Raw genomic sequence first — 91,087 nt, forward strand, 5'->3', positions numbered from 1 at the left:
TACATTTCTCGAAGATGGATTGGCCATATCTTGCCTGCTTTTATGTAATTACAATAAGGATAAATTTAACATCTTAATTGTGATTAACAATTTAAAAAGCGACAATTACAACAAACCAGATACTGAATAACAGGCAGATAACGATCAGTCTTAATATTTCATGCCTGATTAATATACTTGTTTAAGTGTCGCAATTTTACCATTTTTAGGTAAGCCACAGAATACTTTTGGTTTTACAAAGGATAATATGGAAAAAACAGTTAGCTTAAGGGGATTAACTACCATTAGCTTTTGGGCAGATGACGTAAAGGCTGCAAAGAAATGGTATACAGAAATATTGGGCCAGGAGCCTTATTTCGAAAGGCCTGATGCCGAAAATCCGGCTTATATTGAGTTTCGGATTGGCGATTATCAGCACGAGCTGGGCATTATCGACCGAAAATATGCGCCACCAATGCCCGCACAACCTGGAGGGGAAATCGCATACTGGCATGTTGACAATCTGGAAGAAACCCTCTACAGGCTCATTGCCCATGGCGCAAAGGCATATGGTCCGGTCACCGAATATGGTGTTGGCATTGTTACTGCTTCAGTGATTGATCCTTTTGGTAATATATTGGGTATCATGTATAACAAACACTATCTTGAAATATTAAGCAAATCGGCAAAATAGTATATCAATCCTGTTCTATGGAAGAATCGAAAAACGGCGTTCAGGCTTTTTATGCCAAAACACAGGCCGACTGGCGCCAGTGGCTTGCCGAAAACCATGAAAAAGAGGCATCTGTCTGGCTCATCATCTATAAAAAAGAGGCATCAGCCAGTAGCCTGCCACATGCCAATGCAGTTGATGAAGCGCTCTGCTTCGGCTGGATTGATAGCTTAACCATTAAGCGGGATGAGGAGAGCCGTTATCAGTTTTTCTCCAAAAGAAAGGCCAAAAGCAATTGGAGTGCCATCAACAAAAATAAGGCACTAAACATGATTGAACAAGGATTAATGCATCCTGCAGGTTTAAAAACAATCGAAATCGCTAAAGCCAACGGCATGTGGGATGCCCTAAATGATGTAGAAAACCTGGTCGTACCCGATGATCTGAAAAAAGAATTTGAAACCAATAAAACGGCAAATGATCATTGGGGAAAATTCTCCCGTTCTTCTAAAAAAGCCATCTTAAAATGGATCTCGGAAGCCAAAAGACCAGAAACAAGGATAGACAGAGTTACTGCGACAGTGAAGTTGGCAGGAGACAATATAAGAGCGAAATAAATTTAGTCTGAAGTCCTCAGTCGAGAGTCCAGAGTCGTTAATCTCAACTCATGCGTCCTCCTGAACTTGTTTCAGGATCTATTTCGATATTAGTTTAATAGTTGGAGATGTCAGTTAAACAACTAACCGATTAACCAGTTTACAGTTGTCAGTTTGCAGTTCAAAGTTAACCGATTTCAACAATTAACCGATTAACCGGACTAAGTTTGGGGCTTGGAGTTGGGCGTTTGGAGGGGATTAACCGATAGATTAGTCCAGAGGCTGAAGTCTTTAAGCTGAAGTCGATTAATCCATCAACAACCTGCCTATCAACAATAAAACATCAAACCAATGACTAATGGAATAATTAATTATTCAATTTATTCCTATACTCCGACGGTTTCATCCCTTTAATGGCTTTAAAAAATTTATTAAAGTTGGTAGGATTATTGAATCCGCTGGCATAACACACATCCGCTATAGAATAATCTTCTGATTGAAGCAATTTACAGGCATGACCTATCCTGATCTCATTGATAAACTGGGTAAGCGATTTTTGGGCCCGCATTTTAAAAAAACGGCAAAAAGAATTTGGCGTCATATTGCACAATTCGGCTACTTCATTCAGGTGAATGTCGTTATGGAAATTTTTCATTAAAAACTGATAAACCTTATTGATCCGGTTGTTGTCTTTCTCGTCATATTGGTTCTTAAAAGTAATACTGGAGAGGTACTTAAAATCTTTTGAACGGGCTAAAATTTTAATGATTTCAATGACGGAGATAATATTTTCAAAGCCGTCGTTGTCCGCCATAGCAAGCAAAATATGTTTTATTTTATGAGTGGTCTCCTGATCAAATACAAGCCCCCGCGAAGCCCTCGAAACCAGATCGGCCGCCAGTGCCAGAACATCCTGATCATCTGTTAGCAAAGAAAAAAAGTCGATACTAAAATAAATCACTGTAGATTTTACCGCTTTATCGTCGCTGTCTTCGTAAATTTTATCATTCTGCCAGATGTGGGGAAGGTTTGGGCCCATCAGCACCAGATCGTCATCCTCAAAATTCCCGATATGATCGCCAACAATCCGTTTGCCATGGCTCCGTTCAATCCATACCAGTTCGCACATATCGTGAAAGTGGAAAGATGAAATCAACCGGTTGTTATCAATCTGTTTGATATGGACAGATTTATTCCCCGAATGGTTAACATTGATAAGTTCAGACCTCATAATATTTCAAAAAAAAGCTAAATAAGTAAACTAAATTAATGATAAATGAGCAGATATTATTATTCAGGGTAAAAAAGTTTAAGTTTTTCCAAATATAGTTTTACAAAGGGATTTAAGCTGCGTGTACTTTAGTATAAGTAAACATTTGATTATGATGAGTATACAGTGTGCGTCATCATTCAATGTTTTTTAACCAAAATCCCTAAAAACTATATGAAGAAAATTTTCCTATTTTGTTTCTTGCTATTTCTATCTTCAATGGCTTTTTCGCAAGATAAAACCATTGTGAAAGGAACAGTTAGAAATGCAGAACAACAGCCCCTCGCAGGCGTTAGCGTGGGGGTAATCGGTCAAAATATCGGCACAACTACCGATAGTGAGGGCCGTTTCAGTATCCAGATCCCAAAACCCGCGGGCGCAAGACTCAGATTTGGCATCGTAGGTTACAGTACACTCGAGGTAGCCGCAAATGATCCGAAAGGATTTAACATTATTTTAAAAGAGGATGAAAAAAATGCTTTGAACGATGTTGTGGTGGTTGGATTTGGTACCACGAGCATCAGAAAGAATACCACATCTGTAACCACTCTAAATACCGAATCAATCAAGAACATTCCTGTTGGAGATATGGGATCGGCTTTACAGGGTAGAGTTGCAGGTGTGATCGTACAGCAAGGTTCGGCGGAGCCCGGACAAAATGGGGCAAGCATCTCCATTCGGGGCAACGGAGAACCATTATATATCATTGATGGTTTTGTATCGAACAGCCAGCGCTTTTTAACCTTAAACAAAGCCGATATTAAATCTCTTACTGTATTAAAAGATGCGGCCTCTACAGCTGTGTATGGTATGAATGCGGGCAATGGTGTGGTGGTAATTACTACTAAACAAGGAGAGGTTGGGCAATTAAGCTTCGATTACCAGGGCAATTACGCTTTTAATACCCCTTCTTATAGTGTAAAGCGTATGAACGCACTTGAGTACGCCACCTCGTTAAACAATCTATATCAGGCTCTAGGCCAAGGGATAAATGCTTTTAAAACACCTGCTGAACTTAACGATATTGGCAACAACTTATCCAATTACACCAATTGGGAGAATGAATTGTTACGCAATTATGCTCCACAAAAAGAACATACAATATCCGTTAACGGTGGGACAGACCGGTTAAAGTTTTTTGGCAGCCTGAATACCCTGGGCCAGGAAGGCATTATGAAATTTAATTCGTTAGATTATAACCGCTACAATTACCGATCGAATGTAAGCAGCTATTTTGATAAAATAGGTCTAACGGTAGAATTAAATGTAAATGGCTCTATACTCGATGAAAAATACCCTCCAGCAAGTGCAGCTACGATATATTCTAGACTTAGAGACAGAAACCCTTTTGAAAAACCATTTACGGCAGATGGTAATATTTCAAATCAATTTGATAATCCTGCACTACAATTAAAGAGCCCAGGCTATATTAAACTTAGAACGGTTTATAATCAATTGGCGGGCGCATTAAATTGGGCTGTTCCTAAAGTAAAAGGCTTAACCTTTGGCTTTAATGGCAACTATAATCTTACTACCCAAGATCGTGTGGACTGGATACAAACTGCAACATATTATGATGAGCAGGGTAATGCAACCAAAGAAGACCCGGCCAACATAGGCATTAGCCGTTCGTCGTACATGACCAGCCAATACGATTTTAATATTCGGGCAGATTACAAAACAAGCTTTTTAAATAAACACAATGTAGAAGCCACAGTAGTACACACCAGACAACATTATTATACCAATTCCCTAACGGCGGGCTCCAGGGGTTTTAATACCACCGAAATCAAGCAGATCCAAAAAGGTGATGCAACTTTAGTTACCGCTTCGAATACCGAGGGTGAACAAGCCTGGATGGGCTATGTAGGACGTCTGCATTATGATTATGACCGTAAATACATGGTAGAGTTTGCCGGCCGTTACGATGGCTCGGATAACTTTCCTGATGGTAAAAGATGGGGCTTCTTCCCTTCGGTTTCAGGAGGATGGGCAATCTCTGAAGAGAAGTTTTTTGAGGGCATAAAAGATAAAAAAGTTTTGAATTACCTTAAGCTCAGGGCATCGTATGGACAGATTGGGGTAAATAATATTGATCATTATCTGTATTCTTATCTGCCAACCTATAACTATAATTCGAATGCTTATGTGGTTGATGGTAAACTGCAGAACAGCGTAACCCCAGGCCCAACACCTAGTGTGAATATTACCTGGTTCGACCGTACCAAGTACGATGCAGGGATGGATTTTTTCCTATTTGGAAACAAGCTGGAAGGTACTGTAGATTATTTTTTTGAAACCACAAAAGGTTTTTTGTCTCCTGATGCCTTTCGTTACACTGATCCAATTGGGTATGCATTACCACTCGTGGTTTCGAAAGCTGAAGACAGAATTGAAGGTTTAGATGGTTCATTAAAATACAATACCAAAATCGGCCGGGTAAACTTTAATGCCGGTTTTAACTTTACCTATTACAGATCAATTGCTTTTAAAACAAACGAGGACAGTATTACACTGGCAAATCCACGCCTACGTGCTCAGGGAAATGAGAAATTTTATGTAGGAACAGGTTATATCGGCGCACAGTTCTACACCAATCCGCAAGACATCCTGAACAACCCGAAACGCATAACTTCGAGAGACCTTAGGCCCGGCGACCTACAGTATCAGGATGTCAACGGTGATGGTAAAATAGATGGCCAGGATCAGGCCAGGTTTGGACACAATACTTCACCGACCTTCGTATTTGGTGTTGATCTTGGAGCCAGCTACAAAGGACTGTCTATCGCCGCCACCATACAGGGAACAGGTGCCAGACAAACCTATTTCAGTAACGTAGCGATGGGTTCGGAGGGCGAAAGAAGATTAGATTTTGCTTTCCAAAATGATAACTGGACCCCGAACAATCCAAATGCGACCATGCCAAGAGCCGGAAATGCATCACTAAATGACAATAATAATTACGCTTCGTCTGATTTCTGGGCACGTAACTCGAATTACATTAGGTTAAAGTCGGCCACAATATCCTACGATTTTAAATACTCCATACTCGATAAGCAAAACTGGTTACGCAACCTCATCATTTTCGCTTCTGGCGTTAATTTATTCGCTGTGGGCCCTTCTGTAAAATACGGAGACCCCGAAGCAAATAACTTCGATGGTTATTCATACCCAATGATGAGAACATATTCAGCAGGTCTTCAATTAGGTTTTTAAATATACATAAAATGAAAAAATATAAATTAATTTGGGTTTTGGGCTTGATCGCTCTCGGGCTTACCTCTTGCAAAAAATTCCTGGATACACAGCCTTACGATAAAATTACCGGCGAACAAACCTGGAACAGCGAAAACCTTTCTACGGCATTTATATATCAAATATATCAGGATGTATTGGCGAGCGATTCCTGGTTATCAGGGTATGCCCATAATTATTCTGCCCGCTCGGAAAGTGTAACTAAAAATGCCATGACTGGAACCTTAAACAGTTCATATTGGTCGAAAGACCGTGCCGAACTGATGACTAAGAATGACAATTATGGTTGGTTAAGCTACGATGTACTTTGGAGAATACACACGGCCATGAAAAACATCCAGGCGAGCACCACTTTCTCAGAGGCCTTTAAAAAACGGTCGCTTGGAGAATTGTATTTTTTAAGGGCCGCGCATTATTTTATCTACGCTAAATTATATGGCGGCTTACAGATCATCGATCGTGAACTCAGCCCTGATGAAAACCTGCAGATCCCCAGAAAATCGGTAAAAGAAACTTATGATTTTATCCTATCTGACCTGGAAAAAGCAAGCGCATCGCTTCCAGCTACGGCAGAGAGAGGAAGAGCTTCTGCTAATGCTGCGCATGCTTTATTAATGCGGGTTGCATTACAAGCGGCGGCCTATGTAGATGGGGGTATACCCAATAGTACTTATTACGACAAAGTGATTACCTCTGGAACAGCCTTGGGATTAAACGCATCAGGATCTCAGCTCAGCCCCTATTCGGATATGTTCAGAAAATACGAAACCGCGATAGCTGCGAGTGAAAATATACTGATCAGAGAACGTTCTAAAACAAACACCTCTCTTTATGATATTCCGATGCAGTACCAGGGCATGTGGTCAACAGGTAAGTTTTCGGCCTATGCAAAGCTGCATTTCCCTATAAATGTTACTATGAATTTTTGGGGAATGGATGGTGGCGCCTGGCCAACTCAGGATCTGGTTGATGATTATCTGGTTAAGGATACAGATGGCAGTATTAAATATTGGGAGAATACCTCTTATGTTGCAACAGGTGCCAATGTAGATGAAAAAATGTACTTCAGCGGCACAAAAAAGAGAGACTTAAGGTTTTATGCTACGATTACTTACGACAGCTGTTTATATTTTAACAACCAGGTAAGAGTATTTTTTAGAAGAGATGGAAATGTGAGTAATGCCAACAGTAAAATTAATGAAGGCTCTTCAGCAGAATACGGTTATAGTGCCGGAAATACTGAAAATTATAACTCTTCTACGGGTTACTCCATGATTAAATATTTTTATGATCAGGTTTCCAGTTTACCCAATCCATCCGATCAAAAATTAGACTATTGTTTTTCAGTGCTCCGTTACGGAGAGGCTTATTTGAACATGGCTGAAGCTTACCTGATGAAAGGGGACTATGAAAATGCAAAAAAATTTATGGTGCCAACCATGGTTAAACACGGTGGATTTGATGAGAGCAAAGCAACAAGTTATCTCGCCGGGCTCTCTGGAAATGTTTGGGGAAATTCTTTATTTGAAGCTTTTAAACGGGAAAGAAATGTAGAAATGGTATATGAAAATAACGACCGTTACTGGTCGCTGCTGCGCTGGGGAATGAGAACCTCTGGTGGTGTTAAAAACGGCGAATATGCTACAGGGGGTTATGTTATCCCTGCATTACAAGGTACGCTCCGGGGTATACGCATTGCAAGGGATGGCAAAACGTATTCCTTTTTCACCGATAATAATGTTGCAGGAGAGGCGAGATTTACACCTAAACGTTATCTGCTGCCTATTAACGAAACCTTCCGGTTAAAATCAGGCATCAACCAGAATCCAGGCTGGGATTAATTTTACTCATAATTTTAATAGAAATGAAAAAAACGATAAAACCACTGTTAAGCATCATCGCAATCGGATTGATGTTTTTATCTTCCGGCTGCTTAAAAAAAGGACTGGAGGATCTGAACAACTCTAGCTTAAAAGTAATGTCGACAGTAGACTATACCTATAGGTTTTTATATACCGACACCATTCAAAAAGGTACCAGTAAAGAGGAGATTGAAAAAGACCGTGTATGTGAAGTTTTATTTAAAAAACAAACTACGACGCTCAATGAAAACGGAATAGATGGCTTTAAAACGACCCTAACCTATGATATTAATTCAGTGTTAAAAGCAGGTCCAACAGGCTCTGTAACCAAAGCGATGCTCTATGCTCAATTTGATAAACTGATAAAAACAGATCAACTCAGCAAATTATGGGTGTATGTAACGGTTTCGGATGTATCTACCATTACTTCTTTAGATGATTCACCAAAATTGGGTGGTCCAGGAGATTTTTCAAAAGACCGCAAGTACCGTGTAACGGCAGCAGACGGATCTACCAAAGATTATCTCATTAGAACCGTAAAAGGTTTTTAACCCAAATCATGCGCAATCAAAAGGCCTGTATCCATACTGTGGAGCAGGCTTTTTTAGTTCCAGAGCTACGCTAACCTTATTACTCACAGAGCTACGTAAATGCAATCAGCATTGCATTTCGCTTCTATCACCTGTTTACCAAATTGAGGGTAAGTCCGCAGCAAGTCCGCGTATAGTCCGCGTTTTTACACCTAAATGCGGACTATATATGGTTTTTAATCAGATTTGTAGTAAATTAGTTATACAAAATGTATCACCTTTAATACTACAAAGTATTAAGATAATGCCTTTAGAAATATTTGATCATCATAATTTAGGGTTATGGCCATATTGGATAGAAAGGGCCTGCGCGGTTCTATTGGAAATTTATCGTTTAGCAAACAGGGCGATATCAATGTTGTAAGATCGAAACCTGGTAGAGGAAATGTAAAACAAACGGCGGCGACTAAAAAAAGTGCATCTGTTTTTGGCAGTTACATTAGTCCTTTATCCAAATACATCCGGATGTCTTTCCAGCATCTTTTAACAGGTTTTTACGATGGAGCGATGGTGAACCGGATGAATTCGGATATTTCTACTGTCCTCTACCAATCCATAACCCCAGAAGGAACCTTTAAACTTACAAAAAAAAGTTTTGACCGTTTAACCGGATTTAATTTTAATCTGGCTTCGGTGTTAAACAAAAGTTTGCTCATAATGCCCGAAACCACATTCACTGCAAATGAAGTAAGGGTCCGCATTCCAGAATTTTTGGTTTCAAAAGACCTGCGTTACCCGCCACAGGCCGATGGCTGTACAATTGAAATACAAGTGGTTCAATTTAACCTGGAAAAAGGGCTTTGGATGGTTTATCCACAAGAAAGTATCCTGCTTAAAAAAGGGGGACTAAACGATAGCCAGATTTTCAGCTACCCTTTACCAAAAGGTTCTTTATGTTTAGTGGCTATAGGCACCGTATATCATGACCAATATAAGATTGTATTAAACAGCAAAACTTTTAACCCCATGGCCATTGTTGCCGCAGGCTTTAACCCGGGGAGCGCCCTGGAAGAAGAACTAAAAACCTGGTATTACATGGAGGTTAAAATGAAATTAGAAGGCTAAAATAATATCCTGTTTCACCATTATACGTCAACCGGCAGGTTTTACCGCCTTCCGGTTGGTGTGATTGATCATTCACAAACAATTAAAATCCTTCTTTTGTCTGATCAGGAAAACCAATATCCTATGTATTTTAAAAAAACAGGATATTGAAAAATATCGTAATCATCAGCACAATAATCCCTAAATACAGTGGATTGGTGTACCAGGTTTTGCTTTTTAAATCCTGTTTAGGGGTTAAGCTATACACCAGGCCTACCAATTCTTTTTCATCCTTTGCCTTGGTAAACAAACTGATCAGGATGGTAAACAGCAAACATACCGTAAAGGAGATGGAAGCAATGGTAAAGGCCTGCCCTGTTGCCGAATAAAAATCGAATGCATGCACGAGCCAGCCGCCCTTGCCCTCGGCCACCGATAAACCATGTGTAATTGCCGCAGCACTTGTACCCAAAAGCAAGCCCCAAAAGGCGCCATGGCCTGTGGTACGTTTCCAGAACATGCCCAAAAAGAAGGTGGCAAACAAAGGTGCATTAACGAAGCTGAACACCAGTTGCAATAAATCCATAATGCTGTTAAAGCCGCGGGCCACATATGCAGTTGCAATAGAAATTAAGATCCCGGCAATGGTGGTGGCCTTCCCCACCATTAAATAATGTAAATCGGAAGCTTTTTTCCTGATATGGGTTTGGTAAATATCGTAGGTAAACACCGTATTAAAGGCCGTAACATTACCGGCCATACCGCTCATAAAGGATGCGATTAATGCCGTTATCCCTAAACCAAGCAAACCACTGGGATACAGTTTCTGTAACAATAAAGGCAATACCATATTGTAATCTTTATCGCCATTTACATTAACAGGTAATTCGAAGCCCGAATATTGACCTTGTAAAGCCAATAAAATAATCCCGGGAAGAATTACAATAGCAGGCATTAAAATTTTGGGGAAAGCCGCCAGTACGGGTGTACGCTGGGCCTCATTTAAATTTCGGGTTGCCATGGCGCGTTGTACCACTAAAAAATCGGTACACCAGTAGCCAAAAGCCAAAACAAAACCTAATCCAAAAACCATACTGAAGGCATCAACACCCATGGGGTTGTTCGCCGGACTATCCAGTCCCTTCCAGACATGCAGTTTGGCATCATCTACATGTTGTATAATTCCGGCTATTCCACCAGCTTTATCTAATCCAATATACACCAGGGGCGCTATCCCGATAATGATCAGAAAAAACTGCAAAACTTCGTTATAGATCGCACCTGTTAAACCTCCGGAGAAGGTATACACCAATACTACGCCTGCCGCCAGCCATATCGAAAGACCGAAATCCCACCCCAAAATCACTTCCATCAGCATGGCCAGTGCATATAAGGATACGCCGGACGAAAAAACCGTCATTGCGGCAAAAGTAAGGGCATTAAAGGTCCTGGTTTTCTCGTCGAAACGTAATCTCAAATACTCGGGAACACTCCGGGCTTTACTGCCATAGTAAAAAGGCATCATATAGACCCCTAAAAAAATCATCGCTAAAGCAGCTCCCAGCCAATAAAAGTGCATGGTGTACAAGCCATACTTCGCACCATTGGCGGCCATTCCCAAAACCTCCTGTGCGCCTAAATTGGCGGAGATAAATGCTAAACAGGTAATCCAAAGCGGTATATTGTGCGAACTTAATAAAAAGTCGTTCCCGGTTTTTATTTTCTTTTTGAGCACTAAACCAATGCCCATTACAATTGCAAAGTAAAGGGCAATGATCAGATAATCTATAAGTTCCAGTTTCATATTAAAAGATTGTGATTTGGTTAGTGTGATTTATTCCATGGGCAGAAACCCATCAAAGCAATCACGATATTGTTCTATAAGCAGCCGTTGGCAGGCCGGTTACCTTTAATTTAATCATAAATAAGGAGCCACTGTGTGGATATAGTTTTAATTCATCCTCACTCAATCCATCTTTTGCGGTTGTAATCAACATTTGGTTCATCAGCTTACCGCCAAAGGCACAACTCGTTACATGCGGTGCATTGACTATAATTTTATCGATACAAGCTCCATTAGCCGGATTATACCTGTTTACGCAAGCACCACCCCACATGGCTACCCACAGCATCCCTTCGCTATCGATACACATCCCGTCTGCAACTGTGCCCGGTTCGGTAATGTCGATAACAATCCTTTCATTTGTTATATTCCCTGTAGCTAAATCAAAGTCAAAAGCTTTAATGTGGTACAAAAAACTATCGATGTAATATAAGGTGCGGTTATCGGGCGACCAGCAAATGCCGTTAGATACACTGGTGCCTGCAATTTTCTTCACCAATTTTCCATTATAGCAGTACAGGTTACCCGCATGGTGCCTGGCATCAACATGCATGGTACCCACCCAAAGTCTGCCCAAAGCATCGCAGGCGCCATCGTTGCTTCGGTTTTCGGCATCTTCTTTAAACTTTACCAGTTTTGTGGTTTTACCTGTTTCCAGATGCAGTAATACAATCTTACCTTGCAAAGCCACCAGCAGTTTGTTGTTTTCGGCAGGCGCCACCATACCGGGCATGGCCGATATCTTTTGGGTTTCTAGTTTTCCATTTACAGGGTCACAGGTACCTACAAGTTTACCTTTAATATCAATGAACAAGAATTTTTGCCATTCAGCATGCCAACGCGCACCTTCACCTAAAATTAAATCTGCCTTATAAAGTACATCAGGCTTCCAAATATTCATCTATGTTTAAAATTTACGGTAACCCAATGCTCTTCATTATATGGTCCTCAACATCTGGCGTCTCAAATCTCCCATCTAAAATCTCACGCTCACCTCTCAAATGGTATCCTGCATCAAAGCACTTCTTCCCCCATCAATTAAATAAGTAACTCCGGATGCAAAAGCAGCATATTCGCTTGATAAAAACACACACCAGCCGCCAATCTCTTCCACGGTGCCCAGTTTTTTAACGGGATGCAGATTGATGGTCCGTTGCCTTTCTTCATCAGCCTGCTCAAAAGAATCGAACCATTGCTGGTTGCCGGGCGTATCGATAAATCCTGGCGCAATGCCAACCGTCCGTATATCAGGGCCCCACTCTATAGCCAAACTTCGTACTAAACCCGTTAAGGCCGTTTTCGCAATATTGTATGGTGCACAGCCGGGAATGGTGGCAAAGGCATGGTTAGAAGCCATTACAATGATGATTCCTTTATTTGCCGACAACAGTGATTTGCAGTGCCTGGCCAATCTCCAATGTGCAGACAGGTTTAAATCCAAATTAAACTGCCAGTCATTTTCGCTGCAATCTTCCGTACCTTTAAATACATTTTGGCCGGCATTCGAAATTAAAATGTCCAGCTTTCCATAACCATTGCTGATGTCGGCAACCAGCGATTCAATATTTTCAGCTGATGTCATATCGGTTTTGAAATAGTCGGTTTCAACATCAAAAGACTTCATTTCTGCCAGAAAATGCTGGGCTACCTCACTTATTTCACTGTGTTCGGCACAACCGATTACAGTACAGCCTGCTTTAGCCATCATTTTGGCAATCCCCAGGCCAATACCCGAAGTAACACCGGTTATTAAAACTATCTTTCCTTTTAAATCTATCGTTAACGCCATGATCTTTTTTTGCCTTACTCTTACACGTAAAATCCTGTTCTCGGGATTAAAACTCCCGGATGTCTTTCCATTTCTTCTTCAATTAAATCGACGCCCAAACCTGGCCTGTCGCTCAATTTAAGATGCCCGTTCTGTACCATATCTGCAATGGGGTGCGAAATCACTTCGTCGCGCCAGGGCACATCGTAAAACATAAATTCCTGTCTGAAAAAGTTCGGTACCGAGGCACAAACCTGCGCCGAAGCCAGCGTAGACAGCGGTCCGTTAGGATTATGTGGCGCGAGGAGTACATTATAAGCTTCCATCATGGTAGCCATACGTTTCATTTCTGAAGGTCCGCCGCAGCGGGTAATATCGGGCATCATGATGTCGCAAATGTGTTTCTCCAATACATCGCGGATACCATGACGGGTATAGTGACGCTCGCCTACACAGATCGAAACATTTGATGGAATCCGGTCTCTCATTGCTTTTAAGGTATTGGCATTTTCTGGCCCGGCAGGTTCTTCGTACCAGGTGATGTTCAGTTCGGAAAGCCGTTGCGCCATGGTAACAGCCACGCGATAGTTTAACATGGCGTGGGTTTCGATCATGATATCAAATTCCGGACCTACAGCATCGCGCACGGCTTTACTTACATTAAATGCCAGATCTTGCTGGGCAGCTGTAAGCTGAAGGTTTGAGGATAAATCTTCGCCGTACAAATAATTGGTGTGTGCAAAGGGATCAAATTTTAAACCTGTAAAACCAGCTTCCCTAACCTTTTTTGCCTGTGCGGCATAATCTTCGGTATTGTGCCCCCCGCCTGTAAACCAGTAGTTGGCATATAGCAGAATATCTTTTCTAAAAGCCCCGCCCAAAAGCTCGTAACAGGGTACGCCCAGTACCTTTGCCTTTAAATCGAGCAAGGCCATATCGATACCACTGATGGCACACATACTGGCCCCGAATGGCCCCATCCAGTTTAAATCCCGGTAAAGCTTGGTCCATATAAAATCTGTTTTCATGGGGTCAAGACCAATAATGCGCTGACCAACATGTTTGGTGGCTTCAAAAACAATCGGACTGCCCGGCCAGTTAGTCGCCTCGCCCACTCCGGTGTGCCCCGTATCGGTATATATCTTTAATAAGGTCCAGTTGTATTTTACGCCTTCAACCAGCCATACTTTTACATCTGTTATTTTCATTTTGCTGTTTTTTATCTTTGTTTTGCTGATGTTACCGTCAACTTTTAATTTCTATGGTTGGTGAGCCGCCAGCCTTGGGATTTGTTCAATGAATAATTGTTTACTGCAATCTAAAATTCACTGTTCCCTTTAGTGTTTTTCCTTTAATATTGATCCGTCCGTCGGTAAATGGTGAGCCATAAAATGGTTCCGAACCATTGTTCCAATAATCGGCAACCAATAATTGTATTTTTTCGTCCTGCAGCCAGCTCCGCGAAGCCTGCTTACCATTGGACCGGATGGTGATGCCATTATTTCCATTGCTTAATTGTGACTGGAGTATACGTTGTTTGGTTGATCTAAAATCGTTCGAGCCCATTTCATTGGCATCATCTTTCCACAATTTGGCGGCTGGTTTCCCATATTCTTCTACAGCAGGTAACCATTTGGCATTTAATTTAGCTGTTCCCTGATCACGGGCAATATCGTCAGGTGCATAAAGGGTAAATTCGCCTTTGCGTTTCCAGCTTAGGGTTTCAAAAGTTTTTGGCAGCTGGAAAATCATTCCGTATTGGTAAGGTTTTTCCAAAGTGGTTTTTACTTCATAAGCTACCCGGGTATTGCCATCGGCCAAAAATGTATAGGTTAAATTCCCCTCTCCGTTGGTATAAGTTGCTTTGATATTGAAAGTGACTGAATCAACTGTTTGGCTCACTTTAATATCATTAGCGAAAATGGTGTACATGGGATAATTTTTAATCGGATAGATGTTGTTCTGATAGGTTTCGCCAGCTACATTGGGTTTACCGCCATCTTCACTGTTCATGGGCACCACACTAAACACGGGGCCTTGTTCCAAGACCTTTTCGCCTTTAATTGTTGCGCCAGAGATTACACCTGTAAGTTTATTAATGGTATAGTTTACTGCTCCCTGAACTACAAAATAAGCCATTTCATTTTCGGTAAAGGATAGTGCGACCTTACTGGTGCTGATTTTTTCTTCAACTGGTTTTAAAACAATCAATTCTTCATTTACCACATTACCTGATGGATCTTTGAATGAAATATACACCTCTTTTGTTGTCTCTTTTACAGGCACCCGCAACACGCCTTCGCCATGTGCTTTAATGGCCGATGTTAAGCGGATGGGCGCTCCATCAACCTTTGCATTAATTTCCACCTCGCTCATCGAAATAAAATCGTGACGGTTTTCTATTTCCAGCACCAATTTACCATTTTTTACGCTTGGCTGAAACAGGTTTTTAATCACTACAGGTGCATACGCTTTTTTCATGCCCCAATATTCAGGTTTTAACCTGCGCCAGGCATCAATTGGCCCCCACGGACCATAACCTACGATATTGCCGTCTGGCAAATGAAAGGTATCATCAATACCACTCCAAATGGCGCCGCCTAAATTTCCCTTGTGTACATACATACTATCGTACATTTTCACCAAAGCGGGGCCATAGCTCGCTCTCACACCTGGATCGGTTATTAATTCGCGACGGTTGTAAGTGCTGATATGAGCATATTCTCCAAATAAGGTGGGTCTTTTCATGGTGTCGGTGGCAGCCGGACCATTAATACCCGGATAATGGTAATTGGCAATATCAACTTTGTTGCCTCCGTTGTTAAAACCACCCCAGCATTGATCGTGAAAAGAGATAGGTCGTGTGGGGTCTAACTTTTTAGCTTCGCGGTATACTTTATCCCATAGCGGGCTCCAATAACTTTCGTTACCTAAACTCCAGATAATTACCGATGCATGATTTTTGCCTGCCTGCATTTTTTCGATGTTGGCCGCCAGCATATAAGGATAAAATTTCTCGTCTTTATAATTCCATAACTTCCAGATCGGTGAAGCGCCATGCTGTATCCAGGTTAAGGAACTTTCGTTTTCTACAAACAGACCAATACTATCGGCTATTGCCAAAAAGCGTTCGCTAGGCGGATAATGCGAGGTGCGGATGTAATTACAATTGCCCTGTTTAAATAATTCGGCATCCTTTAATTCCAGATCATCACTAATACTGCGACCCGTTAAAGGATGTACCGAATGGCGGTTTACCCCTCGAAGTTTAATGGGCATTCCGTTTACAAAAACCTGGTTACCCTTAACCTCAACCTGCCTGAAACCAATCTTCTGTTTGCTGGTTTGGATAGCTTTACCATCCATCACCAGGCTTGTTGTTAAGGTATATAGATAGGGTTTATCGGTGTTCCATTTTATGGGATTTTTAACCGGGATATTGGTATTTAACACCGTGGATTTCTGACCAGAAACCGCAGGTACAGGGGCTTTAACCACCGCAATACTTTTACCCCTTGTATCGGTCAAAGTATAAAGTATTTGTCCGGATACTGCCTTTTGACCTTGATTACTGACCAGGGATTTAAGGTTTAAAGTAGCATTGCTGTAACTTTTATCTAAGGTAGTCACAACTGTTAAATCTGCGAGGTTAACTTCAGGTAAAGCAAATAAGGTTACATTGCGTAAAATACCACCAACGGTATGTACCGCATATTGCGAGGTACAGGCCAAAATATCACTGATGGTATTGGCCTGTACTTCTACTTCCAATACATTATTACGATTTTTTATTGCATCGGTAATATCAATTTCGAACGGAACAAAACTCCCTTCATGCTCCGCTACTTTTTTGCCATTAATTTTAACCAGTGCATGTGTGCTTACGCCATCGAAACGCAGTTTGATGCGGTTGCCTTTCCAGGTGTCTGGGATGCTAAATTCGCGGCTATAAATGGCCGTTTCGCCAGCATTAACAGTATAACCCTGCATTACCCACTCACCAGGCACTTTAATATTTCCTTTTTTATTGCCTTGCTTAAATTCCCAATTGCCATTTAACGAAAAAACTGGTTTACTGCTGTTTAGCAAGGAAGTCGGAATTGGCGAAAGTGTACTGGCTATGCCACTATTCTGCGCCAATAACTGTAAAGCAGTACCCGTCAGCAAAGCAAGGGTAAGCCATACTTTGTGTGCTGTTTTGTAACTGTAAATTTTATTTATCATTAAGTTAATCATATCTTATTAGTCATCCTGAGGGTTAATTTATCGTACAGGTGGCATTGATAGCATTTTCAGGTTCTGGAAATGAATGTCGGTATCCTGATGGTCTCCATGAGATTAGCGTTTCTATCGCCTAAAACATTTATCACACATTAAAAATGCGTTACTCTGTTATCTTCGTTACAAACGAGGACAATATCAGATAGGACCATCGATATTTCTTATTTCAATTGTAGTGTGATGTTATCCGTTATCACATCTCCCACTTTTAAGGGCCGGTCCATTTTTTCTGCATGCCCTCTAAAAAACCGTTCAGCGCCCATATTGCTGTAACCCGCTACCAGGGCTTTAATGCCTTGAGTATCTTTCCAGGCCCTAAAATGCTGCTGACCATCAGCGCTTACCTTAAATGAACCGGTACCGTTTGTTAATTTTGCTTGATTGATGTACATTTTTGTCGACCGGAAATCGTTTGTACCCAGTTCATTCCGATCTAAGCTCCAGGGTGTAACAGGCAATTTGGACGGGCCTGCCGGACCAGAAACCGTATTTACAGAAGTGAGCATGGCTTTACCAATCGGTCTGCCGATATGATCGGCCGGATAATAATCCCACTGTGCATTTCTGTTCCAGCTGAGTTCCTGAAAACTGTTTGGCAATCCAAATACCAGTCCCCATTGGCGCGGGTTGACTTCTTTTTTGATGGTGTATTTGTAATCAATTTTTACGTTCCCATCTGTCAAAAAGGTATACCTGGTGGTTCCGCCCGCTTCGCTGTAGGTATCTGTTACCTGAACAGTAAAGCCATTTTTAGCTTTATCCAGTTTAATATCCTTCACGATACGGTTTTTGCAAACATCGGTAAAAGGATCAAATTGCTGGCTTTCACCTGTCATCTGTGTGCCCCTGCCCTCGCCTGTTAAGGGTAATACCATCAGCCTCGCACCGGCATTCCAAATGTTTTTGCCATTATTATTTACCTGTTCTATATCACCACTACTCAGATTAAACTGAACATTTAACTGAGCACTTTTAGCCGTTAAAATATTTCCATTCTGGTGATAAGTCCATGGTTGGGCTGTTACTTTCTGTACCGCGGTTAAATCGGTAACACTTGGCACAACGGAAAATTGGTAAATATCAATCAGTACCCCACGTGGATCGTACACTTTAACCGTCATTTTATCGCTGGGTAATGGTTTTTTATTCACCATCACATGGGTTGTTGTTTTACCATTCCTTTTCAAATCAGCCGTAATTAGCCCACTTTCGTTGGCCAGGCTCCATTCGATTTTGCACTCGTTCAGGTTGCTGAAAAGCAATCTGTTTTCGAGTTCAACAGCTATTTTACCATTACTCCAGTTACCGGTGAGTTTGATTTTTACAGGCGAATAGATTTTTTTCATGTGCCAGTATTCTGGTTTTGGCCGTCTCCAGCCATCAAGTGGCCCCCAGGTACCATAACCCACTGTTTTTCCGTCAGGCAAAAAGAAAGTATCATCTATGCCGGCCCAAATGGCGCCGCCCAAAACGGCATCGGTGTGGTACATGTTTTCCCACATGGCCTCAAAACCAATTCCCCATGCATCACGAACTCCCGGATCGGTAACCAATTCTAAACGGTTATAGGCATTCAGGTGAACATATTCGTCGAAAACAATCGGACGTTTATAGTTTCTATAGGTTTGCGGGCCTGTTGGACCCGGATAATGGTGATTGGTAATTTCGAGATCGCCTTCATCGGCATCAGGACCGTATTGACTAAAGTTACGCAGGCGTGTAGGGTCAAAATGTTTTACCAACTTGGCAGTTTCCTTAAAATATTCTTTGTAATTACCACTCTCATTACCGATAGACCAGGTAATTATTGCCGGGTTAGACCTGAAATAGTTCACCATATCTAAAGTTTGATCGACCATTAAAGTTTGATAAATTTCGGTACCGGCAGGTACATCAGTATTTTCGGCCCAGCAAAAAGGTGCTTCCACTTCCAGGAACATGCCTAAGCGGTTACAGGCATCAATCAGTTCTTCTGCCGGCGGGTAGTGTGAGGTCCGGAAATAATTCACGTTGCCTTCCCGGAACAGTTCTACATCTTTTTCCCACATGTTTTCGCCTACTGAACGGCCACGCAGGGGCATGGTTTCGTGGTGACAGATACCGCGCAGTTTAACCGGCATATTGTTTACAAAAACCCTGTTCCCCCGAACTTCTATTTGTCGGAAACCGATACTTTTGGTGACCACATCTTCCGTTTTGCCATCTTGCAAAATGCTCAGTTTGACCACATATAAATTGGGGTGTTCGGTATCCCATTTAGCGGGTTTTAGCACTTCAAAACTAATATTTTGTTGTAAATATTCAGCCTTGGAGAGGCTTTTATTGATCGTAATTGTTTTCTCACCTACTTTGGTGCTTCCATCTGCTTTAAAAAGTTCGGCCTTTACGCGAAGGTTATTTGCTTTTCCATCCTGTTCATTGGCAATAATAACATCAGTGCTGAGGGTAGCGTTTTCGTAGTTTTTATCTAAAATGGTTTTGATATCGGCATAGGCAAAGTTTACGGGCGCCAGGGCCATTACATATACCTTTCTGGAGATACCGCCCAATGGATGCACCGCATAAGTTGATGCACTTGCCAGTGAATCTGCTTTACTTTCAGATTTTACCTTTACCAATACCTCATTGCTTGCGCCCCATTTTATCACATTGTTAATGTCGATTTCGAAAGGGGTAAAACCACCTAAATGTGAGGCCGTTTTCTTGCCGTTTACCCAAATTTCGGCTTCGCTGTACACCGCATCGAAACGGAGTTTAATGCGTTTGTTCTTCCAGTTTTCGGGAATTTCGAAGCTCTTTCTATACCCTGCATAAACGGAGTTCTTCACTTCAAAACCCTGCATTACCCACTCGCCCGGCACCTGAATGTTTTTATCGGCAGGTAATGCATTGATATCGGCCGAAAACTGCCATGTTCCGTCTAAAGCAATTTTTTCAGGCTGTTTTGAGGCGAATGGAGAGATCCGGTTCAGTTTTAATGGCTGCTGTTCTGCCGTTGTATAGGTAATTTTTTGAATTTGTGCATGTGTGGCACCCGTTAAAAACAGTAAACCAGTAAAAATTCTGCAAAATAGTTTCATTTGTGTGTTTGATTATATTTTTAGAACTTATTATTACATGATACCATATTTATCAAAGGCATCTTTGGCACTCATGCCTTCGAGGATTTTTTTCTGCACCATTTTTTCGCCCCGGGCCTTTTCAAGCGCCCGTGTAATCACCTCCACTTCATGTTGTTTGGGTACGATGCAAACTCCATCCAGATCACCAACCACAATATCGCCCGGATTAACCGAAACGCCCTTAATGGCTATGGGCACCCTAAAATCGATTACCTTACCACGAGGGGCCTGGTCTTGTGCATAGTTGCCATAAGAAAAAGAGGGAAAGTTAAGGTGCAATATGCCCCTGGTATCTCTCGAATAGCCATCCACTACAGCACCTGCGGCACCTAAAATCTGTGCCCTCGTGCTCATCAGTTCACCCCATAAGGCATAATCAGGAGATGAGCCTGTACAAATATACACCTCGTTTTTCTTCAGATCGTCGAGTGCTTCGAGCATTAAGCCAAATGGTTTTTTCAGAATTGGATTACTGCTTTCATATTTGCCGCACTCCAATACATCGGCCTCTAAAACTGTCATGGCCCTGCCGGCAACAAACATATCAGCATGTAAGGGTTGTATTTGTGGAGGCAAAAACTGGTGAAGCAGGCCCATTTTATCCATAATATCTCCTATAACCGCCGTATAAAGTTCTGTTTTTATTTTATCAAAAAGTTCGTCGTCATTTTGCCACTCTATAGCCTTGATTGTCATTTTTTTTCCTTTGGTATTTTGATGCTTGTATCGGATCTATATTAATTAGCCAAAAGTGTACAATTACTAAAGAAAACTCCTAAGCATAGTTATCCACTTTATAAACTTTTTTACCCTGAAAGCAATACCTAAAGCATATTAAACGGCAATTTAATTCATTTAGATCAATAAAAATAAATCTATATCCAAACGTAATATATGATCAGCTTAAATGAGACGAATTAATCAGTCCTTAACCGGGAGTTGATTATTTTTTTTTAAGTCAGGAGTTTGGGCCTGAGGGTTTGGACTTGACAATCAGCAGTTGACAGTTTTCAGTTGGCAGTAGCCAATTAATAGTTAACCCAATTTCAATAATTAACCGATTATCCAAACCAGGTTTGAAGGTCGGAGTGCATTAACCATAACCAACACGAATGAACCACTTTACAGTTGGAAATTTACACTTAACAATATTAACCGATTAACCCAGTTGACAGTTTGCAATTTCCAGTTAACCGATTTAAACAATCAGGCACCCAGACTAATGACCAATAACCTACCCCATCTCTCTAATTAATGCCCCCATTAATTCCTTTGCCGAAGTATATTTTAAATTCACGGCATTCTGCCCCGACCAGAAATTGTACATATCTGATTTGCCCTGTGCAATGGCAGCCGTTCTTAAGGGCCCCATTAAGCGGGTTTGTAATGGAAAAGGCAATACTTCGGTTTCGTAACCAATGGCATTCGATATGCGGTTGCTGATCATTCTGCCCATTCTCCCGGTTAATGATTTGGAGAGTACGGTATTTTTTGCTTCTCCGGAAAAAAGTTTTGCTTTATGCATCGGCGTAGCATTAGACTCGTCGGTAACCATAAAGGCTGTACCGATTTGTACTGCATCTGCGCCTAAAGTTAAAGCGGCGCGTATTCCTTTGGCATCGGCTATACCGCCCGCAGCAATAACCGGTGTTTTTGTTTTCGCTTTTACCTGTTGGATCAACGCAAAAGTACCATTTAAAGACTCGTTTGCGGGTTTAAGGAACGAAGGCCGGTGACCGCCAGCCTCAAATCCTGTGGCCACAATGGCATCAACCTGCGCTTCTTCGAGCGCCAAAGCTTCATCTAGTGTTGTAGCTGCACCAACCGTTTTAATACCCAGTTTTCGTGCCTCTTTTAGTATTTCTTTCGAAGGAATACCGAAAATAAAACTGAATACTGCAGGTTTCAACTCGAAAACAGTTTCGACCTGTTTTAAAAATTTTGAAGGGATATTGCTATCCAGATCGGGCATCGGGATACTCAATTCATCAAAAAACGGTTTAAATAGCGTTTTAATCTCCTCAACTTTTTCTGCCGGGTAATTGGCCAGGCGCTCATCAACATCATTTACCCAAAGGTTAATATTGTAAGGCTTGTTGGTTTTTGTTCTGATGATTTTATCTGTCTCCACTATTTCTTCAGGCGTTAAGGTATATGCGCCTAAACTTCCCAATCCGCCGGCATTTGATACAACAGCTAAGAGTTCGGGTGTTGAAAATCCACCACCCATAGGGCCCAACAAAATGGGGTATTCAATCTTTAACAGTTCAGTTATTTTGGTCCTGTTCCACATCTTAGTAAATTTTTACATTGGTTAACAATTTATTCACGATCACCCAGCCCTGATCAGTTTTACTTAAAGAAAGTAAATCGTAATAATTAAAATCAAAAATAGGCACATGAACTTTGGCAATTGCTATCGAATTGATAATTTCTATCGAAATGATTTCCATCCTTAAGGCTTCATTCTGTTCGTGCGGACTCTTCCGGCTTGCTACTCCTGCAAGGTATTCATCAATGGTTTTAAAATAAGGCACTCCATTTATATCACCAGCTACCACAGCTTTCGGGTGGAATATTTTTTTGAGCAGCGCAGTATCTCCATTAAAAACGCCGTTAAAATAAGACGATAATACGGCTGTTATTGCATTTGCATTTTCGGTGTAGTTTTTCATGATTTTTAATTTTAAGGTATGCTCTGGTGATTTAATCCCTTAGCATACCTGGTTTTTTATTGATTGGTTAAGGTTTAAGCAAAATGATGTCCGGCAACATGACCGCCATCCAGATTGATGATTTCGCCGGTTACAAAATTGCTTTCGGTCAGATATAAGGCCAGTTCGGCAACGTCTTGAGTTTCGCCGATGCGGTTTAATAAGTGTAAACCCGCAAAAGCATCTGCATCACTCACGCCATTTTTCTCCTGCAACGGACTCCTGATAATGCCTGGAGCAATACCGTTTACACGGATATTGTTTTTTCCGAATTCGGCTGCCAATTGTTTGGTTAAGGCATGGATGCCGCCTTTGCTCGAAATTGGCGCTGTTGCCGGGAAACCACCAATGGCATGCTCAACCAATACGGTTCCGATATTGATAATAGCACCGCCATCCTGTTTCAACATCTGAGCAATGGTGGCTTGGGTGGTAAAAAACGTTCCTTTTAAATTGATGCTTAAAAATTTATCCAAATGTGCTTCGTCTACTTCTAAAAATGGTTTGGGTTCAAAAATACCCGCATTGTTTACCAACACATCTACAGCGCCGAAACGTGCAACCGCTGTTTCGACCAATAGTTTACCTGTGCTGGCATTACTGACATCGCCAGCCACCATGGCCAATCGATTGTGCGACCCCAATTCCTGGTAGGCTATGGTTAAATTTTTCTCGTTGGCCGAGTTGATGACTACATTATGGCCTTGTTTTAAAAATAAAGATGCAATGGCGCGGCCGATACCTGTTGATGCGCCTGTTATGATTATGGTTAGTGTTTTCATGGTTATTTGTGATTTGCAGTAATTCCTTTTTCGCGTAATACCGATACCTGCTCGCCAGCATATCCCCAATCATCCAATTCAATTTCCTGAATCACTACATGGGTAAGTTTTGGATCTTTATTTAATACTTCGGTCATCAGCTTGGTGATTCCACTGATTAAGGCCTGTTTTTGTTCGCGTGTAACACCTTCGCGCGTTACTTCTATTTTTACGTATGGCATGACAGTTAAGTTATATGGTTAATGATGCTGTTAATTGTACGTCGAGTTCGAATTCGTTATAGATCAGCGTATCGCCAAGGTTGGTGAAAAAATTACCTGATCTGAATTTCATGTTGTATTTGGTACGGTCGATAAAGATTTTGCCGGAAGCGGTTAACGTATGGCCATCTATCTCCACACCTGCAGCAAAAATTACGGGATGGGTAATGCCTTTAATCGTCAAATCGCCGGTAATTAAAGTATTGTCTTTACTGGTTTCATCGACAGCAGTGATGGTAAATTTGGCTTCTGGAAATTGATCTATGCCGAAAAAATCCTCTGAGAATAAATGTCCGGCGAATTGGGCATTTGTTGCAGGGTCAGTAATATCCAATATGACAATACTGGTGGCATCAATAATAAACTCTCCGTTAATGAGTGTACCATCGTTAAAAGTTAAAGAACCCGATTTAATGTTGATGGTTCCATTATGTGCTCCTGTTACTTTTTTACCAGTCCAGTTGATGCCGCTTTGAGCGCTTACAATTTCAAATTTTGTAGTTTCCATTTCTTTGTTTGCAAATCATTAGTGATTTGACAATACAAAGTAAAGGAGGATATTTAGTTGGCTTAGGTGACTTACATCACATTCTGTAAGCGTTACTTTTGTGCGTTGTAAAGCCGGCTCAGGGTTTCTCTCGAAACACCCAGATAGGCTGCAATTAAATGCTTGGGTACCAGGTTATACAGTTGCGGGTACATGGCCAAAAGCTCTTCGTAACGGGCCTTGGTATCGTTGTTCATGAAAGACAGCAGTCTTTTTTGCGAAGCCAGATAACCTCTGTTTGTCCTCCACCTGAAAAAATGTTCTGCCTGATGGATTTCATTACAGATTTTCTCCCGGTCTTCACTAGAAAGGCATAACACTTCTGCATCGCTGATGCAATCTACACTGATGGTGGCTCGGGTATGGTTGTACAGCGCACCGTAATCAGAGGTCCACCAGGTTGGCATGGCAAACTGTAAAATGTACATTTTGATCTCGTCGTTAATAAAAAAGGCTTTTAAACAGCCCGAGATCACAAAATATTCGTGTTCTACTTTATCGCCCTCACTTATGATGGCCTGTCCTTTTTTGAAAGACTTTAGCTTGAAATGAGAAAATAAATAATCGAATTGCTCATCGGTTAAGGTAGCGGTTTTAGAAATATGTGCTTTTAGTATTTCTTTGGGATCCATAGCGTGAAATAAAGGTAAGGATTATTGGGAATAGTCCGAAGTCGGAAGGCCGGAGTCCCCTGACCGGAGTCGAAGGGCAAACAATCTGTAGTTCAGAGTCAGTTAAGCGATTAACCAGTTGCCAGTCTGCCATTGTCAGTTAACCGATTACCTAATAAATGATCCAATAACCAATCAATCAATGACAAATGACCAATCAGTTTTCAGTTGGCGGTTTACAGTTAACTGATTTCAACAATTAACCGATTAATCCCTGCTACAAGGGATAAGCCGTTTCACTTTTAGGCTCCGATAAAACAAAGTAGCTTTGAACAGTGGTGATATTAGGCAGTGTAGCGAGCTTATTCCGGAGAAATTCATGATAGGCATCCATGTCTTTCGTGGCAATGCGGAGAATAAAATCATGTGCACCCGTCATCTGCAAACATTCCATTACCTCTCCAAATTTGGAAACTTCTGTTTCGAACTCGATTAAAGTTTTAGCGGTATGTTCTTTCAACAATACATGAGAAAAAGCGATCAGGTTTCTGTTGATTTTCTTGCGATCGAGTATGGCCACAATTCTTTTAATATAGCCCTGCTCTTTTAATCTTCTGATCCTTTCGTGGATGGTAGCGATTGATTTATGCAGCTTCAATGATACTTCTTTATTGGTTAAAGCGGCATCATGTTGCAATAATTTTAAGATTTCTACATCAACCTGGTCTAAATCGCCGTGTATCATGTTGTTAATAAATTGAAAAAAAATATAAAGACCGTTAAAAAAACAATCCGAAACTGAAATAAAGATTAAATATCCATCAAAAAAGCAGAAAATTTCTGTAAAAAACAAGATGTATTGACATAAAAAATTATAATATAGAATTTTACCGAAATAAAAATCAATCATTTAGGTTTTGCCAAACGATTTAACAAATAGCCATGACCACATTAACAGCAAATGAAATGACCTCATCCACAGCAGGGAAATTTGAACATTTATCGCTCCTGGTTGGTAATACACCAATGCTCGAACTGCGCTATACTTACCAGGGCAACCTAGGCAAGATTTATGTTAAATGTGAACATTACAACTTAACGGGCAGCATTAAAGACAGGATGGCGCTTTATACCTTAAAAAAAGCCTATGCCGAGGGTCAGATTAAAGCTGGCGACAGGATTGTTGAGGCTACAAGCGGCAACACCGGAATTGCATTTGCAGCCATTGGCAAAGCATTAGGACATCCCGTTACGATTATTATGCCCAATTGGCTGAGTAAAGAGCGCATGGACATTATTAAAAGTTTAGGTGCCGAAATTATACTCGTAAGCAAAGAAGAAGGTGGCTTTATCGGTAGCATTAAGCTTGCAGAGTTTATGGCCGCTAATAATCCAAATATCTTTTTACCTAAACAGTTCGAAAATAAGGCCAATCCCGAAGCACACGAGCACACCACGGGAAAAGAAATCTGGGAGCAATTGCGCCTAAAAAATATTTCGCCTGATGCTTTTGTTGCGGGAGTAGGCACTGGTGGAACCATCATGGGGGTAGGCAATTTCTTAAGAAAACAAAATACCGATATTAAAATACATCCATTAGAGCCCGCAGAATCGCCAACATTAACTACCGGTTATAAAGTGGGCAGCCATCGGATCCAGGGGATTTCTGATGAGTTTATCCCCGAAATTGTGAAACTGAGTGAACTGGATGAAGTGGTACAGGTAAACGATGGCGATGCCATTCTGATGGCGCAAAAACTAGCCGAAAAACTGGGTTTGGCCGTAGGTATATCATCAGGTGCCAACGTAATCGGCGCCATCAAACAACAGCAGAAAATGGGTGTAGAAAATTGTGTAGTGACCATTTTTTCGGATAGCAACAAAAAATACTTAAGTACCGACTTAATGAAAGTAGAACCGCTCAAAGCCGGATACCTCACACCTGAAATCGATTTTATCGATTACCAGGCCTTTAGCAGATTACAATAATCAACATAAACCAATTAAACCACAACATGAAAAAAATCACTTTTTTATTCTGTGCACTATGCCTGATCAAGCTTAGCGCATACAGCCAGATTTTAAAACCGGTAACCTGGAGTTACGCAGCAAAAAGAACAAGCCCAACTACCGCTACTGTGTTTATTAAAGCCACAGTAGATCAGGGCTGGCATTTATACTCGCAATTTGTTAAAGATGGCGGACCGGTTAAAACAACCTTTACCTTTCCGTCATCTGCCGCTTACACCTTAGTTGGTACCACAACCGAACCAAAAGCCATTACGAAATATGAATCTACCTTTAAAATGGATGTCAGCTATTTCGAGAAATCGGTCGTGTTTCAGCAAAAAATCAAGCTGAAAGGCAAAACCGCAGCCGTTAAAGGCAGCGTAGAATTTATGGTGTGCGACGATAAACAATGTTTACCACCAGAACAGGTAGATTTTAGTATTCCTGTAAAATAAACCAAGCATATGATATCCTTAAAGAAAATCTGTCTCGGGTTACTGTGTCTATGTGCCCTGTCGTTTGGGGCATATGCACAGGACAGTACCAGCACCGACGATCTGACTTTTACAGAAATCAAACCCGAAACGGTTGACACTACGGTTAAAACGGTCGACACGAGCCTGAAAACAACGGTTGCTTCCACTGTAACTGTCCAAAAAAATATCACCCCTGTAAAAGAAGAACACAAAACCCTATGGGGGATTTTTATTGCAGGTTTTGTTGGCGGTTTAGCGGCACTGCTAATGCCCTGCATATTCCCGATGCTACCCTTAACGGTAAGTTTTTTTACTAAGGGATCAGAAAAAGGGAGGGCCTTTCGGCGTGCAGCGCTTTATGGCTTTTTCATCATTTTAATCTATGTAGTACTTGGTCTTTTGGTAACCGTAATCTTTGGTGCCGATGCACTGAACAGCCTATCTACTAATGGAATATTTAATTTTTTCTTCTTTTTACTGCTGGTTGTTTTCGCTGCTTCCTTTTTAGGGGCTTTCGAAATTACCCTGCCCTCTTCCTGGGTAAATAAAATGGATGCCAATTCGGATAAGGGCGGTATGGCAGGCTTGTTTTTTATGGCCGGAACCCTGGCACTAGTATCTTTCTCCTGCACTGGCCCCATTATCGGCACTTTACTGGTTCAAGCTGCTACCACTGGTGCCCTTCTAGGGCCGGCAATTGGCATGTTTGGCTTTTCTCTGGCATTGGCCATTCCTTTTGCGTTGTTTGCATTATTTCCATCGGCTATGAACAAACTGCCAAAATCGGGTGGTTGGTTAAACAGTGTGAAAGTCGTATTGGGATTTTTGGAACTGGCTTTTGCCTTAAAATTCTTGAGCAATGTTGATCTCGCCTACCACTGGGAATGGTTCGATCGGGAAATATTCTTAAGCCTTTGGATTGTCATTTTCGGGATGATGGGGATTTACCTTTTAGGCAAGCTGAAGTTTTCACATGATAGTCCCCTGGCTTTTATCTCCGTACCAAGGCTTTTTCTGGCTACCGTAGTTTTGGCTTTTACCATTTACCTTATACCAGGCCTGTGGGGAGCACCTTTACGCAGTGTATCGGCCTTTCTTCCACCACAGGAAACACAGGATTTTGATCTTTACACCACGGGATTATTGGCAGGAAAACAAACAGCTACAAATGATAGTCCGCATAAATATGCAGACAAATTTCATGCACCTTTAAAACTCAATGCCTATTTCGATTATAACGAAGGTTTAGCCGCTGCAAAAAAGCTGAACAAACCTGTATTGATCGATTTTACGGGCCATGCCTGTGTAAACTGCAGGAAAATGGAAGCCAATGTCTGGCCAGACAAGGATGTGTATAAAATGATCAGCAGTGATTATGTACTGATTCAGCTCTATGTGGATGATAAATCGGAGCTGGCCCCTGAAGATGTAGCAGTTACCCCCGAAGGGAGAAAGCTCAATACCATTGGCAAAAAATGGAGCGACCTGCAGGCCAGAAAATTCCAATCCAATTCACAGCCATTTTATGTTTTACTCGATCCTAAAACAGAAACATTATTGGTACAACCGCAGGGTGCAGATTACGAAATAGCCAATTACAAAAAATTCTTAGCAAGCGGATTAAACGCTTATCAATAACAAAGTATTGGTGGAGTAGAAGCCGCCAGGTTTTGATTTAATTTTAGTTAATGACTCATGGGCAGTACCGGATGGTCTGTCCTTGTTTTTTAACGATTTTCTGCTATAAAACACCCAAACCATCTAAAGCCGTATATCATTATTTTTCAGATCAGGCTACGCCCTTACAGGATGAACCAGGATCATTCCTCCCCTTTTAGCATGACAACATGTTACAATAAAGATTTTCACGCCTTCCTTAAAATAAACTTAAATATCATTAAAATTTACTTTATCTCCACTTGTTGGCACCTCAAGCCTAATTTGTGGTATCCACAGCGTTTCTATCAATGCTAAGATTCTAGAATTTATCAAATGAAATCATTGATGAACAAAAAAATAAATGTTCATACAACGTTTATTATTTTTTATGTTTTACTTTTACCATTATAACCTTCCAAATATTAAACCGTATGAAATTAAATTACCCTGCAAAAAGTGTGTTTTCTGGATGTATACTGTACTTTTTCATTGGAATTGGATTCGGATCCGGGGCGCAGGCGCAAACGGCAAAAGTGATCAGAATCAAAGCAGACCATACTATTGCCAAAGTGCAGCCCAATATGTGGGGTGTTTTTTTTGAGGACATTAACTTTGGTGCGGATGGCGGCATTTACGCCGAGCTGATTAAAAACCGTTCTTTCGAATTTGCAGAGCCATTAATGGGCTGGACCATCCAGCGAAAAAAGCAGCAAGAAGGTGAAATATTAGTGGTAAACCGTAAAGAAGTGAACACTTCCAATCCCAGATATTTACAGGTTAAAAAACAAACCGACGATTTTGAGTTGATCAATGAAGGATTTAAAGGCATCGGCATAAAAAAAGGACTGCGCTACGATTTTTCTCTCATGTACCGTCAATCGAAGCCTGGAGTTAAATTGGTGCTATTGTTAAAAGATGCCACCGATAAAATCATCGGACAGGGAAGTTTAACACCTGATCAAACCGGCAGCGACTGGAAAAAGCAGTCGGCAAGCTTTACGGCTACCGAAACTGATCCCAAGGCAAAATTTTCTATTCTATTTCAGGGAAATGGAAATATAGATCTCGATATGATTTCGCTCTTCCCTGGTGATACCTGGAAAAACCGTCCACAGGGATTAAGAGCCGATATGGTGCAGCTGTTGGCCGATATGAAACCTGGTTTTATCCGTTTCCCCGGTGGCTGCATTGTAGAAGGCACAGATCTGGCCAACCGTTATCAATGGAAAAAAACCATTGGGCCGATTGAAAACAGACAACTGATCATGAACCGTTGGAATACGGAATTTGCTCACCGCCCTGCCCCAGATTATTATCAGAGTTTTGGCCTGGGCTTTTTTGAATATTTCCAACTGGCAGAAGATATTGGCTCGGATGCACTCCCAATCTTAAATTGCGGTATGGCCTGTCAGTTTAATACAGCTGAAGTAGCAGCGCTCGATGAACTCGATCCTTATGTGCAGGATGCCTTGGATCTGATCGAATTTGCCAATGGCGATGTAACCAGCAGATGGGGGAAAATGAGGGCTGATCTTGGTCACCCTAAACCTTTCAACTTAAAAATGATGGGTATAGGAAACGAAAACTGGGGTCCGCAATACCTGGACAGGGTCGCGATTTTTACAAAAGCCATAAAAGCTAAATATCCTGACTTTAAACTCATCAATAGCTCTGGCACAGATCCCGAAGGCGACCGCTTTAACTTGTTGAATACAGCTTTAAGAAAAAACAATGCTGATTTTATTGATGAACACTACTACCGCACTGCTAATTGGTTTTTAAAAAATGCTGATCATTACGACAAGTATCCAAGAAATGGATCGAAAGTTTTTGTTGGTGAATATGCGGTACATGCTGATAAAAATTTTGTAGGCAGCAACCGCAACAACTGGCAAAGTGCTTTGGCAGCTGCTTCTTTAATGACAGGTTTAGAGCGCAATGCCGATGTAGTGCAAATGGCTTCTTATGCCCCGCTTTTCGCACACATTGATGCCTGGCAATGGGCTCCTGATATGATCTGGGTAGATAACCTAAAATCGTATGGAACACCTGATTATTATGTACAAAAACTGTTCTCCACCAACAAAGGAACGGACGTGGTTTCTATCACACTTGAGGAAAAGAACATAACCGGCCAGGACGGGCTTTATGCTTCTGCAGTTACCGATAAGACAAAAAAAGAACTGATCATTAAAATCGCCAATAACGCCGGTCAGGCAAAAAACCTCAGTTTTGACTTGGAGGGAAAATTAAACTTAATAAATAAAGCTACCAATGAGGAGCTCGCAAGCAACAACCTGGATCAAATCAACTCTTTTGACAATCCAGAGGCCCTAAGTCCACAAAAAACCACCCTGAGTTTAAAGGGTAAAAAATTGAATATTACTTTAAAGCCTTACTCTTTTAACGTGATTAAAATTCCATTTAAATAATAACCAGAAAGATCGGCATTAAATTTACGCCCCTTATTAAAATGAAACCATACGGTGGATCTGTAATTGTTGTAGAACAAAATCCACCATCAAAGAAAAAGAACTGAAAACCTTATTAAATCGATAGTATGTTGAAGAATTTTAAATTATATGGATCAGTTCTAATGCTTTCTCTTGTACAATTCTGCGCTAAGGCACAGGAGAAGATCATTGTATCCAAAGGCAATCCGATCATTACTGACAAATACACGGCCGATCCTGCAGCTTATGTGTATGGCGATTCTGTTTACCTCTATACCGGGCACGATGTAGCGCCAATACCTAAAAACACCTACGAAATGCACGAATGGTTGTGTTATTCATCGGCAGATATGGTGACCTGGAAAGAACATCAATCACCATTAAATGTAAAAAGTTTTGCCTGGGCCAGCGATGATGCATGGGCTTCGCAGGTGATTGAGAGAGACGGTAAATTTTATTGGTATGTGGCCATTTCCCATGGTACCATTCACGGAAAATCGATCGGTGTAGCAGTAGCTGATAACCCAAGAGGTCCATTTAAAGACGCCATTGGGGAAGCTTTAATTACCAATGATATGACCACAGCAGTTAAAATCAGTTGGGATGATATCGACCCTACGGTGATTATTGACGATGATGGTCAGGCCTATTTATTTTGGGGCAACCAAAAATGCTACTATGCAAAGTTGAAGAAAAACATGATTGAGCTGGATGGACCGATCCAAAAAGTGGATGTACCTGAATTTACCGAAGCGCCATGGATACACAAACGCAAAGGATGGTATTATTTATCTTATGCCTCGCAATTCCCAGAGAAAATTGTATATGCCATGAGCAAAAATATCAATGGCCCATGGACTTACAAAGGTATTTTAAATGAAATTGCCGGAAACTCCAATACGAACCATCAGGCTATTATTGATTTTAAAAGCAAGTCGTACTTTATTTACCACAATGGTGCAATTAATAACGATGGAGGAAGTTTTAGACGCTCCGTTTGCATTGATTACCTCAACTACAACAGTGATGGTACGATGAAGCGGGTGGTGATGACTTCTGAAGGGGTTAAGAAAGCGAAATAATCGGTCGCCCTGGCCTGCGTTTCCACAGTCCACAAATATAAAATCCCTCTTAGCGTCATGCTTTGCGATAATCCATCATCCGATAGCTATCGGATGCGAGACACGATTTATGTTGTGTGGCATCTGCTCTCACAACCATTCAAAATCAATCCTATCTCACCAACCTCACCTCGTATATCGGCTTAGCCAAGCCTTAACTGCAACAATTCACTAGTAAATCAGCCTGGGTTGATAACAATCGAGCAGGATCAATTCTTAACCGGGAATGAACAGATCATTTAAGATTTAAGCGCTATTTTAATCAAAAAATTATGTAGCCCAGATAAAAGCAACAAAAATCCAAATATCAATACTAATTAATACTACATACATAAACAATTGATAATGCCCCATAATCTTCTTCAATTTTGAACTAAAAATTTTTTAAGCAAACAAATCCAACTCATCTAGTTCAAAAACATCATTTTTAAGAGAAAAATCGTTAAACATTTCGAATTCTCGGGCTAATGAATCGAAAAAAATTGATATAATACATACAATATCAATTGATTACAAAAATAAATCCATAAATTAACCCTTAATTAATATTAACCCAATACGGGGTGCCTTCTTTTGTATTTAAAATTTAAATAAGCCATATAAAGAAGCATAAATGAAAATTATTAATAATAATTTGTTCATAAAATTCATTTTTAAATGAAAAATTCAGTCCCTTAACAAACGACTGTTCAGTTCATTCATTTATGAAATTTTAAAACAATTTGACTTAATAAATTCGTATATTAGTCTAATTAATCATACACACTAATTGCAGCGCTAAAAACCTGTGTTATTGCGTATTACGGCCGGCGTAAAGAACCATTATGTACCGGCTATTCATCCACCAAACAGAAGAGTAGAATTAAAATCTAAAGCCATGAACAAACACGCCATTATTGCAGTAACTCCTTTTGAAATCCCTGACAGTAAATTGGTTTTTAATTTACAAAATGCAGATTGCTTTCCTGTTCTGAGTCTTGGGCATAACATCGCTGAGACCGAAAACGCACTTCATTCACTTGTAGCGTTGGGTATTTCTGATTTTGGTGTAAGTATCAATTCGGCAGCATTCGCCAACATTGATCTTCCTAGCCAGGTAAGTTTAATTATTGCGCCTTTTGATTTCGCATTAAAACGGAAAACATCCGCAAAAATCATTCTTCAGGTGTACGACCTTCAGTCGGCACTGGCAGCTCAGGCAAATGGTGCGGATGGCATTATCGTAAAAGGAAATGAAGGTGCCGGCCGTGTGGCTTACGAATCTTCATTTGTACTTTTTCAGCGGATAATTAAAGAAATAACAACCATTCCGGTTTGGGTTCAGGGTGGCGTAGGTATTCATACAGCCGCCTCTTTAATGGCACAAGGCGCAGCGGGAATCATTTTGGATAGTCAGCTGGCCTTATTTCCCGAGTGTTCCGTGCCCGAAGGTTTAAAAACGGTTTTTGGCAAATTAAGTGGAACCGAAACAAAACTGGTTGACAATTGCCGCGTATTGGCCCGTCCTAATTCACCTGTTCTTGCTGAAAATATAGACTATAAAGGTCTTCAGCAATACTTTCAGGGTTATGACCTGGAAAGCAATTATCTTCCAATGGGTCAGGATATTGCTTTATCTATCGACCTGGTAAGCAAATACAAAAAGCTTGATAAATTAATTTTTGGTATTAAAGAAGCCATTTATGGTCATTTAAAACAGGCTAAAGCCATCAATGTAATTAAAGCGAATAACGCGCTTGCTAAAGATTTAAATATCACCTACCCTATCGCACAGGGGCCTATGACGAGGGTAAGCGATGTTGCGCTCTTTGCAGATGCCGTTTCTGAAGCCGGCGCACTATCATTTATCGCATTATCTCTATTAAAAGGTGCATCGGCAAAAAATCTGATCGAAGAAACAAAAAAACTGGCTGGCGGGAAAACCTGGGGCGTGGGTATTTTGGGTTTTGCACCACAAGAACTGAGAGATGAACAACAGGAATATATTTTAAATGCCAAGCCTCCGGTTTTATTAATTGCGGGCGGAAGACCATCGCAGGCCAAACCTTTTGAAAAAGCAGGCATTAAAACCTTTTTGCATGTACCATCTGCTTCTCTTTTAGATATGTTTTTAAAAGAAGGTGCCAAACGTTTTGTATTCGAAGGACGTGAATGTGGCGGTCATGTTGGACCCCTATCTAGCATGGTATTATGGGAAAAACAGATCGAAAGATTATTAAAGGAAGAAAACCCCGAAAGCATCAGCGTTTTCTTTGCCGGTGGTATTCATGATGCCTTTTCTACAGCTTTCATTTCGGTAATGGCCGCTCCATTAGCTGCCAAAGGCATGAAAATCGGAGTATTGATGGGCACTGCGTACTTATATACAAGAGAAGCCGTAAGTACAGGTGCGATTTTAGATAAATTCCAGCAGGAAGCCCTGCAGGCTGACGAAACTGTCCTGCTGGAAACAGCCCCCGGTCATGAAACCAGATGTTTAAACTCCTCATTTGCCACCTTCTTTAATGAAGAAAAAAAGAAACTTCAGGCTGAGGGAATGGATAAAAAAGAAATCTGGGCCAAATTAGAAACATTGAATGTTGGCCGTTTGCGTATTGCTGCAAAGGGAATTGAAAGACGTGGTAATGATCTGGTAAAAATAAAAGAAGCTGAGCAAACCGATCTGGGCATGTATATGATCGGCCAGATCGCACCCATGCATAAGGAAGTAATGTCTTTACTCGATCTTCATCAGGATGTGGCCGACCATAATTATACCCATATTTTAAATGCCACACTTTCATCACCTCCAGAAAATAAAACCAAAGCACTGGATGTTGCCATTGTGGGTATGGCATGTATTTTCCCCGGGGCAAAAAACCTCGAGGAATACTGGCGCAATATTATTTTGGCTAAGGATTCGGTAACCGAAGTACCAGATGAAAGATGGAACAAAGAACTGTATTATAACCCAGAATCGACAGCAGGTGATATGTCGCACTCCAAATGGGGCGGTTTTATCCCAAGGATAGATTTTGATCCTCTGGAATTTGGCATCCCCCCACAATCGCTTGCCGCTATAGAGCCTACCCAACTGCTTACTTTAATGGTGGCCAAACAGGCCATGCAACACGCAGGTTATGCTGATGGCGGTGTGGACAATGAAAATGTTTCGGTAATTATCGGTGCAGAAGGTGGAAACGACCTCGCCAATAGTTATAGCTTCAGAGGTTTTTACAAACAGGTTTTTGGTGAAATGCCAGCTGAAGTAGATGCCGCATTGCCAAAAACAACTGAAGATTCATTTCCAGGTATTTTAGCAAACGTAATCTCAGGTAGAATTACCAACCGGTTAAACCTCGGCGGCAGAAACTACACTGTTGATGCCGCCTGTGCCTCATCTCTTGCCGCAATTGATCTGGCCTGCCAGGAGCTATTCTTAGAAAAATCGGACATGGTTTTAGCCGGCGGAGCGGATCTGCACAATGGCATTAATGATTACCTGATGTTTTCGAGCACGCACGCTCTTTCTAAAAAAGGAAGGTGTGCTACTTTTGATGCCGAAGCAGACGGAATTGCTCTTGGCGAAGGGATTGCCATGATTGTTTTAAAAAGATACGACGATGCTTTACGTGATGGCGATACCATTTACTCCATTATAAAAGGTGTTGGGGGCTCAAGCGATGGAAAAAGCCTTGGTTTAACTGCTCCACGTAAAAACGGGCAGGTAAATGCACTGGAAAGGGCTTATAGCCAGGCAGGAATTACACCATCATTGATAGGCCTGGTAGAAGCGCATGGTACAGGTACAGTAGTTGGTGATAAAACAGAGATCAGTGCATTAACCGACATGCTCAATCAGTCGGGCGCAACTGCCGGGCAAACGCATCTGGGCTCTGTAAAAACACAGATTGGCCATACCAAATGTGCCGCCGGCATTGCAGGATTAATCAAGGCATCCTTATCAGTTTACTATGGCATTAAGCCACCAACTATCAACTTAAAAACACCAAATAGTTTCTATAACGCGCAAACCAGTCCTTTCGCTTTCCACACCGAAGCCGGTTTATGGATGGAAGAGAAAAGATACGCTGGGGTAAGTGCCTTTGGTTTTGGCGGAACAAACTTCCACGCAGTACTTGAAAGCGCCCAGAATTCCGAAAATAAAAATTCGATCTTAAAATCATGGCCATCAGAGCTCTTTGTTTTTAGAGGCGATACTTATGAGGAAGCTAAAAATCGCGTAATCTCTGTAAAAAACCTCCTGGAACTGAACGATCAGATCGAACTGAAAGATATTGCCTACAGTTTAGCCACTGCTGGTACCAAACCCGTTCAACTGAGTATTGTTGCCAACCACGCAGAAGACCTGGTAATGAAAATCGATCTTGTTTTATCTGGCGTAGAAAGCAAAGACACTTACCTCACCCAAAAACAAGATGGGAAAGTGGCTTTTATGTTCCCGGGACAGGGAAGCCAACGCGTAAACATGGCCAGAGATCTTTTCGTGGTGTTCCCGGAAATGAGAAAGCTATTGATAGCTTATCCTGAATATGAAAAAATCCTTTTCCCAAATACCGTATTTAATGATGCGGATGCAAAAGCACAAAAAGAACGCATAAAAGATACGCGTATGGCACAACCCCTATTGGGTATTGTTGATCTGGCTATTGCGAATTTCTTAAAATCATTGGGCATTGTTCCCGATATGGTTGCCGGCCATAGCTATGGCGAATTGCCTGCACTTTGTTTTGCAGGTGCTTTTGAAGAAGATGACTTAGTTCATCTTAGTGCCGAGAGAGCAAATTCTATTTTAAATGCTGTAGAAAACGGTGATCCGGGTACCATGCTTGCGGTGAGTGCAAAACAGGAAGATCTTACACCATATCTGAGCGGTATTGCAGCCATTTACCCGGTAAACTTTAATGCACCGACGCAATGCGTAATTGCAGGCAGTACCGAAGCTATAGCCCAACTGGCTGCAGTCTTAAAAGAAGCTAAAATATCTTTCCGTCCACTCGAAGTGGCTTGCGCTTTCCATAGTCCTTTGGTAGCTAAATCGAAACAGCTATACCAGGAAGTTTTATCAGGCGTCGACTTTAAAGATCTTAAAATCCCGGTATGGTCTAACACCACCGCAAATGAATACCCTGTTGAAGCTGCAGCAGTTAAGGAACGTTTAACCGATCATTTGATAAAACCAGTACTTTTTGTTGATGAGCTAAGGAATATGTATGCCGCCGGAGCCCGGGTTTTTGTAGAAGTTGGTCCGGGCAAGGTATTAAGCGGTTTAACCAAATCATGCATAGGCAAAGATGAGGTGATTTTACATACCGAAGATCAGGGCCAGAACAAACTCAGCAATTTATTGGGCACACTGGCTGGTTATATGGCTACAGGCCGCGAAATCAGGCTCGAAAAGTTATTCGAAGGCCGTTCAGTTAAAACCATCAAATTGGATGAAATTTCAATTTATAAAAAAAGTCCGGCCATCTGGTATGTGAACGGTCAACACGCTATTCCATCAACCGGTAAACTTCCGGCAAATGGTGCATCCCCTATTATTAAACCGATTATCCTTATGAACAACACCTCTACCCAAACTGAAAATCAACAGGTTAACGGCTCAGCCAAAGACCTGATGATGCAGGAGTACCTGCACAGTATGAAAATGCTGATTCAGGCACAACGCGATGTGATGCTTTCCTTTTTAGGACAAGCGCCCGCAATGCCTTCACAAATAAATAACCAGCCCTTAACCTCCTATCAGGCACCTCAACCAGTGCGGATTGAAAATCAGATTACGGTAAAACAGGAAGTACCACAGGCACAAACCGTCGAAGTGATCACACCTGCAATTGCACAAAAAGACTTAAAACTGGTGCTGTTACAGATCGTTAGCGATAAAACAGGTTATCCACAGGAAATGCTCGGCATGGAAATGGATCTTGAAGCTGATTTAAGTATCGATTCGATCAAACGTGTAGAAATTATCGGTGCTTTACGTACCGAACTGGGCGGTTTCTCTCAACTTAACCTTCCGGAAGATAAAATTATGGAACAGCTTGCGGGCCTTAAAACCTTAAGCAGCCTCGTAAACTGGATTACCGAAAATACAGAGCAGCCAAAATCGGTTGCAGCAGCTGCTCCGGTAGTGCCCGCAACCGGTCAGGCTGAACAGGAAAAATTTTCTATCGATCAATTGAAATCAGCCATTCTTGAGGTGGTAAGTGAAAAAACAGGTTACCCGAAAGAAATGTTGGGTATGGATTTAGATCTTGAAGCGGATTTAAGTATCGATTCGATCAAGAGGATGGAAATTATTGCCTCACTTAAAGAAAAAATCGGTTTTGGTGCGCAAAGCGACCAGGCCGATGATTTAATGGAAAAACTGGCGGCAATCAAAACTTTAAATGCGCTGGTTAACTGGATTGCCGATGTTGAAGCAGAAAGCTCGGAGGTGCTTACAGAAGCAAAAAAGCTTATTGAGGAGAGCATTGATGATCAAACGGTTAAGGAAAAATTATCCCGTTTGAGATTTGAGCTAACTCCTGCCGCGCTTACCATTACTGAAGCAGCCATTTTAAAAGGGCAGCGTTTTGCCTTAACCGACGATGGTGGAGGCCAGGCGGTCAAAATCAAAAAAGTGCTCGAAAAACATGGTGCCATTGCCGATCTGGTGAGTTTTGAAGACCCATTGGATGGTTATCAGGGCCTCATCATTTTGAACATGTTCGAAGCACAGCAAAAAGTAGGCATTCTCGATCATTTCGCAACCATTAAAAAACTAAACTTTGATACCGTAAAATGGGTATACCTGATTGCGGATACCAAACGATATTTTAACGACCAGTCGGATATTTCTTTCTTAAGAAATTATCAGGGTTATTCGGGCTTCTTTAAAAGTTTAGACCGTGAATATGAGCATACCAAATGCCGTTTCATCAGTCTGGAAACGGCTATGTCTCCTGATGAAATCACGAACATGACCTTAAACGAAATCCTGAATCCCGATAAACCTTCGGAGATCATTTACAATGATCATAAAAGGCATATCATGGAGTTGGTACCACATCAATTAAGCACTGAAACCGATGCACATATCCATTTGGATAAAGATGCCGTGGTGATGGTTTTAGGCGGCGCACAAGGGATTACTGCAGAGCTTACGATGCATTTCGCAAAAGATTATCCTTGTAAATACATCCTGGTGGGCCGTTCAGCCAATCCGATCGCATCGGCAAACGAGGCCAGTTCTTCGCTTAGCACCAAGGATGAGATCAGGCAATATCTGATTAAACAGGGCGAGATTAAAAAACCTGCCGAAATAGAACAGGAAACCAACCGGATTTATAAAAACAACCAGATTTCACGCTGCATCGCGACCTTGGAAGAAGGTGGTTCGACGGTCGTTTACGAATCGTTAGACCTTAAAGATGAGGAAGCTTTAACCCGTTTGATCAACCAGGTTTATAAAGATTATGGCCGCATAGATGGTGTGGTGCACGGTGCAGGTTTATTGGAAGATAAACTCTTCCATAGCAAAACTCCAGAATCCTTTGGACGTGTTTTCGATACCAAAGTAACCCCTTTAAGGGTCTTGGCAGAGCAATTACGACCAGAAACCCAGTTTGTGATCCTGTTCTCCAGCATCGCTTCTGTTTATGGAAACCGTGGACAAACCGATTATGCAGCGGCAAACAGTGTAATGGATAAATATGCCTGGGCCTTAAAACAGAAAATCAAGGGTAAGGTAATGGCCATTAACTGGGGGCCATGGAAGGGTGCCGGTATGGTTTCGCCAACATTGGAGAAAGAATACCAGCGCCGGGGAATTGCCATGATCCCATTACAGGATGGAATGGAAACTTTCTTGAACGAACTTAAATATGGTAAAGAAAGCCAGGTATTAATCATGGCTGGAAACACCTGGACATAGAAAATATCCCATAATTAAACAGTAGATGAAGAAAAGCGATGTAGCAATTATTGGAATGTCATGCATTTTTCCGGGAGCGAAAGATATGCAGACCTTTTGGGAGAATATTATCAACCGGGTAGATGCTACACAGCAGGTTCCGGCCGATCGGATCGATCCCGTACATTTCGATAAAAACTTAGGCGGCGTAGATCGTTTTTATTGTAACCGCGGCGGTTTTATTCCCGATCATCATTTTGATCCACAACGTTTCGGGATTTTACCCTTAGCTGTTGAAGGCACCGAACCCGATCACCTGTTAACCTTAGATCTGGTTCATCAGGCATTGGAAGATGCTGCTGTATTTGAAAAAAAATATTCCCTCGATAAAACAGGGATCATCATTGGCAAAGGCAATTACGTTGGTCCGGGGGCAACCCGGGCAATCGAAATTGTAAGAACTGGTGAGCAGATTTCGAGCGTATTAAAAGATTTAATGCCACAGCTTAGCGAAGCGGAAATTGAAAAGGTAAAACACGAATTCCAATTGCGTAAAGGCCGCTTCAGTGCCGATACTGCAATGGGATTGATCCCTAATTTAGTGGCTTCACTGGTAGCCAACCGGCTAAATTTAGGTGGTTTGGCTTTTACTTTAGATGCGGCATGTGCCAGTTCACTTATCGCGGTTGATCATGGTGTGCAGGAATTAAATAGTGGCCGTTGCGATATGATTATTGCAGGCGGTGTACATTTAGGTCAGAATGCGGCCTTTTGGAGTATATTTTCTCAATTGGGCGCCTTATCCAAACAGGAAAAAATTAAACCTTTTGATCAAAACGCTGATGGATTGATTATCGGCGAAGGTTGTGGTTTTGTGGTGCTTAAACGTCTCGAAGATGCCATCAGGGATCAGGATAAAATTTATTCGGTAATTAAAGGCGTGGGCATTAGCAGCGATGGAAGCGGAACCAGCGTAATGAGTCCATCGGTTAAAGGCCAGTTAAAAGCGATTACCGAAGCGTGGAAAAATGCGGAATTAGAAAGTAAAAATATTGGCTATTTAGAAGCCCATGGTACAGGTACGCCACTTGGCGATAAAACCGAAATAGAAACTTTAAAACAATTTTTTGGTCATGACGCAGACCTGCCAAAAGCGGGTATTGGCTCTGTTAAATCGAATATCGGCCATGCCATGCCCGCAGCAGGTATTGCAGGACTGATCAAATCGAGTTTAGCACTTTACCATGGCATCATTCCGCCCACTTTAAATTGTGATGAGCCTATTGCACAACTGGCCGAAACCCGTTTTTCGGCGGTGCAGAAAGCCATAGACTGGAACCAATCGGGTTTACCAAAACTGGCTGCCATAAATGCATTTGGTTTTGGTGGCATTAATGCCCATGTGGTATTATGCGCTTACGATATCCCTAAAAAAGATGAGGTATTGGTAATCGCAAGACCAAGTCATGGGGCTTTAATCGAATCGATCGAAAACGGAGATTACAGCATCGGGGACGGAAACTTCCGTTTGGTCTTATTTAATCCTAGCCCCGAGCGGATTAAAAAAGCCTTAAAAATTGTAGCTAAAAATTCTCCCTGGAGAAACAAACAGGATATCTGGTATACCAATGCGCCCCTTTTGGCGAATGATGGAAAAATAGCCTTTGTTTTCCCAGGCTTGGATGGACTTACAGGTGGAGAATTTAAAACCGTAGCTGATTATTTCAATATTAATATCGACGAAAACGAAAAACAGGATGGCCTGTTAAGTGAAGCGCTCAACATACTGAACAAAAGCAGTGTTTTAGATCAGGCTTTAAAGCAATTGGGCATTAAATCTGATATGAACGCAGGTCACAGCCTTGGCGAATGGCTTGCCGCAAGATCTTCAGAACTGGCAGAAGAAAGTTCGGTCATGAATTTACTGAATGTGCTTAACCCTGAAACTTTTGAGTTAAAAGATTCGAGGTTTATCGCTGTCGGTTGTGGTTTAGAGATCCTTCAACCTATTCTGGAAAACATTCCTGATTTATATCTCTCTAATGATAACTGTCCGCAACAGGTCATTCTTTGTGGCAGCAAACCCGCCCTGGACGAACTGGTTCCGATATTAAAGGTGAAACAGATTTTTCATCAGATTTTACCTTTCCAATCGGGCTTCCACTCGCCATTCGTGGCCGATAAACTGGGACTGATCCTCGAAGGCATGCAGGATATGCAGTTTCGGAAAACTACCACTCCGCTTTGGTCGGCTACCACTTTAGAAACTTATCCTGAGGGTTTTGAAGCCATCCGCCAGTTAAGTGCCGAACACTTAATTAAACCAGTACGTTTCCGTGAGCTTACCGAAAAACTGTATGCCGAAGGCGCGCGTGTTTTTATTCAGGTGGGTTCAGGAGGTTTGGTCGGTTTTATTGATGATACCCTAAAAGGAAAGGAAATCAGCACCATTAGTGCCAATGTGCCTATCCGTTCGGGCATTACACAACTCCAAAGGGTATTGGCGGCACTTTTTATCGAAGGAAAAGAAGTTGGTTTGTCTTATTTGGGCAATATCAAATCCGTCCCTCCGCAAAAAAGTAAAGGGGTTAAACTCGAACTGGGTTCGCCGATTATCCACAATCTGCAAACACTTAAAGGTTTAACCATTAAAAAGCCACAGGCCGTACAATCTAAAACTTTTGTGGAGGCAAAACATCCGGTTTTACAGGCTTTTAACGAGAATGTAATGGAGATGATCAACATGCAGAGCGAAATGACCGAACTGTTCGAAAACGCGGCTTTGCAAGTCGACCAGCCAAACAATTGGGCTCCAGCTAAACCATTATTCCCCATGAGGCAGCCTTTTAGCAAAAAACTGGATGTAAGTCTGGACAACTGTCCTTACCTCATTGATCACTCCCTGCTCAGGCAACCAAAAGGCTGGCCAACGGTCGAAGATATGGATCCGGTAATCCCAATGACCATGATTTTTGAAGTGTTCGCTGAAATCGCTAATGAACAATCGCCTGAAGAAAAGGTGCATAAAATCATGAATATGCGGGTATTTCAATGGATGAATGTAGTTAAACCTTTCCAGGAAACGGTAACCGGCGAATGGAAAGACGAGCAAAGGGTGTATCTTAATCTGGAGCGTTTTGCCAATGCAGAAGTGCAGTTGGCTACCCGGTTAAACTCTGCTCCAGCCAGAACTTTCGATATTGGAAAATTACTGGATATCGATCGTACTTCTGCACAGATTTACGACGCCCACATGTTCCACGGACCAGATTATCAGGGCATCAAAAAACTGGTTGCTGTTGGCGAAAAAGGAATTACCGGTATTATAGAAGCAGCAGGCGGAAAAGGCTCATTGCTCGATAATGCAGGGCAGTTATTTGGTTTATGGCTACAGCTCACGTTAGAAAAAGACCGGATTGCCTTTCCCGTTAAAATCCAGGAGATTGAATTCTTTGGCGATATGGCAGATCAGAAAGGAACTTTCGAATGTACCTGTGTACTTACCGAAATCAATGATGAATTTGCAACTGCCGATATTGTGATGAAAAGAGATGGCATCATCTGGCTTATTATTTCTGGCTGGCAAAACCGTAGGCTGGAAATAGACGAACCCCTTTGGAACGTTTCGATGTCGCCGCTTCACAACCGTTTATCAGAAGAAGTTGCTCCGGGCGTTTTTCTTTTTGGCAACGCTTATTCGCGTGTGGTATCGTGGGATTTTATCCTGAAAAGATATTTTAACCAGACTGAGAAAAAGCACCACCATAATTTATTACCGAATAAAAGAAGAACCTGGATGATCAGTCGTGTAGCAGCGAAAGATGCCGTACGGAATTTACTGAACACACAGAAAAATCAGGCCTGTTACCCGATCACCTTCGAAATTTATTCGGATGAATACCGCAAACCCTTTGTTAAGGGTGGTTTAACGGATAACATCAATATCTCCATTGCCCATAAAGGAACTGATGCTGTGGGCATAGCACGTTTCAACGAACCTGTTGGTATCGATATCGAGCATATCGAAGAACGGAGCGCTGGCTTTTTTGATCTCGTGTTTAACGATCACGAAATGGCGCTGCTCCAAACCCGCAACAAAATAGAATGGGCAACCCGCTTTTGGGTGGCCAAAGAGGCTTATGGAAAATACCTGGGTAAAGGTTTACAGGGCAATCCAAAAGCCTATACCGTTGAAGAAATTAACGGCGAAGAATTACGCATCAATCACATCACAATCAAAACAATCAAACATAAAAACTATATCATCGGATGGACACTATAACTACAAAATTAAGCAGCGAAGAAATCTTCAACCTCATGAAACAATTTATCACCGAAGTAATCGGTGAAGAATTTGTTGAAGAAATGGATATCACCCCTGAAAGTTCTTTCACCAAGGATCTGGAAATGGACAGCATCGAAATTGTATCTTTCTCCGAAAAAATCAAAGCGCACTTTGGCGAACAGATCGATTTTACGGGCTGGTTATCATCAATGGATTTAGATCAGCTGATCAACTTAAACTTAGGCATGATCATCTCTTATATCGAAGAATGCCAGTCATAACGGTAAACGACAAATCGGTTCATATTCAGGAGCTCAACAAAGGAGCAGCTGAAACCATCATCCTCGTTCATGGGATGTTTAGCAACCTGTCTGTCTATTATTTTAATATTGCACCATTATTGGCTACCAAATATCATGTGGTATTGTACGATCTCAAAAGTCATGGCATGAGCGAAAAGGCTTTGGAAGGATACGATCTGGAAAGCATGACAAACGATCTGCTTGCACTATTGGAGGCATTAAACCTGCAAAAAGTACATTTGGGCGGTTATAGTTTTGGCGGATTGATTGCCTTAAAAATGGCGATCCGTTTCCCGGATCGCATTAACAAACTGGCCATAATTGAAGCACCAGACCCAAATGACGATAAAACAAGGGGCATTATAGATGAGTATAGCCGTGAATTTCTAGAGCATTACGTCGAAAACTTTACTGATACCACCAAAGTGAAAATGGGCAAAAGGCAAATGGAGCGCAACCACCGTATGTACGAGTACCTCTTTTATCAAACTTCGATCAAAACCGACATGGAGCTCGAAAAAGCCTTTTTTGGCAGTCCGCTAATCAAAGCAATAAAACAGGCTACCCTATTGCTGTATGGCACTGATTCCAACTGCCTTAATGCGGGCAAACAGTTAGAAGGGCTGATTGAAAACGCATCGCTAATTGCTGTACCAGGAGATCATAATATCCCGATACAACAACCATTGGTAATCGCTGAAACATTATTAAACTTCTTCCGGGAAACATAAAATTAAACACATGGCAAAATTCGTATTCGTTGTTCCTCCCCTAACTGGCCACATCAACCCAACTTTGAGTATGGGTGCAGCTTTATTAGAAAGAGGCCACCGTGTAGCATGGATTACTTTGGATCAATCGCTGGGAGAAAAACTTCCTGAGGGGGGCGAACTCCTCGTGATCAGCTACGATCAAAACGACCAGCAGAAAAAAGATTCTGAAAAATACCTCGATATCATCACCAAAAAGATTGTTTACGGCATCGATAGCATTAAATTTCTGTATGAAGAAGTCTTGATTCCGCTTAACAGGCACAGTTATGAAGGCATTGCCGATTTACTCGATCAGTTTAAACCTGATGTGGTGATTACCGATCATCAGATGTTTGCCGGGGCCATTGCCGCAACCAATAAAAACTATCCCTATGTTACCTCAGTTACCGCACCTGCAGCCATAAAAGTAATGGACGAACTGCCTAAAGTGCATGAGTGGGAGGTTAATCAGATTGTAGCGTTGCAAAAAGAATTCGGCATTAGTATACCTGATTCTATTGCCTGCTCTGATCTGGCTACTTTAGTATTTACCTCGAGAGATTTTTTTGGGGAGATGGATTTACCAGCACATTTTAAGTTTATTGGCCCCGTTTTTAACCGTCGCAAAACTTCAATTCCTTTTCCCTGGGGATCATTTCATAACAGCAAACCTAAAATATTGGTCAGCATTGGTACCACTTTCGATCATGAGCACAAAAAAGCCTTTTTTGCCAAGGTAATTGAAGCTTTTGCCGATGAAGACCTGCATGTGGTAGTGGTGTCTGATCCGGCTTTATTTGAAAAATGGCCCGCCAATTTTACCGTGCAGCACCAGGTACCACAACTGGAAATTTTACCACATCTCGATGCAGTGGTTTGCCATGGTGGTCACAACACCGTTTGCGAAACCCTGATGAACGGCCTCCCTATGGTGGTTATTCCAATTGCTTACGATCAAAGCCATGTAGCCGGACGTGTTTTTAGGGTAGGTGCCGGAGAACGCTTAAATTTTAACCGTTTTAAAGCCAATCACCTTAAAGAGGCCGTAAACAAAGTGCTGCAGAACGACAGTTACAGAATCGCTGCAGAACAGATTAAGCAATCCTTTATCGAGGCCGGTGGAACAGAAAGCGCTGCCGATTTACTGGAAACATTAAGCAACAAAACCTCAAACGTATTCATCAGTTAAATTAAACAGTATGTCAAAATTCCTTTTCGTTGTCCCGCCATTTTTCGGCCATATTAGCCCAACATTAAGTATTGGCGCAAGTTTATTGACCCGCGGCCATGAAGTAAAATGGCTGGGTATTACCCCGCTTGCCCAGGTGCATTTGCCAGAAGGTGGCGAATTCATTTATCCTGAAGAAGATCTCCTTGAGTATGCTGATGAAATACAACGCATTTTAAAACGTCAGGATGATGGCCCTGCCTGTTCTGGACCTGAGGTGATGAAACTGGCACTCGAAGAAACCTATGTACCATTTGCCAAAATGATGATGAAAGGATTGAACAACTTTGTGGATGCCTGGAAACCTGATGTCATTATTAACGACTGTATCACTTTCGCTGGTGCTTTGAGCGCACATTTAAAAGGCATTCTATCGGTTACCACCACTCCTGTACCACCGGATGTAATGGGTGATACCGCAAACAGTGCACCCAAAATATTCGAATGGCAACAAAACCTGATTAAAGGTTTACAAAGAGAAGTGGGCATTTATAGCGACGACATCCACATTCACTCACACGAACTGAACATGGTTTTCACCTCGCAGGCTTTTGCGGGCTTTGAGGAAAAACCGCCCCACATGCATTTTGTGGGACCTGTAAAAGGGCGGCCAAATTTAGCGCCTTTTGATTGGGAACGCCTAAGCCAGGCCACCACGCCAAAAATATTTGTTTCGTTAGGTACGCTGTTGGTTGATATCCGTAAGGAATTTTTCCAGAAACTGATTACGGCTTTCGAAAACCAGCCTGTAACCATTGTGGCCGCAACCAACCCTGATATTTTTGAACAATGGCCCGATAACTTTATCGTGAATGGTTTTGTTCCACAAACAGAACTGATGCCACATATGGATGCTGTAATCTGCCATGGTGGTTTCAATACCGTAAACGATACTTTCACCAATGGTTTACCCATGTTGATCACGCCCATAGCATACGATCACTTTCACACCGCAAAATTAATTGAGCAGGCAGGTTGTGGTGTAAGCATCCGCTATAAAAGATTACGTATAAGCGATTTACGAGACACGGTTTTCGAGCTTTTGGAAAACCCAAAATACCGTCAGGCTGCACAAAAAATAAAAGAAACGTTTATCGAAGCCGGTGGCAACGATAAGGCTGTGCAATTGCTGGAGGACTTTGCAAAAACAGCACAGGTTGTGGAAACGATTTCATGATGAGTTGCCAACCTTATAATACGGTCGCTCAGGACGGTCGTCATGCTGAACTCGTTTCAGCATCTTTCTTGCTATTGAGATCCTGAAGTAAATTCAAGATAGCGAAATGTTTAAACTACTAACCTAAATGAAAAGAAAACTGCTATTTGGTGAAAGGATGTTATACGGGGATGGAAAAAGTCCGTTCAACATAGTTATACCTTTCAAAATCAGGGGAGAGATCAAAGAAGATGATTTAAGGTTTGCTTTATTCAGGATCCAGAAAAAACACCCCTGGTTAACCGCAGCAATTCGTATCGACGAAGATAAAAGGCCTTGGTTTGTAACCAACCTAACCGAGGCTTTTAAAATACCCATCCGTATTGTAAACCGTATAAATGACGAACATTGGGCCCAGGAATCCACTGATGAATGGAAAACCGTTTTTGATGCTACACAAGCACCACTTTGCCGCATTGCATGGATTAAAGGCAAAGAGGTATCAGAATTTTTGATGGTCTATCACCATTGCCTTTGCGATGGTACTGCGGCACTTTCCATTTTAACAGAATTGCTACAGCTTTTAGATGATCCAGATGCCGAAATTGGCAGAGAAATCCCCATTATGGGCGTTGAAGATGTCATTCCTAAAAAAGTATTAAACAGTTATCGAAACCGGGCTAAAAACGGGCTGATCGGCAAAATTGCCGCGCTTGCCCTTTGGATTATCCCAATCAAAAAGGTAGCGGTAGAACGAAAAAGAGATTTTATGATCAACTGGAAACTCGATCAGGATTTTACCCAACAAATTATCCAGTTTTGTAAAGCCAATCAGTTTACCGTAAATACGTTGTTAAGTGCGGCTGTTTTAACTGCTTTTAAAGAGGTAAGAAAAGAGAAAGCTTTTAACAAGATATCACTTCCTGTCGACATCCGGAACTTTAATCCCATTATTAAAAAAGACCATATTTTCGCCTTTGGGCTGATGATTGTACTTTCCCTATTGCCAGAAAAAGACTTTTTAGAGAATGTTAGGGCACTCCAAAAAGATGTAAACGATAAATCTTCCAAACTCAATCCTTATAGTTTGATGATGATGATGGAAGCCTGCCATCCAGCGCTTAAAAATTTCACCAACTTCTTAAAATATGGAAAATCGAGCAACGACTGCATGTTTTCTAACCTCGGCAAAATCGATATCCCACACCAATACCACAACTTCGAAGTAGAAACAATATTCAGTCCTTCGGTAATGGGCCCACTGGGCAATACCACTACCATGATCGCCTCTACCTACCGCAACCAAATGGATTTCACTTTTGTAGCCAGCGAAGGTTACGTGCCTTTTGTAGAGGCAGAGGCCATAAAAGATAAAGTATTGGCCATTTTGAAAGACCAGGTTGAAAAACCAATTGAAATTTTAACTGCAACCGCATGAAAAGAAGATTAATTTTAGGAGAAAGGATCATGCATGTGGATGCGAAAACACCGCTAAACTGTGTTTTTGGCGCCAAGATTACAGGTAAAATCAATGAAGAAAGCCTGCAACAAGCACTATATAAAATCCAGCAGAAACACCCACTGTTGCGGATGAATATTGATGCTACAGGCAAAACACCATATTTTGTACTGAACGAAAACATCAGTAAAATACCTGTAAGAATTACCGATCGTTTTACAGACAGAGATTGGCTAACACAATCAAAAACAGAGTGGTACAAACTCTTTGATGGTCCGGACGAACCATTGGCAAGATTAGTGTGGCTAAAGGGCGAAACCGAATCCGATTTTCTGCTTGTTTTGCCCCACTGTATCTGCGATGGTACCACGATATTAAATTTGATGCGCGAACTGATGACTTTGATTGATCATCCTGAACAAGAACTGGTACCATACCCCTCTTTCCTTACCGTTCGTGAGCTCTTACCTGAAGATTTTGCCATTACTAAAGCAGGCCATTTTAAAGGGAAAATTTTTGCAGCCCTTGGCCGTTTGTTTTTCTTTTTCAAAGCTACATCCAACAATAATGTAGACCAGAGCAATTATGCTGTGCATTGGAAAATCAGCGCCGAGGATACCAAAAAATTTTTGATAAAGTGTAAAGAAGAAAATACCACTGTTCATGCCGCCATCTGTGTGGCATTTATAGATGCTTTTAAACAGGTACAGGGTGTTAAAGCGCATGGTAAAGTGATCTGCCCCGTCGATATCAGGCGTTTTGTTGAAGCCATTAAACAAGATACCATGTTTGCCTTTGCCCCTATCGCAGAGCTAAAACTTGATCAGTCAGAAAGCGGTTTCTGGAGCAAGGCCCGCAAATTAAAAACCGATCTGGATGCAAAAATAGCCGAAATGAAAGTCTACGATCTGTTGAGCATGAGTGAATATTTTCATTCATCAGTAAATAAAATGATCGGATTTTTAAAAACAACAAAAGGTACCCATGATCTTACACTCAGCAATATGGGGCTTTTAAACATTCCGAAAGACTATAAGAATTTTGCACTAGAAACGATATATAGTCCAACTGTTGCTTTCCCCTGGAAAAACGCCAACACATTGGTGTGCAGCACGTTTAACGGACAACTCGATTTCTCCTTTATGTCGAACGAATCGTTTTTAAGGGAATTTGAAGCCTGGCAGATCAAAGACAGGGTAATGGAGCTGATGAAGAAAAATGTAAATGAATTAGTCGATGTCTGACGAAGTGATATATGATACGCAAACAAAAGTGTCGAACTGGCGAAAGTTTGTACGCAAAAATCTGCTGATACACCTTATTCCGAACACGGTATTGAATACGGTGGTGCCCTACTTTGCTTTTAAAGCACAAAATTCAGTGCATTTATTTAGCGGTGAACAAAATCTGGCGAGGTTTTTATTGCCGATGTCATTATTGTTACCATTTATGATTACGTTTGATATTTTGAAAAAAATAAAAGAATTACAGCAGGCTGATGCCATTAACCATAAGGCAGACGAAAAAATTACCGGCTATCCCTTTATCCTTAAAAAAGCAGGACTGAATGGCTTGTATAGCATTGCCATTGTATTTACCATGATGCTTGTGCTACATTTTTCTTTCCCTAAAAACCATGATTTCGGGATTACCCCTTCAGCGGTATGTGCAGGATTATTGGCTGGTTTATATTCGATCACTTTTTTTTATCTTGCCATTAGGAAGTTTAAAAATGATGCAGTGCTTTAAAAGTTTTGTGATTCTGTACGCACAGAACAGTAAAGACCTTAATTATCATGAACGTCACAAATTGTGCTTTGTCGGTCAGGAATTCTTCACTACATGCAGAATAGCAGCAAGAATAAAATAATCCAAATCGTCCTCGTTTGTTAAGAAATGATTCCTCTGGAACAACAAATATTATTGAAATGTGCATCTATGATGCATAAAAAACAATAGCGATACATCACCTTTCTCATTCGTCTTCGTTACAAACGAGGACGATATAGAACTTCATTGGTCAGGAATTCTCCGCTACGCCCGGAATGCAGTAAACTACTCCAGCCAAACCATTTGCGTAAATGCACCGTTGGTGGCAATATCCCAGGCCTCTACCCTTACCCATTTACGGCCTTTTAAATTTACAGGCCAGCTAAAATCTTTTTTACCAAAAGCCAGGGTATTATTTAAGTTTATACGGTTACGGTAAACCTGATTTCCATCGCCGGATACAATTTCGACAAAACTTAACGGGAATGTCCAGTTGAGTTGCATGTTTATCACAGCTTTACCACTATTAGCCATCTTTAATGCCTCACCTGCACCTTTTCCATTAATATTGAACTTTGGAATCAATACTTCACCTGTGGAAACAAAAAACTTCCCTTTTCGAATTACATCCAACACAGACTGCCAGCCATCGGCATAATTTGGCACCTTATCCAATTGTAAATAATTTACATTTAAATGCGCATACATTTCATTCTGCTCTGTAATAGTAAAGATATCTGCTTCCGAAATTACATGTTTTTTTAAACCCCAATTGGCCATATCGTCCATCAGATTTAATACCCTTTTACTTAAAGTGGGTAACGAAAGATCTGCCGGAATGGCTTTCCATGCGGCTCCCATAAAAGTTTCCGATTTAAAAAAATCTTCTTCTTTATATTTATCCGGATAACCTGTTGAAGCCTTGGTTCTGGCATGTGCTGTCCAAGCTAAACCATGCTCTTGTTCCAGTAATTTAAGCATTTCTACTTTATCATTAACACGGTAAACCTTGCCATATTTTGGATCATTGCTTTCGAAAGGCTGGTTACTTTTTCTCGACATGATCCAGTAAATCGGTTTAGGAAAAAATGCCAGCCAATGACCGCCATAAAAATTATTGGCCTCTTCGCCAGGTAACAATAGAAATTCAGGATCTGATAATCTTTTGGTTTGTTTAAAAAGTGCATCCAGCTCGTTTAACCGTGTAGAATCCGGCCCTTTTGGATGTCCAGGCCCGTGAAATTCAGCCAGCTTCACAATATTTAGCCCTGTTTTCTTCAGTACCTCTACAAATTCAGGTTTCTCTGGAACAGGTTTTCCGCTCAGTACTACATCCGAAATAAATTCGTTATGAAAATGGCTGGCCATTGTTTTATAGCCTGCCAACGGAACATACGAATCGCTGTGCGTAAACTTTTTTACTTCGGCTAAAGCAACATCTGCTTTGCCGGCACTTAATAAGCAGAAAAAATTAAGGCGCTGTTGCGTTTTTGGTGGTGCATTAAACCAGGGAACATAACGTTTATCACCCAAAGGGTCCTGACGGATACCAATCCCAAAATCAGGAATTAAATTTAAATAATTACTGCCTTTCCATGTAAATTTAAGGTTAAAGGCCTCGTCTAAAGGATAGAAATACTGATGTGGAGCAGGAAAAAGAGCCAAACTTCCATCCGTATTTTCGCCAATTACCGTTCTATATTTCACCTCAAGGTTTTTACTAGGGTCGGTTTGAACGGCCCTTTCAGTCTGAAGATTTCCTTTTACATCAGACCAGGCGATATTCGCCCAACTCTTATTTTTGCTGGTCAGTCCCGCATCGTATAAAATAGCTGTCGAATCTTTTTCGGTTGATAACACCGCAGCTACATTAAATAAGGGGCTTCCGTTATATAAAGTAATCTCTAAATCACCTTTAAAAGGTTCACTCTGCATGCCAGCTATTTTTACAATAGTCTGCGCGCCTTGTGTAGAAACACTTGTTTTCCCTTTCTCGAATTTTACAGTATTTGTAGTATATGGACGCGTGGGCACACGATCAAAAAATACATCCCATCCACCACTTGATGGACTTAAAGTGCGTTTACCTACACGCAAAACAAATGCAGGGTCGAGGTTTGTAGCCACTTGTTTTAAATTACCTTTTTTACCCAGAAGCAAACTTTTAAACAGGGGTTTGCTACGGTTGAGGTCTAAAATCATTTTGCCAAATTCGCCTTTACCCACAGGCCAGGTGAGCACAAGCTCTTTTTGATGAGCGGAAACCAGGGCTCCGTTTTGTTTAAAAGATTTTAAATCGACCTGACTTTGCACATTTAAAACGGAGCAAAAGATGATCAACAATAAGGAAACAGCAATTTTCATAGGGAAATGATGATTTTTATTGGTTAGCGGATGAATGGCAAGATAATGATTATGAATAAAATATTAGCTGTTCACCCAAAACAGAGATGCATTTTGTTCATTATTTATTTTTTTTAAAAAACATCATAACATTGCTTAACTTAATATCAATTTAAAATCAATCAGCTTGCATCCTATACTCACCAGAAATAATGTAAAAATCCTAGGCCAAGGCAGTCAGGTAATCATGTTTGCCCATGGTTTTGGCTGTGCACAAAGCTCCTGGAAATTTATCACCGATGCCTTTCTGAAAGATTATAAAGTAATCTTATTCGATTATGTGGGTTCAGGCGATTCGGACTTAAATCAATACGATAAACAGAAATATTCCACATTAGAAGGATATGCCTGTGATGTGATCGATATTATAGAAGCGCTCGAGTTAACTGATATTATCTTTGTTGGCCACTCGGTAAGCAGTATGATCGGTATGATTGCCGCACTGCAAATACCGGAATTATTTAAAAAACTGATATTTATTGGTCCATCGCCAAGATATTTAAATGATGGTGAATATATCGGCGGATTTAATGCAAATGATATTGAGACTATATTTGAGCATATTGCCGAAGATTACGTAGGCTGGAGCAAGCAACTCGCACCGGTGGTAATGGATACACCATCAAAACCAGAGTTATCAGATTTCTTACAGGAATGTTTTGAGGCTACCGCCCCAAGCGTTGCGCTTGCTTTTGCAATGGCCACCTTTAAAGCAGATTACAGGGATAAGTTAAAAAACCTTGAAGTACCAAGCCTTACCTTACAAAGTTCAAACGATATCATGGCTCCATTATCGACAGGTGAATTTATCAACAAAAACACACCCGAAAACTTTTTGGTAGTAATGAAAGCAACAGGGCACTTTCCACATATCAGTGAACCGGAAGAAACGATTAGGGAAATAAAGGATTTTATTGAAGAAATAAGCTTAAAATCAGCATTTGATCACTTGTACGCATCTTAAGTGACCTAATTTTATCCGTCCAGAAATTCCTGAGCCTCTTCTTTAGCTTTTTCGCAGATGATTTTGATCAGCTCAATCCGGTGCGCCAATTGCACTTTTGATAAATTGTCTTCTTCGATAGCCTGAAGGTGGGCGCTAAGCTTTGAACCTAAACCCATAATATAAATTGTAGAGCGCATTTTATGCATTACATTTTTTAATTCATCAAATTTTTCATTTTCCAAACAATCCGTTACCTGAATAAGCTCGGCAGAAATTACTTCAATAAACTTACCGGCTACTTCATGCTCATAATCCGTATCACCCATACTCACCTCTTTCAAATAGCTTAAATCAATAACCTTAAATTTATCAACGCCGGTTATTTGGAGGGTATTTATAGATAGTACATCAAACTGAGTAAGCACGCCAACCAATTCGATTTTGGAGATGGGTTTGGTAAAACAGCCATTCATCCCTATAGCAAAACACTTTGCTTTCACTTCTTCCACATCATCCATGGTGATGGCAACAATCGGAATATCCAAATCCCCTCTGATCATTTCCACCAATGTATATCCATCAACTTCAGCGCTATCCACATCAACCAACACCAGTTTAAAAGTAACATCACTTAGTTTTTTTACAGCTGCCTCGCTATTTTCGGCAATATCAAAACTTACATCATACGCCTTAAGGTAAGCCGATAGCAGTTTTTGATCTATAACATTATCATCAACAATCAATACATCAATTATTGACCTGAATCCTTGATCATCTTTCTCTGTAGCCTCCATATGTGATTACAATATCTGCATTCTTTTATTCAATGCCGCTCTATACGCATCAGACACCGGAACAAAATTTTGATGGATAACCAAAGTACTCCCTTCTACAATATCTATTTTACCAACATTGACAATGAACGACCGGTGCACACGGATGAAAATATGGCCTGGCAGTTTGTCTTCAATAGATTTTAAGGAAGAGTGAATGGAATATATTTTATCATCCGCACAAATCTTTACGTAGTCGCCTTTTGCTTCCAAATAATTAATAGCATCAAGCTTGATGCGCCTGATTACCCCCGAATCTCTGATAAAAACAAAATCATCCTGATGATTATCTAATAACAGGTTACTCAGGTTATAGATCTCTTTTGCTTTATTAATTGCTTTTAAAAATCGATCAGGTGTTACTGGCTTTGTGATAAAATCGACAACATTCAAATCAAATGCGGTTACGGCATAATCCTTTTTCGAACTGATAAATATAATCAGCGGTCTTTTTTCACTCAAACCCTTAACCAGTTCTATTCCTGATATCCCCGGCATTTCAATATCCAAGAGCAATAAATCTATTTTATGAATGCCTAAGTTTTGATAAGCTTCTGCAGCACTCTCGCATTCGGCAATCAACTTTAAGGATGGATCAATCCGTAAAAGATGGCTCACCGTGCTTCTGGCGATTACATGGTCATCCACAATTAAACAATTCATCAATATCGGGTTAGGGTCTCAAATAAAACTAAGCATAACAAGCATCAATATTTTGATAAAAAAATAATGAACAAAATGAATAAAATATATATTTGTAAAAAACCGATTTCATTTTCACCTCGTATATAAAGCCGTTCATCTAGGATTATTGCCTTTCTATCGCCTAGATATAGTTCAAATAAGTCGATTAACGCTAAATTAATCAAATATTAAACAAAAATCATCACCTACAAAAAACAAAGGAATAAAATGAACAAAATCAAAATCCTTGCACTTTCGGTACTTAGCTTCCTATCGATTTATACAGCTAACGCACAAACCTTCAAAGCGCCTGTTGGCTACAAACTCAAAAATGGCATGAACATCATTATCTCAGAAAACGACCGCTCTCCAAAAGCGTATTCGAGCTTTACATTGGATGCAAATGCCTTCAAGGATAAAAAAGACGGTGTAATTGAATTATTGAATGCGGTATTAAACGAAAATGTAGGCAAAAACCCGAACATCAGCTTTAATGACAATAGTGGAAAACTGGCAACTGTTAATGCAGATCTTGATAAAGACTTATCGGCAATGGCTTCGCTAATTAAAAATGCAACGATCGATCAGAATACTTTCAATATTGCCAAAGCGAAATTGCTGACCAGCTTAAAAATACAGGATTATGACTACGACCAAACGGTAAACGAAAAATCGATCAACGCCTTAACCCTTGAAGATATTAAAAGTTTTTATAGCCAGATCTCTCCGGAGAAAACTTTTTTAACCATTGCCGGAGATGTTGAATTAAGTTCAGCCAAATCATCAGCTAAAAAAGCTTTTGGTAACTGGAGCAAAACCCAAGAAATTGCTTTAAATGTAGCAAGGTAATTATCAAACCAAACAACTGGGCCCTTTGATTAATTTCGAAGGGCTTTTTTATGCCAAAATGTTACAGAAAACCGCATTCGACAGCTATCTTTTCGACAATTCATTCAATATATTCGCTTTCTAAATAATTTTTGATGAAAAAATTCTACAGCCTCCTATTTATTGTGTCAATAAGTTTATCTGTACAGGCACAAACACTTGTTAACCGCAATACAGATATCGATAAAATGGTCAAGTCTGTAAATCAGGATTCATTGAAATCGTACATCACAAAAATGGTTGCTTTTGGAACAAGAAATACCTTAAGTGATATTAAAAGCAAAACAAAAGGAATTGGGGCAGCGAGAAATTGGGTAGTGAGCAAGTTTAACCAATTTGCCAAACAGGGTGATGGCAGGCTTACCGCCTTTCTGGATACCACAACATTTAAACCAGATGGTAAAAGAGTAGACCAGCCTACACTTTTGGGCAATGCCGTAGCCATATTAAAAGGTACTGATGCAAACGATAAACGTGTTTATGTAGTGAGTGGTCACCTCGATAGCCGTGTTACCGATGTAATGAACAGAACCAGCGATGCACCAGGCGCTAACGACGATGGCAGTGGCGTAGCAGGCGTAATTGAAGCGGCAAGGATTATGAGCCGGTACAAATTTTCAGCAACAATAATTTTTGTGGCCGTAAGTGGAGAAGAGCAATCTTTATTAGGTTCAGGTTATATGGCAGCAAAGGCAAAAAAAGAAAACTGGAGTATAGATGCTATGCTGAATAATGATATGATTGGCAGCAATAACAGCAGTGAAACGCAAATTATTGACAACACCAGATTACGCGTATTTAGCGAGGGTTTACCCGGCTACGAATTGGATAAAAATGCGAAAAGCATCCGTCAGTTTGGCTTAGAAAACGATGGTAAAAGCCGTCAACTGGCCAGGTACGTTAAAGAAATTGGCGAACGTTATGTAGATCAGTTAGAAGTTAAATTAATTTACCGGAACGACAGATTTCTCCGCGGAGGCGACCATACACCCTTTGTAGAAAATGGCTTTACAGCCGTTCGTATTACCGAAATGAACGAAAATTTCGATCATCAACATCAAGACCTTAGAACTGAAAAAGGAATAAGGTATGGCGACTTGCAGGAATTTATGGATTTCGAATACCTGCGAAAAAACACAGGTGTAAACATCGCGGTGTTGGCTAACCTGGCAAAAGCACCTTCGGCCCCTACCGAAGTCAAAGTCGATGTAAAAAATCTGAGCAATTCTACCTATCTCTACTGGAAAGCCCCCATTAATGGCACAGTAAAAGGTTATTATGTTTTGATGCGTGAAACGAGCAGTGCGGTTTGGGAAAAGAAATTTTTCACCACCGCTACCGAACTGAGGTTACCGTACAGCAAAGACAATTATTTATTCGCTGTCCAAAGTGTCGGTAAGGATGACAATGAGAGTTTGCCCATTGTTCCGGGTATTGGCCGATGATAAAAACTTTTAGGTTTTACCATTGTTTAAACTCAAATTTGCAGCATGAAATTTAAACCGGTAGCTTTTATTATTAATATTGCCATTACGTTGGGCGTTTGTGCTTTAGGCGCATGGGCAACCTTTCGATCGGTAAAAACCTGGTATCCAACATTAAATAAACCTGCATTCAATCCGCCAAATTCACTTTTCAGTCCGGTTTGGACAACATTATATATTTTGATCGGGATCGCGGCCTACCTCGTTTGGATAAGGCGCGATAAAATTGTTCATTTCCCACGCACAGTTGCCATTTACTTTATCCAATTGATTTTAAACTTAAGCTGGTCATTTATTTTCTTTTACCTACATGAAGTTGGTTTCGCCCTGGCCGAAATCATTTTATTGCTCATTTTCATTGTAATTAATGGATTGATGTTCTATAAAATAAATAAATGGGCAGGTTATATATTTATCCCTTACTTTCTTTGGGTAAGTTTTGCATCATTTTTAACCTACAACATTTTCATATTGAACTAATTTTAAAAGAAAACCCCTATTTTTAGGGGTGGTAACTTTTAAAAGATTTTTGCTGATCCTCTTCATTCTGTGCTGTAACCAATTGCAGGCGCAAAAGGTTGGTCTTGTTTTTAGCGGTGGCGGTGCCAAAGGTTTGGCCCACATCGGCACTTTGAAGGCTCTGGAAGAAAACCACATCCCGATCGATTACATCACAGGAACATCAATGGGCGGCATTGTTGGCGCCATGTACGCAGCTGGTTATAGTCCGGCAGAAATAGAAAAAATAGCCTTAAGCAACGATTTCCAGAATTGGGTAAATGGCCGTTATACCAGTGATTATACCTATTATTTCCAGAAAAACGCACCAAATGCCTCTATGCTCACCGCAAAAGTGGCTATTGATACGGGCTTTCACTTTAGTTTCCGTTCCAACCTGATTAACGATATCCCCTTAAATTTTGCCTTTTTAGAGCTTTTCTCACAGGCATCTGCCGTTTCTAAAGATAATTTCGACAACCTTTTTGTACCATACCGCTGCATGGTGGCCGACGTGCTTTCGCAAAAAAGTATAACGGTCAGTAAAGGGAGTTTGGCAGAAGCGGTAAGGGCAACCATGACGGTTCCGATTATTTACCGCCCAATTAAACTGGATGGAAAATATGTTTTTGATGGCGGCCTTTACAATAATTTCCCGGCAGATGTTATGGAAAGGGATTTTAAACCTGATTATGTAATCGGCGCCAATGTTTCGTCAAAAACCTATAACGAATATCCTAAAAACATCGACGACCGCTTGATGAACCGTTTTTTGGTATACATGTTTCTTTCCAAATCAGATTCGACCATGATCGGCAAAAATGGTGTATACATCCAGCCCGATCTGGCCACCTATAGCATAACCAATTTCGCACCTGTGGAAGAACTGATCAAAAAAGGTTATGATGCCACAATGGCTGATATGCCGAGAATTAAGGCCTTGATCAGCAAAAGAGTAACTGATGAAGAACTGGCAAAAAGAAGAGAAAAATTTAATGCGAGAAAACCAGATCTGAAATTTAGCAACATCATTGTATCCGGCGTAAACAACCAGCAAAAGAAATATGTAGAAAGGCTTTTCAAAAGCGACAAGAGTACATTCGACCTGCAGGATATCAGGCGCGGTTATTACAAACTGGTTGCCGATCAGACATTCGAAACCGTGTACCCAAAAATATCCTACCAGGCAGCAACTGATAGTTATACCTTCGAGGTGGTAGCGCAGCCCAAAAAGAGCTTCAAATTAGAGCTTGGTGGAAATATCTCTACACGGCCCATTAGTAATGTTTTTTTAGGCGCACAATACAATTACCTCAATAGAAAATCCTACACCTTTGGAACCAGTTTTTATTCTGGCCGTTTTTACGAATCGGTACAGGTAAACGGCCGGGTTGATTACCCTACCAAATTGCCACTATTTTTAGCGGCCGAACTTACCTATAACCATTGGAATTTTTACAATACCAGTCAGATTTTTATCGAAAATCCACGCCCAATCTACATTGAGCAATCAGACCGGAAAATCGATCTGATGATGGGAATGCCTTTAAATTACAATACAAAAATCGTATTGCATTCCACATTTATCAACAATAATGACCGTTATAGTCCAAATAATACCTTTGCCGTAGGCGATTTGCTCGACCAGACAATTTTTAATGGTTTTAGAGGTTCTTTAAACCTTGAAAAGAACTCGTTAAACCGAAAACAGTATGCCAGCAGAGGTCAAAGTTTTTCATTAAGCTTCAACTATACCACAGGACGTGAAAATTATAATCCCGGCAATATTTTCCGTAACACTTTGGGCTTTGTAAAAATTCCCGGAAGCAGTAATTTACGCCAATGGGGAAGTATCAAACTCACACAGGAAAACTATTTTTTGCATGTCAAAAAATATACATTGGGTTATATCGTAGAAGGGGTGATCTCTAACCAGCCATTATTTAGCAACTATTACGCTACACTTTTAACCGCTCCGGCGTTTTATCCACTTCAGGATAGCAGATCATTATTTCTGGATAAGTTCAGGGCAACAACCTATGCCGCCGGTGGCATAAAAAACATTTATAATGTTAAAAAAAATCTTGATTTTAGATTGGAAGCTTATTTATTTTTACCACATAAGGAGTTCGAACTGAATAATTTTCAGGATGTAGATTATGCCAGGGCCATTACAAAAATACGTTATGCAGGTACTGCAGGTTTGGTTTATCACTCTCCGCTGGGCCCCGTAAGTTTAAGTTATAATTTATATAATGACGCAGTTAAAAGAAATGGTGTATTATTGCATATCGGTTATTTAATTTACAATAAACGTTCTATCGAATGAAACGGATTTTACTCTTGTTATCGCTGTGTTTAATCGGTTTGTCGGGCTCAGCCCAAACCGCAGCCATTAATAATTTTCTGGTAAAGGAGAATTTGCTTAAAAACAACAAACTGGCCATTATAGCGGCCGATTCGCTGAACAATCCCAACGAGAATATTAATGGTACGTACACCTTTAGCGTAAGCGGATTTACACAGATCTTAAAGTTTAACGATGGCATCGCCGTACTGCCTTTGCCAATCGATAAATCGACCTTTGTTTACATCAAACACCAGAACGATACAGGTACGCATAGTAAACTGGTATACGTGTACAAAAAAGATACTGATTTGAGTCCGTATGCGATAAACAGTTTATGGCTCTTTATTATTCCGATCATTTTGATCGTTATCGCCTTCGCCTTCCGCAAACTCATCATATTTGTGGTGATCGTATTTTTGGTATTTGTATATTTCAACCACAGCAACGGACTAAACCTTTCTACCTTTTTCGAAAGTATTTTTGATGGATTGAAGAATCTCGTCTGAGAAAGCGTTGTCAACTTTCAGCAAACTAGCCATGATATGAAAGTTGACAACGCTATACATTATTAGGATCACGCTTGTTTACAATGAATGTGTAAATCATAAATCGTTTTTAACGCTTAAAACGAGCGCAGGCAATAGCGCACTATCCTATGCAAACCGGCAATCTTATGCCAGAAATCCTATTACGTTTTTTTGGTTTTACTAAAATTTTTAGTAAATTTACCATATGGAAAATCTATTTTTGGTATGTTTAGTCCCTCCTGTTTCTATTGTAGAAGATATTGATGAGATCAGAACCTATATTTCGGAAAAATTTAAAGTTTATGAATCATTAAAACGGCCAGCGCATATCACTTTATATCCTCCGGTAAAACTGTCCTCACAAGATGCCGAAAAAAGTTTTTTTAAAGCGCTTGAAGATGCTGCTTTCGGCAAGCCTTTTATTCAGGTGCTCAGAAACTTTAATTCATTTCACGATAAAACATTTTATCTTGATGTGGAACAGCATGAGGGACTGATGAATTTAGAAAAACAAATTACCAAGGCATTACAACCATTAAAACTGATAGAGAAAAAAGAAAAATTCAATCCACATGTAACGTTAGCTTTTAGAGATGTAAAACCACCCGTTTTTCAACAGCTTTCAGCAGAATTTAAAGACAGGAAATTCAAGCGCGAATTCCCCGTTTCTTCTTTCTCCGTTTATAAACATCAGGATAAAAGATGGCAACCCTTTAAAGAATTTAACTTTAAAGATCCGGCGACAAAACCTAAAATACCAAGTCTTTTCGACTGATTAAAACGGCATACCAATACCAAAGTTATATTGAAGAAAACGGTAGGTATCTGGGGCATGTGTTAAATTATAATTGTTTTTAAAATCTCTGGCACCGGAGAAAAACTTACTGATTACCCACTGATCCGACCCCATAAACTGCGGATCTTTAAGTTTTAATCCCACATCAAACCTGAACACAAAATACTGTACATCATACCTTAAGCCTAAACCGGTACCAACTGCAAGCTGTTGCGCAAATTTGCTCAATTTAAACACCGTTTGTTCGTCAAGATCTGGCGTTGCGGCCAGAATTGATTCACCCTTACGGAGATTCCAAACATTACCAATATCAACAAAAGCCGCACCTTTTAAAGTTGCACCAAAAAATTTCTTGGCAACTGTAAAGCGGTATTCGAAGTTGGTTTCAATCCGCATGGTCCCAAGCTGATCGAGGCCATAAAAAGCCCTTCGTAAGGTATCACTTCTTAAAAGCCCTCTATCATAGTTGCCCGGACCAATGGTTCTGGCCTGCCAGGCCCTTACCCCACTCGATCCACCGGCGAAAAACTGTTTTTCAAAAGGAATTCCTGTTGAAACCGAATTCCCGTAGGCATAAGCAACACCGGCATTTAAACGGGCAACAAACTGCCTTTCGCCACCCAGGTGTTTGTACCATCTCAGATCAACTTCCGGACGCATGTACTGATTAAACGGTAAACCCAATATTTTGGCTGGATCGTTATTTGCCGGATCATTCTTCGCCCCGGTGAGTTTAGAAATTCCCTGCAGCATATTTCCCGCAATATCCATTCCCGCTCTTAAATAGACGAAAGACCTGAACTCATTCAGTTTGTTTGCATTTAAGGTATAGGTATATTTCATCCCTAAGGTTAAATCCTTTCGCCCCAGTAATGTGGAATAATACAGGTTGTTAAGCACCGTATTCGGATCCACATTGGGATCCAGATTACCAAAACGGTATTCAAAGTTTAAAGGCGTGAAAGAGTGCAGCTTGGATTTCGTTTCCACCCAATCGTAAGTAATGGAATTGATGAAAATCCTCCTTACTGAAACATCTTTTTGCAGGGCATAGATATAGCTGCTTGAAAAAGTAGTGTGCGGCATTCCGTTGCCACCTAGCGTAGGATTATAGAAGGGAATCATCAGCCTTGGCACGGTAATACTCGCACTGATCGAAAAATCACGCTGATAGATATCACTAAAAACCTTCGCTCCATTACCAATCCGCGATTGTAAACCGCCTTTAACCTGCAGCTCGAACCGCTCCGCACCTCTAAAAAGGTTGTTATTGGTATAGGTATTACTGATGTTAAACCCAACTGTACCACCATTAAAAGGTACCTCACCCTCTACCCGGTTAGTCATTACTTTTTGCGGGATCAACTGGATTACGGCATTTACTTTATTTGAGGTACTATCTCGTCTAAAATAATCGATTTTTACGTTCTTAAAAATATTAAGCTCATATAAGCGATCGTAAGTAAGGTTCTCATTCCGGATATCATAAAGTTCACCTTGCTTCAAAAAGTCGTACCTCACAATCGGATTCCGCCTGTACCGTTTAGAAAAATCGGTAAACACAATCCCGTTTATCGTATCCTTGCTCAATTTATAGCGCACAGAATCCGGGAAACCATCCGGGTTTGGAGCAATGATCATGTGCGTATAGCCAATATTAAATTGTTTATGCGGTCCTTCAGCCGGGTCGGTTACATTTAAGTTTAAATCAATTTTATTGGTTTTAGAGTTTGCTTCCGCGCCGTAAACATCGAAATTTACATAAGGCCTTAAGAAATAGAAATAACCGTTTTCTTTCATGATCCGGTAAATCTGTTCCCGCTCGTAAGTTAGCGAGTCCTCATCATATTGCATGCCTTTGTGCAAATGTGTAACATTGGCCTTATTCGATTCGTAAAGGCTTTTAATACTTGCGTTAGGAATCGAATCGCTCAATTTATCAATAAAATAAGCGGGCCCCGGTTTAGCACTAAAAATAACTTCGGCCTTTTTATCGGCTACTTTTATGGCAGCGGTAACTTCAGCCTGACGGTAACCCTTGCTCTTTAAAAACTTCTGGATCTGGTTTCTCGAAATTTCGACCAAAGTACTGTCCAGAATAGCAGGCGGAGTACCAAAAGGTTTAATATCACTGGTTTTGTACCTGCCATCTTTGGTATTGAAAAAATTGTACAAGGGAACATTAATACTCAGTTTTGAAGCCGGCCTAAGATCCTTCTGAACATAATTGTAAGCCTGCTCTTCAAATTTGGCATCTACACTATCAATAGTAACCTTTTTCACTATCGATTGATAGTCGGCAATGTATTTAGTTGATGAACAGGCCTGAATTAAAACAATAATAAATAGTAATATTGCAATGCTTTTCAGTTTAATATTTATTGAGTTTTGGTATGCTTTCAAAATCACAGATTAGTTTTATAAAGTCGTTACATCAAAAAAAATACCGTAAAGAACATGGTTTATTTATTGTTGAAGGTATAAAATCCATAAAAGAGTTTATTCAGTCAAGCTTCCAGATCCATACCCTATTTTACAACAGCGAACAATACAATTTGTTACCCAAATTGCCTGCAAATATAAACTTATTTGAAGTAAAGAACGCTGAATTAGATAAGATTAGTACGCTGCAAACGCCACAAGGTTTTTTAGCATTGGTCCATATCCCCAAAAACACAGCATTAAACCTAAAAGAGCTAAAAAATCAGTTCACTTTAGTATTGGATGGCGTTCAGGATCCGGGAAATATGGGCACCATTATCAGAACTGCAGATTGGTTTGGCTTTAAAAACATCATCTGTTCTGCTGATTGTGTAGAAGTATTCAACCCCAAGACCGTACAGGCCACCATGGGATCATTGGCAAGGGTGAATATTCACGAAGCCGATTTACCCGCTCTGTTAGCTGAAAATACCATACCAGTATTCGGGGCATTGTTAGATGGCGAATCGATTTACAAAACCCAATGGGGAGCTGAAGGACTGGTGATTTTGGGCAACGAAGGAAAGGGAATATCACCAGAGGTAATCAAAAAAATAAATAAACCGGTAACCATTCCCAGGATCGGGGAAGCAGAATCTTTAAATGTGGCCGTAAGCGCTGCAATCTTTTGTGCTGAGTTAGTGCGAGTTCGAAATTAAAACGAATTTTATTGAGATATTATTTGCGGACTAACTAATAATTGCTATTTTTGCAGCCTTGAATTTAAAAGGTCGAGTGGCCGAGTGGCTAGGCAGAGGTCTGCAAAACCTTCTACAGCGGTTCGAATCCGCTCTCGACCTCCATTTGTACAAATAAAATAATTAAAAGGTTATTACCATGGCAGTTACCAGATTAAAAAGAAAAGACAGAAGAAATAAAAATACAGCTCACCAAGAGGTAGCATTTTTAAAAAGAGCAACTAACATCGAGTTAGGAAGCCGCTCTGCACAACCTAAAAACGATCAATTGGCTAAAAACAACGCTGTTTTAGCTGGTTTAGCAAAATAGTTTTTAGAGATTCTTCTTAAAAAAATTTAAAGCATCCTTCTGATCAAAGGATGCTTTTTTTTATGCTTTCATTTTTCTCGCACCTTATCTGGTTGCAGCATCCCGTTACCACCTATCAGCATAAGCTATATCAACAGTTTATAAATACCGGCGGAGCATTAAGGTTTAAGAACATTATGTTCCCCACTTTCGAATATAATATCCTACATCATTACCTGAGCTTTTCAACAAATCAAAATTGGACTTTACAACAAAGCCAAGCATCTCCTGAACACCGATCTTTGTCGTATAAAATTTTAAGAGATGATAAATTCAGATCACAGCCCACTGGTTTTGGTCACCGGCGGAACCGGTTTTGTGGGCATACATTGCATTTTACAATTATTGGAAAAAGGATATCGGGTAAGAACAACCCTGCGTACCTTATCCAGAAAAGAAGAGGTAATCGAAATGTTAAAAAATGGCGGACTAAGTTCCTTCGAAAACCTTTTCTTTATAGAAACCGACCTATCAAGCGACACTAACTGGGATAAAGCAGCCGAAAACTGCGATTATATTTTACACATAGCCTCACCTATCTCCTTATCGCTCCCAAAAACGGAAGATGAAACAATCAAACCCGCCATTGAAGGCACCTTAAGGGTACTAAATGCTGCAAAAAAAGCAGGGGTTAAAAGAGTGGTGATCACCTCTTCCTTCGCAGCGGTTGGTTATAGCCATAAAGATGGTAGCCTTATCACAGAAAAAGACTGGACAAATCCTGACGATAAACACTTGTCAGCCTATCTAAAATCAAAAGTATTGGCGGAGCGCGCAGCCTGGGACTTTATAAAAACCCAGGGCAAGGAAATGGAATTAGCTGTAATCAATCCAATGGCGATTTTTGGGCCGTTATTAAGCCAGAAACTTTCGAGCGGCCACGACCTTTTAAACAGGATGTTCGACGGATCGATGAAAGCCATTCCACAGATTACTTTGGGCATTGTAGATGTAAGAGATGTCGCCGATCTCCATATCCGTGCCATGACCGATAAAAATGCCAATGGACAGCGATTCTTGGCCTTATCCGGCGGTACACTTTCCCTTCCTGAAATCGCTACACTCATCAAAGAGAAAATGGGCATTAAAAACATTGTAACGAGGGTGGCTCCAAACTGGCTGATCAGGTTAATTGCACTTTACAATCCGGCGGCCAGAAATATTGTTCCGCAATTGGGAAGAATAAAAAATGCAAGCAATGAAAAAGCACGAACCATTTTAAACTGGAAACCCAGAAGTAATGAAGAGGCAGTAACATCCGCCATAGCAAGCATGATCAAATTTGGGCTGATCAAAAAATAATTTGCTTTAACATGATAATAAACCGTAATTGTACACAGATACAATGGATTAACCATTATAAAAAGATTGAAATGAATGTAATCATTACAGGGGCCACCGGAATGGTAGGTGAAGGTGTTTTGTTCGAATGTTTGGAAAACCCAATGGTAAAAGAAGTATTGATGGTAAACCGCAGGCATTATGATACGGAACACCCTAAGCTAAAGGAATTGTTAATCAGCGATTTTACCAAGCTCGAAGGACTCGAAAATCAGTTATCTGGTTACGATGCCTGTTTTTATTGCGCCGGGATTAGCTCTGTAGGCATGAAAGAGGAAAAATACAATCACATCACTTACGAAACCACTATCGCTTTTGCCAATAAGCTGGCACAATTGAATCCGAATATGGTTTTCAATTTTGTTTCTGGTTCACATACCGATGGTACCGAAAAAGGAAAAATCATGTGGGCAAGGATAAAAGGAAAGACGGAAAATGCGTTAATGAAATTACCTTTTAAAGCGCAGTACAACTTTCGCCCTGGTTTTATGAAACCCTTTGAAGGACAAAAAAAGGTAAAAGCATTGTTCAGACCCATTATATGGCTTTTTCCGATCTTATTGCCTAAAATATCGTTAACGCTTAAACAGGTAGGGCAAGCCATGATTAATGCGGTGCAAACAGGTTATCCGAAACAGGTACTCGAAATTGCGGATATTAAAATATTGGCTGCAAAATAATATGAAACCAAAAATGCGCCGGTTCCTAAAAATAGTGAGGAATACGTTTCTTTCTATACTTGGTTTGATATTGCTTTTGGCGATGGTCACCTTTTTCTACATGAAACAACCGCAATTTGGTGCTTTGCCTTCAGGAGATCGTTTGGCGAGGATCGAAAAATCTCCCCACTACAAAAATGGAGAATTCCATAACCTGATCGAGAAACCCACCATTGCTGAAGGGTATAGCATTGCAGGAGAAATTTACGCCACACTCTTTAAAAACAACCCCAGGACAAGTCCGGCTGACAGTATTCCGTCTATTAAAAACAATCTGTTTAACCTGCCCTTAGATTCCAATGTTCTGGTGTGGTTCGGCCATTCTTCTTGTTTTATCCAGTTGGATGGCAAAACATTCTTAATCGACCCGGTATTTAGCGAACGTGCATCGCCATTACCATGGGGACCCAAAGCCTACAAAGGAAGCAATAGTTATAGCGCTGCAGATATCCCGCCTATAGATTATCTGATCATATCTCACGACCATTACGATCATCTGGATTACCCAACAGTTGTGGCCTTAAAAGAAAAAACCAAACACGTAATCTGTGGCTTGGGCGTTGGCGCACATTTCGAATACTGGGGTTATCCCAAAGAAAAAATAATCGAAAAAGATTGGGACGAGGAGGTTAATATTGCACCAAACTATACGGTTTATACTGCCCCTACCCACCATGAATCTGGTCGTGGTTTACGCAGTTCTAAATCACTCTGGATGTCGTACCTGATTCAGTCGCCATCCATGAAGATATATTACAGCGGAGATGGCGGGTATGACAATCATTACGCCAATACAGAAAAAAAATATGGTCCGGTTGATTTGGCCATCATCGAAAACGGACAATATGATAAAGCCTGGCGGTCGGTGCACAACCTGCCCGAAGATGTAATACAAGCTGCAAAAGATTTAAAAGCGAAGCGTATTTTGCCTGTCCATTCTTCTAAATTTACCTTGGGCAAGCATCCCTGGGACGAACCATTGATCAAAATTTCCGAACTTGGCAAAGCAAACCATATTCCTTTAGTCACACCAATGATCGGGGAAGTAGTGTATCTTGATCATCAAAAACAAACTTTTAAACAATGGTGGTTAGGAATTAAATAAAAAAGGCGAAATGTTCAATAAAGTAGATAAAATCACATCTTGTTATATTGGCCCGGCCATTTCGCCAGAGCAATTTGTTGCGGAGCATATCTTTCTATACCTGATCAAAGGTAAAATAGAAGGTTATGACGGAAATAAGCATTATAGCTTAAACCCCGGGGAATGCTGCATCATCAGAAAAAATCATTTAGCAAGATATAGCAAACAAAGAGAGGAAAATGAATTTGAAAAGGTAGTGGTCGTTTTTGACGAAGCCTTTCTGAAACACTTTCAGGATAAGTACAAAATAACGCTGGCTGGATTTAGCACTGATGATGCATTTTTAAGACCAAAAAGAAATGAACTTATCCCAAATTTTTTAAAATCACTTGGCCCCTATTATCAGGGCGAAGGCAAGATAGATGAAAACTATTCAGACATTAAAAGAGAAGAACTGCTTACAATCCTCTTGAGCAACAATCCCGAATATGCTGGTATATTTTTCGATTTTGGGATTCCCGGAAAAATAGACCTCGAGGCGTTTATGAACAGAAATTATAAATTCAATGTGAGTAATGAACGACTGGCATATTTAACTGGCCGAAGCATATCTGCTTTTAAAAGGGATTTTAAAAAGATATTTAACGATACACCAGGTCATTGGCTGATCCAGAAACGCCTGCGTGAAGCACATTTCCTGATCGAGAACAAAAAACAGAAAGCTTCAGAAATTTACCTTGATCTTGGTTTCGAAGATTTATCGCACTTTTCCTTTGCCTTTAAAAACAGATTTGGATATAATGCATCCAGTTTATCGGTTTGATAAGCCTAAACCAGTTCCTTACAAATGCTTCTGATCAGTCCCGGACCTTCATAAATAAAACCGGTATATAATTGAACCAGACAGGCACCGGCATCTAATTTTTCTTTGGCATCTTTAGCCGAGTGAATTCCACCAACACCGATAATCGGGAATGCTTTGTTCGATTTCTCTGTTAGATAACGGATCACTTCTGTAGAACGTTCTTTAACCGGTTTACCGCTCAGGCCACCAGTTTCGGCAGTCAAATCCTTCTCCGTAGTCAGATTTTCCCTACTAATGGTTGTATTGGTCGCAATGATGCCCGCAATTTTGGTTTCAGCAACAATCTCGATAATATCATCCAATTGAGCATCGGTTAAGTCAGGCGCAATTTTTAATAAAATCGGACGGGAAATATCGTTCTTACGGTTACGCTGCTGTAAAGTATTAAGGATTTTTTTTAAGGGTTCTTTTTCCTGCAGCTCACGTAAACCCGGGGTATTGGGCGAACTTACATTTACGACGAAATAATCCACCACATCAAAAAGACGGTCGAAACATTTAATGTAATCGTTCACCGCATCTTCATTTGGTGTAGCTTTATTTTTGCCAATGTTCCCACCTACCACAATATCGGGATGTTTATCTTTAAGCAAACGCAAACGTTCTGCCATTACATCTACCCCTTTATTGTTGAAACCCATCCGGTTAATCAATGCTTCATCGTTGGGCAAGCGGAACATACGTGGTTTATCGTTTCCGGGTTGTGGCATTGGTGTTACCGTACCTACTTCGATAAATCCAAAACCTAAATTACTCAGCGACTCCACGTATTCGCCATTTTTATCAAAGCCGGCAGCCAAACCGACCGGATTCCTGAATTTTATCCCAAAAACCTCGCGTTCTAAACCTTTAATATGAACATCAAAACTGCTCCGGATAATGGTTTTACCCAATGGAAATTTATCATTAAACCATTTCAACCGCTTTACTACAAAATAATGTACGTTTTCAGGGTCAAATTTGAAGAATAGTGGTTTAATTAAGCGATACATGGCACGAAGATAAGAACTTAATGCTAATTATGGAAAAAAGCTTCATTCGTTCAATGGTCATTTGTTCATTAGTCGAGATGGCTAAATCTAACCGAACGTGCTGCATAGGTCCATAGTTGATGGTCCATGGTTTTTATAGCTATGGTCGAAAGCAACTGGCCATCAACCATGAACTATTAGACTATGAACCATCAACCCTGGGCAACTACCCAATGAACCAATGACTAGTAAACCAATCCTAATATGCTGCTGTAAACTGCTCCTGGTGATGTGCCTTATTTTCCAGTTCATCAACGATAACGATCGCTAAATCTTCTACCGATAAAATTGAACGGCCTTCTTCGTTAAAAACCGGACTAGTTTTACCCAAGCGGTATTTTCCAGTGCGACCAGTAGTGATGCCCTGGTGCATTTCAATAGCCGGACTAAAAAACAACCAGTCTAATTCCTTTTCTTGTTTCAAGGTGTTGAAATAATCTCTTACTGCTGTTGCGCCTGGCTTGTATTCGGCAGGAAAATTAGGCCCATCCACGATTTGGTGACCATCAATCTGCAAGGTACCCGCTCCACCAATAAAAATGTAGCGTTTAACACCCGATGCTTTTACTGCGGCCTGTATCGCTTCAGCACCTTGTACAGTGTCGTTATATAAATTCGGGTTGGTCCATCCTGCGTTAAAGGCACTTACCACAGCATCAGCACCTTTTAAAGCTTCTGCTAATTTTTCAGTATCCAAAACATCTGCGGCTACTTTACTTACTTTAGCATCGCTATTTTCTATTTTGTCCGTATCACGCGCAATGGCGATAACTTCATTTCCACGGCTTACCAATTCATTTAAAATGGCCTTACCTACAAAGCCAGATGCTCCAATTAATGCTACTTTCATGTGATTTAATTTTTAAAATTATGATTCGATTCTTAAATTGTAATGTTTTTTATTACAGTTTTTAACAAAAAATTTTATTCAAACTTTGATGCAAAATCTGCCAGTGTCTGTTTCGACAAATTTTCTATTAATGCATTTTCAGCATCGCTGTACAACGCATCTAAATGTTGGTTGATCTGCCTGCCGACCGGACATTTTGGATTCGGTTCATTTTTACTCTGCCCCAGCACATTGCTGCCTCTTACTGATTTATATACATCGCCCAAATTAATATCCGAAGCGCTTTTAGCTAAAAATGAACCACCTCCCTTGCCCTCTTTACTACCCACAAAACCATGTTTGCGCAAATTCATAATCTCTTTACGCACTAAAACAGGGTTGATATTAATGCTTCCGGCCAGATATTCTGAAGGCACAACACCACCCTTGGCCTCATTTAATAAGGTTAGGATATGCAAGGAAATAGGAAACCGGCTGTTGCTCATTCTGTAATTATTTTTATTACAGTACAAAGATAGGATAATTTCTCTGCTTCCCTGAAACCCAACATCATTTAACTTTTTACTGACATTACTTAAGCCTTTGAGAGCAGTCCATTAAGTTGTGCATATTGCAAAAGCATAATGGTCTTTCCATCTTTAATCTCTCCGGTAACGACCATATTTAAAGCGTTGTTAAAAGGAATTTCCAGCACTTCAATATTTTCTTGCTCTTCATGATGACCGCCACCCTCGCTTATCCTCATCTCTTTTGAATATTCGGCAACAAAAAAATATACAATTTCGGTTACAGAGCCTGGCGACATATACGCTTCAAAAACCTTTTTTACATCCGTTATTTTATAACCCGTTTCTTCTTCGGTTTCGCGCTTGATTGCTGTTTCAGGGTTATCTTTGTCCAGCAGACCGGCACAGGTTTCGATGAGCATACCGTCTTCATTTCCATTTAAGTAAGTAGGCAAACGAAACTGACGGGTTAGGACAACACTTTCTGTTTCTTTATTATAAAGCAAAATAGTGGCTCCATTACCCCTATCATAAGCTTCGCGGCTTTGGGTTTCCCAGCTTCCGTCTTTTCTTTTGTAATCAAATGTTACTTTATTCAGTGTGTACCAGTTATCAGAAAGAATTTCTTTGGCGGTTATTTTTATGTTACTATTATTCATTAGGAGATCATGTTTTTTCACACAAACCTATACATTTTATTTAGCGCTACCGAACGATCACTTAAAAAGAGGAGCAGCCGACAAATCACCTCCACCCTTCAGAAATGCAATATTCTTAGCTAAAGTAAGCTGCTTTTCCGTATTTGACTTTCCATCTGAAAAAAGCCTTTAAATTTCGTACTTTTGCAGCCGAAATGATTTCAATAAACAATTTAACATTCCTGATTGGCTCAAGGGCTCTATACGACGACGCGAACTGGCACATTAAACCCGGCGATAGAGCTGGTTTAATCGGCGCCAACGGAACAGGAAAATCAACACTATTAAAAATAATTGTAGGCGAGTATGCACCGAGTTCGGGTACCGTTTCGATGTCGAAAGACTTGAAAATTGGCTACTTAAACCAGGATTTACTTTCTTACGACTCGCACCATAGCATTTTGCACGTGGCCATGGAGGCTTTTGAGCGCCAAAACCAATTGCACGATGAAATTGAAGAACTGCTTAAAAAAATAGAAACCGACTATAGTGAAGAGGTTTTATATAAATTAAGCGATAAACAGCAAGAATTTGAAGCTTTAGATGGCTACAACATCGAATATAGGGCTAACGAGATTTTAGCCGGTTTGGGTTTCAGCACTGCGGATCAGCTGCGTCCGCTAAATACCTTCTCCGGAGGTTGGCGTATGCGCGTAATGCTTGCAAAAATATTATTGCAAACACCAGATATCCTATTGCTGGATGAGCCGACCAACCACATGGATTTGCCCTCTATTAAATGGCTCGAAAATTATTTAATGGGTTTTGAAGGGGCAATCGTGATCGTATCCCACGATAGGTATTTCTTAGATAAAATTGTAAACCGTACGGTCGAATCGCGTAAAGGAAAACTAAACGTATATGCTGGTAACTACAGTTTCTACGTGGAAGAAAAAGCATTGCGCGGTGAGATCCAAAAAGGCGAGTTTAAAAACCAGCAGGCCAAAATTAAACAGGAAGAACGTTTAATTGAGCGTTTTAAAGCTAAGGCGAGTAAAGCCAAGATGGCACAATCGCGGATGAAAGCCTTGGATAAAATGGAGCGTGTGGATGATGTGGACGATGATAACCCAACGGTAAACTTTGCCTTTAAATTTTCTAAACCTTCAGGCAGGCACGTGGTTCGTATCGAGCATGCCACCAAGAGCTACCCGAACGTCCACATTTTAGATGATGCCGAAGGTGTAATCGAAAAAGGTGATAAAATTGCTTTGATCGGTGCGAATGGTAAAGGTAAATCTACCTTGTTAAGAATGATTGCTGGTGCCGAAAAATTTGATGGTTTCTGCGAAACCGGTCATAACGTAACCACTACCTTCTTTGCACAGCATCAACTGGAATCGCTGCACTTAAACAATTCCATTTTGGAAGAACTGCAGGCTTTTGCGCCAAAACATTCCGACACCGAATTGCGCAGCATTTTAGGCTGCTTCCTGTTTACCGGCGATGATGTTTTCAAAAAGATCAAAGTGCTTTCCGGTGGTGAAAAATCGCGTGTGGCCCTGGCCAAATCACTAACTACAGATTCGAACTTCCTGATCCTGGATGAGCCTACCAACCACCTGGATATCCAATCGGTTAACATCCTGATCCAGGCTTTGCAACAGTTTGAAGGTACTTTTATTGCTGTATCCCACGATAGGTATTTCTTAGATAACGTAGCCAACAAAATCTGGTTTATCGAAGGCGAAAAGATCAAACAATATCCTGGTACCTATGCCGAATATGAAGAATGGAACAGCAAAAGGGTAATTCCTGTAGCTAAACCTATTCCGGTAAAAATGCCCGAAAAACAAAAGGAAGCACCAAAACCAGTTACGCCAAACACGGCTAACCAGTTAAAAAAGCTGAACGAGGAGCTGCAAAAAACAGAAAAACTGATTGCTGATTTAGAACAAAACGTTAAAAACATCGAAACGGAACTGGCGGATGAAAATGTGTACAGTAAAGCCGATAAATTAGCCGAAGCCAACAAACGTTATTTGGCAGCCAAACAAGATTTAGACAACAGTCAAACCAGATGGGAAACCTTAGCTGCTGAAATTATGGAGCTGGAAGGTTAGTTTTAATGTGCAGTCAGTTAGTTGTTACCATCTTACTGTTAAGTAATCCTTAGAAAATCCAAAAAATAGAATTTGAATGCAAATTAAGATAAGTGTCAGATCGCAATATCTGACACCACGTAATATGGCCGTCCTGATGTAAAATCGGGACGGCTTTTTTGTGTGTTTTTTTGCCACAGTGACACGGAGAATTGTATGCCGTCAGATGTTACCATCTGACGGTTACGATTGCTATAGATCGAAGCGTTGTCAACTTTCCCGCCAAGCTGCTATCCAGGTTGACAACGCTGAACAAATCAAACCAAACCTCAAAAAACCCCGTGTCTGCCTGCCCTGCCGTTCAGGCGGGCGTGGCATCATATAAAAGAGTATTCCGTGCAATCCGCAGCAATTTCAACCATGTGTTTTGCCACTTCCCAATAAAACTTTACTTTTAACCATGCAGAAAATACTATTTCCGGTTTTATTTTTCATCTCTACATTCGCTTTTGCGCAAAACGATCAAAAGTTTACTAATGAGAATAAAATCTATCTTCCAAATATTAAAACTGTACTTTGTTACAACAGCAATAAAGAACAAAGTTTACCGGTATTGATGCTCAATTCATCAGAAACCTTATCTTTTTCTTTCGACGACCTGCTTGCCGGCACTCAAAATTATTGGTACACCATTGAACATTGCACTGCAGAATGGCAGCCTTCGCAAATTTCGAGCATTGATTATTTAGGAAGTTTTAACGACGACCGCATCATCAATTACCGCTATTCTTCTAACACCACCCGGAAATACACCCATTACGAAATCAGCTTGCCCAATTCACAGATCCAGCCAAAAATTGGCGGCAACTATGTGTTAAAGGTTTATTTAGATAATGACAAAAACAAACCTGTTATTTCGCAACGTTTTTACATCCTCGATAGTCAGGTGGCGGTAGCCGCAGAAGTAACCAACTCCCTGCAAGTAGAGAACAGAAACTATAAACAAAAGATCAATTTCACCATCAACCATGCCTTCCCTATTCCAAACCCCTATCAGGATATAAAAGCCGTGGTGATGCAAAACTTCAATGCCAATACCATCCAGGTAAATACAAAGCCGGCATTTGTAAGATCAAACCAACTGGTATACAACGACCTCAACACCAACGATTTTTGGGGCGATAACGAATTCAGAAAATTCGACACCAGAAGTTTAAGGTATAAAGCTGATAACGTTAAAGACATTTACCGTGATAAAGAATCGGTCAATGTGATGCTTTTTCAGGATGCCTCAAGAGCAGTTGGTGCATTTGCCAATCAATACGATGAAAACGGAAACTTTTTTATCCGCAATACTGATGGGCGTGATGATAAAACCGAATCGGAATATATGGGTGTTCTGTTTACGCTGAATGCACCAGCGCCCGGTGCCAATGGAGATGCCTACGTAATTGGCCGCTTTAACAATTACACCATGAGCAACGAAAACAAATTGCTTTATGATGCCAGCAGAAAGCAGTTTTATGGCAATATCATGCTTAAACAGGGGCTTTACGATTATGAGTTTGCCTGGTTTAATAAGGACACCAAAATATTGGAGAGCAGGCCTTTCGAAGGAGCATTCTTCCAGACGGAAAACAGTTACCAGATTTTTGTGTATTACCGCCGTCCGGGTGCACGTTGGGATACATTAGTGGGTTTTACCAACCTGAGCAATAAAGTTGCAGATAAAAGATAAATCAGCTTTCCAGTGGTGACCCGTCAAAGTGAAAACAAACCCTGTGAGGAATATAAGCTTAAATGAACTTATATCCCTTACACGGTAAAAAACTCTTGCCTATTATGTTCTTAAACAATTCATGATAAAAAAGATTCACCTAAAAGATATCATCTAATAGATCCTATAACAAGTTCAGGAGGACGATAACTTTAATTGTCAACTTGACTTTTAATATTGTATTCCTTACCTTTATTGTTACATTAATTTTCTTTGTTTTAAATGCGGTTATTTACTTTAGCATTTCAGTAAGCAACCAGATAAACACCTAGAAATTAGTGTTTCTAACCAAAAACTATGTTCAAAAAATTAATTGCCGTTGCATTAATCATCAATCCCTGCGTACAGATTTTTGCGCAAGGCACCAACAGTTCCTATACCCAATCCATCAACGGAACAAAACTAAAATTCGATATGCAGGCCATTCCCGCCGGAAAATTTAAAATGGGAAGTAAAACAGGAAAGGCCGACGAAAAGCCTGTTCACGAGGTTAATCTCGATGCTTTCTGGATCGGAAAACATGAAGTAACCTGGGATATTTTTGAACCTTTCCTTTACCGCGATTACGAAAAAAAAGCGAGTGAAGGCGCTATTCCTGCTGAGGTTGATGCGGTAACCAGACCAACCAAACCATATCTCGACATGACTTTTGGCATGGGCAAAGAACATCAGCCTGCTGTAGCCATGACCCAGTACAATGCCATTCAGTTTTGCAAGTGGCTGTATGTACGTACCGGTGTTTTTTACCGTTTGCCAACCGAAGCCGAATGGGAATATGCCTGTAAAGCGGGTACCGAAACCAGTTACTCTTTTGGCAACGATGCTGCTAAATTGGGCGATTATGCCTGGTTTAAAGAAAACAGCGATAACAAAACACACCAGGTGGGTTTAAAAAAACCAAATCCCTGGGGATTGTTCGATATGTACGGCAATGTGAGCGAATGGACATACGACCAATATATTGCTGATTTCTACGCTCAAAGCAAAGATAAAACAGCTGAAAACCCGGTTGCCATACCCGAAAAACTCTATCCAAATGTAGTGCGTGGCGGTTCGTATGATGAGATCGCCGGCAATTTAACCTCAACCGTTCGATTGGCTTCCGATCCATCCTGGAAACAGTTAGACCCACAGATCCCGAAAAGCAATTGGTGGTTCCCGGAAGCACCATTTGTAGGCATGCGGTTGGTACGCCCTGTAAAAACACCATCAAAAGCCGAAATAGATGCATATTACAATAAACAACCTATAAAAGACTTTTAAAAAACCTAACCACAACAAAAAACTAAACACATGAAAAAACCAATTAACCAGCAAGATCGTCGCGATTTTTTAAAGGCTACCGCCATGCTTGCAGGCGGAGCCATGTTGAGCAGCATCCCACTTACCGGAGCTTATGCTTCAGGATCAGATACGATTAAAATTGCCTTAATCGGCTGTGGCGATCGTGGTACAGGAGCGGCTTTCCAGGCCTTAAGCACCAAATTCAATATTAAACTGGTGGCTATGGCCGACGCTTTTCAGGATCGCTTAGACAGCAGTTACCAATCCCTTTTAAAATTTGGGGATAAAATCGATGTTCCGAAAGAACGCCAGTTTGTAGGTTTCGATGCTTATCTAAAAGCGATTCCTTTAGCCGATGTGGTGTTATTAACCACGCCTCCGGGTTTCCGCCCCATCCATTTTGAAGAAGCCGTTAAACAGAATAAACAGATTTTCATGGAAAAACCTGTTGCTGTTGATGCACCGGGTATCAGAAGGGTATTGGCCGCAGCTGAGGAAGCAAAAAAGAAAAAATTAAACGTTGTAGTAGGTTTACAACGCCGCTACCAAACCAACTACCGCGAAGCCATGAAACGCATTAACGATGGTGCCATTGGCGATATCATGTCGGGCCAGGTATATTGGAACAGCGGTGGCGTTTGGGTACGTCCGCGCACGCCTAACCAAACCGAAATGGAATACCAGATGAGAAACTGGTATTATTTCAACTGGTTATGTGGCGATCATATTGTTGAGCAGCACGTACACAACATTGATATTGCCAACTGGATCAAAAACGGGCACCCGGTATCGGTACAGGGAACCGGAAGTCGCGCCTGGAGAACCGGGAAAGATTATGGCGAAATTTACGATAACCACTCTATCGAATTAACTTATGCAGATGGTGCGGTAATCAATAGCCAGTGCCGTCACTTTGAAGGCATCAGCAACCGTGTGGATGAATCTTTTCAGGGTACAAAAGGTAAAATTTATCTTTCAGGAAGCAATCAGGCCATCATGAAAGATTATAAGGGCAAAGAATTGTATAACCACAATACCAAAGGAAACGCAAACCCTTACCAAACCGAACACGACGAACTTTTCGACGCCGTTTCTAAGGGTGAGTATAAATTCAGCAATGTAGATTATGCGGCTACCAGTACGTTTTCTTCCATCATTGGCCGTTATGCCACTTATTCAGGTCAAACCATTAAATGGGATGAAGCATTAGCCTCGAACATCAGTTTAATGCCCGAGCGTTTTGCATGGGATGCCAACCCGAAATTAATGCCTGATGAGAAAGGATTATACCCTATCGCCATGCCCGGACAAGCAAAGGTGATCTAAAAATACATGGATGCGTTATAGATATTTGCTTTTCCTTTTACCGCTGATTTTCGCTTTCTCCCTGAAAAAGGAATTGAGACAGTACAAAATCAGTGGTTATGCACAGGGAACCGATTATGCTATAATGTATTATGCTACTGATAGTCTGGCGACCAAACAAGGTATCGACAGTTTATTAAATGAAATTGATTTATCGATGTCGCTTTACAAAAAGGGATCATTGATAAATCAGTTTAATTCGGCAGCGAAGGAAATCAAAACCGACCATTTTATAAACGATGTACTCAAAAGGAGTTTCGAGATCAACCAGGATACCAAAGGCATTTTCGATATTACCGTAGCACCATTGGTACAGGCCTGGGGCTTTGGACCAAAGGATGCCAAATCTGAACCAGACCCTGCTACCATTAAATCCATCCTGACCTGCGTGGGCATGAAAAACCTACAACTCAAAAACGGACTGCTCACCAAATCAAAACCTTGCGTGCACATCGATTTAAACGGCATTGCACAGGGTTACAGTGTAGATTTAATTGCCGCTTACCTCGAAAATAAGGGAATTAAACAATATGTGGCCGAACTGGGCGGCGAAATCAGGATTTCAGGTCCAAAACCGAATGGCGAGGCCATGAAAATTGGTATTGAAGGTCCGGATAAAGACGGTACTCCGGTAATCAGGCATATTGCTGCCATCAATTCGGGCGCCATTACAACTTCGGGCAATTACCGGAAATTCCATCAGAGCGGTAAGAAAAAAATCTCGCACCTGATCGATCCTAAAACAGGCTATCCTTTAGATAATGAGATGATCAGCGTTACGGTTTACGCCAACGACGCCATCACCGCCGATGGTTATGATAATGCATTGATGGCCATGCACCTGGAAGATGCCATGGCATTTGTAGCAAAAAGAAAAAATCTTGATGCTTATTTTGTATACCACCAAAAAGATGGCAAGGTTGCCGACACCTTAACCACAGGATTTAAAAAATTAATCACCCACTAATACCAATCAGTTTAAAACCAAACCGATGAAAAGAAGTGAATTTATAAGAAACAGCCTGTTAACCGCTGGTGCAATTACCACAGGAGCAGGAATTACCAATACTTTTGCCGCCGAAAAACAAAACGTGACCCTAAGCGATAAAACTTTCAATCTGGATTACGCGCCCCATCAGGGCATGTTCGAAAACCATGCGGGCAAAAGTTTTTTAGATCAGATCCAGTTTATGTACGATAAGGGCTTTCGTTCTATCGAAGATAACGGCTACCTGAACCGTTCGGTTGAAGAACAGGAAAAAATCGGGAAATTACTGGCAAAACTGGGCATGCGCATGGGCGTTTTTGTTGTAGATGGTGGCGATAACTGGAAAACCTCGTTAACAACGGGTAAAAAAGAGTTTAAGGATAAGTTTGTCGAAACCTGTAAAAAATCGGTTGAAGCGGCTAAACGCTGCAATGCCAAATGGCTTACCGTTGTACCGGGTTTTTACGAACGTAACCTACCCTATGGCAACCAGTTTGCCAATGTAATCGACGCGATGCGCGCAGGAGCAGAGATTTTCGAACCCCATGGTTTGATAATGGTATTGGAAACCTTGAGCGATACACCCGAGCTTTTCCTTCAAAAAACAAACGAAACCTATGCAGTTTGTAAAGCGGTGAAAAGTCCGTCGTGCAAGATCCTTTACGACATTTACCACATGCAGCGTACAGAAGGCGATTTAATTAAAACCATCGATCGCTGTTGGGATGAAATTGCCTACATCCAGATTGGCGATAACCCGGGCAGAAAAGAACCCACAACAGGCGAAATTAATTATAAAAACCTGTTCAAACACCTGTACCAAAAAGGTTATAAGGGTGTAATGGGTATGGAACACGGCAATTCGAAAGGCGGAAAAGAAGGCGAACTGGCCGTAATTTCGGCGTATAGAGCAGAGGATAATTTTTTGTAATATCCAGTGGTTGGTACCACACCAACCACTTTATTCCATGGTCTGTGATGACACAGACCATGGCGTTTACAAATTATTAGCCCACTTTCAATACCCACACCGATACACTACCGGCATTGCAATGAAACTCAGCCCAGCCATTTTCATCAATGGTAATTTCCTGTGGTCTGTATCCCAAAGCATCAACAAAAACCTTTCCGGCGAAGTGTTTACCGATTTCCATTTTCTTAAAGCCTTCTTCACCTGTACTTAACAATACCGCAAGCCCGCTGTTTTCATGTTCCTCATCACCGGCACGGGTCCACCCTACGCAAATGCCATGATCAAAATAATCACGTTGTTCGCCGTAAGCCAGGGCAGCACGTATTTTAGTCATCGTTTCCACAGCCGGGATGGCCGCCAGTTCAATATGTACCTCATCTCCTTCTTTATCCTTATCGTCGTATATCCCGCCATAGAGATCAGGGAAAAACAAACAAGGGATTCCCTGCACACGCAACAGGATCATGGCATAAGCCAAAGGCCTGAACCAAAAATCGACATAAGACTCCAATGCCTGTAAAGGCTGCGAATCATGATTATCCACAAACGTCACCGCAAGATCGGGTTTTACCTGAACCAGGGTACCATCAAAAATGGTCCGCATGTCAAATTCCTCATCCTTACTGGCCAGGAAAAAATTATGGTGTAAGAGCGAATCAAATATCTGGGTACGCCCCCCAGTAGTTTCAATATATTGCAATTGCCCCTGTATATCGATTACATTCCAATCTTCGGCAACAATAAAAAATTCACGGTTAAACTTCTGGTTCAAATGATCGATCCATTCTACAATAAAGTCGGGGTTGATGTGTTTCACAGCATCCAACCTGAAACCATCCACCCTGGTGGTTTCTATGATCCATTCGCCCCAATATTTTAACTCCTCAATTACAGCCCGGTTGCGGTAATCGATATCATTAAACATCAGGTAATCGTAGTTACCGAATTCTGTAGATGGAACGTTCTCAAAACCTTCACCTAAATAATTCTGAATGGAATAAATAGCGGTTTCCTGTTTGTCTTCGGCCCAATCTACCCCGCTAAAACATTCATGGTCCCATATAAATTCCGAATATTTTCCTTGCCGGCCTGGAAAAGTAAATTTCGTCCATGCTTCTATTTCGAAAACATCACTGGTAAATTCATTCCGATCATCCGGATTTACCGTCCTCACTTTAATCTTTTCCAGTTCATCGCCGCCAGCTTTATGGTTAAAAACGGCATCTGCTAAAACGCCAATTCCGTTATCATGCAGGGCATCTATGGCTTTGATGTATTCGTCTTTCGAACCATGTTTGGTTACTACACTTCCTTTCTGGTCGAACTCGCCTAAATCGAACAGATCATACACCGCATAACCCACATCATAGGCTGCATTGTTCGATTTATAAGCAGGTGGCAGCCAAACAGAAGTTACACCGATTTCTTTTAAATGACCCGCTTCGGCAGCTACTTTGGTCCATAAATTTTGTTCTTCGTTATAATACCAATGGAAAAATTGGATCAGGGTCTGATTTTGCATTAATTCGATTTTTGTAAGGATAACATGATTATTCTTGAATTGTTTTCGGCTGACTTGGAACAATCCTGTTTTTCTTTTTTTCTGAGATTTGGATGATTATTTCAGAAAAAACCCGTTTAATTCATCAGAATCTACTTGCAATGCAACATTAACACACAATTTACTTACTTTTGCGGGTAAATGAGCCTTAAAAAGAAATTCGCTAAAGAAAGTTTTACCATCATGAACGAGTTGGTATTGCCAAATGATACCAATACCTTAAATAACCTAATGGGTGGCCGTTTGCTCCACTGGATGGATATTGCCGCAGCAATTTCAGCTCAAAAACATTGTAACCGCATTGTGGTAACGGCTTCAGTTGACAATGTTTCTTTTAAACAACCGATAAAACTGGGTGATGTAATTACCATCGAAGCCAAAGTTACCCGGGCGTTTAATACCTCTGTAGAAGTGCGTTTGGATGTTTGGTCGGAGAATATCCCAAGTGGTGCACGCCAAAAAAGCAACGAGGCGTATTATACTTTTGTGGCGGTTGACCAGAGTGCGCGGACCATTCCGGTTCCCGAGCTTATTCCGGAAACACCAGAAGAAGTGGATCTGTTTGATGGGGCCTTACGCCGCAGGCAATTGCGCCTGGTTTTGGGTGGAAAAATGCACCCTGACGATGCCAGCGAACTCAAGGCACTTTTCTTTAAAGCATAATTTTTACATTAAATTTCTTTTTGCTTAGCCTGATTGTTTTATTTTAGCGGCTTACCCTACGCTGAAAAATATGACAACCTACACCATTCTTATTATTTTAAGCGGATTAGTTATTTTCTCTTATCTGTTTGATTTAGTGGCGAGTAAAACCAAAATACCATCGGTTTTACTGTTGCTCTTATTGGGTATTGGGTTACGTTTTCTGGTCGACTACCTGAAGATACAGACCTTCAATTTCCTCTCCATCTTACCCACATTGGGTACCGTAGGCTTAATTTTGATTGTTTTTGAAGGCTCGCTCGAACTTAAATATGACCAGCATAAAAACAAGATCATCCGCAGTGCATTTTTATCTGCCCTAACCATATTATTGGGTACCATCACGGTCATTACCACCATTATTTATCAGATTACCCATCACGATCTGTATACCTGTATTGCCAACGCCATCCCCTTTAGTGTAATCAGTTCGGCCATTGCTATCCCTTCGGCGGCAGCGTTAAACAATACCAACAAAGAATTTGTGATTTATGAATCTTCTTTTTCTGATATTTTAGGAATCATCATCTTCAACTTCGCCATTACCAACCATTCCATCACCACCTCGGCATTTATCGGTTTAGGGCTCAGTACATTTCTAATTGTGCTGTTATCGGCCATTGCCTGCGTGGTGCTGTTGTATATTATGGGCAGATTGGTGCACCACATCAAATTCTTCCTCATCATCGCCATTCTGATACTGGTTTATGCCATCGGCCAATCTTATCACCTGTCTTCCTTGGTGCTGATTTTAAGTACAGGTTTATTTTTGAACAATGCCGATACCATACAGAACGTTTGGTTCAGGAGCATCTTTTTATACAAGAATTTAAGTGCCGATCTGTCGCAGCTTTACCAGTTATCGGCCGAAAGTGCCTTTATTTTGCGTACCTTTTTCTTTGTAATATTCGGTTTCACCATGAATATCGGCGAGCTGAACAACAAGATCGTCCTGGCCAATGGCTTTTTCATATTGATCTCGATATACATCATCAGGTTCATCTTCCTTAAAATATTCAAAAAGGAAAATTTAAACCCGATTTTATACATTGCACCACGCGGTCTGATCAGTATCTTGCTTTACTTTAACCTGCCCGAGAGCCTAAAAATACCCGAAGTGGGCACGCCATTTTTGTTCCTGGTGGTATTGGGTTCGAGCATTATAATGACGCTGGGGATTACCCTGAGTACAAAAAAGGTTGATTAGTTTATTGGTCATTGGTCTGGCCGCTTAACCCATTCCAGGCGCCCTGCGCTAAGCTCAACAGGTTAATTGTTTAAAAAACGCCAAACGCATGGCGCTTACCCCACTCCAAACCCCCAAATAAAAATCGACTGCAGACTAAGGACTTAAAACTAACTTCCCATTTCCAAAATCTTATCAAATTCTTCTGCCTTTAACGGCATTACCGATAAGCGGCCCTGGCGGACCAAAGAAATATCTGTTAAACTTGGTTCAGCTTTGATCTGCTCCAATGATACCGGATTTTTCAAACTTTCTACAGGAGATAAATCAACCACTACCCAGTTGGCATCGTCGGTAGTCGGGTCCTGGTAAAATTCTCTTACCACCTTTGCAATACCCACTACGTTTTTACCTTCGTTGCTGTGGTAAAACAATACCAAATCACCTTCCTGCATGGCTTTCAGGTTATTCCTCGCCTGATAATTGCGCACACCATCCCAGAAGGTACGGCCATCCTGATTAAATTTTTCCCAACTGTATTTAAAAGGCTCTGATTTGACTAACCAATGGTTCATTTTATTTCTTTGTTTAAAGCTCAAAACTAATAAAACAGAACGGATTAGGAAATAGGTTGGAAAGAATAGGGCAATATAAGGAGATTAGGTGCTTTGCTTCATCCTGGATAAATCTAATCGAATTCCTCTTTTCAGCTCACCTGCCTAATCGAAAATGTTGCGCTGCGCTTGTGTTAAAACATAGATTGAATCCCGTTGCCTTGCAACTACTGATTCTCAGACATTTTCTCAGTTCGCTGGCGGTGAATGTAATATATAGCACATAAATCAAATCTAAAGTCAAATGTCATGAGAAACAACCATCAGTTTGATGATTTATAGAATTTTACATACTTTTAATCCTAATAAATAAATACGCTACTCTCAATGGATAATCTACCCAGTTCTGGGCTAATGTGCGTTACAGCTAGCGTTTAAATTTTAATTATCAAAAATAAACGAACCAATTCTATTAAATAACGATTATGAAAAAAACAATTACGCTCTTTATTATTCTTTTGTCTGGCATCAATATTTATGCCCAAGAAAATATAGATTTATTGACATACGAAAACACCCAAGATATTAAGTTTTTTAGCTCAATTAAAAATGGTGTTCAAATAAAGGAGTATGTAACTGTTAGTAAGAATAGTGTAAAGTTAGGTGATACTTTAACATTAGGAACACCTACTTCTGAAGAAATGAGCACAAGGACTTACTCGGGCAGTTATGGTACTAGGGCAAGAGGAGGTGTGGCACAATCAAGAAGTACTTCTAAAAAAACTTACGAATTCATACAAATGGGTAGACCTGCTGGGTTTGGAAGTATAATGTCTGCTATGAACGGAGATGCACAGAGTATGGCAGATAATAGTTTAAAAAATACTACTGTTATTGTCAATGAAATAAAAACATATCATAGAGGTAGTAAAAATAAACCTTTATACGTAGTTATGGTGTTAGGTGAAATAAATGGTAGAGCTTTTGGTATAAATAAATATTTAAGTGTAATGGATACAGAATTAGCTATTGAGTCTGGAGAAGTTTTATTGAAAAATAGAAAAATGACTAGAGATGAAGCTATTGCTAAATTAAAAGAAGCCAAAGAATTAACTGAAATTGATATGATGAGTAAAGAAGATTTTGAAAAATTAAAAAAAGAACTTGCTCCAATTATTACTCCTAAAACTAAAGAATAACACTTCTCCGAATGAGATTTGGTAAAGCTATGAGGATTTTGGTTTCGGATCAATTTTCAGTTCTAGAACCTATGCTCAAAGCTAAAATATTAAGAAGTTGCCCCTCCTAAATATGTAGTGATAGTGCTTTTTATCATTATGAGGGCAAACTTTTCAAATATCCAAAATTAGAACTCTACCCCTAAATAAAGAAAATGATTAAGTTTTTGGAGGTGAAATAATGCATTCTCAGTCTCAAATTCTAACTTATTAAATCTCACATGTTGTCTCAGTTTGAAACATGAATTTACTAAATGTCTTGCTTTTAATTTTTAAATCTTATATTGGCTATCTAAATTAATAGCTTGACACACTCTAAGATTTTGCTGATGATCGATGATCAATATTCGCTCAAAAGCTACATCCTTACTGATTAGATAAAGAACATTCAAACTTTATTCGCACTGCTTCATCTGAAGGTCTATGAGAATAAATATCAAATTCTAAAGAGTCTTAATTTAGTTTTTTTCTCCTAAAAATACCTGTTTAAACAAAAACGAATCTATCAAAATTAACAAACGAGATAAAATTATAATGGAAGATAATGACATACTTAAAAAAATAGAAAATAAGCTTGGGATCACCTTTGGAAACTTCGATGATTGGAAATCCAAAAATAGTAAAACTGTTGGAGGAACAAATTCCTTAAATAATAAGGGAAAGATTGGAGATCATCGTCGAATTATAAGGGATAATGGCTTAGAGTCGCAACAACTAATTAGAATGAATGGCCAAGGCCAGGTAATTGAGATATATCTGAATGGCCTAAACTTAAAAGAGATTCCTGAAGAAGTTTTTGAATTGAAGCACTTAAAACGCTTCGATAGCGTATACAATGATTTGACTTCAATACCAGTAAGATTTAATGAATTGCCTAGTTTAGAAAAAATCATTCTATTTTCTAATCAGATAACAGATATTCCAAAAGAGGTAGTTTTTCATAAACCATTGAAAGCTCTTGAAATTCATAGCAATCCTATTCAAACAATACCAGCAGAATTGTTTGAACCTATAAAACGAAGAAGTAATTTAAATGCAATTCGTAATTATCTATCTTCTTTGCAAGCTGGAACAAAAAGTCTTAACGAGATTAAAGTGATTATTGTCGGTGATGGTGGTTCTGGCAAAACTTCTTTACAAAAACTATTAACAAACGAAAAATTTGATCCTCAAGAATGTCAAACACATGGCATAAATATTCGGCATCTGACATTGAGACCAAATAGTAAGAATGTTAAATATCGTTTGTGGGATTTTGGCGGGCAGGAAATCATGCATGCGACACACCAGTTTTTCCTTTCTAGACGCAGTATTTATATTATTTTACTAAATGCTAGGGAAGAACCAAATCCAGAATACTGGTTGAATCATATAAAGAGTTTTGGAGCAAATTCTCCAGTTTTAATTGTCATAAATAAAACTGATGAAAATCCGTCTTTTGATGTTAACAGATTATTTTTAAAAGACAAATACCCAAATATTATAGAATTCATTAAAATATCTTGCTCGCATAATTCGGGAGTAGATAGTGTTAAGTCAGCCTTAAAAAGGGCTGTTTTAGATATTCAAGATTTAAATAGTCAATGGGCTTTATCATGGTTTAACGTAAAAACCCGTTTAGAAAATATGACATCTAGCTTCATAAGTTTTGATGAATTCTCAGAATTATGCAATGTAAATGGGGTTTATGATATTTCAAGTCAGACAACTTTGGTTGAATATTTAAACGACTTAGGAATTATATTGCATTTTAAAGACTTTGCATTGAATGACACACATGTTTTAGATCCAGAATGGGTAACACACGCTGTTTATAAAATAATAAATTCCAAAAAATTAACTGAGAACAAAGGCTTATTAAAATTATCTGAGATTAGAACGATATTAAAGACTAGAGAGGGTGAGGAAAGGTTCAAATATCCAAGTTCTTCCTTGAATTACATAATCGAATTAATGATGAAGTTTGAACTTTGCTATAAAGTTTCAGATACTGAAATCTTGGTTCCAGATCTTTTGGAAGTTCAAGAGCCAGTATTTGAAATTAAAGATCAAAGCCCCTTAAAAGTAATTATTTCATATGGATTTCTTCCTAAATCAATTATGCCGAGGTTAATTGTGAATTTACATAATGACATTCTTGCAGAATATAGATGGCGCACTGGCTTAATAATTACTGATAAAGGCTTTCAAAGCACAGCAAAAATATCTGCAGACTATGAATCAAAAGAAATAAATATAGAGGTGTTTGGCGATAATAAAAGAGATTATTTATCTGTGATTCTTTTCATAATTCGGAAAATCAACAAAAGCTTCAAGGGTCTTGAGCAAAAGATTAACATTCCTGTAAAAGGAGCTCCCCACATTAAAATCTCCCACTCCCACCTATTAACTCTAGAATCGAAAGGAATTACAAGATATATTCCAGATGGATTAGATTACGAAGTAAACGTAAAAGACATGCTTGGCTCAATACAGAGCAATAAGAACTTAGAAGAAGAGATTTTTATATTGTTAGATAAGCTTGTTGCAAAATCCGATGATGCTCAAAGTATCGCCGAAAAAGCAAATGAGATTATCCAATTACAACCTAATTTTTTTGGACTTGGCATAAACATAAATGCTTTAGTAAAAAAATATCTAAAGAAAAAATAATAAGACCTGTGTGCAAACCTGATTTTAAGGGTCGGTTTGTTAAATGAAATAAAATATTCTTCAAATTTAACCCTTCCCCTCAACACATTTCAAGAAATTCCGGCATAAACACTCACGTAGTCACCGCGCAATCAATTTATTCCGTTGCTTCTTGATCTAGTTGAGCTGAAAGTTTGATCATTCTATTTACCATATAAGAAATATAAGGTCATTTAAGCTGGTATACACTAATATATCTTATATGGTTAGCTTCAATTTTTCCCGCGGTAAAGTCTGGGAAACAACCGTAACATTAAACGTATCCTTTTTAACCTGCGTTCTCTTTTTTCTCGCTGTAGCCCAAGGCGATCGCCGGGTTGCAAATCTCTTTACCATTTAAGAAATATAAGATCATTTAAGCTGGTATGCACTCATACGTTTTATATGGTTAAGCTCCCATGGCGCTTAGATAATAAAGCATCTGCCTTAAACCTAAAAGCTCCGGTGCACCACCTAAAAGCTCCAACGCCGAACCTAAAAGCATCGACTCACCACTCAAAAGCATCGATTCACCACCCAAAAGCTCCGATGCACCACCTAAAAGCTCCGATGTACCACCTAAAAGCATCGACTCGCCACTCAAAAGCTCCGATGCGCCACCTAAAAGCTCCGATGCACCACCTAAAAGCATCGATTCACCACTCAAAAGCACCGACTCGCCACCTAAAAGCATCGACTCACCACTCAAAAGCATCGACTCACCACTCAAAAGCATCGATTCACCACCTAAAAGCATCGATTCGCCACTCAAAAGCATCGACTCACCACTCAAAAGCATCGATGCACCACTCAAAAGCATCGATTCACCACTCAAAAGCTCAGGTGTACCACCTAAAAGCATCGACTCGCCACTCAAAAGCATCGACTCACCACTCAAAAGCATCGACTCGGCACCCAAAAGCATCGACTCGGCACTTCAATTGTCCCTTT

The 91,087-nt window shown here is 40.5% G+C and carries 70 protein-coding genes and 1 tRNA gene (1 of these 71 running past the window's edge); 44 read left to right on the forward strand and 27 right to left on the reverse strand.

What is annotated here, in order from left to right:
- Window positions 1-27 carry the 5' end (the start) of an acyltransferase family protein gene (locus AC04Q1_RS07575; RefSeq protein WP_478363333.1) on the reverse strand. 1,146 nt of this gene lie to the left of the window's left edge, so 27 of the gene's 1,173 nt are visible here — the first part of the coding sequence; the start codon lies at window positions 25-27; its stop codon lies beyond the left edge, outside the window.
- Between the two features lie 220 nt (window positions 28-247).
- Between AC04Q1_RS07575 and AC04Q1_RS07580 the strand changes: the two genes are divergently transcribed.
- Both AC04Q1_RS07580 and AC04Q1_RS07585 read left to right on the forward strand, forming a co-directional pair.
- Window positions 248-673 carry a VOC family protein gene (locus AC04Q1_RS07580; RefSeq protein ID WP_478363335.1) on the forward strand — a complete coding sequence of 142 codons (426 nt, stop codon included), beginning with the start codon at window positions 248-250 and terminating at the stop codon, window positions 671-673.
- 17 nt (window positions 674-690) lie between these two features.
- Window positions 691-1,269 carry a YdeI/OmpD-associated family protein gene (locus AC04Q1_RS07585; RefSeq protein WP_478363336.1) on the forward strand — a complete coding sequence of 193 codons (579 nt, stop codon included), beginning with the start codon at window positions 691-693 and terminating at the stop codon, window positions 1,267-1,269.
- 346 nt (window positions 1,270-1,615) lie between these two features.
- Here AC04Q1_RS07585 and AC04Q1_RS07590 read toward each other — a convergent pair whose 3' ends face one another.
- Complete coding sequence (locus AC04Q1_RS07590; protein ID WP_478363338.1) at window positions 1,616-2,479, reverse strand: AraC family transcriptional regulator; 864 nt, start codon at window positions 2,477-2,479, stop codon at window positions 1,616-1,618.
- A 213-nt stretch (window positions 2,480-2,692) separates the two neighbouring features.
- Between AC04Q1_RS07590 and AC04Q1_RS07595 the strand changes: the two genes are divergently transcribed.
- From AC04Q1_RS07595 to AC04Q1_RS07610, 4 genes are all read left to right on the forward strand, one after another.
- On the forward strand, window positions 2,693-5,734 hold the full coding sequence (locus AC04Q1_RS07595) for a SusC/RagA family TonB-linked outer membrane protein (protein WP_478363339.1): 3,042 nt from the start codon (window positions 2,693-2,695) through the stop codon (window positions 5,732-5,734).
- Window positions 5,735-5,745: 11 nt separating this feature from the next.
- Window positions 5,746-7,614, forward strand: a complete 1,869-nt coding sequence (locus AC04Q1_RS07600) for a RagB/SusD family nutrient uptake outer membrane protein (protein WP_478363341.1) — start codon at window positions 5,746-5,748, stop codon at window positions 7,612-7,614.
- A 23-nt stretch (window positions 7,615-7,637) separates the two neighbouring features.
- Window positions 7,638-8,186 carry a DUF5018-related domain-containing protein gene (locus tag AC04Q1_RS07605; protein WP_478363342.1) on the forward strand — a complete coding sequence of 183 codons (549 nt, stop codon included), beginning with the start codon at window positions 7,638-7,640 and terminating at the stop codon, window positions 8,184-8,186.
- Window positions 8,187-8,507: 321 nt separating this feature from the next.
- Complete coding sequence (locus tag AC04Q1_RS07610) at window positions 8,508-9,290, forward strand: hypothetical protein (RefSeq protein WP_478363343.1); 783 nt, start codon at window positions 8,508-8,510, stop codon at window positions 9,288-9,290.
- Window positions 9,291-9,420: 130 nt separating this feature from the next.
- On the opposite strand, the gene AC04Q1_RS07615 is transcribed toward AC04Q1_RS07610, so the two are convergent.
- From AC04Q1_RS07615 to AC04Q1_RS07680, 14 genes are all read right to left on the reverse strand, one after another.
- Entirely contained in the window at window positions 9,421-11,073 is a 1,653-nt protein-coding gene (locus AC04Q1_RS07615) for a sodium:solute symporter family protein (protein WP_478363345.1), read from the reverse strand.
- A 61-nt stretch (window positions 11,074-11,134) separates the two neighbouring features.
- On the reverse strand, window positions 11,135-12,013 hold the full coding sequence (locus tag AC04Q1_RS07620; protein WP_478363347.1) for an SMP-30/gluconolactonase/LRE family protein: 879 nt from the start codon (window positions 12,011-12,013) through the stop codon (window positions 11,135-11,137).
- A gap of 96 nt (window positions 12,014-12,109) precedes the next feature.
- Window positions 12,110-12,901, reverse strand: coding sequence for an SDR family NAD(P)-dependent oxidoreductase (locus AC04Q1_RS07625; RefSeq protein WP_478363349.1), 792 nt, complete (start codon window positions 12,899-12,901; stop codon window positions 12,110-12,112).
- Between the two features lie 20 nt (window positions 12,902-12,921).
- On the reverse strand, window positions 12,922-14,088 hold the full coding sequence (locus AC04Q1_RS07630; RefSeq protein ID WP_478363351.1) for a mandelate racemase/muconate lactonizing enzyme family protein: 1,167 nt from the start codon (window positions 14,086-14,088) through the stop codon (window positions 12,922-12,924).
- Between the two features lie 100 nt (window positions 14,089-14,188).
- Entirely contained in the window at window positions 14,189-17,104 is a 2,916-nt protein-coding gene (locus tag AC04Q1_RS07635; RefSeq protein WP_478363352.1) for a glycoside hydrolase family 2 TIM barrel-domain containing protein, read from the reverse strand.
- Between the two features lie 218 nt (window positions 17,105-17,322).
- Entirely contained in the window at window positions 17,323-20,241 is a 2,919-nt protein-coding gene (locus AC04Q1_RS07640) for a glycoside hydrolase family 2 TIM barrel-domain containing protein (protein ID WP_478363354.1), read from the reverse strand.
- A gap of 33 nt (window positions 20,242-20,274) precedes the next feature.
- A complete protein-coding gene (locus AC04Q1_RS07645; RefSeq protein WP_478363356.1) occupies window positions 20,275-20,979 on the reverse strand; it encodes an RraA family protein in 705 nt (234 codons plus the stop codon).
- A gap of 538 nt (window positions 20,980-21,517) precedes the next feature.
- Window positions 21,518-22,576, reverse strand: coding sequence for an NAD(P)H-dependent flavin oxidoreductase (locus tag AC04Q1_RS07650; RefSeq protein WP_478363358.1), 1,059 nt, complete (start codon window positions 22,574-22,576; stop codon window positions 21,518-21,520).
- Between the two features lies 1 nt (window position 22,577).
- Complete coding sequence (locus tag AC04Q1_RS07655; protein WP_478363360.1) at window positions 22,578-22,958, reverse strand: nuclear transport factor 2 family protein; 381 nt, start codon at window positions 22,956-22,958, stop codon at window positions 22,578-22,580.
- A 74-nt stretch (window positions 22,959-23,032) separates the two neighbouring features.
- The gene (locus AC04Q1_RS07660; protein WP_478363361.1) at window positions 23,033-23,779 is read right to left on the reverse strand and encodes an SDR family NAD(P)-dependent oxidoreductase; all 747 of its coding nucleotides are present in this window, start codon (window positions 23,777-23,779) and stop codon (window positions 23,033-23,035) included.
- Between the two features lie 2 nt (window positions 23,780-23,781).
- A complete protein-coding gene (locus AC04Q1_RS07665) occupies window positions 23,782-24,000 on the reverse strand; it encodes a tautomerase family protein (protein WP_478363363.1) in 219 nt (72 codons plus the stop codon).
- Window positions 24,001-24,010: 10 nt separating this feature from the next.
- Window positions 24,011-24,547, reverse strand: a complete 537-nt coding sequence (locus AC04Q1_RS07670) for a YceI family protein (protein ID WP_478363365.1) — start codon at window positions 24,545-24,547, stop codon at window positions 24,011-24,013.
- A gap of 92 nt (window positions 24,548-24,639) precedes the next feature.
- Window positions 24,640-25,218, reverse strand: coding sequence for a Crp/Fnr family transcriptional regulator (locus AC04Q1_RS07675; protein WP_478363366.1), 579 nt, complete (start codon window positions 25,216-25,218; stop codon window positions 24,640-24,642).
- 256 nt (window positions 25,219-25,474) lie between these two features.
- On the reverse strand, window positions 25,475-25,942 hold the full coding sequence (locus AC04Q1_RS07680; RefSeq protein WP_478363367.1) for an Lrp/AsnC family transcriptional regulator: 468 nt from the start codon (window positions 25,940-25,942) through the stop codon (window positions 25,475-25,477).
- A 197-nt stretch (window positions 25,943-26,139) separates the two neighbouring features.
- Between AC04Q1_RS07680 and AC04Q1_RS07685 the strand changes: the two genes are divergently transcribed.
- The 14 genes from AC04Q1_RS07685 to AC04Q1_RS07750 all read left to right on the forward strand — a co-directional run bounded on the left by AC04Q1_RS07685 (window position 26,140) and on the right by AC04Q1_RS07750 (window position 51,744).
- Entirely contained in the window at window positions 26,140-27,186 is a 1,047-nt protein-coding gene (locus AC04Q1_RS07685) for a PLP-dependent cysteine synthase family protein (protein WP_478363369.1), read from the forward strand.
- A gap of 26 nt (window positions 27,187-27,212) precedes the next feature.
- Window positions 27,213-27,662, forward strand: a complete 450-nt coding sequence (locus tag AC04Q1_RS07690) for a protein-disulfide reductase DsbD domain-containing protein (RefSeq protein ID WP_478363371.1) — start codon at window positions 27,213-27,215, stop codon at window positions 27,660-27,662.
- A 9-nt stretch (window positions 27,663-27,671) separates the two neighbouring features.
- Window positions 27,672-29,321, forward strand: coding sequence for a protein-disulfide reductase DsbD family protein (locus AC04Q1_RS07695; protein ID WP_478363373.1), 1,650 nt, complete (start codon window positions 27,672-27,674; stop codon window positions 29,319-29,321).
- 452 nt (window positions 29,322-29,773) lie between these two features.
- Window positions 29,774-31,774: an alpha-L-arabinofuranosidase C-terminal domain-containing protein gene (locus AC04Q1_RS07700; protein ID WP_478363375.1), complete on the forward strand. Its 2,001-nt coding sequence runs from the start codon at window positions 29,774-29,776 to the stop codon at window positions 31,772-31,774.
- A 128-nt stretch (window positions 31,775-31,902) separates the two neighbouring features.
- Window positions 31,903-32,877 carry a glycoside hydrolase family 43 protein gene (locus tag AC04Q1_RS07705; RefSeq protein ID WP_478363377.1) on the forward strand — a complete coding sequence of 325 codons (975 nt, stop codon included), beginning with the start codon at window positions 31,903-31,905 and terminating at the stop codon, window positions 32,875-32,877.
- 832 nt (window positions 32,878-33,709) lie between these two features.
- Complete coding sequence (locus AC04Q1_RS07710) at window positions 33,710-40,834, forward strand: SDR family NAD(P)-dependent oxidoreductase (RefSeq protein WP_478363379.1); 7,125 nt, start codon at window positions 33,710-33,712, stop codon at window positions 40,832-40,834.
- A 25-nt stretch (window positions 40,835-40,859) separates the two neighbouring features.
- Window positions 40,860-45,095: a beta-ketoacyl synthase N-terminal-like domain-containing protein gene (locus tag AC04Q1_RS07715; protein WP_478363381.1), complete on the forward strand. Its 4,236-nt coding sequence runs from the start codon at window positions 40,860-40,862 to the stop codon at window positions 45,093-45,095.
- Window positions 45,083-45,379 carry an acyl carrier protein gene (locus AC04Q1_RS07720; RefSeq protein WP_057933556.1) on the forward strand — a complete coding sequence of 99 codons (297 nt, stop codon included), beginning with the start codon at window positions 45,083-45,085 and terminating at the stop codon, window positions 45,377-45,379. Before AC04Q1_RS07715 ends, AC04Q1_RS07720 begins: the two co-directional genes overlap by 13 nt.
- Window positions 45,367-46,131 (forward strand): alpha/beta fold hydrolase, encoded by a 765-nt coding sequence (locus tag AC04Q1_RS07725; RefSeq protein ID WP_478363383.1) that lies wholly within the window; start codon window positions 45,367-45,369, stop codon window positions 46,129-46,131. Before AC04Q1_RS07720 ends, AC04Q1_RS07725 begins: the two co-directional genes overlap by 13 nt.
- Window positions 46,132-46,141: 10 nt before the next feature.
- Window positions 46,142-47,341 carry a glycosyltransferase gene (locus tag AC04Q1_RS07730; protein WP_478363385.1) on the forward strand — a complete coding sequence of 400 codons (1,200 nt, stop codon included), beginning with the start codon at window positions 46,142-46,144 and terminating at the stop codon, window positions 47,339-47,341.
- Between the two features lie 10 nt (window positions 47,342-47,351).
- On the forward strand, window positions 47,352-48,557 hold the full coding sequence (locus AC04Q1_RS07735; protein WP_478363387.1) for a glycosyltransferase: 1,206 nt from the start codon (window positions 47,352-47,354) through the stop codon (window positions 48,555-48,557).
- A gap of 127 nt (window positions 48,558-48,684) precedes the next feature.
- Complete coding sequence (locus AC04Q1_RS07740; RefSeq protein ID WP_478363389.1) at window positions 48,685-49,974, forward strand: condensation domain-containing protein; 1,290 nt, start codon at window positions 48,685-48,687, stop codon at window positions 49,972-49,974.
- Window positions 49,971-51,239, forward strand: coding sequence for a condensation domain-containing protein (locus AC04Q1_RS07745; RefSeq protein WP_478363391.1), 1,269 nt, complete (start codon window positions 49,971-49,973; stop codon window positions 51,237-51,239). The genes AC04Q1_RS07740 and AC04Q1_RS07745 overlap by 4 nt, the downstream gene beginning before the upstream one ends.
- Window positions 51,232-51,744, forward strand: coding sequence for a hypothetical protein (locus AC04Q1_RS07750; protein ID WP_478363393.1), 513 nt, complete (start codon window positions 51,232-51,234; stop codon window positions 51,742-51,744). The genes AC04Q1_RS07745 and AC04Q1_RS07750 overlap by 8 nt, the downstream gene beginning before the upstream one ends.
- A gap of 306 nt (window positions 51,745-52,050) precedes the next feature.
- Here the strand turns inward: AC04Q1_RS07750 and AC04Q1_RS07755 are convergent, their stop codons facing one another.
- Entirely contained in the window at window positions 52,051-54,129 is a 2,079-nt protein-coding gene (locus tag AC04Q1_RS07755; RefSeq protein ID WP_478363395.1) for a CehA/McbA family metallohydrolase domain-containing protein, read from the reverse strand.
- 166 nt (window positions 54,130-54,295) lie between these two features.
- Between AC04Q1_RS07755 and AC04Q1_RS07760 the strand changes: the two genes are divergently transcribed.
- Window positions 54,296-55,132 (forward strand): alpha/beta fold hydrolase, encoded by an 837-nt coding sequence (locus AC04Q1_RS07760; protein WP_478363397.1) that lies wholly within the window; start codon window positions 54,296-54,298, stop codon window positions 55,130-55,132.
- 11 nt (window positions 55,133-55,143) lie between these two features.
- Here the strand turns inward: AC04Q1_RS07760 and AC04Q1_RS07765 are convergent, their stop codons facing one another.
- Together AC04Q1_RS07765 and AC04Q1_RS07770 are read right to left on the reverse strand one after the other, a co-directional pair.
- Entirely contained in the window at window positions 55,144-55,908 is a 765-nt protein-coding gene (locus AC04Q1_RS07765) for a response regulator (RefSeq protein WP_478363399.1), read from the reverse strand.
- A 6-nt stretch (window positions 55,909-55,914) separates the two neighbouring features.
- Entirely contained in the window at window positions 55,915-56,610 is a 696-nt protein-coding gene (locus AC04Q1_RS07770; protein WP_478363401.1) for a LytR/AlgR family response regulator transcription factor, read from the reverse strand.
- Window positions 56,611-56,859: 249 nt separating this feature from the next.
- Between AC04Q1_RS07770 and AC04Q1_RS07775 the strand changes: the two genes are divergently transcribed.
- The 6 genes from AC04Q1_RS07775 (at window position 56,860) to AC04Q1_RS07800 (ending at window position 63,153) form a co-directional block, all read left to right on the forward strand.
- Window positions 56,860-57,480 carry a peptidase M16 family protein gene (locus tag AC04Q1_RS07775; protein WP_478363403.1) on the forward strand — a complete coding sequence of 207 codons (621 nt, stop codon included), beginning with the start codon at window positions 56,860-56,862 and terminating at the stop codon, window positions 57,478-57,480.
- A gap of 134 nt (window positions 57,481-57,614) precedes the next feature.
- On the forward strand, window positions 57,615-58,964 hold the full coding sequence (locus AC04Q1_RS07780) for a M28 family metallopeptidase (RefSeq protein WP_478363405.1): 1,350 nt from the start codon (window positions 57,615-57,617) through the stop codon (window positions 58,962-58,964).
- 45 nt (window positions 58,965-59,009) lie between these two features.
- Window positions 59,010-59,483 carry a TspO/MBR family protein gene (locus AC04Q1_RS07785; RefSeq protein WP_478363407.1) on the forward strand — a complete coding sequence of 158 codons (474 nt, stop codon included), beginning with the start codon at window positions 59,010-59,012 and terminating at the stop codon, window positions 59,481-59,483.
- A gap of 49 nt (window positions 59,484-59,532) precedes the next feature.
- On the forward strand, window positions 59,533-61,830 hold the full coding sequence (locus AC04Q1_RS07790) for a patatin-like phospholipase family protein (RefSeq protein ID WP_478363409.1): 2,298 nt from the start codon (window positions 59,533-59,535) through the stop codon (window positions 61,828-61,830).
- Window positions 61,827-62,357 carry a hypothetical protein gene (locus AC04Q1_RS07795; protein WP_478363411.1) on the forward strand — a complete coding sequence of 177 codons (531 nt, stop codon included), beginning with the start codon at window positions 61,827-61,829 and terminating at the stop codon, window positions 62,355-62,357. Before AC04Q1_RS07790 ends, AC04Q1_RS07795 begins: the two co-directional genes overlap by 4 nt.
- Before the next feature lie 226 nt (window positions 62,358-62,583).
- Complete coding sequence (locus AC04Q1_RS07800) at window positions 62,584-63,153, forward strand: 2'-5' RNA ligase family protein (protein WP_478363413.1); 570 nt, start codon at window positions 62,584-62,586, stop codon at window positions 63,151-63,153.
- Here the strand turns inward: AC04Q1_RS07800 and tamL are convergent, their stop codons facing one another.
- Window positions 63,154-65,577 carry a translocation and assembly module lipoprotein TamL gene (tamL, locus tag AC04Q1_RS07805; protein WP_478363415.1) on the reverse strand — a complete coding sequence of 808 codons (2,424 nt, stop codon included), beginning with the start codon at window positions 65,575-65,577 and terminating at the stop codon, window positions 63,154-63,156.
- Between tamL and AC04Q1_RS07810 the strand changes: the two genes are divergently transcribed.
- The 7 genes from AC04Q1_RS07810 (at window position 65,568) to AC04Q1_RS07840 (ending at window position 70,669) form a co-directional block, all read left to right on the forward strand.
- Window positions 65,568-66,314 carry a TrmH family RNA methyltransferase gene (locus AC04Q1_RS07810; RefSeq protein ID WP_478363417.1) on the forward strand — a complete coding sequence of 249 codons (747 nt, stop codon included), beginning with the start codon at window positions 65,568-65,570 and terminating at the stop codon, window positions 66,312-66,314. The genes tamL and AC04Q1_RS07810 overlap by 10 nt on opposite strands.
- Before the next feature lie 70 nt (window positions 66,315-66,384).
- Window positions 66,385-66,458, forward strand: a tRNA-Cys gene (locus tag AC04Q1_RS07815).
- Between the two features lie 34 nt (window positions 66,459-66,492).
- On the forward strand, window positions 66,493-66,663 hold the full coding sequence (locus tag AC04Q1_RS07820) for a hypothetical protein (protein ID WP_010602219.1): 171 nt from the start codon (window positions 66,493-66,495) through the stop codon (window positions 66,661-66,663).
- 303 nt (window positions 66,664-66,966) lie between these two features.
- Window positions 66,967-68,004 (forward strand): SDR family oxidoreductase, encoded by a 1,038-nt coding sequence (locus AC04Q1_RS07825; protein ID WP_478363419.1) that lies wholly within the window; start codon window positions 66,967-66,969, stop codon window positions 68,002-68,004.
- Window positions 68,005-68,075: 71 nt separating this feature from the next.
- Window positions 68,076-68,723, forward strand: coding sequence for an NAD-dependent epimerase/dehydratase family protein (locus AC04Q1_RS07830; RefSeq protein ID WP_478363421.1), 648 nt, complete (start codon window positions 68,076-68,078; stop codon window positions 68,721-68,723).
- A 100-nt stretch (window positions 68,724-68,823) separates the two neighbouring features.
- Window positions 68,824-69,867, forward strand: a complete 1,044-nt coding sequence (locus tag AC04Q1_RS07835; RefSeq protein WP_478363423.1) for an MBL fold metallo-hydrolase — start codon at window positions 68,824-68,826, stop codon at window positions 69,865-69,867.
- Between the two features lie 10 nt (window positions 69,868-69,877).
- Entirely contained in the window at window positions 69,878-70,669 is a 792-nt protein-coding gene (locus tag AC04Q1_RS07840) for a helix-turn-helix domain-containing protein (protein WP_478363425.1), read from the forward strand.
- Window positions 70,670-70,674: 5 nt separating this feature from the next.
- On the opposite strand, the gene AC04Q1_RS07845 is transcribed toward AC04Q1_RS07840, so the two are convergent.
- The 4 genes from AC04Q1_RS07845 to nudK all read right to left on the reverse strand — a co-directional run bounded on the left by AC04Q1_RS07845 (window position 70,675) and on the right by nudK (window position 73,757).
- Window positions 70,675-71,703, reverse strand: coding sequence for a quinone-dependent dihydroorotate dehydrogenase (locus AC04Q1_RS07845; RefSeq protein ID WP_478363427.1), 1,029 nt, complete (start codon window positions 71,701-71,703; stop codon window positions 70,675-70,677).
- Between the two features lie 238 nt (window positions 71,704-71,941).
- Window positions 71,942-72,592 carry an NAD(P)-dependent oxidoreductase gene (locus AC04Q1_RS07850; protein ID WP_478363429.1) on the reverse strand — a complete coding sequence of 217 codons (651 nt, stop codon included), beginning with the start codon at window positions 72,590-72,592 and terminating at the stop codon, window positions 71,942-71,944.
- Window positions 72,593-72,666: 74 nt separating this feature from the next.
- Window positions 72,667-73,077 (reverse strand): Rrf2 family transcriptional regulator, encoded by a 411-nt coding sequence (locus tag AC04Q1_RS07855; protein WP_478363431.1) that lies wholly within the window; start codon window positions 73,075-73,077, stop codon window positions 72,667-72,669.
- An 89-nt stretch (window positions 73,078-73,166) separates the two neighbouring features.
- Window positions 73,167-73,757, reverse strand: coding sequence for a GDP-mannose pyrophosphatase NudK (nudK, locus tag AC04Q1_RS07860; RefSeq protein WP_478363433.1), 591 nt, complete (start codon window positions 73,755-73,757; stop codon window positions 73,167-73,169).
- A 194-nt stretch (window positions 73,758-73,951) separates the two neighbouring features.
- On the opposite strand from nudK, the gene AC04Q1_RS07865 reads away from it, so the two are divergent.
- From AC04Q1_RS07865 to AC04Q1_RS07890, 6 genes are all read left to right on the forward strand, one after another.
- A complete protein-coding gene (locus tag AC04Q1_RS07865) occupies window positions 73,952-75,859 on the forward strand; it encodes an ABC-F family ATP-binding cassette domain-containing protein (RefSeq protein WP_478363435.1) in 1,908 nt (635 codons plus the stop codon).
- Between the two features lie 439 nt (window positions 75,860-76,298).
- The gene (locus AC04Q1_RS07870; RefSeq protein ID WP_478363437.1) at window positions 76,299-77,576 is read left to right on the forward strand and encodes a type IX secretion system plug protein; all 1,278 of its coding nucleotides are present in this window, start codon (window positions 76,299-76,301) and stop codon (window positions 77,574-77,576) included.
- A gap of 336 nt (window positions 77,577-77,912) precedes the next feature.
- Window positions 77,913-78,878, forward strand: coding sequence for a formylglycine-generating enzyme family protein (locus AC04Q1_RS07875; protein WP_478363438.1), 966 nt, complete (start codon window positions 77,913-77,915; stop codon window positions 78,876-78,878).
- Window positions 78,879-78,908: 30 nt separating this feature from the next.
- Window positions 78,909-80,225: a Gfo/Idh/MocA family oxidoreductase gene (locus AC04Q1_RS07880; protein ID WP_478363440.1), complete on the forward strand. Its 1,317-nt coding sequence runs from the start codon at window positions 78,909-78,911 to the stop codon at window positions 80,223-80,225.
- Window positions 80,226-80,235: 10 nt separating this feature from the next.
- Entirely contained in the window at window positions 80,236-81,231 is a 996-nt protein-coding gene (locus AC04Q1_RS07885) for an FAD:protein FMN transferase (protein WP_478363441.1), read from the forward strand.
- Window positions 81,232-81,256: 25 nt separating this feature from the next.
- Window positions 81,257-82,183, forward strand: a complete 927-nt coding sequence (locus tag AC04Q1_RS07890; protein WP_478363443.1) for a hydroxypyruvate isomerase family protein — start codon at window positions 81,257-81,259, stop codon at window positions 82,181-82,183.
- A 76-nt stretch (window positions 82,184-82,259) separates the two neighbouring features.
- Here the strand turns inward: AC04Q1_RS07890 and AC04Q1_RS07895 are convergent, their stop codons facing one another.
- A complete protein-coding gene (locus AC04Q1_RS07895) occupies window positions 82,260-83,747 on the reverse strand; it encodes an alpha-amylase (protein WP_478363445.1) in 1,488 nt (495 codons plus the stop codon).
- 180 nt (window positions 83,748-83,927) lie between these two features.
- Here AC04Q1_RS07895 and AC04Q1_RS07900 point away from each other — a divergent pair, with 180 nt between their 5' ends.
- Window positions 83,928-84,449, forward strand: coding sequence for an acyl-CoA thioesterase (locus AC04Q1_RS07900; protein ID WP_478363446.1), 522 nt, complete (start codon window positions 83,928-83,930; stop codon window positions 84,447-84,449).
- A gap of 70 nt (window positions 84,450-84,519) precedes the next feature.
- Window positions 84,520-85,695, forward strand: coding sequence for a cation:proton antiporter (locus AC04Q1_RS07905; protein WP_478363448.1), 1,176 nt, complete (start codon window positions 84,520-84,522; stop codon window positions 85,693-85,695).
- 149 nt (window positions 85,696-85,844) lie between these two features.
- Here AC04Q1_RS07905 and AC04Q1_RS07910 read toward each other — a convergent pair whose 3' ends face one another.
- Entirely contained in the window at window positions 85,845-86,249 is a 405-nt protein-coding gene (locus tag AC04Q1_RS07910; RefSeq protein ID WP_478363450.1) for an EVE domain-containing protein, read from the reverse strand.
- Window positions 86,250-86,713: 464 nt separating this feature from the next.
- Here AC04Q1_RS07910 and AC04Q1_RS07915 point away from each other — a divergent pair, with 464 nt between their 5' ends.
- Together AC04Q1_RS07915 and AC04Q1_RS07920 are read left to right on the forward strand one after the other, a co-directional pair.
- Window positions 86,714-87,427 carry a hypothetical protein gene (locus tag AC04Q1_RS07915; protein WP_478363452.1) on the forward strand — a complete coding sequence of 238 codons (714 nt, stop codon included), beginning with the start codon at window positions 86,714-86,716 and terminating at the stop codon, window positions 87,425-87,427.
- Window positions 87,428-88,000: 573 nt separating this feature from the next.
- The gene (locus AC04Q1_RS07920; RefSeq protein ID WP_478363454.1) at window positions 88,001-90,118 is read left to right on the forward strand and encodes a COR domain-containing protein; all 2,118 of its coding nucleotides are present in this window, start codon (window positions 88,001-88,003) and stop codon (window positions 90,116-90,118) included.
- A gap of 427 nt (window positions 90,119-90,545) precedes the next feature.
- On the opposite strand, the gene AC04Q1_RS07925 is transcribed toward AC04Q1_RS07920, so the two are convergent.
- The gene (locus AC04Q1_RS07925; protein ID WP_478363456.1) at window positions 90,546-91,061 is read right to left on the reverse strand and encodes a hypothetical protein; all 516 of its coding nucleotides are present in this window, start codon (window positions 91,059-91,061) and stop codon (window positions 90,546-90,548) included.
- Window positions 91,062-91,087: the final 26 nt, after the last annotated feature.

It is taken from the genome of Pedobacter humicola (assembly GCF_056490705.1).

Coding starts and splice junctions, on each gene's coding strand:
- AC04Q1_RS07580 (WP_478363335.1), top strand. CDS start 248: ATGGAAAAAACAGTTAGCTTAAGGGGATTAACTACCATTAGCTTTTGG.
- AC04Q1_RS07585 (WP_478363336.1), top strand. CDS start 691: ATGGAAGAATCGAAAAACGGCGTTCAGGCTTTTTATGCCAAAACACAG.
- AC04Q1_RS07590 (WP_478363338.1), bottom strand. CDS start 2,479: ATGAGGTCTGAACTTATCAATGTTAACCATTCGGGGAATAAATCTGTC.
- AC04Q1_RS07595 (WP_478363339.1), top strand. CDS start 2,693: ATGAAGAAAATTTTCCTATTTTGTTTCTTGCTATTTCTATCTTCAATG.
- AC04Q1_RS07600 (WP_478363341.1), top strand. CDS start 5,746: ATGAAAAAATATAAATTAATTTGGGTTTTGGGCTTGATCGCTCTCGGG.
- AC04Q1_RS07605 (WP_478363342.1), top strand. CDS start 7,638: ATGAAAAAAACGATAAAACCACTGTTAAGCATCATCGCAATCGGATTG.
- AC04Q1_RS07610 (WP_478363343.1), top strand. CDS start 8,508: ATGGCCATATTGGATAGAAAGGGCCTGCGCGGTTCTATTGGAAATTTA.
- AC04Q1_RS07615 (WP_478363345.1), bottom strand. CDS start 11,073: ATGAAACTGGAACTTATAGATTATCTGATCATTGCCCTTTACTTTGCA.
- AC04Q1_RS07620 (WP_478363347.1), bottom strand. CDS start 12,013: ATGAATATTTGGAAGCCTGATGTACTTTATAAGGCAGATTTAATTTTA.
- AC04Q1_RS07625 (WP_478363349.1), bottom strand. CDS start 12,901: ATGGCGTTAACGATAGATTTAAAAGGAAAGATAGTTTTAATAACCGGT.
- AC04Q1_RS07630 (WP_478363351.1), bottom strand. CDS start 14,088: ATGAAAATAACAGATGTAAAAGTATGGCTGGTTGAAGGCGTAAAATAC.
- AC04Q1_RS07635 (WP_478363352.1), bottom strand. CDS start 17,104: ATGATAAATAAAATTTACAGTTACAAAACAGCACACAAAGTATGGCTT.
- AC04Q1_RS07640 (WP_478363354.1), bottom strand. CDS start 20,241: ATGAAACTATTTTGCAGAATTTTTACTGGTTTACTGTTTTTAACGGGT.
- AC04Q1_RS07645 (WP_478363356.1), bottom strand. CDS start 20,979: ATGACAATCAAGGCTATAGAGTGGCAAAATGACGACGAACTTTTTGAT.
- AC04Q1_RS07650 (WP_478363358.1), bottom strand. CDS start 22,576: ATGTGGAACAGGACCAAAATAACTGAACTGTTAAAGATTGAATACCCC.
- AC04Q1_RS07655 (WP_478363360.1), bottom strand. CDS start 22,958: ATGAAAAACTACACCGAAAATGCAAATGCAATAACAGCCGTATTATCG.
- AC04Q1_RS07660 (WP_478363361.1), bottom strand. CDS start 23,779: ATGAAAACACTAACCATAATCATAACAGGCGCATCAACAGGTATCGGC.
- AC04Q1_RS07665 (WP_478363363.1), bottom strand. CDS start 24,000: ATGCCATACGTAAAAATAGAAGTAACGCGCGAAGGTGTTACACGCGAA.
- AC04Q1_RS07670 (WP_478363365.1), bottom strand. CDS start 24,547: ATGGAAACTACAAAATTTGAAATTGTAAGCGCTCAAAGCGGCATCAAC.
- AC04Q1_RS07675 (WP_478363366.1), bottom strand. CDS start 25,218: ATGGATCCCAAAGAAATACTAAAAGCACATATTTCTAAAACCGCTACC.
- AC04Q1_RS07680 (WP_478363367.1), bottom strand. CDS start 25,942: ATGATACACGGCGATTTAGACCAGGTTGATGTAGAAATCTTAAAATTA.
- AC04Q1_RS07685 (WP_478363369.1), top strand. CDS start 26,140: ATGACCACATTAACAGCAAATGAAATGACCTCATCCACAGCAGGGAAA.
- AC04Q1_RS07690 (WP_478363371.1), top strand. CDS start 27,213: ATGAAAAAAATCACTTTTTTATTCTGTGCACTATGCCTGATCAAGCTT.
- AC04Q1_RS07695 (WP_478363373.1), top strand. CDS start 27,672: ATGATATCCTTAAAGAAAATCTGTCTCGGGTTACTGTGTCTATGTGCC.
- AC04Q1_RS07700 (WP_478363375.1), top strand. CDS start 29,774: ATGAAATTAAATTACCCTGCAAAAAGTGTGTTTTCTGGATGTATACTG.
- AC04Q1_RS07705 (WP_478363377.1), top strand. CDS start 31,903: ATGTTGAAGAATTTTAAATTATATGGATCAGTTCTAATGCTTTCTCTT.
- AC04Q1_RS07715 (WP_478363381.1), top strand. CDS start 40,860: ATGAAGAAAAGCGATGTAGCAATTATTGGAATGTCATGCATTTTTCCG.
- AC04Q1_RS07720 (WP_057933556.1), top strand. CDS start 45,083: ATGGACACTATAACTACAAAATTAAGCAGCGAAGAAATCTTCAACCTC.
- AC04Q1_RS07725 (WP_478363383.1), top strand. CDS start 45,367: ATGCCAGTCATAACGGTAAACGACAAATCGGTTCATATTCAGGAGCTC.
- AC04Q1_RS07730 (WP_478363385.1), top strand. CDS start 46,142: ATGGCAAAATTCGTATTCGTTGTTCCTCCCCTAACTGGCCACATCAAC.
- AC04Q1_RS07735 (WP_478363387.1), top strand. CDS start 47,352: ATGTCAAAATTCCTTTTCGTTGTCCCGCCATTTTTCGGCCATATTAGC.
- AC04Q1_RS07740 (WP_478363389.1), top strand. CDS start 48,685: ATGAAAAGAAAACTGCTATTTGGTGAAAGGATGTTATACGGGGATGGA.
- AC04Q1_RS07745 (WP_478363391.1), top strand. CDS start 49,971: ATGAAAAGAAGATTAATTTTAGGAGAAAGGATCATGCATGTGGATGCG.
- AC04Q1_RS07750 (WP_478363393.1), top strand. CDS start 51,232: ATGTCTGACGAAGTGATATATGATACGCAAACAAAAGTGTCGAACTGG.
- AC04Q1_RS07755 (WP_478363395.1), bottom strand. CDS start 54,129: ATGAAAATTGCTGTTTCCTTATTGTTGATCATCTTTTGCTCCGTTTTA.
- AC04Q1_RS07765 (WP_478363399.1), bottom strand. CDS start 55,908: ATGGAGGCTACAGAGAAAGATGATCAAGGATTCAGGTCAATAATTGAT.
- AC04Q1_RS07770 (WP_478363401.1), bottom strand. CDS start 56,610: ATGAATTGTTTAATTGTGGATGACCATGTAATCGCCAGAAGCACGGTG.
- AC04Q1_RS07775 (WP_478363403.1), top strand. CDS start 56,860: ATGAACAAAATCAAAATCCTTGCACTTTCGGTACTTAGCTTCCTATCG.
- AC04Q1_RS07780 (WP_478363405.1), top strand. CDS start 57,615: ATGAAAAAATTCTACAGCCTCCTATTTATTGTGTCAATAAGTTTATCT.
- AC04Q1_RS07785 (WP_478363407.1), top strand. CDS start 59,010: ATGAAATTTAAACCGGTAGCTTTTATTATTAATATTGCCATTACGTTG.
- AC04Q1_RS07795 (WP_478363411.1), top strand. CDS start 61,827: ATGAAACGGATTTTACTCTTGTTATCGCTGTGTTTAATCGGTTTGTCG.
- AC04Q1_RS07800 (WP_478363413.1), top strand. CDS start 62,584: ATGGAAAATCTATTTTTGGTATGTTTAGTCCCTCCTGTTTCTATTGTA.
- AC04Q1_RS07810 (WP_478363417.1), top strand. CDS start 65,568: ATGCTTTCAAAATCACAGATTAGTTTTATAAAGTCGTTACATCAAAAA.
- AC04Q1_RS07820 (WP_010602219.1), top strand. CDS start 66,493: ATGGCAGTTACCAGATTAAAAAGAAAAGACAGAAGAAATAAAAATACA.
- AC04Q1_RS07825 (WP_478363419.1), top strand. CDS start 66,967: ATGATAAATTCAGATCACAGCCCACTGGTTTTGGTCACCGGCGGAACC.
- AC04Q1_RS07830 (WP_478363421.1), top strand. CDS start 68,076: ATGAATGTAATCATTACAGGGGCCACCGGAATGGTAGGTGAAGGTGTT.
- AC04Q1_RS07835 (WP_478363423.1), top strand. CDS start 68,824: ATGAAACAACCGCAATTTGGTGCTTTGCCTTCAGGAGATCGTTTGGCG.
- AC04Q1_RS07840 (WP_478363425.1), top strand. CDS start 69,878: ATGTTCAATAAAGTAGATAAAATCACATCTTGTTATATTGGCCCGGCC.
- AC04Q1_RS07845 (WP_478363427.1), bottom strand. CDS start 71,703: ATGTATCGCTTAATTAAACCACTATTCTTCAAATTTGACCCTGAAAAC.
- AC04Q1_RS07850 (WP_478363429.1), bottom strand. CDS start 72,592: ATGAAAGTAGCATTAATTGGAGCATCTGGCTTTGTAGGTAAGGCCATT.
- AC04Q1_RS07855 (WP_478363431.1), bottom strand. CDS start 73,077: ATGAGCAACAGCCGGTTTCCTATTTCCTTGCATATCCTAACCTTATTA.
- nudK (WP_478363433.1), bottom strand. CDS start 73,757: ATGAATAATAGTAACATAAAAATAACCGCCAAAGAAATTCTTTCTGAT.
- AC04Q1_RS07865 (WP_478363435.1), top strand. CDS start 73,952: ATGATTTCAATAAACAATTTAACATTCCTGATTGGCTCAAGGGCTCTA.
- AC04Q1_RS07870 (WP_478363437.1), top strand. CDS start 76,299: ATGCAGAAAATACTATTTCCGGTTTTATTTTTCATCTCTACATTCGCT.
- AC04Q1_RS07875 (WP_478363438.1), top strand. CDS start 77,913: ATGTTCAAAAAATTAATTGCCGTTGCATTAATCATCAATCCCTGCGTA.
- AC04Q1_RS07880 (WP_478363440.1), top strand. CDS start 78,909: ATGAAAAAACCAATTAACCAGCAAGATCGTCGCGATTTTTTAAAGGCT.
- AC04Q1_RS07885 (WP_478363441.1), top strand. CDS start 80,236: ATGCGTTATAGATATTTGCTTTTCCTTTTACCGCTGATTTTCGCTTTC.
- AC04Q1_RS07890 (WP_478363443.1), top strand. CDS start 81,257: ATGAAAAGAAGTGAATTTATAAGAAACAGCCTGTTAACCGCTGGTGCA.
- AC04Q1_RS07895 (WP_478363445.1), bottom strand. CDS start 83,747: ATGCAAAATCAGACCCTGATCCAATTTTTCCATTGGTATTATAACGAA.
- AC04Q1_RS07900 (WP_478363446.1), top strand. CDS start 83,928: ATGAGCCTTAAAAAGAAATTCGCTAAAGAAAGTTTTACCATCATGAAC.
- AC04Q1_RS07905 (WP_478363448.1), top strand. CDS start 84,520: ATGACAACCTACACCATTCTTATTATTTTAAGCGGATTAGTTATTTTC.
- AC04Q1_RS07910 (WP_478363450.1), bottom strand. CDS start 86,249: ATGAACCATTGGTTAGTCAAATCAGAGCCTTTTAAATACAGTTGGGAA.
- AC04Q1_RS07915 (WP_478363452.1), top strand. CDS start 86,714: ATGAAAAAAACAATTACGCTCTTTATTATTCTTTTGTCTGGCATCAAT.
- AC04Q1_RS07920 (WP_478363454.1), top strand. CDS start 88,001: ATGGAAGATAATGACATACTTAAAAAAATAGAAAATAAGCTTGGGATC.
- AC04Q1_RS07925 (WP_478363456.1), bottom strand. CDS start 91,061: ATGCTTTTGGGTGCCGAGTCGATGCTTTTGAGTGGTGAGTCGATGCTT.